108 protein-coding genes and 1 tRNA gene are annotated in these 110,270 nt (G+C 70.0%); 62 read left to right on the forward strand and 47 right to left on the reverse strand.

Annotated features, from left to right (window positions below; all coding sequences use genetic code 11):
- On the forward strand, positions 1 to 963 hold a 963-nt coding region (locus BM175_RS22720; RefSeq protein ID WP_244545980.1), incomplete at its 5' end, for a DUF6030 family protein.
- A 37-nt stretch (positions 964 to 1,000) separates the two neighbouring features.
- Here the strand turns inward: BM175_RS22720 and galE are convergent.
- Positions 1,001 to 1,990 carry a UDP-glucose 4-epimerase GalE gene (gene galE, locus BM175_RS12215; protein ID WP_090963429.1) on the reverse strand — a complete coding sequence of 330 codons (990 nt, stop codon included), beginning with the start codon at positions 1,988 to 1,990 and terminating at the stop codon, positions 1,001 to 1,003.
- A 144-nt stretch (positions 1,991 to 2,134) separates the two neighbouring features.
- On the opposite strand from galE, the gene BM175_RS12220 reads away from it, so the two are divergent.
- Positions 2,135 to 3,067: an endonuclease/exonuclease/phosphatase family protein gene (locus tag BM175_RS12220; RefSeq protein WP_090963431.1), complete on the forward strand. Its 933-nt coding sequence runs from the start codon at positions 2,135 to 2,137 to the stop codon at positions 3,065 to 3,067.
- A 74-nt stretch (positions 3,068 to 3,141) separates the two neighbouring features.
- Here BM175_RS12220 and BM175_RS12225 read toward each other — a convergent pair whose 3' ends face one another.
- Complete coding sequence (locus BM175_RS12225; protein ID WP_090963432.1) at positions 3,142 to 5,166, reverse strand: PhoX family protein; 2,025 nt, start codon at positions 5,164 to 5,166, stop codon at positions 3,142 to 3,144.
- A 192-nt stretch (positions 5,167 to 5,358) separates the two neighbouring features.
- Here BM175_RS12225 and BM175_RS12230 point away from each other — a divergent pair, with 192 nt between their 5' ends.
- The gene (locus BM175_RS12230) at positions 5,359 to 5,727 is read left to right on the forward strand and encodes a hypothetical protein (protein WP_139224615.1); all 369 of its coding nucleotides are present in this window, start codon (positions 5,359 to 5,361) and stop codon (positions 5,725 to 5,727) included.
- 60 nt (positions 5,728 to 5,787) lie between these two features.
- Here the strand turns inward: BM175_RS12230 and BM175_RS12235 are convergent, their stop codons facing one another.
- Both BM175_RS12235 and BM175_RS12240 read right to left on the reverse strand, forming a co-directional pair.
- Complete coding sequence (locus tag BM175_RS12235) at positions 5,788 to 7,287, reverse strand: serine protease (protein ID WP_244545981.1); 1,500 nt, start codon at positions 7,285 to 7,287, stop codon at positions 5,788 to 5,790.
- A 172-nt stretch (positions 7,288 to 7,459) separates the two neighbouring features.
- Positions 7,460 to 8,584 carry a DNA recombination protein RmuC gene (locus BM175_RS12240; protein WP_090963436.1) on the reverse strand — a complete coding sequence of 375 codons (1,125 nt, stop codon included), beginning with the start codon at positions 8,582 to 8,584 and terminating at the stop codon, positions 7,460 to 7,462.
- Positions 8,585 to 8,682: 98 nt separating this feature from the next.
- On the opposite strand from BM175_RS12240, the gene def reads away from it, so the two are divergent.
- Genes def through truA form a run of 3 tightly spaced genes read left to right on the forward strand, consistent with a single transcriptional unit; the run spans position 8,683 to position 11,003 of the window.
- Positions 8,683 to 9,201, forward strand: coding sequence for a peptide deformylase (gene def / locus BM175_RS12245; protein ID WP_090963438.1), 519 nt, complete (start codon positions 8,683 to 8,685; stop codon positions 9,199 to 9,201).
- A 7-nt stretch (positions 9,202 to 9,208) separates the two neighbouring features.
- Complete coding sequence (gene fmt / locus BM175_RS12250) at positions 9,209 to 10,153, forward strand: methionyl-tRNA formyltransferase (protein WP_090963440.1); 945 nt, start codon at positions 9,209 to 9,211, stop codon at positions 10,151 to 10,153.
- A gap of 4 nt (positions 10,154 to 10,157) precedes the next feature.
- Positions 10,158 to 11,003, forward strand: a complete 846-nt coding sequence (gene truA, locus BM175_RS12255; RefSeq protein WP_090963441.1) for a tRNA pseudouridine(38-40) synthase TruA — start codon at positions 10,158 to 10,160, stop codon at positions 11,001 to 11,003.
- On the opposite strand, the gene BM175_RS12260 is transcribed toward truA, so the two are convergent.
- Together BM175_RS12260 and dapE are read right to left on the reverse strand one after the other, a co-directional pair.
- The gene (locus BM175_RS12260) at positions 10,950 to 11,567 is read right to left on the reverse strand and encodes a hypothetical protein (protein ID WP_244545982.1); all 618 of its coding nucleotides are present in this window, start codon (positions 11,565 to 11,567) and stop codon (positions 10,950 to 10,952) included. The two genes, truA and BM175_RS12260, sit on opposite strands and share 54 nt — an antisense overlap.
- Positions 11,539 to 12,708 (reverse strand): succinyl-diaminopimelate desuccinylase, encoded by a 1,170-nt coding sequence (dapE, locus tag BM175_RS12265; protein WP_090963443.1) that lies wholly within the window; start codon positions 12,706 to 12,708, stop codon positions 11,539 to 11,541. Before dapE ends, BM175_RS12260 begins: the two co-directional genes overlap by 29 nt.
- A gap of 306 nt (positions 12,709 to 13,014) precedes the next feature.
- Between dapE and BM175_RS12270 the strand changes: the two genes are divergently transcribed.
- The gene (locus BM175_RS12270; RefSeq protein WP_183193371.1) at positions 13,015 to 14,388 is read left to right on the forward strand and encodes a lytic transglycosylase domain-containing protein; all 1,374 of its coding nucleotides are present in this window, start codon (positions 13,015 to 13,017) and stop codon (positions 14,386 to 14,388) included.
- 83 nt (positions 14,389 to 14,471) lie between these two features.
- Here BM175_RS12270 and dapD read toward each other — a convergent pair whose 3' ends face one another.
- Complete coding sequence (gene dapD / locus BM175_RS12275; protein ID WP_090963447.1) at positions 14,472 to 15,326, reverse strand: 2,3,4,5-tetrahydropyridine-2,6-dicarboxylate N-succinyltransferase; 855 nt, start codon at positions 15,324 to 15,326, stop codon at positions 14,472 to 14,474.
- A gap of 145 nt (positions 15,327 to 15,471) precedes the next feature.
- Here dapD and BM175_RS12280 point away from each other — a divergent pair, with 145 nt between their 5' ends.
- The 3 genes from BM175_RS12280 to BM175_RS12290 all read left to right on the forward strand — a co-directional run bounded on the left by BM175_RS12280 (position 15,472) and on the right by BM175_RS12290 (position 17,765).
- Complete coding sequence (locus BM175_RS12280) at positions 15,472 to 16,347, forward strand: LOG family protein (RefSeq protein ID WP_090963449.1); 876 nt, start codon at positions 15,472 to 15,474, stop codon at positions 16,345 to 16,347.
- A 68-nt stretch (positions 16,348 to 16,415) separates the two neighbouring features.
- Positions 16,416 to 16,724, forward strand: coding sequence for a hypothetical protein (locus BM175_RS12285; protein WP_090963451.1), 309 nt, complete (start codon positions 16,416 to 16,418; stop codon positions 16,722 to 16,724).
- Between the two features lie 120 nt (positions 16,725 to 16,844).
- A complete protein-coding gene (locus BM175_RS12290; protein ID WP_090963453.1) occupies positions 16,845 to 17,765 on the forward strand; it encodes a BON domain-containing protein in 921 nt (306 codons plus the stop codon).
- A gap of 79 nt (positions 17,766 to 17,844) precedes the next feature.
- On the opposite strand, the gene BM175_RS12295 is transcribed toward BM175_RS12290, so the two are convergent.
- The 3 genes from BM175_RS12295 to argB form a co-directional block, all read right to left on the reverse strand.
- On the reverse strand, positions 17,845 to 18,576 hold the full coding sequence (locus BM175_RS12295) for a pyrimidine 5'-nucleotidase (RefSeq protein ID WP_090963455.1): 732 nt from the start codon (positions 18,574 to 18,576) through the stop codon (positions 17,845 to 17,847).
- Between the two features lie 50 nt (positions 18,577 to 18,626).
- Positions 18,627 to 19,787: an OprO/OprP family phosphate-selective porin gene (locus tag BM175_RS12300; RefSeq protein ID WP_175526846.1), complete on the reverse strand. Its 1,161-nt coding sequence runs from the start codon at positions 19,785 to 19,787 to the stop codon at positions 18,627 to 18,629.
- A gap of 109 nt (positions 19,788 to 19,896) precedes the next feature.
- Positions 19,897 to 20,781: an acetylglutamate kinase gene (gene argB, locus BM175_RS12305; RefSeq protein WP_055891933.1), complete on the reverse strand. Its 885-nt coding sequence runs from the start codon at positions 20,779 to 20,781 to the stop codon at positions 19,897 to 19,899.
- A gap of 197 nt (positions 20,782 to 20,978) precedes the next feature.
- Here argB and BM175_RS12310 point away from each other — a divergent pair, with 197 nt between their 5' ends.
- A complete protein-coding gene (locus BM175_RS12310; protein WP_139224617.1) occupies positions 20,979 to 21,794 on the forward strand; it encodes a hypothetical protein in 816 nt (271 codons plus the stop codon).
- Between the two features lie 39 nt (positions 21,795 to 21,833).
- Here the strand turns inward: BM175_RS12310 and BM175_RS12315 are convergent, their stop codons facing one another.
- The 3 genes from BM175_RS12315 to BM175_RS12325 form a co-directional block, all read right to left on the reverse strand.
- Positions 21,834 to 24,452, reverse strand: a complete 2,619-nt coding sequence (locus BM175_RS12315; protein WP_090963460.1) for a response regulator — start codon at positions 24,450 to 24,452, stop codon at positions 21,834 to 21,836.
- Positions 24,453 to 24,563: 111 nt separating this feature from the next.
- Positions 24,564 to 25,745: a fumarylacetoacetate hydrolase family protein gene (locus tag BM175_RS12320; protein ID WP_090963463.1), complete on the reverse strand. Its 1,182-nt coding sequence runs from the start codon at positions 25,743 to 25,745 to the stop codon at positions 24,564 to 24,566.
- A gap of 107 nt (positions 25,746 to 25,852) precedes the next feature.
- Complete coding sequence (locus tag BM175_RS12325; RefSeq protein WP_090963465.1) at positions 25,853 to 27,307, reverse strand: phospholipase D-like domain-containing protein; 1,455 nt, start codon at positions 27,305 to 27,307, stop codon at positions 25,853 to 25,855.
- Between the two features lie 262 nt (positions 27,308 to 27,569).
- On the opposite strand from BM175_RS12325, the gene BM175_RS12330 reads away from it, so the two are divergent.
- A complete protein-coding gene (locus tag BM175_RS12330) occupies positions 27,570 to 29,213 on the forward strand; it encodes a flagellin N-terminal helical domain-containing protein (protein ID WP_175526847.1) in 1,644 nt (547 codons plus the stop codon).
- 99 nt (positions 29,214 to 29,312) lie between these two features.
- Here the strand turns inward: BM175_RS12330 and BM175_RS12335 are convergent, their stop codons facing one another.
- From BM175_RS12335 to BM175_RS23235, 7 genes are all read right to left on the reverse strand, one after another.
- Positions 29,313 to 30,677 (reverse strand): esterase-like activity of phytase family protein, encoded by a 1,365-nt coding sequence (locus BM175_RS12335; protein ID WP_090963468.1) that lies wholly within the window; start codon positions 30,675 to 30,677, stop codon positions 29,313 to 29,315.
- 93 nt (positions 30,678 to 30,770) lie between these two features.
- Positions 30,771 to 30,935 (reverse strand): hypothetical protein, encoded by a 165-nt coding sequence (locus BM175_RS22725; protein WP_175526848.1) that lies wholly within the window; start codon positions 30,933 to 30,935, stop codon positions 30,771 to 30,773.
- 60 nt (positions 30,936 to 30,995) lie between these two features.
- Entirely contained in the window at positions 30,996 to 31,418 is a 423-nt protein-coding gene (locus tag BM175_RS12340; RefSeq protein ID WP_090963470.1) for a Fur family transcriptional regulator, read from the reverse strand.
- Positions 31,419 to 31,515: 97 nt separating this feature from the next.
- A complete protein-coding gene (locus BM175_RS12345) occupies positions 31,516 to 32,460 on the reverse strand; it encodes a metal ABC transporter substrate-binding protein (RefSeq protein ID WP_090963472.1) in 945 nt (314 codons plus the stop codon).
- A gap of 24 nt (positions 32,461 to 32,484) precedes the next feature.
- Positions 32,485 to 33,357, reverse strand: coding sequence for a metal ABC transporter permease (locus BM175_RS12350; protein WP_090963474.1), 873 nt, complete (start codon positions 33,355 to 33,357; stop codon positions 32,485 to 32,487).
- The gene (locus BM175_RS12355) at positions 33,354 to 34,118 is read right to left on the reverse strand and encodes a metal ABC transporter ATP-binding protein (RefSeq protein ID WP_090963476.1); all 765 of its coding nucleotides are present in this window, start codon (positions 34,116 to 34,118) and stop codon (positions 33,354 to 33,356) included. Before BM175_RS12355 ends, BM175_RS12350 begins: the two co-directional genes overlap by 4 nt.
- Positions 34,115 to 34,237: a hypothetical protein gene (locus tag BM175_RS23235; RefSeq protein WP_280141110.1), complete on the reverse strand. Its 123-nt coding sequence runs from the start codon at positions 34,235 to 34,237 to the stop codon at positions 34,115 to 34,117. Before BM175_RS23235 ends, BM175_RS12355 begins: the two co-directional genes overlap by 4 nt.
- A gap of 95 nt (positions 34,238 to 34,332) precedes the next feature.
- On the opposite strand from BM175_RS23235, the gene mdoH reads away from it, so the two are divergent.
- From mdoH to BM175_RS12375, 4 genes are all read left to right on the forward strand, one after another.
- Entirely contained in the window at positions 34,333 to 36,270 is a 1,938-nt protein-coding gene (mdoH, locus tag BM175_RS12360; protein ID WP_090963478.1) for a glucans biosynthesis glucosyltransferase MdoH, read from the forward strand.
- A 13-nt stretch (positions 36,271 to 36,283) separates the two neighbouring features.
- Positions 36,284 to 37,117 (forward strand): bifunctional allantoicase/(S)-ureidoglycine aminohydrolase, encoded by an 834-nt coding sequence (locus BM175_RS12365; RefSeq protein ID WP_090963481.1) that lies wholly within the window; start codon positions 36,284 to 36,286, stop codon positions 37,115 to 37,117.
- Between the two features lie 43 nt (positions 37,118 to 37,160).
- A complete protein-coding gene (locus BM175_RS12370; RefSeq protein WP_090963483.1) occupies positions 37,161 to 38,189 on the forward strand; it encodes an aldo/keto reductase in 1,029 nt (342 codons plus the stop codon).
- Between the two features lie 131 nt (positions 38,190 to 38,320).
- The gene (locus BM175_RS12375) at positions 38,321 to 39,502 is read left to right on the forward strand and encodes a sensor histidine kinase (RefSeq protein WP_090963485.1); all 1,182 of its coding nucleotides are present in this window, start codon (positions 38,321 to 38,323) and stop codon (positions 39,500 to 39,502) included.
- A gap of 36 nt (positions 39,503 to 39,538) precedes the next feature.
- On the opposite strand, the gene treS is transcribed toward BM175_RS12375, so the two are convergent.
- The gene (gene treS, locus BM175_RS12380; protein WP_090963487.1) at positions 39,539 to 41,605 is read right to left on the reverse strand and encodes a maltose alpha-D-glucosyltransferase; all 2,067 of its coding nucleotides are present in this window, start codon (positions 41,603 to 41,605) and stop codon (positions 39,539 to 39,541) included.
- 109 nt (positions 41,606 to 41,714) lie between these two features.
- A complete protein-coding gene (locus BM175_RS12385) occupies positions 41,715 to 42,167 on the reverse strand; it encodes an Lrp/AsnC family transcriptional regulator (protein ID WP_090963490.1) in 453 nt (150 codons plus the stop codon).
- Positions 42,168 to 42,308: 141 nt separating this feature from the next.
- Between BM175_RS12385 and alr the strand changes: the two genes are divergently transcribed.
- Positions 42,309 to 43,448, forward strand: coding sequence for an alanine racemase (gene alr / locus BM175_RS12390; RefSeq protein ID WP_090963694.1), 1,140 nt, complete (start codon positions 42,309 to 42,311; stop codon positions 43,446 to 43,448).
- Positions 43,445 to 44,695 carry a D-amino acid dehydrogenase gene (locus BM175_RS12395; RefSeq protein WP_090963492.1) on the forward strand — a complete coding sequence of 417 codons (1,251 nt, stop codon included), beginning with the start codon at positions 43,445 to 43,447 and terminating at the stop codon, positions 44,693 to 44,695. Before alr ends, BM175_RS12395 begins: the two co-directional genes overlap by 4 nt.
- A gap of 7 nt (positions 44,696 to 44,702) precedes the next feature.
- Here the strand turns inward: BM175_RS12395 and BM175_RS12400 are convergent, their stop codons facing one another.
- The gene (locus BM175_RS12400; RefSeq protein WP_082505803.1) at positions 44,703 to 45,014 is read right to left on the reverse strand and encodes a GNAT family N-acetyltransferase; all 312 of its coding nucleotides are present in this window, start codon (positions 45,012 to 45,014) and stop codon (positions 44,703 to 44,705) included.
- Positions 45,015 to 45,250: 236 nt separating this feature from the next.
- On the opposite strand from BM175_RS12400, the gene BM175_RS12405 reads away from it, so the two are divergent.
- From BM175_RS12405 to BM175_RS12420, 4 genes are all read left to right on the forward strand, one after another.
- Positions 45,251 to 48,412, forward strand: a complete 3,162-nt coding sequence (locus BM175_RS12405; protein WP_090963495.1) for a DNA translocase FtsK — start codon at positions 45,251 to 45,253, stop codon at positions 48,410 to 48,412.
- Complete coding sequence (locus tag BM175_RS12410) at positions 48,405 to 49,043, forward strand: hypothetical protein (RefSeq protein ID WP_090963497.1); 639 nt, start codon at positions 48,405 to 48,407, stop codon at positions 49,041 to 49,043. Before BM175_RS12405 ends, BM175_RS12410 begins: the two co-directional genes overlap by 8 nt.
- 166 nt (positions 49,044 to 49,209) lie before the next feature.
- Positions 49,210 to 49,848 carry an outer-membrane lipoprotein carrier protein LolA gene (locus BM175_RS12415; protein WP_090963499.1) on the forward strand — a complete coding sequence of 213 codons (639 nt, stop codon included), beginning with the start codon at positions 49,210 to 49,212 and terminating at the stop codon, positions 49,846 to 49,848.
- A gap of 77 nt (positions 49,849 to 49,925) precedes the next feature.
- Positions 49,926 to 50,186: a hypothetical protein gene (locus BM175_RS12420; RefSeq protein ID WP_090963501.1), complete on the forward strand. Its 261-nt coding sequence runs from the start codon at positions 49,926 to 49,928 to the stop codon at positions 50,184 to 50,186.
- A 7-nt stretch (positions 50,187 to 50,193) separates the two neighbouring features.
- Here the strand turns inward: BM175_RS12420 and BM175_RS12425 are convergent, their stop codons facing one another.
- Positions 50,194 to 51,072: an alpha/beta fold hydrolase gene (locus BM175_RS12425; protein WP_090963503.1), complete on the reverse strand. Its 879-nt coding sequence runs from the start codon at positions 51,070 to 51,072 to the stop codon at positions 50,194 to 50,196.
- 149 nt (positions 51,073 to 51,221) lie between these two features.
- Here BM175_RS12425 and BM175_RS12430 point away from each other — a divergent pair, with 149 nt between their 5' ends.
- From BM175_RS12430 to BM175_RS12465, 8 genes are all read left to right on the forward strand, one after another.
- Positions 51,222 to 52,025 (forward strand): exodeoxyribonuclease III, encoded by an 804-nt coding sequence (locus BM175_RS12430; RefSeq protein WP_090963505.1) that lies wholly within the window; start codon positions 51,222 to 51,224, stop codon positions 52,023 to 52,025.
- 243 nt (positions 52,026 to 52,268) lie between these two features.
- Positions 52,269 to 54,452, forward strand: coding sequence for a TonB-dependent siderophore receptor (locus BM175_RS12435; protein ID WP_090963506.1), 2,184 nt, complete (start codon positions 52,269 to 52,271; stop codon positions 54,450 to 54,452).
- Positions 54,453 to 54,701: 249 nt separating this feature from the next.
- Positions 54,702 to 55,586 (forward strand): AraC family transcriptional regulator, encoded by an 885-nt coding sequence (locus BM175_RS12440; RefSeq protein ID WP_090963508.1) that lies wholly within the window; start codon positions 54,702 to 54,704, stop codon positions 55,584 to 55,586.
- 121 nt (positions 55,587 to 55,707) lie between these two features.
- A complete protein-coding gene (locus tag BM175_RS12445) occupies positions 55,708 to 56,757 on the forward strand; it encodes an ABC transporter substrate-binding protein (protein ID WP_055892005.1) in 1,050 nt (349 codons plus the stop codon).
- 73 nt (positions 56,758 to 56,830) lie between these two features.
- Entirely contained in the window at positions 56,831 to 57,655 is an 825-nt protein-coding gene (locus BM175_RS12450) for an ATP-binding cassette domain-containing protein (protein ID WP_090963510.1), read from the forward strand.
- Entirely contained in the window at positions 57,652 to 58,905 is a 1,254-nt protein-coding gene (locus BM175_RS12455; protein ID WP_090963512.1) for a sugar ABC transporter permease, read from the forward strand. The genes BM175_RS12450 and BM175_RS12455 overlap by 4 nt, the downstream gene beginning before the upstream one ends.
- A 72-nt stretch (positions 58,906 to 58,977) precedes the next feature.
- A complete protein-coding gene (locus tag BM175_RS12460) occupies positions 58,978 to 59,706 on the forward strand; it encodes an SDR family oxidoreductase (protein ID WP_090963514.1) in 729 nt (242 codons plus the stop codon).
- A 16-nt stretch (positions 59,707 to 59,722) separates the two neighbouring features.
- Positions 59,723 to 61,357: an FGGY-family carbohydrate kinase gene (locus BM175_RS12465; RefSeq protein WP_090963516.1), complete on the forward strand. Its 1,635-nt coding sequence runs from the start codon at positions 59,723 to 59,725 to the stop codon at positions 61,355 to 61,357.
- A gap of 4 nt (positions 61,358 to 61,361) precedes the next feature.
- Here the strand turns inward: BM175_RS12465 and BM175_RS12470 are convergent, their stop codons facing one another.
- Positions 61,362 to 61,931, reverse strand: coding sequence for a cyclic nucleotide-binding domain-containing protein (locus tag BM175_RS12470; protein ID WP_244545984.1), 570 nt, complete (start codon positions 61,929 to 61,931; stop codon positions 61,362 to 61,364).
- Positions 61,932 to 62,037: 106 nt separating this feature from the next.
- The gene (locus BM175_RS12475) at positions 62,038 to 62,721 is read right to left on the reverse strand and encodes a response regulator transcription factor (protein ID WP_055892020.1); all 684 of its coding nucleotides are present in this window, start codon (positions 62,719 to 62,721) and stop codon (positions 62,038 to 62,040) included.
- A gap of 214 nt (positions 62,722 to 62,935) precedes the next feature.
- Here BM175_RS12475 and BM175_RS12480 point away from each other — a divergent pair, with 214 nt between their 5' ends.
- On the forward strand, positions 62,936 to 63,361 hold the full coding sequence (locus tag BM175_RS12480; protein WP_425285274.1) for a L,D-transpeptidase family protein: 426 nt from the start codon (positions 62,936 to 62,938) through the stop codon (positions 63,359 to 63,361).
- Between the two features lie 88 nt (positions 63,362 to 63,449).
- Positions 63,450 to 65,783 (forward strand): FdhF/YdeP family oxidoreductase, encoded by a 2,334-nt coding sequence (locus tag BM175_RS12485; protein ID WP_090963521.1) that lies wholly within the window; start codon positions 63,450 to 63,452, stop codon positions 65,781 to 65,783.
- A 31-nt stretch (positions 65,784 to 65,814) separates the two neighbouring features.
- Here the strand turns inward: BM175_RS12485 and BM175_RS12490 are convergent, their stop codons facing one another.
- The 10 genes from BM175_RS12490 to tsaD all read right to left on the reverse strand — a co-directional run bounded on the left by BM175_RS12490 (position 65,815) and on the right by tsaD (position 74,603).
- Positions 65,815 to 67,524 carry an ABC transporter permease gene (locus BM175_RS12490; RefSeq protein ID WP_090963522.1) on the reverse strand — a complete coding sequence of 570 codons (1,710 nt, stop codon included), beginning with the start codon at positions 67,522 to 67,524 and terminating at the stop codon, positions 65,815 to 65,817.
- Positions 67,517 to 68,509 carry an ABC transporter substrate-binding protein gene (locus tag BM175_RS12495; RefSeq protein ID WP_090963524.1) on the reverse strand — a complete coding sequence of 331 codons (993 nt, stop codon included), beginning with the start codon at positions 68,507 to 68,509 and terminating at the stop codon, positions 67,517 to 67,519. The genes BM175_RS12490 and BM175_RS12495 overlap by 8 nt, the downstream gene beginning before the upstream one ends.
- Positions 68,510 to 68,592: 83 nt before the next feature.
- Positions 68,593 to 69,648, reverse strand: a complete 1,056-nt coding sequence (locus BM175_RS12500; RefSeq protein WP_090963526.1) for an ABC transporter ATP-binding protein — start codon at positions 69,646 to 69,648, stop codon at positions 68,593 to 68,595.
- 28 nt (positions 69,649 to 69,676) lie between these two features.
- On the reverse strand, positions 69,677 to 70,504 hold the full coding sequence (locus BM175_RS12505; RefSeq protein ID WP_090963528.1) for a TIM barrel protein: 828 nt from the start codon (positions 70,502 to 70,504) through the stop codon (positions 69,677 to 69,679).
- A 56-nt stretch (positions 70,505 to 70,560) separates the two neighbouring features.
- The gene (locus BM175_RS12510) at positions 70,561 to 71,220 is read right to left on the reverse strand and encodes a class I SAM-dependent methyltransferase (RefSeq protein ID WP_090963530.1); all 660 of its coding nucleotides are present in this window, start codon (positions 71,218 to 71,220) and stop codon (positions 70,561 to 70,563) included.
- 246 nt (positions 71,221 to 71,466) lie between these two features.
- Positions 71,467 to 71,691 carry a DUF3072 domain-containing protein gene (locus BM175_RS12515; protein WP_090963532.1) on the reverse strand — a complete coding sequence of 75 codons (225 nt, stop codon included), beginning with the start codon at positions 71,689 to 71,691 and terminating at the stop codon, positions 71,467 to 71,469.
- A 45-nt stretch (positions 71,692 to 71,736) separates the two neighbouring features.
- Positions 71,737 to 72,174: an EVE domain-containing protein gene (locus BM175_RS12520; RefSeq protein WP_090963534.1), complete on the reverse strand. Its 438-nt coding sequence runs from the start codon at positions 72,172 to 72,174 to the stop codon at positions 71,737 to 71,739.
- A complete protein-coding gene (locus BM175_RS12525) occupies positions 72,174 to 72,464 on the reverse strand; it encodes a YciI-like protein (RefSeq protein WP_090963535.1) in 291 nt (96 codons plus the stop codon). Before BM175_RS12525 ends, BM175_RS12520 begins: the two co-directional genes overlap by 1 nt.
- A 64-nt stretch (positions 72,465 to 72,528) precedes the next feature.
- Entirely contained in the window at positions 72,529 to 73,497 is a 969-nt protein-coding gene (locus BM175_RS12530) for an NAD(P)H-dependent glycerol-3-phosphate dehydrogenase (protein ID WP_090963537.1), read from the reverse strand.
- Positions 73,494 to 74,603, reverse strand: a complete 1,110-nt coding sequence (gene tsaD, locus BM175_RS12535) for a tRNA (adenosine(37)-N6)-threonylcarbamoyltransferase complex transferase subunit TsaD (protein WP_090963539.1) — start codon at positions 74,601 to 74,603, stop codon at positions 73,494 to 73,496. The genes BM175_RS12530 and tsaD overlap by 4 nt, the downstream gene beginning before the upstream one ends.
- A 150-nt stretch (positions 74,604 to 74,753) precedes the next feature.
- On the opposite strand from tsaD, the gene hemC reads away from it, so the two are divergent.
- The 8 genes from hemC to BM175_RS12575 all read left to right on the forward strand — a co-directional run bounded on the left by hemC (position 74,754) and on the right by BM175_RS12575 (position 83,022).
- On the forward strand, positions 74,754 to 75,686 hold the full coding sequence (gene hemC, locus BM175_RS12540) for a hydroxymethylbilane synthase (RefSeq protein WP_090963541.1): 933 nt from the start codon (positions 74,754 to 74,756) through the stop codon (positions 75,684 to 75,686).
- Between the two features lie 6 nt (positions 75,687 to 75,692).
- Complete coding sequence (locus BM175_RS12545) at positions 75,693 to 76,379, forward strand: uroporphyrinogen-III synthase (protein WP_090963543.1); 687 nt, start codon at positions 75,693 to 75,695, stop codon at positions 76,377 to 76,379.
- Positions 76,380 to 76,575: 196 nt separating this feature from the next.
- Positions 76,576 to 78,249, forward strand: a complete 1,674-nt coding sequence (locus tag BM175_RS12550) for a hypothetical protein (RefSeq protein ID WP_139224618.1) — start codon at positions 76,576 to 76,578, stop codon at positions 78,247 to 78,249.
- A gap of 1 nt (position 78,250) precedes the next feature.
- Positions 78,251 to 79,666, forward strand: a complete 1,416-nt coding sequence (locus BM175_RS12555) for a heme biosynthesis protein HemY (RefSeq protein ID WP_090963547.1) — start codon at positions 78,251 to 78,253, stop codon at positions 79,664 to 79,666.
- Positions 79,667 to 79,705: 39 nt separating this feature from the next.
- On the forward strand, positions 79,706 to 80,182 hold the full coding sequence (locus BM175_RS12560; protein ID WP_090963549.1) for a tellurite resistance TerB family protein: 477 nt from the start codon (positions 79,706 to 79,708) through the stop codon (positions 80,180 to 80,182).
- Positions 80,179 to 80,931 carry a glutamine amidotransferase gene (locus tag BM175_RS12565; protein WP_090963551.1) on the forward strand — a complete coding sequence of 251 codons (753 nt, stop codon included), beginning with the start codon at positions 80,179 to 80,181 and terminating at the stop codon, positions 80,929 to 80,931. The genes BM175_RS12560 and BM175_RS12565 overlap by 4 nt, the downstream gene beginning before the upstream one ends.
- Positions 80,932 to 81,037: 106 nt before the next feature.
- Positions 81,038 to 82,486, forward strand: a complete 1,449-nt coding sequence (gene sthA / locus BM175_RS12570; RefSeq protein ID WP_090963553.1) for a Si-specific NAD(P)(+) transhydrogenase — start codon at positions 81,038 to 81,040, stop codon at positions 82,484 to 82,486.
- Positions 82,487 to 82,569: 83 nt separating this feature from the next.
- Entirely contained in the window at positions 82,570 to 83,022 is a 453-nt protein-coding gene (locus BM175_RS12575; RefSeq protein WP_090963554.1) for a hypothetical protein, read from the forward strand.
- Between the two features lie 3 nt (positions 83,023 to 83,025).
- Here the strand turns inward: BM175_RS12575 and BM175_RS12580 are convergent, their stop codons facing one another.
- A complete protein-coding gene (locus BM175_RS12580; protein ID WP_090963556.1) occupies positions 83,026 to 84,294 on the reverse strand; it encodes an MFS transporter in 1,269 nt (422 codons plus the stop codon).
- A gap of 61 nt (positions 84,295 to 84,355) precedes the next feature.
- A tRNA-Ala gene (locus tag BM175_RS12585) sits at positions 84,356 to 84,431 on the reverse strand.
- 188 nt (positions 84,432 to 84,619) lie between these two features.
- Between BM175_RS12585 and BM175_RS12590 the strand changes: the two genes are divergently transcribed.
- Complete coding sequence (locus BM175_RS12590) at positions 84,620 to 84,922, forward strand: YggT family protein (protein WP_090963558.1); 303 nt, start codon at positions 84,620 to 84,622, stop codon at positions 84,920 to 84,922.
- 3 nt (positions 84,923 to 84,925) lie between these two features.
- On the opposite strand, the gene BM175_RS12595 is transcribed toward BM175_RS12590, so the two are convergent.
- Entirely contained in the window at positions 84,926 to 85,705 is a 780-nt protein-coding gene (locus tag BM175_RS12595) for a DUF3108 domain-containing protein (RefSeq protein ID WP_090963560.1), read from the reverse strand.
- Positions 85,706 to 85,928: 223 nt separating this feature from the next.
- Here BM175_RS12595 and rpmB point away from each other — a divergent pair, with 223 nt between their 5' ends.
- Genes rpmB through BM175_RS12610 form a run of 3 tightly spaced genes read left to right on the forward strand, consistent with a single transcriptional unit; the run spans position 85,929 to position 87,389 of the window.
- Positions 85,929 to 86,228, forward strand: coding sequence for a 50S ribosomal protein L28 (gene rpmB / locus BM175_RS12600; protein ID WP_055892333.1), 300 nt, complete (start codon positions 85,929 to 85,931; stop codon positions 86,226 to 86,228).
- 47 nt (positions 86,229 to 86,275) lie between these two features.
- Entirely contained in the window at positions 86,276 to 86,641 is a 366-nt protein-coding gene (locus BM175_RS12605) for a hypothetical protein (protein ID WP_090963562.1), read from the forward strand.
- Between the two features lie 46 nt (positions 86,642 to 86,687).
- A complete protein-coding gene (locus tag BM175_RS12610; RefSeq protein ID WP_244545985.1) occupies positions 86,688 to 87,389 on the forward strand; it encodes a queuosine precursor transporter in 702 nt (233 codons plus the stop codon).
- A gap of 10 nt (positions 87,390 to 87,399) precedes the next feature.
- Here the strand turns inward: BM175_RS12610 and BM175_RS12615 are convergent, their stop codons facing one another.
- From BM175_RS12615 to BM175_RS12630, 4 genes are all read right to left on the reverse strand, one after another.
- Positions 87,400 to 88,431, reverse strand: coding sequence for an esterase-like activity of phytase family protein (locus BM175_RS12615; RefSeq protein WP_090963564.1), 1,032 nt, complete (start codon positions 88,429 to 88,431; stop codon positions 87,400 to 87,402).
- A 2-nt stretch (positions 88,432 to 88,433) separates the two neighbouring features.
- A complete protein-coding gene (gene cobT / locus BM175_RS12620; RefSeq protein WP_090963565.1) occupies positions 88,434 to 90,341 on the reverse strand; it encodes a cobaltochelatase subunit CobT in 1,908 nt (635 codons plus the stop codon).
- A 7-nt stretch (positions 90,342 to 90,348) separates the two neighbouring features.
- A complete protein-coding gene (gene cobS / locus BM175_RS12625; protein WP_090963702.1) occupies positions 90,349 to 91,335 on the reverse strand; it encodes a cobaltochelatase subunit CobS in 987 nt (328 codons plus the stop codon).
- Between the two features lie 95 nt (positions 91,336 to 91,430).
- Positions 91,431 to 92,060 (reverse strand): J domain-containing protein, encoded by a 630-nt coding sequence (locus BM175_RS12630; RefSeq protein WP_090963567.1) that lies wholly within the window; start codon positions 92,058 to 92,060, stop codon positions 91,431 to 91,433.
- Positions 92,061 to 92,195: 135 nt separating this feature from the next.
- Here BM175_RS12630 and BM175_RS12635 point away from each other — a divergent pair, with 135 nt between their 5' ends.
- Positions 92,196 to 92,498: a BolA family protein gene (locus tag BM175_RS12635; RefSeq protein ID WP_090963569.1), complete on the forward strand. Its 303-nt coding sequence runs from the start codon at positions 92,196 to 92,198 to the stop codon at positions 92,496 to 92,498.
- Between the two features lie 5 nt (positions 92,499 to 92,503).
- A complete protein-coding gene (locus tag BM175_RS12640) occupies positions 92,504 to 93,211 on the forward strand; it encodes a YoaK family protein (protein ID WP_210185793.1) in 708 nt (235 codons plus the stop codon).
- Here BM175_RS12640 and aroB read toward each other — a convergent pair.
- Both aroB and BM175_RS22980 read right to left on the reverse strand, forming a co-directional pair.
- On the reverse strand, positions 93,189 to 94,313 hold the full coding sequence (gene aroB, locus BM175_RS12645) for a 3-dehydroquinate synthase (RefSeq protein WP_090963571.1): 1,125 nt from the start codon (positions 94,311 to 94,313) through the stop codon (positions 93,189 to 93,191). The two genes, BM175_RS12640 and aroB, sit on opposite strands and share 23 nt — an antisense overlap.
- A 3-nt stretch (positions 94,314 to 94,316) precedes the next feature.
- Positions 94,317 to 94,898 carry a shikimate kinase gene (locus tag BM175_RS22980; protein WP_090963573.1) on the reverse strand — a complete coding sequence of 194 codons (582 nt, stop codon included), beginning with the start codon at positions 94,896 to 94,898 and terminating at the stop codon, positions 94,317 to 94,319.
- A gap of 198 nt (positions 94,899 to 95,096) precedes the next feature.
- On the opposite strand from BM175_RS22980, the gene BM175_RS12655 reads away from it, so the two are divergent.
- The 4 genes from BM175_RS12655 (at position 95,097) to BM175_RS12670 (ending at position 98,639) form a co-directional block, all read left to right on the forward strand.
- On the forward strand, positions 95,097 to 95,279 hold the full coding sequence (locus tag BM175_RS12655) for a hypothetical protein (protein WP_090963575.1): 183 nt from the start codon (positions 95,097 to 95,099) through the stop codon (positions 95,277 to 95,279).
- Positions 95,276 to 96,214 carry a site-specific tyrosine recombinase XerD gene (locus tag BM175_RS12660; protein WP_090963577.1) on the forward strand — a complete coding sequence of 313 codons (939 nt, stop codon included), beginning with the start codon at positions 95,276 to 95,278 and terminating at the stop codon, positions 96,212 to 96,214. Before BM175_RS12655 ends, BM175_RS12660 begins: the two co-directional genes overlap by 4 nt.
- A gap of 162 nt (positions 96,215 to 96,376) precedes the next feature.
- Positions 96,377 to 97,336, forward strand: coding sequence for an acetyl-CoA carboxylase carboxyltransferase subunit alpha (locus tag BM175_RS12665; protein WP_090963578.1), 960 nt, complete (start codon positions 96,377 to 96,379; stop codon positions 97,334 to 97,336).
- A gap of 268 nt (positions 97,337 to 97,604) precedes the next feature.
- Positions 97,605 to 98,639, forward strand: coding sequence for a L,D-transpeptidase family protein (locus BM175_RS12670; protein WP_139224619.1), 1,035 nt, complete (start codon positions 97,605 to 97,607; stop codon positions 98,637 to 98,639).
- Between the two features lie 391 nt (positions 98,640 to 99,030).
- Here the strand turns inward: BM175_RS12670 and secA are convergent, their stop codons facing one another.
- Positions 99,031 to 101,763 carry a preprotein translocase subunit SecA gene (gene secA, locus BM175_RS12675; protein ID WP_090963580.1) on the reverse strand — a complete coding sequence of 911 codons (2,733 nt, stop codon included), beginning with the start codon at positions 101,761 to 101,763 and terminating at the stop codon, positions 99,031 to 99,033.
- A gap of 310 nt (positions 101,764 to 102,073) precedes the next feature.
- Between secA and BM175_RS12680 the strand changes: the two genes are divergently transcribed.
- The 6 genes from BM175_RS12680 (at position 102,074) to BM175_RS12705 (ending at position 106,242) form a co-directional block, all read left to right on the forward strand.
- On the forward strand, positions 102,074 to 103,066 hold the full coding sequence (locus BM175_RS12680; RefSeq protein WP_090963581.1) for a peptidylprolyl isomerase: 993 nt from the start codon (positions 102,074 to 102,076) through the stop codon (positions 103,064 to 103,066).
- Between the two features lie 169 nt (positions 103,067 to 103,235).
- Positions 103,236 to 104,468 carry a bifunctional glutamate N-acetyltransferase/amino-acid acetyltransferase ArgJ gene (gene argJ / locus BM175_RS12685; protein ID WP_090963583.1) on the forward strand — a complete coding sequence of 411 codons (1,233 nt, stop codon included), beginning with the start codon at positions 103,236 to 103,238 and terminating at the stop codon, positions 104,466 to 104,468.
- A complete protein-coding gene (locus BM175_RS12690) occupies positions 104,449 to 105,237 on the forward strand; it encodes a GNAT family N-acetyltransferase (protein ID WP_090963586.1) in 789 nt (262 codons plus the stop codon). The genes argJ and BM175_RS12690 overlap by 20 nt, the downstream gene beginning before the upstream one ends.
- A gap of 14 nt (positions 105,238 to 105,251) precedes the next feature.
- Entirely contained in the window at positions 105,252 to 105,659 is a 408-nt protein-coding gene (locus BM175_RS12695; protein ID WP_090963588.1) for a (deoxy)nucleoside triphosphate pyrophosphohydrolase, read from the forward strand.
- A 122-nt stretch (positions 105,660 to 105,781) separates the two neighbouring features.
- On the forward strand, positions 105,782 to 106,054 hold the full coding sequence (locus BM175_RS12700) for a hypothetical protein (protein WP_090963590.1): 273 nt from the start codon (positions 105,782 to 105,784) through the stop codon (positions 106,052 to 106,054).
- Positions 106,048 to 106,242, forward strand: a complete 195-nt coding sequence (locus tag BM175_RS12705) for a Flp family type IVb pilin (RefSeq protein ID WP_090963592.1) — start codon at positions 106,048 to 106,050, stop codon at positions 106,240 to 106,242. The genes BM175_RS12700 and BM175_RS12705 overlap by 7 nt, the downstream gene beginning before the upstream one ends.
- Positions 106,243 to 106,249: 7 nt before the next feature.
- Here BM175_RS12705 and BM175_RS12710 read toward each other — a convergent pair whose 3' ends face one another.
- The gene (locus BM175_RS12710) at positions 106,250 to 107,122 is read right to left on the reverse strand and encodes a methyltransferase domain-containing protein (RefSeq protein ID WP_090963593.1); all 873 of its coding nucleotides are present in this window, start codon (positions 107,120 to 107,122) and stop codon (positions 106,250 to 106,252) included.
- Positions 107,123 to 107,239: 117 nt separating this feature from the next.
- On the opposite strand from BM175_RS12710, the gene BM175_RS12715 reads away from it, so the two are divergent.
- The 6 genes from BM175_RS12715 to BM175_RS12740 are packed head-to-tail and all read left to right on the forward strand — an operon-like array spanning position 107,240 to position 110,234.
- Positions 107,240 to 107,989, forward strand: a complete 750-nt coding sequence (locus BM175_RS12715; protein ID WP_090963706.1) for a ComF family protein — start codon at positions 107,240 to 107,242, stop codon at positions 107,987 to 107,989.
- Between the two features lie 38 nt (positions 107,990 to 108,027).
- Entirely contained in the window at positions 108,028 to 108,285 is a 258-nt protein-coding gene (gene grxC, locus BM175_RS12720) for a glutaredoxin 3 (RefSeq protein WP_090963595.1), read from the forward strand.
- Positions 108,286 to 108,296: 11 nt separating this feature from the next.
- On the forward strand, positions 108,297 to 109,157 hold the full coding sequence (locus BM175_RS12725) for a carbon-nitrogen hydrolase family protein (RefSeq protein WP_090963597.1): 861 nt from the start codon (positions 108,297 to 108,299) through the stop codon (positions 109,155 to 109,157).
- Positions 109,154 to 109,609: a DUF1178 family protein gene (locus BM175_RS12730; protein WP_090963599.1), complete on the forward strand. Its 456-nt coding sequence runs from the start codon at positions 109,154 to 109,156 to the stop codon at positions 109,607 to 109,609. Before BM175_RS12725 ends, BM175_RS12730 begins: the two co-directional genes overlap by 4 nt.
- Before the next feature lie 18 nt (positions 109,610 to 109,627).
- Positions 109,628 to 109,921, forward strand: a complete 294-nt coding sequence (locus BM175_RS12735) for a DUF1289 domain-containing protein (RefSeq protein ID WP_090963601.1) — start codon at positions 109,628 to 109,630, stop codon at positions 109,919 to 109,921.
- A 31-nt stretch (positions 109,922 to 109,952) separates the two neighbouring features.
- Positions 109,953 to 110,234, forward strand: a complete 282-nt coding sequence (locus BM175_RS12740) for a DUF1289 domain-containing protein (RefSeq protein ID WP_090963603.1) — start codon at positions 109,953 to 109,955, stop codon at positions 110,232 to 110,234.
- The last annotated feature ends 36 nt before the right edge of the window (positions 110,235 to 110,270 follow it).

The following is a 110,270-nucleotide window of genomic DNA, read 5'->3' on the forward strand; positions in this document are numbered from 1 at the left end:
GAAGCCGAAGCCGAAGCCGAAGCCGAAGCCGAAGCCGAAGCCGAAGCCGAAGCCGAAGCCGAAGCCGAAGCCGAAGCCGAAGCCGAAGCCGAAGCGGACGCGGAAGCGGTGCTTCCACGGCCGGTCTCGCGCTGGGATGTACCATCCGAGGCCGCTGCGGGTCCGCCGGTGCGGCCTGCGGGCGGCACCGATGGCGGGGCGCTCCCCAGCGCCGTGCGCGTCGTCGCGCTCGTGCTTCTGGCCGGTGGCGCTCTCTATGCCGCACTTCTGGCCGTGCGGCCGGACGACGACCGTGCGGCCGTTGCGGTGCGGGCGCCGCGGGTGGAGGACGGGCGATCGGTGGTGGCCCAGCCCGGCCCTCGACCGAAGCCCCTCGTGGTCGAACGCTTCGCCGGCACCCGCGACCTCGACCTGAAGACCAGCGCCTTCCGCTTCATCCGCCTCGTGCCGCAGCCGCCCGCCGACGTCTGCGCGGCGTTCGGGACGGCCGGATGGGACGCAGGGCCCTGGGGCCCGAGCCCGCTCGGCGACCTCGACGAATGCGTGGCGTCGAAGGTCTTCGGCGGCCGGAAGCAGGCGGAGGCGTTCGCGGTCCTGCGCGGCCGCGAGACGCTGCTCGAGGTGCGCATCAAGCTGAACCTCTACGACGGGGCGCGCCGCGCGGAGGCCGCGGGCGAGATCGCGAGCCTCGTGTCGGGGTTCTTCGAGCGCTGGAACTGGGAGGGTGCGGCCGGCTTGAGGCAGCGGATCGTTGCGCTCGATCCGTTCGAGGAGACCGCCCACGGCACGCGGGTGGTCCTGTCGCGCGAGCGCGGCGAGGTCGAGCGATGGAACCTGTCGCTCCGCTTCCCGAGCCCGCCGAAGCCGCCCGAGGACAAGCCGAAGGCGTCGACCCTTGCCGACATCGCCGCCATGGCGGGCGTGCCGGTGCAGACCGTTCCACCGGAGCGCGACACGCCCTGATGAGAGTGCCGGCTAACCTTTCAGCCTGCGTCCGAGATCAGAGCGCGTTGCGGCGCCCGAGCGCCTCTTCCCAGTCCAGCGCGTGGCGCACGATGAGCGGCAGATCGTCGTATCGCGGCTCCCAGCCGAAGGCCTGACGGGCGGTGGTGGCATCGGCGACGATGGCGCTGGCGTCGCCCGGCCGCCGCTCGGCCATCCGCACGTCGAAGTCGCGCCCCACCACCTGCCGCACGGTGTCGAGCACCTCCAGCACCGAATAGCCGTGACCGTAGCCGCAGTTGGCGATGATCGAGGCACCGCCGCCCCGCAGGTAGTCGAGCGCCCGGCGGTGGGCGCTGGCGAGGTCCGATACGTGGATGTAGTCGCGCACGCAGGTGCCGTCCGGCGTGTCGTAGTCGTTGCCGAACACCTGAAGGAAGGGGCGTTTGCCGAGCGCGGTCTCGCTGGCGACCTTGATGAGGTGGGTCGCGCCCTCGGTGGACTGCCCGGCGCGGCCTTTGGGATCGGCGCCCGCCACGTTGAAGTAGCGCAGCGCCGCGAAGGTGATCGGGTGAGCCGCCGCCGTGTCGCGCAGCATCAGCTCCGTCATCCACTTCGACGTGCCGTAGGGAGATTCCGGCGCCGGCGGCTGCGTCTCGGGCACCGGCATCGTCTTCGGCGAGCCGTAGACCGCGGCGGTCGACGAAAAGATGAAGTGCTTCACGCCGCCCTTCACCGCCGCTTCGATCAGCGCGCGCGAGGCGACCGTGTTGTTCAGGTAGTAGCCGAGCGGATCGGCCACCGATTCCGGCACCACGATGGAGCCGGCGAAATGGATGATCTCCCGGATGTCCTTCTCGGCGATCAGCCGCTCGACCAGCGCCATGTCGGCGATGTCGCCGACGACGAGTTCGGCCTCCGGCGCCACGGCCCATTCGAAGCCGGTCGACAGGCGGTCGAGCACCACCACCCGCTCGCCCGCATCCACGAGATCCCAGACCATGTGGCTGCCGATATAGCCGGCACCGCCGGTGACGAGTACGCTCATGCGCGGGATCCTTCGATGGGCCGGGCCGCCCCGGTCTGAATCGCGCCGGATGCTATCTTGCACAGGATGTTTCGCAAGTGCGAAAACGCCGGTCGCGGGGCGACCGAACCGGTTCGCTCCCACCCGTGGGATCGGATGTGCCGGATGCTTCGACGCGATGAATGGGTCGGTGCGCTGACGGCCGTGGCGGCCGCGATCGTCCTGCTGGTCGGGATCGGCCTCCTTCTGCCGAGGACGCCCCTCGTGTCGATGATCGGCCAGGTCCTGCCGATCCTCGGTCTCGCCCTCATCCTGCCCGCGCTCGGCCTCGCCCTCCTCCGGCGCCCGTGGCGGGCTGGCGGGACGGCGCTCGTCGCCCTCGCCATCCTGGCGCTGGTCTTGTGGCGCTTCGAGAGCGTGTCGGCCGACCGGGCTGCGGAGCCCGTCACCGGGGCGCCCTTCACGCTGATCAGCTTCAATGCGCTGTCCACCAACCGGGAGGGCGTCTCGGCGATCCCGTTCCTTCTCGCCTCCGGGGCCGACGCCATCCTGATCTCCGAGGCGGCGCAGTTCGAGGCCGAGCTTCCCCGCCTTCAGGCGGCCTATCCCTACCGTCTCGGCTGCACGGCGCCCGAGCCCTGCGACACGCTCCTCCTGTCGCGGCGTCCACCGGTCTCGGCGCGGCAGACCTGGCTCGGCGCGGTGCCGGCCAAGCGCTACGCGGAGTTCGCGTTCGACCTCGATGGCCGCCGCGTGACGCTCGTCGGCGCGCACCTGACGAAGCCCTATTTCGACGAGCTGCCGGCGATCGAGCGCCTCGTGCTCGGCAACCGGCTGCGGGCGATGCGCGGGGCGGTGATCCTCGCCGGCGACTTCAACGCCGTGCCCTGGTCGCCCGATCTCGTGGACCTCGCGACGCGTGCCGAGATGCGCTTTTCCGGTGTTTACGTGCCGACCTGGCCGGCCGGCGCCGGGCGCTTCGGCCTGCCCATCGACCACGTCCTCACCCGCGGCGCCGTCGTGACGTCGCTGGAAGCGCTGCCGAGCGCCTTCGGTTCGAACCACCGCGGACTTCTGGCGCGGCTCGTGGTTCCCTGACCGGGGACCGAATACGACGGCGGCGGCCTCGGGTCGCCCCGAAGCCGCCGCCGATCATCATCCGTTCGCGATGGTCAGCCGATGCGCCCGCCGCCCTGGCGGGTGATCGCGACGACGGAGGGGCGCGTCGGCATGGCGTCGTCGAAGTCCGGCCAGCGGGTCGACAGGTCCTCGTAGTAGGACAGGCGGCCGAAGCCCTCCCAATCCTCGCCGCCGTCGGCCGGGTGCTGCACCGCGACGAAGGCCGTCTGCATGTCGGGCAGGAGGAGGGGGCCGCACATCTCGGCGCCGACCGGCACGCGGAAGAAGAGCTTCGAGGTGCCGCGGCCGTCGCCCTCGGTCTCCACCGCCCAGAGGCCGTCGGTGCGGCCGGTTGCCTTCGGCGAATTGCCGTCGGTCGACACCCAGAGGCGCCCTTCGGCGTCCACCGCGCAGTTGTCGGGCATGCCGAACCAGCCGTTCCTGGTGGTTTCGGTCGAGAAGGTCGCGCCGACCTCGGCCACCGACGGATCGCCGCACTTGAGCAGCACTTCCCAGCGGCCTGTCTCGGCCGTGAAGTCGTCGCCGTCCTCGTGGATCTCGATGATATGGCCGAAGGCGTTGGCCGCGCGCGGGTTGGCGGCATCGACCTGGTCGGCCTTGCGGCGCGTGTTGTTCGTCAGCATCACGTAGACGCGGCCGTTCGCGCCGTTCGGCTCGATGTCCTCCGGCCGGTCCATCGGCGTCGCCTCGAGAAGGTCGGCGGCGCGGCGCGTCTCGATCAGGACGTCGGCCTGGGACCGGAAGCCGTTGGCCTCGGTCAGCGGGCCTTGGCCGTGAACCAGCGGCAGCCAGGCCATGCCGCCGTCCTCGCCGAACCTGGCGACATAGAGCGTGCCCTCGTCGAGGAGGTCCATGTTGGCCGCACGGTCGTCCGGGTTGTAGCGGCCCGCGGTGACGAACTTGTAGACGTAGTCGAAGCGTTCGTCGTCGCCGAGATAGAAGACGACGCGGCCGTCCTTGGCCACCGTCGAGGCGGCGCCTTCGTGCTTGAAGCGGCCGAGCGCGGTGCGCTTCTTCGGCATCGACGTGGGGTCCTCGACGTCGACCTCGACGACCCAGCCAAAGCGGTTCGGCTCGTTCGGCTCCTTCGACAGGTCGAAGCGGTCGTGGAAGCGGCCCCAGGCATAGGTGCCCTCCGGAACGCCGAGGCGCTTGTAGTTGCCGGCCTCCGGGTGGCCCTCGGGCAGCGTGCCCGTGAAGTACCCGTGGATGTTCTCCTCGGCCATGATGTAGGTGCCCCAGGGCGTGACGCCGCCGGCGCAGTTGTTGATCGTGCCGAAGACGCGGGTGCCGGTGGCGTCGGCGTTGGTCTTCAGGCGGTCATGGCCCGCGGCGGGACCCGACAACGCCATCTCGGTCATCGCGGTGATGCGGCGGTTCTTCGCGCCGTCGCGCACCACCTGCCACTTGCCGTTCTCCTTCCGGATCTCGACCACGGTGCCGCCGTGGGCGGCCATCTCGATGTCGACGCGGGTCTTGTCGGCTGGAGCGATCTCCAGCTCCTTGACCATCTTGGCCGGGTCCTTCTTGTCGGCCTTCTCGACGACCTGCACGATCCCAGGGAACATCAGGTGCTCGTTGGTGTACTCGTGGTTCACCACGAGATAGCCGTGGTCGGACGAGCCGTCGATCGGGATGAAGCCGACATAGTCGTTGTTGTAGCCGAACTGGCGGGCCTGGGCTTCCGGCGTCTGGCGGTTCGGGTCGAAGGCCGGGCTGTCGGGGAACAGGGCGTCGCCCCAGCGCAGGAGGATGTCGGCGTCGTAGCCCTCGGCGACATGGTGGTGCTCGTCGATGCCGGCCTCGACTTCCGGAAAGTCGAAGCGCGTCGTCGAGGCTGCGCGGGCATGCTCGGCCGAGATCAGCGCCATCGGGCTGACCGTCGCGGCGATCGCGGCGGTCGCGAGCGAGCCGCGCAGGAAGTCGCGGCGCGAGAAGCGCGCGGCGATGATTTCGCCCATGGTGCGGTTCGCGGTCGGGTTCAGACCTTCGCCCTCGGCCTCCTCGAGGCGGCTGGTCGGAAACACGGCGTGGCGCGGCGTGACGTGCTCGTTCATCGGAGCGGTCCCTTTCCCTTGGAATGGTTCCAGGTCGCCCTAAGCAGCCAAGATCACAGCGGGATGACAGTCGGCGAGTTCGCCCGACGGTTTCACGGGGCTGTGAAGCGGGAACTGTGACGGTGCATGCCGCGTCCGGTTCGTTCCGGAGCCACGATCCCGCAAGGCTCCGTTCTTCAGGAGATTTCGCCCATGACGCCGCCGCTCCGCCCCGCCGCGCTGGCCGCCCTTCTCGCCTTCGCCGTTCTGCCGGTCCATGCGCAGGACCCCGGCGCCCCGCAGCCGCCCGTCCCCTCGGTGACGCAGGAATCCGAAACGCAGGATTCGGGTGTCGGCGACCTCGAGACCGCCGAGTGGATCGGCAAGCCGGTGATGAGTTCGGACCGCAGGGCCGTCGGCACGCTGCGGGAGGTCCGCACGGCGAGCGACACCGCCGATGCCGGCCTCCTTATCGTGGAGCGCGACGGCGGCGAGACGGTGGAGGTGCCGATGCAGGGCGCGGCCTTCGACGGTACATCGGTCGTGGTCACGCCGCTGGCGGACGCCATCGCTGCCAACTGAGGACATAAAAAAGGCCGGGCGCCCGTTGGGGCGTCCGGCCTTTTCGAAGATCTGCAAACCTCAGTTCGAGCCGAGGCAGAGCACCGGATAGATCGAGTCCTGCACCTTGGCGGTCGCATCCGGCACGCTTTCGAGCGGGGCCGAGGCGTCGGCCGTCTCGAAGGCGACGTGATGGGTCTGAAGGAATCGGGCGGCGGCATCCGGGCGGATCGCGAAGTTGATCGACTGCGGAATGTCGCCCGTGAGATCGGCCACCGCGACGGCGTTGAGCTTGGCGGTGACGACGCCGACGACCCGGCCGGCCAGATCGACCAGCGGGCCGCCGGAATTGCCGGGCTGCACGGGGGCCGAAATCTGCAGGTAGTTTGCGTCGTTCATCAGGCCCATGAGCGACGAGACGTTGCCGCGCGTCACGTTCAGGCTGTCGGCGAGGATCGAGCGCAGCGGGAAGCCGAGCGCCAGGACGTCCTCGCCGAGACGCGGCTTGCCGGCGACGATCGGGAGTGGCTTCCCGACCTTGGCGTCGACCTTCAGGAGCGCGAGGTCATGGTCCTCGTCGACCACCACCTTGGACGCCGCGCCGAGATCGCCGACGAGCACGGTCTTGCAGGCCTTGGCGACATGGGCATTGGTCAGGAGCCAGCCATCCTTCGACACCACGAAGCCGGTACCCGACGAGTCGAAGCCCGGCGAGGGATTGGCGAGCGACGGCGATTCGGACTTCGGCGTCGAAGCCTTGGCATGCTCGCCCTCGCCGAACGCGACACCCTCGGCCCGCCCGCTCTCGAAGAGGCGGGCCATTGGGCCGACGTCGCCTGAGCGCGGCTCGCCCGCGAAGGGCTCGACGGACTCGGCCGCGACCTGGGCGTAAGGGGCGATCACCGAGGCGTGCGCCGCGTTCCAGGCGACCGAGAAGCCGCGCAGATCGCCGCCGCGGCCGGAAAAGCGGATCAGGAAGTCGCGGCCGTCCTCGTGACCGCGGATGGTGAAGCCGCCGTTGGCTTTCGAAGCCTCGCTCACGGTCTTGTTCGGGCCGGTCTCGGAGAGGACGCCGAACACGCCGTCGAGCGTGTAGCCCTCCTTGGAGAAGCGCACGGTCTCGATCTCGACGCCTCCGTCGTCCGAGCGCCAGAGGCTGCCGACCTCGGTCTCGCCGATCGGGGCGACGACGTTGCCGGGCAGGCCGAGGCGCACGCCCGTCGCCGCGTCGGTCACCTGCACGAAGCCGGCGGCGTCGCGCGCCGCGTCGCTCTTCTCGATCACGAGCTTCAGGAAGGCGTCGTCCATGACGCCGTCGGCAGCCAGACCGTGGCGGGCCTGGAAATCGCGCACGGCGCGCAGCGTCTGCGGGCCGACGCGGCCGTCGAACGGGCCGGCATAGTCGCCGGTCCAGGTCAGGCGGTGCTGCAGGCCGGTGCGGAAGGCAAGGTCCGTGTGCTGGTTGTAGAGCGTCGCGAGGTCGGCTTCGGCGCCGGTCGCGGCCACGGCCGGGGCGGTCACGGCCACGGGTGCCGCGCACAGAAGCAGACCTGCCAGAACCGCCGTCGTCACGCCGCGCATTGTCGTTGCCCCCGTTTCATCACTCGCAGAAGAAACGCAGCACAACCGGATTCGATCCCGCGCATTAAACATTTGTCAAGCTTTGGATCGGCTGAATTTCCGTCTGGTTTCCGGAACGTGTGGAAAACCGGACGAATCGGAATGGTTCGGCGGTGGTCGGGCCCTGTCGGACTTAAGGCTGGGGCAGGTGTCCCCGTGCCTCGTCCTGTCCGAGTTCGGCCCCCGCGATCTTCTCGCCGCGCCGGATCAGCTTCTCGGTGGAGATCAGGATCTGATCGACGTCGCGCGCCGTCTGGCCGAGATGGGTCTTCAATGCCGCGACCCGCGCGTCGAGCCGCTGCAGGTCTTCCGACAGAAGAACCACCTCGCGCTGGATGAGCCCCGCCTCGCGCCGCATGCGCTGGTCCTTCAGGAGCGCCTTCACCACCTCGATCGACAGCATCAGGAGCGAGGGCGAGACGATCACCACGCGCGCGCGGTGCGCCCGCTGGATGATGTCGCCGAAATGCTCGTTGATCTCGGCAAAGACCGACTCCGACGGCACGAAGATGAAGGCGGTGTCCTGCGTCTCGCCAGGCAGGAGGTACTTCTCCGACACGGCGCGCACGTGCACCTCCATGTCGCGGCGCAGGCGCGCGGCGGCGACATCCCGCGCCTCGTCGCTCGGCGCCTCGCGGAACGCCGTCCAGGCCTCGAGCGGGAACTTCGCGTCCACCACCAGCGCCGGCGCGCCGTTCGGCATCGGGATCAGGCAGTCCGGCCGCTTGCCGTTCGAGAGCGTCGCCTGGAACGAGTAGGCGCCGGGCGGCAGGGCGTCCATGACGATCGCTTCCATCCGCGCCTGCCCGAAGGCGCCGCGCGCCTGCTTGTTGGCGAGGATGTCCTGCAGCCGCACGACCTCGCCGGCGAGCCCCTGGATCTGCCCCTGCGCCCGGTCGATCACCGCGAGCCGCTCGGCGAGCCGCGACAGCGTCTCGCCGGTGCGCGCCTGCGCCTCGGTCAGGGAATGGCCGACACGCTGGCCCATGCCGTCGAGCCGTTCCGACACGGCGCGAGCGAGGTCGGCCTGGCGCGCGCCGAGCATATCGCCCATCGACTGGACGCGTCCGGCAAGCTCCGCCTGCGCCTGCAGGATGTCCTGCGCGGTCTCGCCCTCACGGCGTGGGCGACGCCAGACCATCCGGACGAGGAGCGCCAGGATGCCGAGCAGGAGCAGCGCCTCGCCCCATGAGAGCGCGATGCCGAACGGGGCGGCCAGCGGGCGGTCGAGAAAGGCGGCGAGGGCGGAGAATTCCATTGTTCCGAGGCTAGCCGATTCTGCGCGGGCGGGCCAGATCAAAACGGGAACATGCGGGCGTGGTTGACCGCTTGGCGGCTTGCGATTACCTGACGCCCATGAGCGTCAAGCCCCTTGTCATCCTGCCCGATCCGATCCTGCGCCGGGCGTCCGAGCCGGTCTCCCGCGTCGACGACGCGCTGAAGCGTTTCACCGACGACATGCTGGAGACGATGTACGATGCGCCCGGCATCGGTCTCGCCGCCATCCAGGTCGGCGAGCCGCTGCGCATCGTCACGATCGACCTGTCCAAGGAGGACGATCCGGAAAAGGCGCCGCAGGTCTTCCTGAACCCGGAGATCCTCTCCTCCTCCGACGAACGCTCGGTCTACGAGGAGGGATGCCTCTCGATCCCCGACTACTATGCCGAGGTCGAACGGCCGGCCAAGGTCACGGTGCGCTATCTCGGCCTCGACGGGAAGACGCACGAGATCGAGGCCGACGGGCTCCTGGCCACCTGCCTCCAGCACGAGATCGACCATCTCAACGGCGTGCTCTTCATCGACTACATCTCGAAGCTGAAGCGCGACATGGTGATCCGCAAGTTCTCCAAGGCCTCCAAGCGCGGCGGCGCGTGAGCCGCCGATGACCCTTCGCCTCGTCTTCATGGGAACGCCGGACTTCTCGGTCCCGACCTTGCGCGCGCTCCACGAGGCGGGCCACGAGATCGCCGCCGTCTACACGCAGCCGCCGCGCCCGGCCGGTCGCCGCGGCCTCGAAACGGTGCCCTCGCCGGTCGAGCAGGAAGCGCGCCGGCTGGGTCTTTCCGTCCGCAGCCCCGTCTCGCTGAAGGGCGCCGAGGAGCAGGCGGCCTTTGCCGCGCTCCAGGCCGACGTCGCCGTGGTCGTCGCCTACGGTCTTCTCCTGCCGAAGGCGATCCTCGAGGCGCCGCGCTTCGGGGCGTTGAACGGCCACGGCTCGCTCCTGCCGCGCTGGCGGGGCGCCGCGCCCATCCAGCGGGCGATCGAGGCGGGCGATACGGTGACCGGCATGATGGTGATGGGCATGGAGGCCGGCCTCGACACCGGCCCCGTCGCGCTGACAGAGGAGGTCGCGATCGGGCCGACCGACACGGCGCGCGAGGTGCACGACCGCCTGTCGGCGGCCTCCGCCGCCCTGATGGTCGAGGCGATGACCCGGCTCGAGGACGGCTCGCTCCGCTTCGAGACGCAGGACGCGATCGCCGCGCGAACGGGCCGCGAGGTGAAGTACGCCGCCAAGATCGAGAAGGGCGAGGCCGCCGTCGACTGGTCGCGGCCCGCCGCCGAGATCGCGCGGCGCATCAACGCCTTCTCGCCCTTTCCGGGCGCCTGGACGGTGCTCGGCGGCGAGCGGCTGAAGCTCCTGCGCGCGGCGGCCGAAGAGGGCGCGGGCGAGGCGGGCACGGCGCTCGACGACACGCTGCTGGTCGCGGCCGGCGAGGGGGCGGTGCGGCTTATCGAGGTGCAGAAGGCCGGCGGCAAGGCGAGCGACGCGGCGGGTTTGCTGCGCGGCGCCAAGGTGCCGGCCGGCACGCGCTTCGGCGCCTGACGCGATGCCCCGCTACAAGCTGACCATCGAATACGACGGCTCGACCTATTGCGGCTGGCAGCGCCAGAAGAACGGCATCTCGGTGCAGGAAACCGTGGAACGGGCGCTTCTCGCCTTCTGCGGCGAGGAGGTCACCCTGTTCGGCGCGGGGCGCACGGATGCCGGCGTCCATGCGACGGGGCAGGTCGCCCATGTCGACATCGCCAGGCGCTGGAAGACCGACACGGTGCGTGATGCCCTCAACGCGTATCTTCGCGAGGAGGGGGGTGTCGCGATCCTCGCCGCCGAAGAGGTGAGCGACGCGTTCGACGCGCGCTTCTCGGCGAGCAAGCGGCACTATCTCTACCGCATCCTCAACCGCCGCCCGCCGCCCTCGATCCTGAAGGGACAGGTCTGGTGGGTCTGGCGGCCGCTCGACGTCGCGGCGATGGACCGGGCCGCCAAGCGGCTTCTGGGCACCCACGACTTCAACACGTTCCGCTCGGTGAACTGCCAGGCGAAGAACCCGGTGCGCACGCTGGAGCGGCTCGACGTCGTGGCGGCGCCGGGCGGCGAGGTGCACCTCCATGCCTCCGCCCAGTCCTTCCTCCACAACCAGATCCGCTCCTTCGCGGGCTCGCTGAAGCTCGTCGGCGAGGGGCGCTGGAGCGAGGGCGATCTCGTCGCGGCGTTGGAGTCGCGCGACCGCAAGCGCTGCGGCCCCGTCGCCCCGCCGGACGGGCTCTACCTCACCCGCGTCGACTACGCGCCGGAAGCCACCTGGGGCGTGCCCCGCGCAGCGCCCGCGTCGCCTGCCTCACCCGACCGCCACGCCGAAGAGATCGGAGACGGCGGCGAAGGAGAGGAGTGAGACGAAGATCATCATCGTGACGATGGCGATCGCGAGCGGGATGTCGCAGTTCGTCGCCACCGCGATCAGCCGCACCGTCAGCCCGATCGACAGGAGCGCGATGACGAGGCCGAGGACTTGCGTGAGTTCGCTCGGGCCTCCGACGAGGAGGAGCACGAAGAACGGCGAGAACACCCAGGTCAGGAACGCCCCGCCCCAGTTCACCGCGACCACGAACGGCACCATGCGCCGCTCGAAGCCGATGTGCCGGGCGGCGATGCCGACGAGGAAGAGCGGCAGGAGCCAGGCCGTCAGATCGGCCAGCGCATGGGCGGCCAGCGCCGTGACGGGGCTCGCCGCGCTGAAGCCGCGCTCGACGCGCTCGAACTCCAGCCAGGACAGGGCCGTCGGCGGCAGCGCCACGACCAGCGCCGCGAAGGAACGCCAGAACCCGTCCGCCGACAGGTCGAACCGGTCGAGGCCGCGCCGGTCCCCGGCCATCAGGCGCCAGGCACCGGTGAAATAGCGCCCGATCTCGGGCAGCGTCGGCAGGAAGTCAGGACTGGGCGGCGAACCAGCGGGCAACGAAGGTTTCATAGATAGCCGTCAGCGTTTCGAGGTCCGAGAGGGCGACCCTCTCATTGGCCATATGCATGGTGGCGCCGACAAGGCCGAATTCCACCACCGGGCAGTGGTTCTTGATGAAACGCGCGTCCGACGTGCCTCCGGAGGTGGAGAGTTCGGGCCGGCGCCCGGTCACCGTCTCCACCGCCACCGAAAGCGCCTGCGTCAGGGGGCCGGGTGCGGTCACGAAGACGTCCGACACCGGCTCGCGCCAAGAGATCTCGTAAGGAGCCCCCCCAAGCGCCGCTTCGATCCGCCGCAGGAGCTCGGCGCGCAGCGTCTCCGGCGTCCAGCGGTCGTTGAAGCGCACGTTGAATGCGATGGTGACGCGGCCGGCGATGACGTTGGTCGCCGCGTTGCCGGTGTCGACCGCGGTGATCTCGAGATTCGAGGGCTGGAACGCCTCGCTGCCCGCATCGAGCGGCGGCTCGTTCAGCGCGTCGACCGCGGCGGCCAGGCGGCGCATCGGATTGTCGGCAAGGTGCGGATAGGCGACATGGCCCTGCCGCCCGAGAAGTGCGAGGCGCCCCGACAGCGAGCCGCGCCGCCCGATCTTGATCATGTCGCCGAGCCGCTGCGGGTTGGTGGGCTCGCCGACGAGGCAGGCGTCGAACCGCTCGCCCCGCGCTTCGGCGAACTCGAGGAGCTTCACCGTCCCGTTGATCGCCGGCCCTTCCTCGTCGCCCGTGATGAGGAGGGAGACGCGTCCCCCGTCCAACGCGCCGCGTGCTTGGAGGCGGGCCAGCGCCGCGACGAAGCAGGCGATGCCGCCCTTCATGTCCACCGCGCCGCGCCCGAACATCTCGCCGTTCTCGACCGCACCGGAGAACGGCCCGTGCCGCCAGTCCGCCTCGGGCCCCGGCGGCACAACGTCGGTGTGGCCGGCAAAGCAGAGATGCGGGCCCGTCTCGCCGCGCCGGGCCAGGAGATTCTCGACATTCGGCGTGCCGGCCTCCGTGAACACCGGGCGCTCGATCGCAAAGCCCAAGGGCGTGAGCAGCCCGGCGAGTTCCGCGAGCGCGCCGCCCTCGTCCGGCGTCACGGACGGGCAGCGCAGGAGGCGCAGGAGATTCGCGGCGGGATCGATGGGGAGCGTTGTCATGGCCCCCGGTTTAGCGTCCGCGACCGGGCTCGGATACGATTTTTCCACCCGTCCCGGAACCTTTCGTCGCAGGAGCGGCCGACGAATCATCGCGCGGATTCAGTCGGATAGTGTGGCGCGACCTTGTCTGGAATCTGTCAAGCTTGCCCGAAGCGCACGAATCCAACTTCGGTGGGGTGGTGTTTTTCGGTCACGTTGCGCTAACCTTCGTGAACGCTTCGTAACCTTTCCCCCATTCCCGCCACGTTTCGGCCGGGTTTGGGAGGGCAAGGACGAGGTCGAGGGAAACGGCTGTGGGGACCTTGCATGATTGATCAGCGGGCTGTGGGAGCCCGGAGCGCGCGTGTGCGTTCCGGCCGGATGGTTTCGGTCGCCGGACTGGCGCTCCTCGCACCGTTGATCCTGTCGGCCTGCGTGTCGGACGGCGACCGGATGGCCGGCACGGCCGACATGACCCCGAAGGCCGCCAAGGTGGCCGATGCCGCCTCGGCGTCCACGACCTCCCAAACGCCCGCCGCGCCGACCCGTTCCGTGGTCGAGATCGCCGCCAACGACGCCGGCCCGAGCCGCGTCATCCTGCCGACCGACCGTCCGGACACGGGCGCGGTCGAGGTCGCCGAGGCGAAGGGCGGCCGCGTCGTCCATGTTGCCGCAGCCGCGCCGACCGTGCCCGCAGCTACCGCGCCCGCCACCGAGGATGCCGGCATCGCCTCGCGGGCGATCGACACTGCCGTCGCCGCGCATGAAACCGTGAAGGGCGGCGTCGTCGCCGCCAAGGACACCGTGGTCGCCGGCGCTTCGGCGGTCGGGTCTGGCGCAGTCACGATCGCATCCGCCGGCGCGCGCACGGTGCGCGATGCGGCCAAGGCGATCGGCGACACGATCACCGGCGATCCGAAGATCGACCGCATGATCGAGAAGGCCGCCGACGACAACGACATTCCCCGCGAACTCGCCTACGCCGTCGTGCGGGTGGAAAGCCACTACAATCCGCGAGCCCGCGGCTCCGGCGTCTACGGCCTCTCCCAGATCAAGCCCGCCACCGCGCGCGGCCTCGGCTTCGACGGGCCGGCGGAAGCCCTCCTCGACCCCGAGACCAACCTTCGCTACGGCATGCGCTACCTGAAGGGCGCCTGGGAGCAGGGCAACGGCGACGTCTGCCAGACCGCGATGAAGTACAAGGGCGGCCACCGCACCACGGTGATGTCGAAGTCCGCCAGCGTCTACTGCTCCAACGTCAAGCGGCACATGGCCGCGATCCGCGCCCGCAAGTCGCCCGCCATGGGCGGCGAGGCGCCGACGCTGGTCGCCGCCGTCGAGCCCACCGTGCGCTCCGGCCTGATCGCGCGCGAAGTCGCCGCCCAGCCGGCCGCCGCGCGCAAGGCCGTGGCCATCGCCATGGCGCCGGAGGCCGCAGCGCCCGCCACCAACGCCGCCGCCGCCGTCCTCACCGTGCCGGCCGCCAGCGCGCCGGTGCCGGTCGCACGGCCCGTGCGCGTCGCCGAGAACGCGCCGCGCCCGGCGAGCCCCAAGGCATCCGACGGCTCGATCGGGGTCGGCTCGATGGTGGGCGGGCGCGTCGTGCGCCGCGAGCAGCCCGACGTCGGCCGGTTCGGCGATGCGTTCGACGCCAGCGCGCCCGCTAGCGCGGCGCCCGTGGGCGGTCTCGGCTTCAACTGAGCCGGTCACGAGGTTTCTATGAAAAAGACCCGGAGCGCTGAGCTCCGGGCCTCTTTCGTTGGCAGGTGGTCTTGCGCAGCGCGTCAGGCGCGCAGGAGATCGTTGATCGAGGTCTTGGAGCGGGTGCGCTCGTCGACGCGCTTGACGATCACGGCGCAGTAGAGCGCCGGGCCCGCCTCGCCGTTGCCCATCGCCTTGCCCGGCAGCGAGCCGGCGACGACGACGGAGTAGGGCGGCACCTCGCCGTAGGTGATCGAGCCCGTCTCGCGGTCGACGATCTTGGTCGACTGGCCGATGAAGACGCCCATGCCGAGCACCGAGCCCTCGCGCACGATGCAGCCCTCGACCACTTCGGAGCGGGCGCCGATGAAGCAGTTGTCCTCGATGATCGTCGGGCCGGCCTGCAGCGGCTCGAGCACGCCGCCGATCCCGACGCCCCCCGAAAGGTGGACATGCGCGCCGATCTGGGCGCAGGAGCCGACCGTCGCCCAGGTGTCGACCATCGTGCCTTCGCCGACGGAGGCGCCGAGGTTGACGAAGCTCGGCATCAGGATGGCGTTCCGGCCGATATGGGCCGAACGGCGCACGATGGCGCCCGGCACCGCACGAAAGCCTGCCTCGCGGAAGCGGGCGGCATCCCAGCCGTCGAACTTCGAGGGCACCTTGTCCCACCAGGTCGCGCCGCCGGGGCCGCCCGCGATGGGTTCCATGTCGTTGAGGCGGAACGACAGGAGGACGGCCTTCTTCAGCCACTGGTGAACGGTCCAGATGCCGTCGTCCCCACGCGTCGCCACCTTCGCCTCGCCCCGGTCGAGGAGGCCGAGCGCCGCCTCCACCGCCTCGCGGACCTCGCCCGTCGTGTCCGGGGAGATGCCGTCGCGCCGGTCGAACGCGGCTTCGATCGTGGTTTCGAGGTCGGCGTGGGCGGCAGCGGACATGGGGCTTCGTCTCCGGGGTCTGGGGCCAATCGAGGGATCGCGCCTCTCCTAGAGGCAGCGCGGAAGGGGCACAAGGCTTGCCCCCGTCCCGCAACAGTCTCTAAACCCTTGGAGCTTCGGCAGAGCACATGGCAGGCAGGCGAAAATGGCCGACGACGATTCGACGAACACTGCACCCGCGCCAGTGGCACCGGCCGGGACCTGGGTCCCCTTTCCCTCGGCCGGCGACGACAAGAAGCGTCAGGAGGCGAAGCCCAGGACCCCGCAGACGCTGTCGCCGACCTACCGGCTCGCCTACGACGATCCGGATTTCCTGACCTCGGAGGCGACGCGCGGCGTCCGGCTGCAGCTCGAGCTGATGAAGCCAGAGCTCGCGCTGATCGAGGCCGGGATCCTCTCCACCGTGGTCTTGTTCGGCGGCGCGCGCATCCCCGAGCCCGGCCAAGCGGCCTGGGCGGCGCGCAACGCGGGCCAGAAGGCGCGCCTCGAAGCGAACAGCCGCTACTACGAGGAGGCGAGACGCTTCGCGCGCCTCGCCTCGCAGCACTCGGCCAACTCGTCGGGCGGCAAGGAGTTCGTGATCGTCACCGGCGGCGGGCCGGGGGTGATGGAAGCCGGCAACCGCGGCGCCGCCGATGTCGGCGCCGTCTCGATCGCGCTCAACATCACCCTGCCGCACGAGCAGGCGCCCAATCCTTATGCGACGCCCGAGCTCTGTTTCAATTTCCACTACTTCGCCACGCGCAAGATGCACTTCCTGTTCCGCGCCAAGGCGATGGCGATCTTCCCGGGCGGCTTCGGCACGCTCGACGAGCTGTTCGAGGCGCTGACGCTGATCCAGACCGGGCGCATGGCGCGCATCCCGGTTCTTCTCTTCGGGGCCGAGTTCTGGCGCCGGCTCGTCGACTTCGAGTTCCTCGCCGAGGAGGGAACGATCGCGCCGGCCGATCTCGACCTGTTCCGCATGGTGGATACGGCCGAGGAGGGGTGGGAGGCAATCCGCAGCTTCTACGGCTTCTGACGCCCGGAGGAACCCGCATCCCCGGCTTCCGTTTCGCCCTCGACAATATGAACGAGCGGAGACGGACGATGGGCGGCGAAGACACCGATTCGGAAATGATGCGGCGACAGCAGGCGATGGACGTCGCGGAAACGATCCCGCCGGACGAGACGCGCGAGCGCCGTCCCGCCTCCGACAGCGACCCAATGAGCGCGTCGGCGCGTGCGGCGGCAAAGGCCGGAACCGCCGGCGCTGCGGAATGGGCCGAGGATGCCGTCCTTCGCCAGAACCAGGCAGGCCTGCCGCCGGCTCAGGCAACTGCCGGGCACCCCGCCCGCGGCGGCGCCGTGCCGGAGGGCTCCCTCGCCAGCCCGGGCCGCTCCCTGCTCGGTGATTGATCACAATGGCGTCGGATTCATCGCGAGCGCTGGAACGCCCCTGCGATTCGGCTCGTTAGCCGCCTTGAGAACCGCTATCGCAGCATTCGGCTCGGCGGCGGATATTCACGGGAGACCCGCATGAGCGACTATCGGAACTTCGGCGATCGCAACCGTCCGCGCTACGACGACGAGCGCAACGGCAGCCTCAACGAGCGCGACGCGCGACGCCGCGCCGCCTACGGCGAGCGCGATGCCTACGGCGAGTGGGACCGCGACAACTACGGCCAGAACACCGAGACCGGCTACGGCCGCGAGCGCGCGAACGCCGATCGCTACGGCTCGTATTCGCGCAACAGCAGCCAGGCGTCCTTCGGCGGCGCCTACGACGATCGCTACGATCGCAACGACAGCTATCGTGACCAGCGCTCGAGCTACGGTCCCAGCCGCTATGCCGGCCGCAACGACTACGGCCAGACCTCGTCCTACGACGACTATGCCAACCGCGACCGCTATCGCCAGTCCTCCGGCTACGGCCGCGACTATTCGAGCGACCGCGGCTACGGCTACGGCTCGTCCTCCTACAACGCCGCCCGCGACGAAGATCGCGGCTTCTTCGAGCGCGCCGGCGACGAGATCGCCTCCTGGTTCGGCGACCGTGACGCCGAGCGTCGCCGCGAGGCCGACAAGCAGTTCGGTGGACGCGGCCCGAAGGGCTACACGCGGTCGGACGAGCGCATCCGTGACGACGTCAACGACCGCCTGACCGACGATCACTACATCGACGCGTCCGATATCGAGGTGACGGTGAAGGATCGCGAGGTCACGCTGGCCGGCCACGTGCCGTCGCGCGACCAGAAGCGCCGCGCCGAGGATCTCGTCGAGCGCATCTCGGGCGTCAGCCACGTCCAGAACAACCTGCGCGTCGAGACGGGTTCGGGCGGCCTCTTCGGCACCAGCTCGACCACGGCGACCTCGACGACCGGCTCGACCGCGACGACGGGCGAGATCGGCGGCGCGCGTAGCTGGAGCACCGACACGACGGTGAAGACCATCTCGTAACGACGGCGCGCCGGGACGTGGTCCCGGCGACCCGACCGACGGACCCTGGTGCGGCGACGCGCCGGGGTTTTTTCGTCGATCAGGCGGCGGCGCGGATGCGGCGCAGGAACGCCGTCAGGTCGTCGGTCACGAAGTCGATATGGGCGCCCTCGCGGCCTTCATGCTCCCAGGCGTCGCCGAGCGCCGTCTCGAAATTCTCCGGCACGATCAGGACGGTGCGCATGCCGAGGCGCTTGGGCACCTCGAGGTTGCGCGCGAGATCCTCGAACATGGCGGCGCGCGCCGTGTCGATGCGGTGGAGGCCCATGAACTTGTCGTAGGTCTCGGCGGCAGGCTTGGGGATGAGGCCGGCCGCGACGATGTCGAAGACGTCCTCGAAATGCTCGAAAATGCCGAGCTGGCGCGCCGTACGCTCGGCGTGGCCCCGGTCGCCATTGGTGAAGATGAACTTGCGTCCCGGCAGGGCCGCGATCTCGGCGCCGAGCTCGGGATTGGGCGCGAGCCACGAGTAGTCGATGTTGTGGACATAGGCGAGGAAGGCGTCGGGATCGATGCCGTGCACCTCCATCAGCCCGCGCAGCGTGGTGCCGTACTGGCGATAGAACCCCTTCTGGACCGCCTTGGCCTCGTCGCGCGGCACCGACAGGAGTTCGGCCACATAGTCCGTCATCCGTGCGTCGATCTGCGAGAACAGGTCGGTGCGGCGGGGATAGAGCGTGTTGTCGAGGTCGAAGACCCAGGTGTCGACATGGGCGAAGTCGGCGGGGTCGGCGTCGCGCGTGCGGCCGATCGATGTGTCGGTGCTGTTCATGACCTCATTCGGCACGGGAGCGGGGCGCCGTCAACGCCAAAGCGCGGGGATCAGTAGATGAAGGCGGCGCGAAGCAGGGTGGCGTTCACCCGCTCGCCGTCGTCGGGCCCGTCGACCGTCCGGCTGTGGACGTGCGTCGCGGTGAAGCGGAGCTGGTCGGTCGGATACCAGTTGGCGATGGCGGTCGCGGCAAACTCGGCACCGGCGTCCGGCCCGTCGTCGGTGAGATCGAGATAATCGAGCCGCCCGCCGATCTCCAGCGCGCCGAAGCCGCCCTCGCCGAGCCCGCGACGGGGCTCGACCTGCTCGAAGATGCCCGACCTGGCGTCATAGGCGCGATGATCGGGAGTAAGGAAGACGAGCGCTCCGAGATAGCCGCCTTGCGCGGTCGTCCCGCGTCGCCCGAACCCTTCGGCATGCAGCACCATGTACTGGCTCTGGAGGGTGAAGCGGCCGAGCGTCGCGGCAAGCTCGAGGTTGGCGCCTTGTGTCTTGCCCTTCGGCTCGAAATCATCGGTGGAGACGAGCGAAGCGGACACGAAGTCGACCCCCGCGCCGCCCGACAGCGAGAAGGTCTCCTGCCGGTCGAACCCCGCCGAGAGGCCGAGGCCGAGATGCACGGCGTCGTCGCCTTCGAGATAGGGCGCGTAGGTGGCGCGCGCGGCAAGGCCGATGCCGTCGTCGAAGGGCTGGCGGTTGATGTCCGAGCCGAAGACGCCGCCCGACAGGCTCCAGCGATCGGCGCCGTAGAGGGCCGCCGCGCCCACCGCATCGGCCGGCGACAGGGTCTCGACCAGGGCGTCCTCGGCAAACAGGGCGGAGCGGCTGCCCTGGAGTTCCTGGAACGAGTAGGTCACGTCCTGTTGGCCGGCACGCAGCGTCACGGCGTCACTCGGCGCGTAGTCGATGAAGGCGTAGGGCACCTCGACGCGGCCCGGCGTCGCGAAGTCGAGGACAAGGCGGCCGCCGAAATCGTCGTAGCCGAAATCGGTGTAGATGCGCGCCCGGCGGACCGAGCCCTCGCGGCGCTCGTCGTCGCCGAGGAGGTCGCGCGGATGCGAGGACGCCCAACCGCCATCGAGCTGCAGGAAGGGCGAGAAGGCGACGAACCTGTCCTCGTTGCCGAACCGCAAGGGGTCGGCACCCTCTTCGGCCGCTGCCGGCGCGACGGCGAGAAGGAGCGCGAGACCCGGGACGTAACGCGAAACCATCGGCGAACCTCTTCGAAGCGCAAGGGTGGGCTCCGTTATCGCCGACGGGATCGATCGGGGCGAGTGCGTTGCAGCAACAGGCGGGTCGCCCCGCCCCGTCATCGAACCGTCAGGGAACAATGAGCGTGCCGGCGCCGTGCTCGGTGAGGAGCTCGAGGAGCACCGCGTGCAGGACCTTGCCGTTGAGGATGACGACGCCCTGGACGCCGCGCTCGATCGCCTCGATGCAGGTCTCGACCTTCGGGATCATGCCGCCCGAGATCGTGCCGTCGGCGATGAGCGCGCGCGCCTGCGCCACCGACAGTTCCTTGATCAGCTGGCCGTCGCGATCGAGAACGCCCGGCACGTCGGTGAGGAAGAGGCAGCGCGCCGCCTGGACGGCGCCGGCGATGGCGCCCGCGAACGTGTCGGCGTTGATGTTGTAGGTCGCTCCGTCGCGGCCCGGTGCGACCGGCGCGATCACCGGGATCATCTCGGAGCGCGCGAGAAGGTCGAGGAGCGTGCGGTCCACCTCGACCGGCTCGCCGACGAAGCCGAGGTCGAGCACGCGCTCGATGCGCGAATCGGGGTCGACATAGGTCTTCTTGGCCTTCTCGGCGAAGACCATGTTGCCGTCCTTGCCGCACAGGCCGATCGCCCACTCGCCCTCGGCGTTGATGAGCGCGACGATCTCCTTGTTGATCGAGCCGGCCAGGACCATCTCGACGATCTCGACCGTGCGCTGGTCGGTGACGCGAAGGCCGCCCTCGAAGCGGCTCTCGATGCCCATCTTGGCGAGCATCGCGCCGATCTGCGGCCCGCCGCCATGCACCACGATCGGGTTGATGCCCGACTGCTTGAGAAGCGCGATGTCGCGCGCGAAGGCCCGGCCGAGCGTCTGGTCGCCCATGGCATGGCCGCCGTACTTCACCACCACCGTCTTGTTCTCGTAGGCCTGCATGTAGGGCAGGGCTTCGGCGAGAAGGTTGGCCTGCATGGCGGCGCTGTCGGTCATGGAGCGGCTCCCGGCGGGGTCGTGGTTCGGTGTCGGCGCTCTGCCTAACCGTGATTCGTGACAGGCTCTAGACCAGGTCGCCCGGCAAAAGAAGGGCATCCCGCCGCGGCCACGCGCCGGACGGGTCGGGATCAACGAAGGATTAAACTTCCAATTGCAATTCTACGCCGGACCGAAGGGGGCCGGGAATCGAGACGATGCCGACGAAACGCATGCGCAGTCGGCCATCGAGGGCTCTGGCCACCCTTGCCGCGCTGTCCGGATTTCAACTCGGAAGCGTGGAGGAGGCCACGGCGGGCGCCTGGACGCTCGAGAAGGGGCGGGGCCTTGCGATCGTCTCGGCCGGCGGGTCAGAGGCCAGGGGCGCCTTCGGCGACAACCGACGCCGCGCGCCCGTCTCGGGGTTCCGAAAGGCGGAGATCCAGGTTCTGGCCGAGTACGGCATCACCGACCGATTCACCCTACGCGGGCGCACTGAAGTCCGCCATCTCAGCTTCGAGGCGCGCGATGGAGAGACAGGGCTCGGCGTGTCGGAGATCGGCGGCCGGTTCCGCCTGGTGCAGCGCGGCGGCGTCGTCGCTTCAGCGGAAGCCAACCTTCGCATCGCAGAGGCCGATCCGGCGCTCGATCCCGGCGGCGCAGGGCTGCTCGCCGGCGAGGTCGAGGCGCGGCTTCTGGCCGGCTACGGCTTCACGATTGCCGGGCGCGACGCCTTCGCCGAGGCGCAGGGCGCCTACCGGACGGCCGGCGGGCTGACGGCCGACGAGATCCGTGCGGACCTCACGCTCGGGATCCGGGCGCGGCCCGACATCCTCCTTCTGGCCCAAAGCTTCTCGGTGGTTGGGCTGCCGGAGGACGGCCTCGAAGGCTTCGACCAGCACAAGCTGCAACTCTCCGGCGTCTACGATGTCACCCCTGCCATTTCGGTGCAGGCCGGCGGGTGGAGCGCGGTCGCGGGTCGCAATGCACTCGACGAGCACGGCCTTCTCGCCGCGCTCTGGCTGAAGTTCTAGCGCGTTGGCCGGCCGCGCGAGGCGGCCGGGACGGGCCTCTCATGCCATTTCGCGCTGCGCCTCGAGGACGCTCGCGATCGCCGCCTCGAGATCCTCCATGCCGTAGGGCTTCGGCAGGATCGTCACGCGCGGGTCCTCGCCGGGCGTCACGCCCGCGACATGGCGGTCGCCGGTCGCGAACACGATGCCGGTGCCGGGCTTCACCTTTCGCGCCTCGTCGGCAAGCTCCGTGCCCGACATGCCCGGCAGGTTCACGTCGCTGACGAGAACGTCGAAGGGCACGGTCTGGATCGCGGTGAGGGCGTCCTCGGCGCGGCCCGCCTCGAAGACGACGTAGCCGAGGTCCTTCAGCATGTCGGCCGTGTTCATCCGGATCAGGCCGTCGTCCTCGACCAGAAGCACCGTTCCCTTGCCGGTCGGCTCGGGCTTCGGGGCCGCGGCGCCGAGACCGCCGGTCTTCACCGTCGGCGCGTCCGCGGCGGCGGGCGCGAGCGCGGGGCCCTTGAGGGCCGCGCGGCGCGCGCCGTTCGCCTGCGCCTGGTTGGCGAGGACGTGGCGGAACTTCCGCGCCAGTGCCTCGCGCGTGTAGGGCTTCGACAGGAGCTGCACGCCGGCATCGAGCCGGCCGCCGTGGACGATCGAGTTCTCGGTGTAGCCGGAGGTGAAGAGCACGGCGAGACCGGGCAGGCGCTCCTTCGCCTTGCGGGCGAGCTCGGGGCTCTTCAGCTTGCCGGGCATCACGACGTCGGTGAACAGGATGTCGATCGGAATGCCGCTTTCCACGACATTCAATGCCGACTGCGCGTCCACCGCCTTGAGCACGCGGTAGCCGAGGTCGGTCAGCATCTCGACGGCGGTGGCGCGCACCTCCTCGTCGTCCTCGACCACGAGCACCGTCTCGGTGCCGCCGGTCACCGGACCGGTGTCGACCGCGATCTCCTGGTCCTCGCTCTGCGTCGAGCGCGGCAGGTAGAGGCGGATCGTCGTGCCCTGGCCGACCTCGGAATAGATGTTCACGTGGCCGCCGGACTGCTTCACGAAGCCGTAGACCATCGACAGGCCGAGGCCGGAGCCCTTGCCCTCAGCCTTGGTGGTGAAGAACGGCTCGAACACGCGCTCGATGACCTCGGGGCTCATGCCGGAGCCCGTGTCGCTGACCGCGAGCATCACGTACTGGCCGGCCGCCACCTCGTGCCGGCGCGCATAGTCGTCGTCGAGATGGGCATTGCCGAGCTCGATCGTCAGCTTGCCCTGGCCCTCCATCGCATCGCGCGCGTTGATGGCAAGGTTCAGAAGCGCGTTCTCGATCTGCGTCGGGTCGATGAACGTGTTCCACAGACCGCCGCCGAAGACGGTCTCGACCTCGATGCCCTCGCCGATCGCGCGCCGCAGCATGTCGTCCATGCCGCGCACGAAGCGCGTGACGTTGACGACCTTGGGCTCCAGCGCCTGGCGACGCCCGAAGGCGAGGAGCTGCGCGGCGAGCTTGGCCCCGCGCGAGACGCCGGCGAGCGCGTTGCGCACGCGCGTCTCGGCCCGCTCGTTGCCGGCGATGTCCTTCAGGAGAAGCTGGAGGTTGCCCGAGACGACCTGCAGGAGGTTGTTGAAGTCGTGCGCGACACCGCCGGTCAGCTTGCCGACCGTCTCGAGGCGCTGCGAGCGGTTCAGCGCGGCCTCGGCGGCGCGGCGCTCCTCGACGGCCTGCGCGACGCGATGCTCCAGCGTCTCGTTCAGCTGGCGCAGCTGCTCCTCGGCGCGCTGGCGATGGCGGATCTGGCGCTCCAGGACGCTCGCGTGCTCGCGCAATTGTTCCTGCGCGAGGCGCTCCTCGGTGACGTCGGTGTGGACGCCGACCCACTCGCGCAAGGCTCCGTTGTCGTCGAGGATCGGCACCGCGCGGATCGCGAACTGGCGCCATTCGCCGGAGGCGACGCGCACCCGGTGCTCAAAGATGAAGGTCGAGCGCGTGGCGACCGCCTCGTTCCAGGCCGCGACCGTCGCGTCGGCGTCTTCGGGGTGCACGGCGGCCGCCCAGCCGAAGCCCTCGTACTCGGCCTGCGTCTGACCGGTCAGCGCAGACCAGCCCGGCTGCTCGCCGCTCATGCGCCCTTCGGCCGAATTGGTCCACAACGTCGAGTGGATGGCGGCGACGGCGGCGCGGAAGCGATCGTTGGAGCGGCGCAGCCCCTCGCGCTCGGTGCGCTCGATCACCGTGCACAGGACGCCGCCGATCCCGCTGTTTCCATCGCGGATCGGAGTGTAGAAGAGGTCGAACACGACGTCGCGCAGGGCGCCGTTGCGGTGGAGGCGCATCGGCTGGTCGCGATAGGTCTCGGCCCGGCCGGCAAGGCCGGTCTCGAGGACCCTGCGGTTCCAGTCCCAGATTTCCGGCCACACGTCCGGCACCGTGCCGCCGAAGGCCGCCGGGTGCTTGTCCCCGGCGATCTCGCGGTAGCCGTCGTTGTAGACCATCACATGGTCGGGTCCCCACATCAGGACCTTCGGGATCTGGGAATCCAGAACGGTGTCGACCACCGCCGACAGGGCCGCAGGCCAGTTCGCGCGGGGGCCGAGCGAGGTCGCCTGCCAGTCCGTCCGGTCCAGAAGCGCGCGCGTCGTGACCGAGGCCTCCGGCTGAAGGTCGAGCGCTGCGCTCATGCTGGTGGTCCCCCGGTCCCTGGCGCCGCGAGGCGGCCTTTGAAGCTAACGCGTTGACATGCCGTCAAATTGCGGCTCCCGCAAGGCCGTTCGTGCAACGGGCCCCGCGGTTCAGGCCCCCCGGCCGAGCCATCCGCGTGCCGCCAGATAGTGCATCAGATCCGTGATGCCATAGCGCCAGGGCTGCGCCTTGTCGGTGTGGGTGACGACGTTCTCCAGGCGGCCGAGGCGCGGCGAGGCGATCGAGACGCGGTCGCCGACCTTGTGGGTGAAGCCCTTGCCGGGCGCGTCGCGGTCCTCGACCGGCGCAAAGAGCGTGCCGAGATAGAGCATCATGCCGTCGGGATACTGGTGGTGGCGTCCCAGCGCCTGGCCCGCGAGATCGGCCGGATCGCGGCTGATCTCGCGCATCGAGGAATGGCCCTCGAGCCGGTAGCCATCGTCCGCGCCCTCGACAGTCAGCGTCAGTTCGGCGGTGCGCACGTCATCCAGCGTGAAGCCGTCGTCGAAGAGGCGCACGAACGGGCCGATCGCGCTCGAGGCGTTGTTGTCCTTGGCCTTGCCGAGAAGGAGGGCCGAGCGTCCCTCGACGTCGCGAAGGTTCACGTCGTTGCCGAGCGTCGCGCCGACGATCTGCCCCTTCGAGTTCACCGCGAGCACCACTTCGGGCTCCGGGTTGTTCCATTCCGAGGACGGCAGGATGCCGATCTCCGAGCCCCAGCCGACGCTCGACAAGACCGGCGCCTTGGTGAAGACCTCGGCGTCCGGCCCGATGCCGACTTCGAGATACTGCGACCAGTATCCGCGCTCCTGCAGGATGCGCTTCACCTCCGCGGCCTTGGGCGAGCCCGCCACGACGTCGGTCAGCGCCCCGCCGATCACCTCGCCGATCTCGCCGCGGATCGCGGCCGCAAGGCTGAGGTCGCCCTTGGCCCGCTCCTCGATCACGCGCTCGATCATCGAGCGGGCGAAGGTCACGCCACAAGCCTTCACCGCCTGAAGGTCGCACGGCGCGAGAAGCACGGCGCTCGCCTCGCGATCCGGCCCGTTGCGGCGGCTCGCCTCGACGACCGCGGCAAGATCCCATTCGCGCCCGCCCGTCGCGGAGCGAAGGGCTCCGACCGGATCGGAGAGTTCCAGAAGCTGCGACAGGGTCGGGGCGGCACCGCTTACCTCCACCAGCATCTGCCCGCGCACCGCGACGAGGACGGGACCGCCGGTCTCGGGATCGAAGAGGCGGCCGACCAGCGTCGCATGGGCCGCGTCGTCGGGAAGAAGGGAAAGGGAGCTCATGTCGTCCGTCCATCGCTTGCGGGCGAATCACCCGTCGGCGGGGAGGGGACGCCAGAACCGCCGTCCGGCGCAAGCGTGCGTCATGCTGCGTTGCGAAAGACGCGTCCTCACCGGCGTCGCGCGAGCGAGGCCAGCTTGTCGCGCCAGCCGACCGGACGCTCGGGATCGGCCACGTCGGATTCGGCCAGCGCCTCCTCGGCGGCGGTGAGGGGGCGCATCGGCAACGGCTTCAGCCGCGCTTCGCCGAGTTCGTCGACGACGCGCGCGAGCCGCCCGCGATGACGCTCCAGCGCCTCGCGCAGCGTCTGCGGCGAGACGCCGAGATGCTCGGCAAGCAGCCCGTCGCGCTTGGCGAGAATCATGCGGCGCGTCCCCTCGTCGCCGCTGCCAGCCTCGATGAGGAGGTCGCATTCGGTGTCGTAGCCCATGGACCGGTTGTTGAGGTTGGCCGAGCCGAGCTTCAGGAGGCGGTCGTCCACCACCATGACCTTGGCATGGACGTAGATCGCCGAGCCCGCCTCGTTCACGGGAAAGCGGATGCGGAACCGGTCGAAGCGGTCGGCGCGCTTCAGGAGGCGCAGAAGGCTGATGCGCGCCGTGTCCATCGCCTTTGCCTCCAACCAGCCGTCGGCCGTGTCCGGGTTGATCACGACGATGTCGGGCCCGTGCGGCTCGGCGAGGCGCTCGGCGATCGCGAGCGCGATCTTGCGCGAGGCGAAGTACTGGCTCTCGATATAGAGATTGTCGCGCGCGGCGCCGATCGCGGCGAGCGTCGCCCGCTCGATCTCGGCGACCTGCGGCCGTGTGCCGTATTCGGGCGCGGTGCGCGCGATCCCGATGCGGACGGCCTCGAGATCGACGGCGAGCCCCTCCGGCCAGATCGCATGCGCGCCGGCCAGCTGCGACAGGGTTTCGCCGGTGGCCTGCGTCCACCGATCGCGCGCCAGCTCGGCAAGGGCTTGGGCGGCTGGTCCGGTGACGCAGCTCGTCGCATCGTGCCAGGGGCCGAGCGGCGCGCCGCGCGGCGAGCGTCGTCCGGGGCGGTTCTCCTCGTGCTCGCGCGTGTCCCAGCGCCCGGTGGTCATGTCGATGCCGCCGCAGAAGGCGATCGTCTCGTCCACCACGAGGAGCTTCATGTGATGGGCGCCGAGCGGGGGATGGGCGCCGTCGAGCTTGAGGCGCACGCGACCGCCCATCATCCAGTTCAGCATGAAGACCGGCGTCTCGCTGCGTGCCAGCGAATTGAGGAGGCCGAGGTCCCATTTCAGGATGCGCACGTCCAGATCGGGACTGCGCTCGGCCAGCCAGTCGAGGAGCGGTCCGATCCGGTTCGGCCCGTCCAGCGTCTGGCGCTCGGGCTCGATCTCGATGCGCGCGTCGAAGTCCCAGCCGACGAGGAGAATCGAGTGACGCGCGGCCAGCATCGCCTGCTTGGCGTGGTAGAAGAAATCGGCGGCATCCACGATCATCGAGAAGCGCTCGGCGCGCGCGATGCGCCAGCACGTCTCGCTCTCGCGCAGGAACGCGCCGCCGCCCGCTCCGGCCTCGTCCGGTTTCGTCATCACGCGGCCCCGCTCCGTGCCAGTCCTTGGTCCCCCGTCCGAAGATGGAGGGGCACCCGCCCGCGCCAACCCGCAGGGAGGGGCGATGCCTCGATCCGAAAATCTCCGCCGTTATACCTTTGTTCAATCTCGACGGCTAGAACAGGACCTGCAGCAGCGAACGAGCCGGCCCAAGCGCCCCTCCCGCCAGGCATGATGCCGATGTTGCCCGACGGTCCCGACCGTCATGTCCCAACAGTTTGTTTTTACGGGACAACTTCACATGACCTCGATCAACTTCAACGCCGCTGCTACTTCCGCGCTGCGTACCCTTCAGTCGACAAATACGTCGCTCAACAACACTCAGAACCACATCTCGACCGGTCTGAAGATCGGTGAGGCCAAGGACAACGCTGCCTATTGGTCGATTTCGACGACCATGAAGTCGGACAACAAATCGTTGTCGACGGTCAAGGATGCCCTTGGTCTCGGATCGGCCACGGTTGACGTCGCCTACCAGGCGATGAATGCAGCGCTCGATGTTCTCAACGAGATGAAGTCGAAGCTGACGGCGGCTACCCAGGACGGCGTGGACAAGCCGGCCGTTCAGGCCGAACTGGCCGAGCTTCAGAAGCAGCTCAAGTCGATCGCGAGCTCGGCCACGTTCTCTGGCGAGAATTGGCTGTCTGTCGACTCCACCTCGTCGAACTACAGTGCGACCAAGCAGGTCGTGTCTTCCTATACCCGTGACGCGAGCGGTGCCGTTTCGATCGGCACGATCAGCATCGACACGTCGTCGATGGTGCTGATCAACAACGGCGTCAGCAAGGAAGGCATTCTGGACGGCGGCGCGACCGGCAACACCGGCACGGGCGGTATCTCTGCCGCTACGAGCCCGACCACTGGCGCTGGCTCTGCGACCTCAGGAACCGATAACACCGGTGCCATCACCGCGCGTGCTGCCACGGTGGCAGCAGATGCGTACTCGGTTGTCGTCAAGATCGACGGCGTGACGAAGACCTTCACTGGCACGCTGACCGGAGAGACCTTCACCGCTGGTGCTGCGACCGCGACCGAAATCGCCACGGCCATCAAGAACAAGCTGACGGCGGACTCCGGTTTCGCAGCGCTCGGAACGGTCGATTATCCTGTTGCCGGTACGCCCAGCGACAGCCTGACCTTCACCTCCCGCACGACCGGCGCCAACAGCAAGATGGAGTTCACCAGCCTGACGATCGGCGGAGCCGCCATCACGACGGCTGGTGCCACCGGCACGGATGGTGTCAATGCCAAGGTGACGGCAGGCGCGGCGTTCGCTTCGGCCAACAGCCTGACGCTCGACAACAACGACGTGTTCTCGTTCGACATCACCGTGGATGGCGGTGCTGCGACGCGGGTGAACATCACGAAGGATCTTGTCTCTTCGGTGCTCGGCACCAAGGACGGTAAGATCACGACGGCCGGCGATTTCAAGACGATCCTCGCCAAGGCTGTCAGCGTTGCGGGTCTCTCGAATGTGGTGGTCGATCTGACCGGCTCCACGATCACGCTGCAGGGTGGTGCTTCGTCGATTGCCATCTCGAACGTCAACGCCAGCAAGGGAGCTGACCTGACGTCTTACGACATCACCAGTTCTTCGAAGGCTGATCTGGCTACCCTGATCAGCACCGTGAACGCGGCTGCAAAGGCGATCACGTCTGCTGCTTCTACGCTGGGCAGCGTCACGGCGCGCATCGATCTTCAGAAGACGTTCGTGCAGAACCTGATGGACACGATCGACAAGGGCGTCTCGGGCCTCGTCGACGCGGACATGAACGAGGAGTCCACGAAGCTCCAGGCTCTGCAGGTCAAGCAGCAGCTCGGCGTGCAGGCCCTGTCGATCGCCAACCAGTCGGCGCAGAACGTCCTGTCGCTTTTCCGCAGCTAAGAACGGGGACCCTGACGGGGCCGTCGCCTCCGGGCGGCGGTTCCCGGATGGGAGAAAGGGCTCCCGGACCGTCTGGTCCGGGAGCCCTTTTCGTTGGTCTCAACGGGCGTTCAAAAACTCGCCCGCCTCGATCAGCACGAACTCGTTGTCGTCGGCGCGGTCGAGGGCGCGGCCGGCGGAATAGGGGAAGTTGTTGTCGTTGGCGACGACGATATGCCTGTCGTCCACCCGGTCGACGTTCTCGATCGTCACGAAGGGCATGTCGTAGACGCCATTCTCCGTGCCCTGGCGTGCCTTTCCGTCCGGGTCCTTCACATCCATCAGGTCGAGATAGCCGACCTTGCGCACCGGCTGGCCGACATTGGCGTCGCTCATCTCGATCTTGTAGATGCGCTTGAGCTTGGCGGGCGTTGCGAAGCAGTCCGGCTTCGGCTCGCCCGTGCAGCCTTGCGCGGCGCGGCCCGCACCGTTGTCGCGCTCGATCACGAGGGCGGTGGTCGCGTCCAGCATGTTGAAGTCGCCGATCGCCACGCCGTCTTGGGCAAGCGGATAGATCCAGGAACGGCCGGTCCAGTCCCCCTTCGCCGTGTCGAACTCGATGACGCGAAGACCGGTCCGCCCGTCCGCGACGGTCTCGACCTTGCCGTCGGTGTAGAGCGGGCCTTCCAGGAGCGCATAGAGTTGCGCGCCGTCGGGCGAGCGGGCGAGGCCCTCGAAGCCGCCGGAGCGCTTGAGGTTGAAGGCCGGCATCGGCTTGGACGGATCGGCCGGCAACTGCAGCACCGGGTTGTCGGGCGACACGACCTTGGTCTCGCCGACCCGCGTCTCGTGGACGCTCTGGAGCCGGCCCTCGCGATCGAACTCGAGGAGCCAGGGTCCGAATTCCTCGCCGACGAAGAACCCATCCGCGACCGGTTGGATCGATTCGACGTCGAAGTCGGCGCCCGTCAGATAGCGCTTGTCGGACCCCTCCATCGCGATCGGGAAGGGCGCCTTGCGATCGGGATCGGACAGGAACACCGTCTCGCGGCGGTCGACGGTGCCCATGTCCCAGTCGATCGCGATGTGGTGCAGCATCAGCATGGCGTCGCTCGAGTTCGCCTTGGAGCCGAACCCGTTGTCGGAGAGCGTCCAGAACGTGCCGTCGTCAATCCGGCGGATGCCGGAGAAGCCCTGCACGGCCTGACCCCCGAGCGGCAGCAAGACGCCGGTCGGGCGTACGCCGTCCTTGCCGGGCACGGTGCCGAGGGCGTCCGCGCGGCGGCGGTCGGGCGTCGTGAACTTGCCGGCCTGGCGAAGGTGCGCGGGGGCGTCGGCGGGGGCGGCGACCTGCGTATCGGCGGGCAGGACGGCCTGCGCGGACAGGGTCGCCGGAAAGGCCCGACCTTCGGCGTCCTGAGCCTGCGCGTGGGCGGCGGTGCCGAGGGCGAGGAGCGCGAGGCTCGCGGTGAAAAGCGTCTTCATCGGTGTCGGTTTCCTGTTGGCCGGACGGCCGGGAAACCAACCCAAAAGCATGACAGCCGCACGACGAAGCGGTGACGCCCAGATGATGGATCGTCAGTCGCGCCGTGTGTCCGGCTCGCGACCGCCCTCCTCGACGGGGGCCGGCTCGGGCACCGTCCCGGCCTCCTCGCCGGGCAGCGGCCGATCCTCGTCGTCGCCGCGGCGGCGGATCTCCTCGATGTCGGGGGTGATGGGGCTCGCGCCGGGAACTCGGCTCATGGACGACCTCTGATCGCGTTCGAGGACGCCAAGTGCCGTCCGGCCGTCATGGTTCCCGCCTCAGGCGCAGGCGGCGCACAGGCCCTTGATCTCGACCGTCGTACGCTTCGGGACGAAGCCGCGCTCGCCGGCCCAGCCGGCGAGGCGTGCCTCGACCGCGGCATCGGCGAACTCGGTCACCGCGCCGCATTTCTCGCAGATCGCGAAGGCCGTGAGGGCATGGGCGCAGGCGTGGGGATGGGCGCAGGCGACGAAGGCGTTGAGGCTCTCCAGCCGGTGCACGAGCCCGGTCTCCAGAAGCTTCTCCAGCGCGCGGTAGACTTGGGGCGGCGCGCGCAGCCCCTCCTCGCGCAGCGCGTCGAGGATGGAGTAGGCGCTGAGCGGCCCGTCCGCCTGCTCCAGGATGTCGAAGACGAGCTTCTGGTTGCGCGTCAGCGCCTTCTCGGCGCCGGCCGTATGAGAGTGGTGATGGTCGTGGCTCACGCTCGATGGTCTCCCGCAAGACTGTGCGCAACCCGCGCGTCCCGCCCCTGATATGGCGGCGATCGGCACCCGGCGAAAGGGTGCCGATCGTCTCGGCTCAACTTGTCTTCAGCGCCTTGGCGAGTTCGCCGGCGTTGTGGCGGAACATGTCGAGATAGGTCGGGGCCGGGCCGTCCGCCGCCGACAGGCTGTCGGAAAAGAGCGACCCGCCGATCTCGGCGCCGGTCTCGGCCGCGATCCGCTCGATGAGGCGCGGGTCCGAGATGGTCTCGACGAACACGGCCCGGATCTTCTCGTCGCGGATCTGGTCGATGATGCGCGCGACGTCGGCCGCCGAGGCCTCGGCCTCCGTCGACACGCCGTTCGGCGCGATGAAGGCGATGTCGTAAGCCTTGCCGAAATAGCCGAAGGCGTCGTGCGAGGTGACGACCTTGCGCGCCTCGGCCGGCACGTCGTCGAGCTCGGCGCGGATCTGCGTATCGAGCGCCTTCATCTCGGCGATATAGGCCGCGCCGTTCGCCTCGTAGTCGCCGGCATTGGCGGGGTCGGCGGCCTTCAGGGCCTCGACGATGTTGCGGGCGTAGATCTGGCCGTTGGAAAGGTCCTGCCAGGCGTGCGGGTCGTTCGGGCCGTGGCCGTGGCCGGCATGGTCATGGTCGTGGTCGTCGTGACCTTCGTGCTCCTCCTCGGAAAACGCGATCGGGGTCACGCCCGTGGCCGCCACGGCGGTCCTGCCGGTGAAGCCGGACGTCGCGACGAGGCGCGGCAGCCAGCCCTCGAACTGCAGGCCGTTGGTGACGAGGAGCTTCGCGCGTCCCAGCGCGCGCGCGTCGGCCGGCGTCGGCTCGAACACATGGGCGTCGCCGCCCGGACCGACGAGGGTGGTGACGGCGACGTGGTCGCCGCCGATGCGGCTCGTCATGTCGCCGAGGATCGAGAACGAGGCGACGACGGGCAGGGGCTCCTGCGCCTGGGCGATGCCGAGCGACAGGAGGGTGGCGGCACCGGCGGCAAGACCGAGAAACAGACGGCGATGGATCATGGGAGAGTCTCCGGTTGGAGGGGGTCAGCCCGCCACCAGTCCGCCCCGGAGGGCGCGGGCGGCGAGGCTGTCGATGCGCCCGACGAGAACCGACAGGGCGTAGAGGGCGCTCGCCGACAGGATGATCGCCGGCGAGGCGGGAAGGCTGAGATGATAGGAGGCGAGGAGGCCGGCGACGGAGGACAGGAGGCCGACGAGGATCGCGACCATCATCTGGCCCGGCACCGATTCGGCCCAGAACCGCGCGGCGGTCGCCGGCAGCATCATGATGCCGACCACCATCAAGGTGCCGAGCGCCTGAAAGCCGCCGACGAGATTGAGGACCACGAGCGCCACGAAGCCCATATGGACGACGCCCCCCCATCCGCCGACCGCGCGCAAGAAGCCGGGATCGAGGCATTCCACGACCAGCGGCCGGTAGATCGCGGCGAGCGCCAGCATGGTGAGCGAGGCGATCGAGGCCATCAGGAAGAGTGCGGCGTCGTCGAGCCCGAGCACGGTGCCGAAGAGGACGTGGAGGAGGTCGATGTTGGAGCCGCGCACCGAGACGAGGAGGACGCCGAGCCCCAGCGAGAACAGGTAGAAGGCGGCAAAGCTCGCGTCCTCGCGCAAGGTCGTGTAGCGCGACACGAGACCGGCGAGAAAGGCCACGGTGAGGCCCGTCAGGATGCCGCCGAGCGTCATGGCGAAGAGCGAGAAGCCGGCGACGAGGAAGCCGACCGCCGCGCCCGGCAGGATGGCGTGCGCCATCGCGTCGCCGACGAGGCTCATGCGTCGCAGCACGAGGATCACGCCGAGCGGGCAGGCGCCGAGGCACAGCGCGAGGCACCCGGCGAGCGCGCGGCGCATGAAGGCGTAGTCGGCGAAGGGGGCGAGCGCGAGGTCGTAGAGGCTCATGCCGCGCGGCTCCGAAGAGCGTCGGCCTGCGTGTCCAGACCTTCGCTGAGCGCTTGGGCCCGCGCGAGGTTGGCGTGGGCCAGCGCGTCGCCCGTCGGGCTCCAGGCGACGCGCTCGCGCGCGAGCAGCAGCGTCTCGGGGAAGTATTCGCGCACGAGGTCCATGTCGTGGAGGACCGCGATCACGGTCCGCCCCTCGCCGTTCCAGCGCTTCACGAGGTCCATGAGATCGCGCGTCGTACGCGCGTCGATCGCGGTGAAGGGCTCGTCGAGAAGGAGGAGGCGGGCGTTCTGGAGGAGAAGGCGTGCGAAGAGCGCGCGCTGCAGCTGGCCGCCCGACATGGTGCCGATCAGCCGGTCCTCCAGCCCTTCGAGGCCGACGGCGGCGATCGCCGCCTCCACCTCGCCCGTGAGGTCGCGGCCGACGCGCCCGAACGGGCCGGTGCGCCGCCAGAGGCCAAGCGAGACGAGGTCGAGGACGCTGATCGGGAAGGTTCGGTCGAGATCGCCGACCTGCGGGAGGTAGCCGATGTCGCGGCGGCGGACGCCGTCCACCCGCACCTTGCCGCCGGCGGCGCGAACCGAACCCATGATGCCCTTGAGAAGGGTCGACTTGCCCGCCCCGTTCGGACCGACGACGGCCGTCATCGAACCCGGCGCGAAGCGGCCCGACAGGCCGCGCACGGCCGGGCGCCGCCGGTAGGCGAGCGTCAGGTCGCTGAGTTCGACGGAGGGCGCGACGGCCGAAACGTTCGCCTTCACGCCGCGACCGCCCAGGCAACGACGCCCCAGAGAACCAGCGTTGCCAAAAACGCGACGGCAAGCCGCTCGAAGGCTGAGCGCCGCAGGACGGACGGGGTGCGGGAGGCGATGGGCGGCATGGATCACGCGACGGCTTGAGGCGATGCGAGTGATATAACATTACATTTGCCGGGAGCAACCCGCTTTCGAGATCGCCGGCACCGACGCCTCCACGATGCGACGGCCAAAGAGCCGGGACTCGGCTTTGCCCGCGTCCGCGCCACATTCACGACGCGATGACAAGCGAGGCAGCAAGCGCTATGACGCGGCGCACGCGCTGCGACTGAAGCGTCGGCGTACATCCGCGCCAGAATCGGAACTTGAGATGGCTTTGGGCAGACTCCTCTTCGCGCTCACCGCCCTTGTGCTGGCGGCGCTGGCCGGCGTCCTTTTTGCGGTGGTCATCACCGCCAACGGCACGACCTGGCTCCATGTCATCCAGATCGTGCTGCTCGCGATCTGCTGCGTCTGGCTCGCCTGGGGCTTCAATACGGCGGTGACGGGCATCCTGTTCGGCCGGACGCGCAAGCGCGAGCGCCGCACCGGCCTGCCGCCCGCCTCGCAGCACAAGACCGCGATCCTCGTGCCGGTCTACAACGAGGACGCCGGCGCCGTGATGGCGCGGGTCGCCGCGATGATCGAGGGGCTGCGCTTCATCCGCCGGATGGACAATTTCGTGTTCTTCGTCCTGTCGGATTCGACCAAGCCGGAATGCGTCGCCGACGAGAAGCGCACGATCCTGAAGCTTGCGGGCGAGCTCGAGACCGGCTCGATCCTCTTCTACCGCAACCGCGTCAAGAACACGAACCGCAAGGCCGGCAACATCGAGGACTACGTCACCAATTACGGCGGCGCCTACGAGTACATGATCGCGTTGGATGCCGACAGCCTGATGCGGCCGGAGACGCTGGTCGAGATGGTGGCGCGTATGGACGCCGACCCCGAGCTCGCGCTGCTCCAGACCCAGCCGCTGATCATCGGCCGCAAGACGCTGTTCGGACGCGCGCTGCAGTTCTCGGCCGCGCTCTACTCGCCGATCTTCTCGCGCGGCATCGCCGCCCTCCAAGGGCGCGAGGGTCCGTTCTGGGGCCACAATACCATCATCCGCACCCGTGCCTTCGCCGACTGCTGCGGCATGCCCAAGCTCTCGGGCACCCCGCCCTTCGGCGGCCTGATCCTCTCCCACGACTTCGTCGAAGCCGCGCTCCTGTCGCGCTCCGGCTGGAAGGTGCGTCTCGACCCCGACCTCGAAGGCTCCTTCGAGGAAGCGCCCGCCAACATCATCGAATACGCCAAGCGCGACCGGCGCTGGTGCCAGGGCAACCTCCAGCACGGGCGGCTTCTCGGCGCGCCGAACCTGAAACTCTGGAGCAAGGTGTCGATGGTGTCCGGCATCATGGCCTATGCGGCCTCGCCGATCTGGCTCCTGTTCCTGATCGCCTCGATGCTCGATCCGGTTCTGGCGCCGGCGCCGAACTACTTCCCCGCCGACAGCCTGTTCCCGGTCTTCCCGACGCCCGAGACCGGCAAGGCGCTGCTCCTCCTCCTCGGCATCTTTCTGCTGCTCCTCCTGCCCAAGACCCTGATCGCCTTCCACACGGCGATGTCGCGCCGCGCCTCGCGCTTCGGCGGCGGCTGGGCGGTGCTGCTCGGGGCCACCTGCGAGCTGATCCTGACCAGCGCGCTCGCCCCGATCATGATGCTGTTCCAGTCGAAGGCGGTCGCCGAGATCCTGATGGCGCGCGACAGCGGCTGGCCGGCGACCGAGCGCGAGGACGAGGGCCTGCCCCTGTCGGCGGCGTTTGCGGCCAGCTGGTGGATGATGATCGCGGGCGCCGTTCTCGGCACCGTCGCCTACGTCTATTCGCTGCAGCTCTTCCTCTGGGTCTGCCCGATCGCGATCCCGCTCTTCCTCGCGCCCTTCTTCATCTCGCTGACGGGCGATCCCGGCCTCGGCGAAAAGGCGCACAAATTGTCGATCTTCGACACGCCCTTCGAGACCGATCCCGAGCCGGTGATCCGCGCCGCCGCCGTCTGGCACGCCCGCCTGTCGGCGAGCCCGGAGGAGCGCAAGGACAAGGTCGAGACGGCCGGCGTGCCGCAGCCCGCCTGAGGAGGCGCCCGTCATGACGTCCGACAACCGCACCTATCACGCCGTGCGCGGCGGGCTGCCGCCGCAGACCCAGCTGACACGCCAAAGCGCCGTCTTTACCGACGCCTATGCCGTGATCCCCGGCGGCACGATGGCCGACATCACGGCGAGCGCCCTGCCGTTCTGGGAGGGCACGCGCGCCTGGATCATCGCCCGGCCCTTGTCGGGCTTCGCCGAGACCTTCTCGCAATATGTCATGGAAGTGCAGCCGGGCGGCGGCAGCGACCGGCCGGAGCCGGACGCCGGAGCCGAAGGTGCGCTCTTCGTCACCGAGGGCGAGGCGACGGTCACCGTCGACGGCACCGAGCATGCTCTTGCCACGGGCGGCTTCGCCTTCCTGCCGGCCGGCCGGGCCTGGCGCTTGCGAAACCGGGGCAGCGTGCCTGCGCGCTTCCACTGGATCCGTAAGGCCTATGAAGCCGTCGACGGTCTCGGCGCGCCCGATCCGGTGTTCTCGAGCGACGCGGCGGTCGCCCCGTCGGTGATGCCGGAGTGCGGCGGCGTGTGGGCGACGACGCGCTTCGTCGACCCCGCCGATCTGCGCCACGACATGCATGTGACGATCGTCACGCTGCAGCCCGGCGGCGTGATCCCGTTTCCCGAGACGCACGTCATGGAGCACGGTCTCTACGTGCTGCAGGGCAAGGGCGTCTATCTCCTGAACCAGACCTGGGTCGAGGTCGAGGCGGGCGATTTCATGTGGCTGCGCGCCTTCTGCCCGCAGGCCTGCTATGCCGGCGGGCCGGGCCCATTCCGGTATCTGCTCTACAAGGACGTCAACCGGCATCCCAAGCTGCGCTGGCGCTGAACAATCCGCATCGAGGCGGCGGGGGCCGCCAGGGGAGGGGACCATGAAGGCATCTGACAAGCGACATCTGAAGCGGGCCGGGGTCGAGGTGACGGCGCTCGGCATGGGCACGGCGCCGCTCGGCGGGCTCTACACGCCGGTGGCGCTCGCCGACGCGCGCGCCGCCATGCAGGCGGCCTGGGAAGCCGGCATCCGCCATTTCGACACCGCGCCGATGTACGGCCTGACGCGCTGCGAACACCTGACGGGCGAGCTCCTGCGCGAGGAGGCGCCGGATTCCTACGTCATCTCCACCAAGGTCGGGCGCCTGATGAGCTTCGACCGCCCCGGCCGCCAGCTGCCGCCCGAAGGGCCGAAGAACGAGTTCGATTCGGGCTGGAACAGCGGCCTCTCGTTCCGCGAGATCTTCGACTACTCCTACGACGCGATCCTGCGCTCCTACGACGACTCGCGCCAGCGCACCGGCTGCCCGAAGCTCGACATCCTGTTCGTGCACGACATCGGCCGGGTCACCCACGGCGAGATGCACGACCACCACTGGGGGGCACTGACCAAGGGCGGCGGCTTCCGGGCGCTGGAGGAGCTGCGGGCGGCCAAGCTCATCGCCGGGTTCGGCCTCGGGGTGAACGAGAACGAGGCGATCCTCGACGCGATGGAGGAGACCGACCTCGACGTCTGCCTCCTGGCCGGGCGCTACACGCTGCTCGACACTTCGGCGGCCGACAGGCTCCTGCCGAAATGCGTCGAGCGGGACGTCTCGCTGGTGGTCGGCGGCGTCTTCAATTCGGGCATCCTCGCCTCGTCGTCGGGGCGCAAGAAGTTCAACTATGTCGACGCGCCGGCCGAGATCATCGAGAAGGCCGACCGCCTGCGGGCGGAATGCGAGGCGTTCGGCGTGGCCCTGCCGGCCGCCGCGATTCAGTTCCCGATGCGCCACAAGGCGACCGGCAACGTGGTGATCGGCGCGAAATCCGCCGACCAGGTCCGCCAGAACGTCGCCTGGTTCGAGCAGGCGATCCCGAACGAACTGTGGCAGAGCCTCGAAGACAAGGGTCTCGTCGCCGCGGCCTGAATGGGGCGGCGCCCGGTTGCCTTGCGCGCCGGGCGCGCCACCCTTGGAATCAATAGACGGCTGCGCACCGTTCCCGCCGAGGGGCGGGTCGTGCCGGGCAAGACCGGATCGGCCGGCAGGACGGAGCGCGAATGGAGATCGAAGAGGCCAAGGGCCCGGCGCGGCGCGACGAGCTCGCCTATCGGCTGAAGCAGCAGAAGCTTCTGGCCGAGTTCGCGCGCCTCACGCTTCAGGCGCAGGACCAGGCCGCCCTGTTCCAGGGCGTGACGGAGCTGTGCGCGCGCGGTCTCGAAGCGCCCTACTGCAAGATCCTCGAATATCGGCCCACCGAAGACGACCTCCTGATGCGCGGCGGCTGGGGCTGGGGACCGGGCGAGGTGGGCGTCGCGACGCTCGGCGCCGATCTCGAATCGCCGGCCGGCTACGCCTTCCACACCGGCGAATCCGTCCTCTCGAACCACCTGACCGACGAGACGCGCTTCCGCACGCCCAAGCTTCTGGCCGACTACGGCATCCGGCGCGCGGTGAACGTCCTGATCGATCGCGGCGGGCGCCAGCAAAGGGCGTTCGGCGTGCTGGAGGTGGACAGCCCCGACGCCGGCGACTTCGACGCGTCCGACGTCGATTTCCTGTCGGGCTGCGCGCGCATCCTCGGCGCGGCGATCGAGCGGGTCGAGACCGACCGGCACCTCAAGGAGGCGATCGAGACGCAAGGGATGCTGACGCGCGAGATGAACCATCGCGTCAAGAACAGCCTCGGCGTCGTTGCCGGCCTCCTGCGCGTCAACTCCAACGTCGTCGCCGACCCCAAGGCGAAGGCCGCGCTGGTCGACGCGGAAGCGCGGATCATGACGATCGCGCGCGTCCACGACCACTTGTGGAAGGGGGCGAGCGTCACCGAGGTCGACCTGTCGACCTTCCTCGACGACCTCTGCTCGCAACTCGGCTTCGCGACCGCGGGGCTCGAGATCCAGTGCCGCGCCGACGCGGTGGTGGTCAGCGCCGACAAGGCGATCCCCGTCGGCCTCATCGTCAACGAGCTCGTCACCAACGCGGTGAAATACGCCTACGACGAAGGCCAGCCCGGCGTCGTCGAGGTCTCGCTCTGGCAGAAGGGCAGCCGCGCCATGGTGCGCGTGCGCGACCGGGGGCGGGGCCTGCCCGACAGCTTCGACCTCGAGGCCGCGCGCAAGAGCTTCGGCATCCGCGTGATCCTCAGCCTGGTGCGCCAGCTCGACGCCGAGCTGACGGTCGAGAGCGTGCCGCGCGGCGCCTCGTTCCTCCTGTCCTTCGACCCGGTCACCGGGTCCTGAGGCGACGACGGGCCCGCCGGAGCGGGCCCGGAGCCGTTAGAGGACGGGCAGGGCGCCGACGATGCGCAGCGACAGGCCTTCCCATGGGTCGAGCACGATGCGCAGCTCGCCGTTCTCGGTGAGATCGCCCTCGATCGTCTCGTTGATCATGTCGACCACCGGGCCGGAGCGCACGTTGGGCAGGATCACGGTCTCGTCCACCGGATCGCGGCCGAAATTGAGGGCGGTGACCTGCGTGCCGCGCCCGTCGGGCAGCTCGTGCACCATCAGGAGAAGGCCCGGCGTCGTCACGTCCGGGATCATCGTCTGGCGGCTGGCGGCGATGCCGTAGGCCTCGCGCACGGCGAGCAGTCGCTTCAGCTGCGAGGCGAAGGAGCCGGGCTGGCCGAGCTGCTCGTTGATCGGGCCGTAGAGCGCGCGCGCCCGCGGCAGGCCCTCGGCCGACGTCGGCGCCTCCGGGTTGAGGCCGATGAGGTCGTAGGCGCCGCGCTCGATCCAGCGGGTGTCGCCGTCCTGCATGTGCTCGGCGACGGCTTCGGGCGGCAGCGGCAGCGCGCCGACGAGATCCCAGCCCGACAGGGCGAAGATGCCCGGCTGGAAGGCGTTGTACATGGCCATCAGGAGATGGCCGCGCTGGATCTCGGCCGTGTCCTCGTCGGTGATCGCCGAGAGATCGGTGATCCCGAGCGCCGCTGTGACGACGCTCGCCGAGGTGCAGGCGATGCCGTTGGTGACGAAGCGCAGGTTATACGGCGCGTTGGTGCCCGACAGCTTCTCGTACATCGTCTCGCGGATGCGGGTGCGCAGCGTGCGGCCCTGCCAGGTCTGGCCGCCGAACGTGTAGATGTCCTCCGAATGGAGGGTCCAGAAGTGGACGAGCTCGGTGGTCAGCTCGTCGTGGTTCTGCATGGCGTGGATCAAGGAGGCCGGGTCGATGCCGAACTCGTGGACCATGCGCAGCATCATGCGCAGGAACTCGGTGTCGCCGGTCAGGAGCGCGTGCTGGTAGGCCGGCCGCGTGATGAAGTCGTAGGAGAGGTCCGCGCCGCCCTTCGACATCGAGGCGATGTCGTCGACCGTGAGGTTCAACTCCTGGAACGAGAAGCCGCCGGCCTTGCGGACCATGCCGGCGAGAAGCGCGTTGCCGGTGACCGACAGGGGATGGCTTTCCGACCAGGCGGGGCCGTCGAGCCGCTTCTCGACGCCGAGGAAGCCGTTGGCGTCGAGGCGCAGGCCTCGCGCGCCCATCTGGTCGATCGAATGGAGCGCGTCGCCGATGATCATCTGCTGGGCGGCGAAGGTCGGATCCAGCCAGTTGAGGCTCGGCTGCCCCTCCTTGAAGTAGTGGAGATAGACCCAGCGCCGCGTCACGCCGTCGACGCCGGTGACGGGGCCGGTGGCGCTCCAGTCGGTTTCCTTGACGCCCGGCTCGAAGAAGATGACGCGCTGCAGCTGGCCGACGATGTAGCCCTTCTCGCGCAGGGTATCGACGGTCGGCGGCGACAGGTTCACCGCGTCGCGCCCCTCCGGCACCGCCGGGAGCAGGCCCCAGTCCTCCTCCGGGATCGCCACCATGTGGTAGAGGCCGGGATAGGACGAGTGGTTCATCTCGGCGAGGCGGAAGTCGACGCCCTTGCCGGTGTGGGCCGGGATCACGTCGTCGATCACCACCGCGTTGTGGGCGGCGGCCATGCGCGAGATCGCGACGAACTCCTCGGCCGTGCCGAAGGACGGGTCGATGTCGAAGCCGATGCGGTCGAAGTTGCCGTCGATCGTCGGCGTGTAGCGGCCATCGCGCCAGCCGCCGGCGCGCTTCGTCGGTCCGGTATGGATGCCGCGCACGCCGATCGAGGAGAGCGCCGACCAGAGCTGCTGGTCGCCGAGCGTCGCCAGCACCGTCTCGCCCGGCCGCGTGACGATCGAGGCGGGATAGGCGGTGAACCAGACGGGCGCGACGGCCGAGGCGATGCGCGGGCGCGTTTCGGCATAGGGACGCTGCCAGAAGCGGCCCTGGCCGCCGTAGTTTTCGGCGAAGCGGCGCGCCTGGTGCAGCATCGAGGTTTCGACCATCTGGTCGACCGTTGCGGTGTCCGGTGCGCTCATCGAGGCTCTGCCCTTCTGGTCTCTCGTGTCGCAAGGCCGGAACGCCACCGGCGCCATCCTCGCGAGGCCCCATCTAAGGGCGAGCGGGCCGCCGGCCAGACCCGAAGGATCATCGCCGCCCCCCGGTATCGGACAGGACGCGGCGGATCGCGAAGGAGGAATTGATCCGCGACACGGCCGGAAGGCGCGACAGGATCTCCTTGTGGATGCGCTCGTAGTCGCCCGCCCCTTGCGCCTCGACGCGCAAGAGATAGTCCTCCGCGCCCGTCATCAGGTAGCATTCGCGGATCTCGGGATGCTTCAGCACCTCCGCCTCGAAGCGGTGCAGGACGTCCTCGGTCTGGTGCTCCAGCGTGATGCGCACGATCACGACATGCGCGTCGTCGCCGCCCGGCCCCGCCACGATCGCGGTGTAGCCGCGGATCGCCCCGGACTCTTCCAGCATCTGGACGCGGCGCAGGCACGCCGAAGGCGACAGGCCGGCCTCGGCGGCGAGCGCGACGTTGGTGGCGCGGGCGTTGCGGCGGAGCGCCCGGATCAGGGCGCGGTCGATGCGGTCCATGCGAAGATCGTTGCGCCCGTTCGAAGGAAATGTCGGATCGGCAGCGAAATTATCACATTCTGCGGCAGTTCGGCATGTCCTTCGACGATCCTTCGACCATCATGGATGCCGGATCGCTCGGGGGAACTCGCCGTGAACGCCATGCCGCATTCGACGCAAACGCATGCCTCCGTCACCGGCTCCGCCGGCGGCGTCCTGACCGTCGATCTCGGCGCGATCGCCCGCAACTACCGCGCGCTGGTGGCGCAGGCCGGAGGCGCGGCCGTCGCGGGCGTCGTCAAGGCGGACGCCTACGGGCTCGGCATGGCGCAGGTCGCGCCGGTGCTACTGGAGGCCGGCTGCCGGACCTTCTTCGTCGCCCATCTGTCCGAGGCGCTGGCGCTGCGCCCGATCCTCCCCGAGGGCCTCGAGATCTTCGTCCTCAACGGTCTTCTGCCGGGCGACGAGCGTCTGTGCGCCGAGACCGATATCCGGCCGGTCCTCAACTCGCTCGATCAGGTCGAGGCCTGGAGCGAGGCGGGACGGTCGCTCGGCCGCCCGCTGCCGGCGGCGATCCAGGTCGACAGCGGCATGTCGCGTCTCGGTCTCGCACCGGCCGAGGTCGAGGCGCTCAACGCCTCCCCTGAGCGGCTGCGCGGCATCGACACCGTTCTCGTCATGAGCCACCTCGCCTGCGGCGACGAGCCGGATCACCCGGCGAACGCCGCGCAGCTTGCCGCCTTCCGGGCGCTGTCCGATCGCCTGCCGCGGGCGCGCCGTTCGCTCGCCAACTCCGCCGGGCTCTTTCTCGGCGACGCCTTCCGCTTCGATCTCGCGCGACCGGGCATCGCGCTCTACGGCGGCGCGCCGACCGGGGGGCGCCCCAATCCGATGATGCCCGTGGTGCGTCTCGACGCACGGGTGATCCAGCTGCGCGAGGTGCCGGCGGGCGCGGGCATCGGCTACGGTTTCACCGCCGTCGCCGAGCGGGCGATGCGCCTTGCGACGCTCTCGGTCGGCTATGCCGACGGCTGGCTGCGCTCGGCCTCGAACCGGGGCGCCGTCTTCTACGCAGGACGAAAGCTGCCGATCGTCGGGCGCGTGTCGATGGATTCCGTCATCGTCGATGCGGGCGATGCGCCGGTGCGGGCCGGCGACCTCGTCGAGCTCATCGGCCCCCACGCCAGCCTCGACGCAGCGGCGGCCGCGGCGGGCACGATCTCCTACGAGATCCTGACCTCGCTCGGGAGCCGCTACGAGCGCCGCTACATATCGAACAACGCTGCAGGAGAGCGGGCATGAAGGTCGTCGTCCTCGGAGCCGGCATCATCGGCGTCACCTCGGCCTGGTACCTGATGAAGGCAGGCCACGAGGTGATCGTGGTGGACCGGCAGGAGGGGCCGGCGCTGGAGACGAGCTACGCCAATGCCGGCGAGGTGTCGTTCGGCTACTGCAGCCCCTGGGCGGCTCCCGGCATCCCGCAAAAGGCCATCAAGTGGCTGATGATGGAGCACGCACCCCTCATCTTGCGCCCCAAGCTCGACCGCGCCATGCTGTCCTGGCTGACGAAGATGCTCGCCAACTGCACGGCCGGCGCCTATGCGCGCAACAAGAGCCGGATGCTGCGCCTGTCGGACTACAGCCGCGTGTCGCTCGCCGAGCTTCGCCGCGACACCAACATCGCCTACGACCAGCGCATGCAGGGGACGCTGCAGCTCTTCCGTAGCCAAGCCCAGCTCGACGCCTCGGCCAAGGACGTGAAGGCGCTTGCCGCCGACGGCATCCCCTACGAGGTGCTCGACCGCGAAGGCTGCATCCGCGCCGAGCCGGCGCTCGCCCACGCGCGCGACAAGATCGTCGGCGGTCTCCAGACCCCGCAGGACGAGACGGGCGACTGCTTCAAGTTCGCGAATGCCCTTGCCGAGATCGTCGCCTCGCGCGGCGTCGATTTTCGCTGGGGCCGCACCGTGCGCCGTCTCCTCGTCGAGGGCGGCCGGGCGGTCGGCGTCGCGACGGATGCCGGCGACATCCGGGCCGACGCCGTGGTGGTGGCGATGGGGTCCTATTCGCCGGTCCTAGTGCGCCCGCTCGGGATCAAGCTGCCGGTCTATCCGGTGAAGGGCTATTCGCTCACCATCCCGATCGTCGACGAGACGCGCGCGCCCGAATCGACCGTGATGGACGAGACCTACAAGATCGCGATCACGCGGCTCGGGACCCGCATCCGCGTCGGCGGCATGGCCGAGATCTCCGGCTTCACCAACGACCGATCCGAGCGCCGGCGCCGCACGCTGGAACATTCGGTCACAGACCTCTTTCCCGGCGGCGACATCGCCCGCGCAGACTTCTGGTCGGGCCTCCGGCCGATGACGCCGGACGGCACCCCGGTGATCGGGCCGACGAAGGTGAAGGGGCTCTTCCTCAACACCGGCCACGGCACGCTCGGCTGGACCATGAGTTCCGGCTCGGGCCGGCTTCTCGCCGACCTCGTGTCGGGCGCCACGCCCGACATCGACGCGCGCGACCTGTCCGTCGCGCGCTACGGTTGACGGGCGCTCAGATCCGGCCGACCGGCTTCTCCTCCTCGGTGCGGATGTCGCCGTAGCGCTCGGGATGCCGGTCGAAGAGGGCGCGCACATAGGAGCAGGCCGGCACGACGGTCTTGCCCTCGCTTCGTGCGAAGGCGACCGCATGGTCGACGAGCTTCTCCGCGATGCCCTGGCCGCGCAGGCGCTCGGGCACGTAGGTGTGGTCGAAGATCAGCGAGTTCTGGATGCCGGCCGGCGCATAGGTCAGTTCGGCCCGGTCGTCGCCCTCGCCGTAGGCGAAGACGCCGGTGCGGCCCTGGTCCTCGTGAACGATCTGCATGGGGCGTGATTCCTCGTGTTGCGGTTCCCTTCGCGCCTAGACGCCCCTCCGCCCGGCCCGTTCCATCAAACCAATGCGAGCGTGACGGTGCGTTCGGGCTCCGCAGGGTTAAACGACCCTTAACCCCGTTTGTTTACCTTGACCGCAAAGAGCCGGAGCCCGCGGGGGCGCGCCGTCGAAGGACGCGTGCGCCCCCGCGGCGCCGTCCGGGCAGGCAGCAGGCGAAGGGCAGCGACATGGCATCGATCGAGGCGCGGGACGAGGGGACGGGATCGATGGCACGACCGGCACGCTTGGGCCTCGGGGTCGGTCTGGTCGGCCTGGCGCTGTGGCTGGCGACCGCCTTCGCCACCTGGGCGGTGGACGACCCGTCGCTCAGCTATTCCAACGACAATTCGGTCCGCAACATGGCGGGCGCGGGCGGCGCGGTGGTCGCCGACCTCGCCATGCAGGTCTTCGGCCTCGGTGCCGTGCTCGTTCCACTGGTGCTGGCGATCCGCGGCATCCTGTGCCTCATCGGCCGTCGCGCGGGCCGCGCCGGCCAGCGCGCCTGGGTGGCGCTCGGCGGCCTCGCGCTCGCCAGCGCCGCGCTCGGCTCGCTCGAGGCGCCGGCCGGCTGGCCGCTGCCGATCGGTCTCGGCGGCATCGTCGGCGATCTTCTCCTGAAAATCCCGGCGCTCGCGACCGGCGCCTATCCGACGGGCGCCTGGAGCTTTGCCGCCGCGGCCCTCTTCGCCGCCCCGGCGCTCTGGTGCATCCTCCACGGCGCCGGCCTCGTCGGCGCGCCGGACGAGCCGGTCGCGCTGAGCGCCCGTCGCGCCTCGAAGATCGAGGAGGACGACGGCGAGGGCCGCCTCGCCCTTCTCGCCGGGGTTGCCAGCCACTGGGCCTACCGCATGCGCTCGGCCGCTGCGCGCGTGACGCAGTCGGTGCCGGTGCTCGGCCGCCGCGAGGATCCGTTCTCGCACCGCGACTGGGACGCCGACGCGCCCCTGATGCCGCCGGCCCCGCCCGCCCGCTTCCGCGACGGGGCGGCTGCGCCCGCCGCCCGCCGCGAGGTGCGCGTCGTGGTGCCGCCGGAGTTCCGCGAGCCCACCTTCGACGAGCCGGTGGCCGACCACGACGAGCGCGCCTGGGCCGAGGTACCCTATGCGCCCGAGTCCGCCATGCCGGCGAGCCCTCGCGCGCCGGCCGCTGCGGCCCCCGAGATTGAGCCCGCCGCGCCCACCCGCCGCACGGTCGACACGAGCCGCGCCACTGTGCGCCACGGCCGCTCGGACTGGAACGGCTCCTACAAGATGGCGCAGCGCCAGGCCGCGATCGAGGCGGCGGCCGCCGCGGGCCGCGCCGAGCCGACCTTCGCCGCGGACGAGGCGGGCGACGAGGACCTCTTCGAGACCGGCGCGCCGGAGGATCGCGGCGTCGTCGGCTACGACGACATCCACCGCCACGACGCGTCGGCCTTCGGCCATGACGACGAGCTGCCGTTCGAGACGCACGAGGACCATGCGCCCTATCTCGGCGACGACGGTCGCCTGTCCCTGGAAGAGCGGATCGCGATGGAAGAGGACGAGGCACGCCTCGAGGCGCCCGAGCGCGCCTCGGCGCCGGAAGAGGGCGGCGGCTGGCGCGACTTCATCGCCAACAACATCGTCGCCTTCCCCGGTCTGAAGCGCGCCCCGAAGCCCGAGGCCGAGCTGCCCCGCGCCGCGCCCGTCGAGCCGCGCATGGCCCCGGCCGCCCCGGCGCCCGCCGCGCCGGCCCCGCGCGGGTCGATGTTCGAGCGCCCGGCGCGCGTCGTGCCGCAGGCGGCAGCCGATGCCGTCTCGCGCCAGTCCTCGCGCGCCCGCCTTGCCGAACTCGGCAACCCGGCCCTCAACGCCGAGTTCGAGCTGCCGCCAATCGAGCTCCTGTCGCCGCCGAAGCCGAGAAACCGCGACAACACGCTGACGCCCGAGATCCTGCAGGAGAACGCGCGCCTTCTCGAGGGCGTCCTCGACGACTTCGGCGTCAAGGGCGAGATCATCGAGGTGCGCCCCGGTCCCGTCGTCACGCTCTACGAGCTCGAGCCCGCGCCCGGCATCAAGTCGAGCCGCGTCATCGGCCTCGCCGACGACATCGCCCGCTCGATGTCGGCGATCGCCGCCCGCGTCGCGGTCATTCCCGGCAAGAACGCGATCGGCATCGAGCTGCCCAACGCCAAGCGCGAGACCGTCTACTTCCGCGAGATGATCCAGTCGGAGACGTTCGCGGGCGCCAAGGCGAAGCTCGCTCTGGCGCTCGGCAAGACGATCGGCGGCGAGGCGGTGATCGCCGATCTCGCCAAGATGCCGCATCTTCTCGTCGCCGGCACCACGGGCTCGGGCAAGTCGGTCTCGATCAACACGATGATCCTGTCGCTCCTCTACCGGATGAGCCCGGCCGAGTGCCGCATGATCATGATCGACCCGAAGATGCTGGAACTGTCGATCTACGACGGCATCCCGCACCTCCTCGCGCCTGTCGTCACCGACCCGAAGAAGGCGGTCGTCGCGCTGAAGTGGACGGTCAAGGAGATGGAGGACCGCTACCGCAAGATGTCGAAGGTCGGCGTTCGCAACATCGACGGCTTCAACACGCGGGTGTCCTCGGCAATCGAGCGCGGCGAGACCATGTCGCGCACCGTGCAGACGGGCTTCGACCGCGAGACCGGGGAGCCGATCTTCGAGTCGGAGGAGTTCGACCTCCAGCCGCTGCCCTACATCGTCGTCATCATCGACGAGATGGCCGACCTGATGATGGTCGCCGGTAAGGACATCGAAGGCACCGTCCAGCGCCTCGCGCAGATGGCGCGCGCCGCCGGCATCCACGTCATCATGGCGACGCAGCGCCCCTCGGTCGACGTCATCACCGGCACGATCAAGGCGAACTTCCCGACCCGCATCTCCTTCCAGGTGACGTCGAAGATCGACTCGCGCACCATCCTCCAGGAGCAAGGCGCCGAGCAGCTGCTCGGCATGGGCGACATGCTGTTCATGGCCGGCGGCGGGCGCATCCAGCGCGTCCACGGCCCCTTCGTCGACGACGCCGAGGTCGAGGAGGTGGTCAAGCACCTGAAAGCGCAAGGCACGCCCGAATATCTCGATGCGATCCTCGAGGAAGAGGACGAGGACGGCACGGCGGCGGGCGGTTCAAGCGGCGGCTCGGTGGGCGGCGAAGAGTCGGCCGATCTCTACGACCAGGCGGTGGCCGTGGTCCTGCGCGACGGCAAGGCGTCCACCTCCTACGTCCAGCGCCGCCTGCAGATCGGCTACAACCGCGCCGCCTCGATCATCGAGCGGATGGAGCGCGAGGGCATCGTCGGCCCCGCCAACCACGCCGGCAAGCGAGAGATCCTGGTGCCGACGGACAATGCGTGACGAGCCGGAGGAAGAAGTCCTCTTCCACCGGCCTTACATCTCGCCGTCCGCATGGCGCTTGTTCCAACGGGCGACGACGAGCAGACATGAGCGGCATCGTTTCCGCATCATGCCGAGGACGCTGCGCTCCGTTCCCGCTCTCGAGCGCGGTCTGAGGCTTCGCGTGGCTGCGGTGCCCTTCGCCCTTTGGGGCATCGCTGTGCTTGCCTCGTTGCGTCTGTCACCCGAAATGAGGCAACTCTCGCTCACGTTGGCGGCCTACTATCTCGCTCCCATGATGCTTCACGGGATCTGGACCGTCGCATTCCGCAGGCGCCCGCTGAAGGTTTCAAGGTATCCGTGGACTTTTGGAATCGACGGTCTTGTTCTCGCGTGCAAAACCGCACTCATCGCGTTCGCTGCCAGTCCCTTCATACTTTCTCTTTGCAACCATCTCTTTGGAGAGGGGCGGGAGCCGAGCCGATCCATATTGGGCGTCTCGGCATTCGATATCACCTTTCTCATGTTTCTGAGCGTCGCGCCCATGACGATCGGTGCCGGGGTCGGATCTTGGGTTCTTTACAACATCATCGGAACCGGGCACCGCCGACGGCTTTACGAAGCTCTGACGCAGGCGCGCGCCGCACGCTAATTTCTCGCCAACTTCTTGCCGGCTGACAGCACCGGAATAGCTTGGCAGGATGAACCAGAGTTCATTTGAGCCGCCGCATTGGAGCCGATCTGAGGCTGTATCGACGGGTCGATCCCGGTGCCGTTCCTCTTCGGCCCGCCCCACGCTTCGAGGACTTGTACGACCCATGACCGCTCAACGTGGACGCATCGCTGGCGCCGTTCTCACGCTCGCCCTCCTCGCCGGCGCCTCGCTGTCCGGACACACGCTCGCCCACGCCCAGACCGCGACCGCCGCCGCGCAGCGCGTGGCCGACCATTTTTCCGGCGTGAAGTCGATGAAAGGCAACTTCGTCCAGTTCGACGCGGCCGGAAACCAGACCGAGGGCACGTTCTTCATGGAGCGGCCGGGCAAGATCCGCTTCGACTATTCCGGCTCGCCGGTGCGCGTCATCGCCGACGGCAGCCAGGTCGCGGTCAACAACCGCAAGCTCAACACCTGGGACCTCTACCCCCTGTCGAAGACGCCGCTGAAGCTGCTCCTCGACCAGCGGATCGACCTCTCGGCCGCCAATATCCAGAGCGTCAAGGAGGGGCCGGACCTCACCACGATCGTGATGGGCGACAAGTCGATCTTCGGCAATTCGCGCATCACCATGATGTTCGATCCCTCGACCATGGACCTGCGCCAGTGGACGATCCGCGACGCGCAGGGCAAGGACACGACCGTCATGGTCTACAACGTCGTCGAGGGTGGCGCGGTGGACGACAAGCTGTTCAACATCCCCTACGCCAACATCCGCGGCGGCATGACCGGCAACCGCTGACGGGAACAGGCGCGGCGGGCCGGGGTTGAGCCTCCGTCCCGCGGCCTCCGTCGCGCCGCCACCCGGAACACCTGCCCATGCGCCCGATCCTGGCCCTTGCCGCCCTCGGCCTTCTCGCTCTCTCCGGCTGCACCACGGTGACGCCGGCCGAACGGCGCGCCGCGGACGAAGCCCGCTGCCGCGACTACGGGTTCCGACCGCGCACCGACGCCTTCGCCGCCTGCCTGCAGCGCATCGATCTCGACCGCAGCGAAGCCCGCCGGGCACGCCTCTACGGCGGTCCGGGGTGGAACGGCGGCATCGGCGTCGGGGTCGGCTACGGCCGGATCGGCTGGTAGGGGCGGCTCACCGGAAGAAGGCGAGCATCGCCGTCAGCGTCTCCTCCGGCGCCTCCTCCACCAGGAAGTGACCGCTGTCGATCGCCTGTCCCGACACGTCGTCGGCGTAGCGCGTCCAGACTTCGATGGGATCGCCGTGCCTCGCCGGCGTGCCCTTGGCGCCCCACAGCGCCAGCAGCGGGCAGGCGATGCGCCGGCCGGCCGCCCGATCCTCCTCGTCGTGGCGCCGGTCGATCGTGGCGCCGGCACGGTAGTCCTCGCAGACGCCGTGGATCGTGTCGACGCGCGAGAAGGACCGGCGATATTCGGCGAGCGCCTGCGGCGCGAAGGGTGCGGTGGACTGGTTGGCCGTCCAGCTCGCCAGCGTATGATCGACGTAGAAGACCGGATCGGAGCCGATCAGGCGCTCCGGCATCGGGTTCGGCTGGGCGAGGAACTGCCAGTGGTAGGAGGAGAGGGCGCCAGCCGCGTCCATCCGCTCCCACATCTCCACCGTCGGGATGATGTCGAGGAGCGCCAGCCGCTCGACGGCGTCCGGATGGTCGAAGGCCAGCCGATAGGCGACGCGCCCGCCGCGGTCGTGGCCGGCGAGGCGGAAGCGCTCGAACCCGAGCGCCGCCATGACGCGCACCATGTCGGCCGCCATCACGCGCTTGGCGTAACCCTCGCCACCCTTCGATTCCGGCGCCGACGACTGGCCGTAGCCGCGAAGGTCCGGCACGACGACGCGGAAGCGCTCGGCCAGGCGTGGGGCGACGCCCGCCCACATCGCGCCGGTCTGCGGATAGCCGTGGAGAAGGAGGAGGGGAGGGCCCTCGCCCGCGATGCGGCAGAAGATCTCGGCGCCGTCGCCCTCGATCCTGCGCGTCTCGAAGCCTTCGAACATGACCTGAACTCCCCGCCGCCCCATACGCGCCCGGCCACAACGCGGGGGCCGCCTTGTCGTTGCCTCCGGCGCGAGACGCCCGGGCGTTTCCTTCCGCGGCGGTGATGGACTAGACAGGCGCCGACGCCCCTGCCCATCGGACACGCCCCATGCCCTTCACGCTCGCCACCTGGAACATCAACTCGGTGCGCCTGCGCCTGCCGATCGTGGAGGCGTTCCTCAAGGCCGAGGCGCCGGACGTTCTCTGCCTGCAGGAGACGAAGTGCCCGAACGAGCTCTTCCCCGAGGACGCGTTCCGTGCGCTCGGCTACGAGCACATCGCGCTCCATGGGCAGAAGGGCTATCACGGGGTCGCCACGATCTCGCGCCTGCCCTTCGCCGACCTCGTGCGCCAGGACTTCTGCGCGATCGGCGACGCGCGGCACCTGTCGGTGCGCGTGGCGGCGGGCGAGCGGCAGATCCGCGTCCACAATCTCTACGTGCCGGCGGGCGGCGACGAGCCGGACCCGGAGATCAACCCGAAGTTCCGCCACAAGCTCGACTTCCTCGAGGAGATGCGCCTGATGCGCGCCGAGGCCGAGCCCGGCGTCTCGGCGATCCTCGTCGGCGACCTCAACATCGCGCCGTTCGAGGACGATGTCTGGTCGCACAAGCAGCTTCTGAAGATCGTTTCGCATACGCCGGTCGAGACCGAGGGCATGAAGCGCGTGATGGCGGAAGGCGGATGGACCGATCTCGTGCGCCAGCACGTGCCCCTGCCGCAGAAGCTCTACACGTGGTGGAGCTACCGCGCCAAGGACTGGGACGGCGCCAACAAGGGGCGCCGGCTCGACCACATCTGGAGCTCGGCCGACCTCGGACCCCACCTTCGCGAAGCGCGGGTCCTGCGCGAGGCGCGCGGCTGGGACCGTCCGTCCGACCACGTACCGGTGATCGTCACGCTCGACCTCTGAACAACGGGGGCGTGGATCCTGGAATCGTTCCGAAACCCGTGTCCGCGCTGCATCATTCACTCGGCAATACGACATCGCCGCGGTCGTCGCCCCGCGGGTCGAAACCCGGAAATCCCAATGATCGGCTGCGATCGGGCCCTGAACAGGCCCAGCGACAAATATTGACTCTTTCAGTCATGTTTTCGTAGCGAGGATGGATCGGCGGGCGCGAGGGGCGCCGGCCCCTGCTTCCCGTGTGCGTCCATGGCCCGTTCGATCCCCAACCGCTCCCGCCGGATCCGTCCGCTGCTCCTTGCGAGCACCGGGCTCGTGGCCCTGTTGTGTGCCACGGCGCAGGCGCAGGAGATCGTGCTGGATACGGTGACGATCGAGTCCGGCGGCGAGGGCGCGCGGTCGGACGGCTCGCTCAGCGCAGCGGGCGGCGGGGTCGCGGGGGCCTCGGCGGACGGCTTCCGGACGGACGGCTACGTCACTGAGACGACGCGCTCGGCCACCAAGACCGACACGCCACTGGTGCGCGTGCCGCAGGCGGTGTCGGTGGTCACGGAGGAGCAGCTCGACGACCGCAATCCGCAGACGCTCAGCGACGCCGTCGGCTATACGCCGGGCGTGCGGATCGGCGCCTACGGGCTCGACCCGCGCTTCGACGCCTTCTTCATCCGCGGCCTGCCCGCGACCTATACCGGCATCTTCCGCGACGGGTTGCGCGAGTTCAACATCGGCTTCTCGACCTTCGACATCGAACCCTACGGACTCGAGGGCCTGTCGATCCTCAAGGGCCCGGCGGCCGGCCTCTACGGCTCGTCGAATGCCGGGGGCATCGTCGACCTGCGCTCCAAGCGTCCGACGCGGGCGGCCGCGCGCGAAGTGGAGGCGCAGGTCGGCTCCAACAGCCGCGTTCAGCTCAACATGGACGCGTCGGGACCGCTCGGATCGTCCGAGACGGCCTTCTACCGCGTCACCGGCGTCGCGCGCGACGCGGAGTCCGACTACCCGTTCGCCTCCGACGACCGGCTGACCGTCGCGCCGGCCTTCACCTGGACGCCGGACGCCGACACCTCGCTGACGATCTTCGGCGAACTCCAGCGCTCGCGCTCCGGCGGCACCTTCGCCTATGTCAACGACGGGACGCGCGTGACCGACGTCGCGGCGGGCGATCCGTCCTTCAACGACCTCGACCAGACCCAGGGCCGCCTCGGCTTCGAACTGGAGCGGCGCCTCGACGAGACCTTCACCTTCCGCCAGAAGGCGCGCGTCCAGAGCCTCGACGTCTACGGCGAGTACGCCTACGCGATCGGCGGCCCGCAGAACGGCATCGTCAACCGCGGCGCGGGCAATGTCGACCAGACGCTGAAGGGCGTCGTGTCCGACACGCAGCTGGAGGCGAGGTTCGACACGGGTCCGCTCGGCCACACGCTGCTCGGCGGCGTCGACGCGTCCTATGCCGAATACACCAACCTCGAAGGCTACGGCGCGGCGCCCTCGCTCCTCTTCGCCGCCCCGCGCTACGACACGGCGATCGCGACGCCCGCCTACTCGGTCGCGGCCTCGCAGGACCAGTCGCAGGTCGGCCTCTACCTTCAGGACGAGATCGTCTACGATCGCTTCACCCTGACGCTCGGCGGGCGGCACGACTGGGTCTGGACGGACACCGCGTCGGGCACGCCGGGCGCCCTCGCCGCCCAGCCGGAGCAGAAGGATTCGGAGTTCTCCGGCCGCGTCGGCCTGTCCTATCTCTTCGACAGCGGCGTCGCTCCCTATGTCAGCTACGCCACCGCGTTCGCGCCCAACATCGGCACGAACACGGCGGGCGAGGCCTTCGTGCCGACCACGGCCGAGCAGTGGGAAGCCGGCGTGAAGTACCAGATCCCCGGCTGGAACACGCTCCTGACGGCCGCCGTCTTCGACATCACGCAGGAGAACGGCGTCTTCTTCGACGTGAACCCGCTCACCGGCACCAACGAACAGGTGCAGCGCGGCGAATTGCGCTCGCGTGGGGTGGAACTGGAGGCGACGGCCTCGCTCATGGCGGGTCTCAACGCCACGCTCGCCTACGCCTATACCGACCTCGAGATCGTCGAAGGCACGGCGGCCACCACCGGCAACACCCTGTCCTCGACGCCGCGCCACACGGTCTCGCTCTGGGCGGACTACACCATGCAGTCAGGCGCGGCCGAAGGGCTCGGGGTCGGGGCGGGGCTGCGCTACCTGTCGTCGAGCTTCGGCGACGACGAGAACACGTTCCGCAACGACGCGCGCGTCTTCATCGACGCGGCCGCGCATTACGACGTGCCGGCGGTCGAGGGTCTTCGCATCCAGGTGAACGCCACCAACCTCTTCGGCGAGGATGCGCAGATCTGCTCGTCCGGCTTCTGCTACAAGGAACCCGAGCGCAACGTCATCGGCTCGGTGCGCTACCGGTTCTGACGTCTCCCGCGACCATGGGCAGTCAGGCTCTCTCCGCGGGACTGCCACGATGCCGCATCGGCGGGCGATCTGCCCGCCGGATAGGCGTTTTCGACAGGATCGGGCGTCATATCCGTCATGATCGACAAAAAAGTATCGTCGTTGCGGAAAGCCGGAGGTAGCTAAGCATCCGTCGAAGGTCTTAACTCCAAGCTGCAGAGTGCGGGGAACACGCGCCTGCAACGGGAGATACGGCCGGGAGGAGACGGCATGCATCCAGACCTGGAACTCGTCCAGATCCGGCAGGGAGAGGCGTTCAAGGCCTGGACGCACGGCTATCCCTTCCACACGGTCCGCTGGCACTTCCACCCCGAATACGAGATCCACCACATCGTCGAGACGCGCGGCAACTATTTCGTCGGCGATTTCATCGGCGAGTTCGAGCCGGGCAACCTCGTCCTCACCGGGCCGAACCTCCCGCACAACTGGGTGAGCGACGTCGCGCCGGATGCCGAAATTCCGCTGCGCTGCCGGATCGTCCAGTTCTCCGAGAGTTTCGTCGAGGAGACGACGCGCGCGCTGCCGGAGTTCGCGGCCGCCGGCCCGCTTCTGGCCTCCAGCCGCCGCGGCGTCCTGTTCTCGCCCGAGACCGCGGCGGCCGCCGGGCCGATCCTTGCCGACATGGTCGAGGCGAGCGGCTTTCGCCGCCTCTCCATGTTCATGGCGCTGATGGATGTCCTCACGGCCGCCGAGGACGCCCGCCCGCTCACCAGCGCCGACTACCTGCCGGACCCGTCGGGCTTCATGAGCGGGGGCATCAACGAGGCGCTCGCCTTCATCAACCGGCACCTGACGGAGGAGTTCTCGGAGCGCGACCTTGCCGCCATCTCCGGGCGCAGCCCCTCGACCTTCAGCCGCGCCTTCCGGCGGCACACCGGCATGACGCTGGTCAGCTACGTCAACCGGCTGCGCATCAACCTCGCCTGCCAGCTCCTGACCAGCGACCCGCACCGCGCGATCACCGACATCTGCTTCGCCGCCGGCTACAACAACGTGTCGAACTTCAATCGCCAGTTCCTGCTGCAGAAGGGGATGACGCCGACGCGCTTCCGCAACCTGTCGCAGCGCAACCAGACCCTGTCCTACGCCGCCTGACCGCGTGCGGGACGAGCCGATCGGTGGGCGGGGCTCCGGCCTCGGTCCTGCCGCCACAGGGCCCTTCGCGCGTGCCCCGAACGCCGAACTCGAAGACCACCAAAACCCAAGGGAGACGATCATGACTGTTTCGATGCGCCACGGCGGCCTTGCCGTCCTCGCCCTCGGCCTTCTGGCCGGCACCGCTTCGGCCCGCGCGGCCGATGCCACCGTCGCCTTCCTGATGCCCGACCAGGGCTCGACGCGCTACGAGGAGCGCGACTTCCCCGGCTTCAAGAACGAGATGGCGAAGCTCTGCCCGGATTGCACCGTGGTCTACCAGAACGCCAACGGCGACGCCGCGCTCCAGCAGCAGCAGTTCAACTCGGTGATCGCGCAAGGGGCGACCGTCGTGGTGCTCGACCCCGTCGATTCCAGCGCCGCCGCCTCGCTCGTCCAGCAGGCCCAGTCCCAGGACGTCAAGGTCATCGCCTACGACCGCCCGATCCCGGCGACGCCGGCCGACTACTACGTGTCCTTCGACAACAAGGCGATCGGCCAGGCGATCGCCCAGTCGCTCGTCGACCACCTGAAGGCCAAGGGCGTGCCGGACGGCTCGGGCGTCCTGCAGATCAACGGCTCGCCGACGGACGCGGCGGCCGGCCTCATCCGCGACGGCATCGACGCCGCGCTGGACGCCTCGCCCTACAAGACGCTCGCCGAGTTCGACACGCCGGAATGGGCGCCGCCCGAGGCCCAGCAGTGGACGAGCGGCCAGATCACCCGCTACGGCGCCGACATCAAGGGCGTGGTCGCGGCCAACGACGGCACCGGCGGCGGCGCCATCGCGGCCTTCAAGGCAGCCGGCGTCGAGCCCGTCCCGCCGGTGACGGGCAACGACGCCACCACCGCGGCGCTCCAGCTGATCATCGCGGGCGACCAGTACAACACGATCTCCAAGCCGTCCGAGATCGTCGCCGCGGCCGCCGCCAACATCGCCTTCAAGTTCATCTCCGGCGAGAAGCCCGAGGCCAAGACGACGCTCTACAACACGCCGTCCGAGCTCTTCGTGCCGCTCGTCATCACCCGCGAGAACATCAAGGCCGAGATCTTCGACAAGAACATCACGCCGGCCTCCACCGTCTGCACCGGCGACTACGCGGCCGGCTGCAAGGAGCTCGGCATCCAGTAAACCTCGCGCGAGACCGCCGGTCGCCCATGCTCGGGCGGCCGGTCCCCGTTCCATTTCAAGGGAGGCCCGGCTCATGGCCGATCATGCCGACCGCTCGACGTCTCCCCGTTCGGGTCGAGGCGAGCCGGTCATCTCGCTGCGCAACGTATCCAAGAACTTCGGCGCGGTGTCCGCGCTGACCGACATCGAGCTCGACGTCTATCCCGGCGAGGTCGTGGCGCTCGTCGGCGACAACGGCGCCGGCAAGTCGACGCTGGTCAAGGTCCTGGCGGGCGTCCACCAGCCCTCGTCGGGCACGATCCGCTTCGACGGCAAGGAGGTCGCCCTGTCGAGCCCGTCGACGGCGCTCGATCTCGGCATTGCCACCGTGTTCCAGGATCTCGCCCTCTGCGAGAACCTCGACGTCGTCGCCAACATCTATCTCGGGCGCGAGGACAACCCCTGGAAGCTCGACGAGGTCGCGATGGAGGTCCGCGCCTGGACGCTCCTCAACGAGCTCTCGGCTCGCATCCCGTCCGTGCGCGAGCCGGTCGCTTCCCTTTCGGGCGGCCAGCGCCAGACGGTCGCGATCGCCCGCTCGCTGCTGCTCGAGCCCAAGCTCATCATGCTCGACGAGCCGACCGCGGCGCTCGGCGTTGCCCAGACCGCCGAGGTCCTCAACCTCATCGAGCGCGTGCGCGACCGCGGGCTCGGCGTCATCGTGATCTCGCACAACATGGACGACGTGCGCGCGGTGGCCGATCGCATCGTGGTGCTGCGCCTCGGTCGCAACAACGGCGTCTTCACGCCGGCCGATTCCCATCACGACCTGATCTCGGCCATCACCGGCGCATCCGAGAACGCCGTGTCGCGCCGCGCCGAGCGCCGCGCGGGCGCTGCCGAAGGGGGGCATCCATGAGCCTGAATCCCAATTCCGTGTCCGGCCAGGCGCTCGACCGCGCGGATGCGCGCGTGCGCCAGGACGAGGGCCTCGGCGGCGCGCTGCGCGCCTTCGGCGACCGGGTCCGCTCGGGCGACCTCGGGATGATCCCGGTGGCGGTCGGCCTCGTGCTCATCGCCGTCGTGTTCACGACGCTGAACCCGGTCTTCCTGCGCCCGGGCAACGTCTCCAACCTCCTCTACGACTGCGCGACGACCGGCATCATCTCGCTCGGCATCGTCTGCGTGCTGCTGCTCGGCGAGATCGACCTGTCCGTCGGCTCGATGTCGGGCCTCGCCTCGGCGATGCTCGGCGTCCTGTGGATCAACAACGGCTGGCCGCTCGTCGGCGCGATCGCGGTGGCGCTCGGCTTCGGGGCGCTGGTCGGCGCGCTCTACGCCACGCTCTACAACCGCGTCGGCATGCCGTCCTTCGTGGCGACGCTGGCGGGTCTCCTCGCGCTGCTGGGGCTCCAGCTCTATCTTCTGGGCACGTCGGGCTCGATCAACCTGCCCTTCAACCTCGCCTTCGTGCGCTTCGGCCAGAACGCCTACATGCCGAACTGGCTGTCGGTCGTGCTCGCCCTCGTGCCGGGCGCGGTGGTGCTCTGGGGCGGGCTCAAGGCGCGGGCGCGGCGGCAGGCAGCGGGCCTCACAGGCACGGCGCTCAGTGTCATCGTCGCCAAGGCGCTGGTGCTCACCGTCGGCCTCGTCGCGGTGGTCCTCTATCTCGCGCAGGGGCGCGGCGTGCCGTGGATGTTCGGCATGTTCGTCGCGATGGTCGCAGGCATGGACTACGCCATCACCCGTACCAAGTGGGGCCGCTCGATGATGGCGGTCGGCGGCAACCGCGAGGCGGCCCGGCGCGCCGGCATCAACGTGCGCCGCATCTACATGAGCGCCTTCGTCCTGTGCTCGACGCTGGCCGCGCTCGGCGGCCTCCTGTCGGCGGCGCGCCTCGGCTCGGCCTCGCAGCAGGCCGGCACCGGCGACGTCAATCTCAACGCCATCGCGGCGGCCGTCATCGGCGGCACCTCACTCTTCGGCGGGCGCGGCTCGGCCTATTCGGCGCTGCTCGGCATCATCGTGATCCAGGCGATCTCGAACGGGCTGACGCTTCTGAACCTCTCGTCGAGCCTTCGCTACATGATCCTCGGCGGCGTGCTGGCGCTGGCCGTGATCGTCGATTCCCTCGCCCGCCGCTCGCGCGCCTCGCACGGCCGCGGCTGACCCCTCATGGCCCCGCCCGCACCGCGGGCGGGGCGACCGTCGTCCCCATTCGTCCATTCGGGAACAGCACCCATGAACTTCGATCTCTCCGGCAAAGTCGCCGCCGTCACGGGCGGGGCGTCCGGCATCGGCCTCGAATGCGCCCGCACCTTTCTCGCGGCCGGCGCCGAGGTCGTCCTCGTCGACCACGCGGCCGACCGTCTGGAAGCCGCCTGCGCCGGGCTCGGGGCCGGCGCCCACGCCGTGCGCATCGACCTCACCGACGGCGCCAGCGTCGACACGATGATGCCGCAGATCCTCGAGAAGGCCGGGCGCCTCGACATCTTCCACGCCAATGCCGGCGCCTATGTCGGCGGCGAGGTGATCGAGGGCGACCCCGACCGCTGGGACCGGATGCTCAACCTCAACATCAACGCCGCCTTTCGCTCGATCCACGCCGTCCTGCCGCATATGGCCGAGCGCGGCTCGGGCGACGTCGTGGTGACGAGCTCCGTCGCCGGCCTCGTGCCGGTGGTCTGGGAGCCGGTCTACACGGCCTCGAAATTCGCCATCCAGGCCTTCGTCCACACGCTGCGCCGCCAGGTCATCAAGCACGGCATCCGCGTCGGCGCCGTGGCGCCCGGCCCGGTGATCACGCCGCTGATCGACGACTGGCCGGCCGCCAAGCTCGAGGAGGCGCGCGCCTCGAAGAGCCTGATGGAGGCCAAGGAGGTTGCGGACGCCGTGCTCTTCATGGTCACACGGCCGCAAGGGGTCGTGATCCGCGACCTCGTGATCCTGCCGCACGGCGTCGACCTCTAGTCCGAAGGCCTTCCAGATGAGCGCCAACGATCTCTTCCTCGGCATCGATGTCGGAACCGGCAGCGCGCGTGCCGGACTGTTCGACGAGGCTGGCCGTCTCGTCGCCACCGCCAAGCGCCCGATCCGGATGTGGCGCGAGCCCGGCGAGATCGTGGAGCAGTCCTCCGCCGACATCTGGCACGCGATCTGCGAGAGCGTCCAAGAGGCGCTGGAGGCGGCCGGCGGCGATCCGGCGCGCGTGCGCGGCATCGGCTTCGACGCCACCTGCTCGCTGGTCGCGGTCGGCCCCGGCGCGCAGCCGCTCGCCGTCGGTCCCTCGAACGACCCGCAGCGCGACATCGTGGTGTGGATGGACCACCGGGCGCTCGCGCAGACCGAGCGGATCAACGCCACCGGCCACCCGGTCCTCGCCTATGTCGGCGGGCGCATCTCGCCCGAGATGGAGACGCCGAAGCTCCTCTGGCTGAAGGAGAACAAGCCGGACACCTTCCACGGGGCCGAGCACTTCTTCGACCTTGCCGACTATCTCACATGGCGCGCCACGGGCTCGGCCGCGCGCTCGGTGTGCACCATCACCTGCAAGTGGACCTATCTCGCGCACGAGCGGCGCTGGGACGAGGACTACTTCCGCACGATCGGCCTCGGCGAGTTCGCCGACGAGGGCTTTCGGCGCATCGGGCAGGCGGTGCTCGACATCGGCGAGCCGGTGGGCGCCGGCCTGACGGCCGAGGCCGCCGCCGATCTCGGGCTGAAGCCTGGCACGCCGGTCGGCGCCGCCCTGATCGACGCCCATGCCGGCGGCGTCGGCACGGTGTCGGGCGTCGGTCGCGACCTCGCGTTGATCATGGGAACGTCGGCCTGCGCCATGGCGGTGACGGCGGAAGCCACCTTCGTGGAAGGCGTCTGGGGGCCCTATTTCGGCGCGATGCTGCCGGGCGCCTGGCTTCTGGAAGGCGGGCAGTCGGGCTACGGCGCGGCGCTCGACCACCTCGTCGGCTCGCATCCGGGTTTTGCCGCCGCGCGCGAGGCCGCCGAGCGCGAGGGGCGGGGCGTTCTCGACCATCTCGAAGCACGCGCCGTTGCGCTCGCCGGCTCTGTGGAGGCGGCCCGCCTGAGCGCTACCCTCCACGTCGTGCCGGACCATCTCGGCAACCGCTCGCCGCACGCCGATCCGCATGCGACCGGCACGGTGAGCGGCCTGACGCTCGCCGCCGACGAGGACGCCATCGTGCGCCTCTTCGTCGCCGCGCTCTGCGGCCTCTGCTACGGCACGCGCGACATCGTCGAGGCGATGCGGGCGAAGGGCGTGCCGCTGGAGCGGATCGTGGTCTCGGGCGGCGCCTCGCGCTCGCCCCTTCTGCGGCGCATCCTGGCGGACGCGACGGGCACGACGGTGGTGCTGCCGGAGACGGCCGAGCCCGTGCTCCTCGGCAGCGCGATGCTCGGCGTCGTCGCGAGCGGTGCGGCACCGGATCTCGCCGGCGCGGCGACGCGGATGTGCCGGGCCGGCGAGACGATCGAGCCCGCCGGCGGTGCGATCGCAGCCTTCCACGACGCCAAGTTCCGGGCCTATCGCACCCTGCAGGCGGCCGAGCGGCAGGTGCGCGAAGCGATGGCGACGGTCGAGGGCGGCGGCGCCGGCCGGGGCTGACCGCTCAGGGGCGCGGTTCGCCGTCGCCGGGCGGCGGGCCGGCCGGCGCGTCCGTCTCGTCGTCGTAGTCGAAGACGTCGGACAGGGCGAGGATCCGGGCGGTCATCGCCGCGAGCTCGCCCGTGATGCGGTCGTGCAGCGTTACCGCGATCTCGGGATATTCCTGCAGCATCCGGCGAAACAGCGGGCGCGAGATGCGGATGAAGTCGCAGTCGGTGGCGGTGACCGCCGTCACCGGCCGGCGCGTGTCGGCCATGAGGGCCATCTCGCCGAGGAGCGATCCGGGACCCGCCGTCTCGACGACGCGCCGCGCGTCGCCCTCGCCGTCGACGAGGTTGACCATACCCGAGGCCACGATGAAGCCGGCATCCGCGCGCGCCTCGGCGCGGAACAGGATCTCGCCCGAGCGCAGGTGGCGATGCTCGGCGCCGAAGGCCAGAAGCCGCAGCTGGTCGCGCGTCAGGTCCTGGAACAGGGAGACGCCGCCGAGAAGCTCCATGTCGCTTTCCAGGCTCATGCCGACCGAAACACCCTTCACGCCCCCTGCCGGGCGCGGGGCGCCCGCTTCGGACATCGCAGGAAATCGCCGCCGCGTGAAGCCCAAAGCGGGGCGAAGTCGCAGCCAGCCGGCCCCTTCGCCCCACGGCGTTTCCAGCCGGCCACACAACCGGCGGTTCGGGTCAGGGCATCAGCTTGTAGCCGCCCGACTCCGTCACGATCAGCCGGGCGTTGGAAGGCTCCGGCTCGATCTTCTGGCGAAGGCGATAGACGTGGGTCTCGAGCGTGTGGGTGGTGACGCCCGAATTGTAGCCCCACACCTCTTCCAGAAGGACGTCGCGCGTCACGACGCGCCGGTCGGCCCGGTAGAGGTAGCGGATGATCGCGGTTTCCTTCTCGGTCAGGCGGATCTTGCCGCCCTTCTCGTCGAGGAGGACCTTCTGGCTCGGCTTGAAGACGTAGGGGCCGACCTGGAAGGTCGCGTCCTCGGACTGCTCGTGCTGGCGCAGCTGGGCGCGGATGCGCGCGAGCAGCACCGCAAAGCGGAAGGGCTTGGCGACATAGTCGTTGGCGCCCGATTCGAGGCCGAGGATCGTGTCGGCGTCGCCGTCCTGCGCCGTCAGGATGATGACGGGCGCCTTGAAGCCGCCCTTGCGCAGCGTCTTCACCGCCTCGCGGCCGTCCATGTCCGGCAGGCCGACATCCATGATCACGAGGTCGATCAGGTTGGCGCGCGCGGTCTGGATGCCCTTGGTGGCGTTCGCCTCCTGGAGCACCTGGAACTCCTCGTGGAGGGCGAGCTGATCCACCAGTGTCGTGCGAAGGTCGTCGTCGTCATCGACAATGAGAATGCTACGTACGCTCATCCAGGGTCCTTCGTTTCAACGATCCGGTCGGGCGACTGATTCGCGCCCGGCTTTGTAATAATTTGTGAGCGCAATGCGGCTTTTTCCACCCCCTAGGCCGAGGAAACCCCGTTCGGGCCCGCTTTTAACCGTTCGCGCCTCGCCGCTCGACCCGCGCCGCGGCATTCTGGCGGCGGGTCCGCTGCGCATTCCTTGTGCGCTCGGCCGCTCCGGCATCACCAGCGGCAAGCGCGAAGGGGACGGAGCGACGCCGCTCGCCGAAATGGCCGTCGTCGCGGCCTTCGTGCGGGGCGGGCGGCGCGGGGCCCCGTTCCGGCTGCCCGGCCTTCCGCTCCGCCGCGCACGGGCCGAGGACGGCTGGTCTGACGAGCCTCGCCACCCCGCCTACAATCGCCCGGTGCGCCTGCCTTTGACGGCCAGCGCCGAGACGATGCAGCGCGAGGACGCGCTCTACGACGTCGTCGTGGTGCTCGACTGGAACCTGCGATCGCGCGCACGCGGGCGCGGCAGCGCGATCTTCTTCCACATCGCGCGGCCGGGCTTCCGCCCGACCGAGGGCTGCGTCGCGGTCACGCGCCGGGACATGGGACGCTTGGCACCGTTCCTGCGGCCGGGCGCGCGATTGGCGGTGCGGCGATAGGATCGCGTGGCGGCAGGGAACCCGGGGCGCTTTCGCGCGTCCCCCTCACTGGACCTTCCATCTTCCGTTCCCGCCGAGGCCTGCCGTCATGAAGCGTAGCGAGATCCAGTCCGAGCCCACGGTCGAACCCTATGACGAGCCGACGGGCGGCTGGGGCTCGGTGAAGTCGCTCGCCAAGAAGAGCCTTGCCGAGGGGCTGGCGATCTCGACCATCTGGAACACGCTCTACAAGCAGAACAAGCCGGACGGCTTCGCCTGCGTCTCGTGCTCCTGGGCCAAACCCGCCGACGCCAACACGTTCGAGTTCTGCGAGAACGGCGCCAAGGCGACGATCTGGGAGCAGACCAAGCGGCGCACCAACCGCGACTTCTTCGCCCGCCACAAGGTGTCCGAGCTTCTCGACTGGCCGGACTACGACCTCGAGAAGAACGGTCGCCTGACGACGCCGATGCGCTACGACGCCTCGCTCGACCAGTATGTGCCGGTGTCCTGGGAAAGCGCCTTCGCCGAGATCGGCCGGGAGCTGCAGGCGCTCGATCCGAAGTCGGTGATCTTCTACGCCTCGGGCCGCGCCTCGCTCGAGACGAGCTACATGTACCAGCTCTTCGCGCGGGTCTACGGGTCGCAGAACCTGCCCGACTCGTCCAATATGTGCCACGAATCGACCTCGGTCGGCCTGCCGCTGTCGATCGGCTCGCCCGTCGGCACCATCGTCTACGAAGACTTCGAGCATTCCGACATGATGCTCTTCTTCGGCCACAACACAGGCACCAACGCGCCGCGCCTTCTCCACCCGCTGCAGGAGGCGCGAAAGCGCGGCGTGCCCGTCTTCACCTTCAATCCGGTGGAGGAGCGCGGGCAGATGCGCTTCAAGAACCCGCAGTCGCCCGTCGAGATGCTGTCGCCGGGCGCCGGCACCAAGATGTCGAGCGAGTACTTCCAGCTGAAGTGCGGCGGCGACATCGCCGCGATCACCGGCATCGCCAAGACCGTCTTCCAGCTCGACGACGAGGCGAAGGAGAAGGGCGCCCCCCGTGTCCTCGACGTCGCCTTCATCGAGGAGCATTGCCACGGCTTCGAAGAGTTCGAGCGCTTCGTGCGCGATGCGACCTGGGAGGAGATCGAGCGCTGCTCGGGGCTTGCGCGCGCCGAGCTCGAGGAGGTCGGCCGCACCTACGCCCGCTCCAACGCCGTGATGGCGCATTACGGCATGGGCCTCACCCAGCACCGTCACGGCGTCGCCAACGTGCGCATGGTGGTGAACCTCCTCCTCATGCGCGGCAATATCGGCAAGCGGGGCGCCGGCATCTCGCCGATCCGCGGCCATTCCAACGTGCAGGGCCAGCGCACGGTCGGCATCACCGAGAAGCCGGAACTCGCCCCGCTCGACAAGTTCAAGGCGTTCTACGACTTCGAGCCGCCGCGCGAGAAGGGCATGGCGACGGTGGAAGCCTGCCAGGGCATCATCGACGGCTCGGTGAAGGCCTTCATTGGGCTCGGCGGCAACTTCTCGCGCGCGGTGCCCGAGACCGAGGCGATCGAGAAGGCGTGGCGGAACCTGCGCCTCCACGTCCAGATCTCGACCAAGCTCAACCGCAACCACCTCCTGCCGGGCGCGGTCACCTATATCCTGCCTTGCCTCGGCCGCATCGAGCGCGACCGGCAGGCGAGCGGCGACCAGATCGTCTCGGTCGAGGACTCGACCGCCTGCATCCACGGCTCCAAGGGCTGGCGCCCGCCGGCCTCGCCCGAACTCCTGTCCGAGCCGAAGATCGTCGCCGAGATGGCGAAGGCGACCGTGCCGGGCAAATCCAGCATCCCGTGGGATGCGTGGGTCGGCAACTACGCGCTGGTGCGCGACGAGATCGAGCGCGCCTATCCGCAATACTTCAAGGACTTCAACAAGCGCTTCCTGCAGCCGGGCGGCTTCCACCGCGACCTGCCCGCCTGCCGGCGCGAATGGAAGACCGAGAACGGCAAGGCCAACTTCCACGTGCCCGAGGACGGGTTCGACACCAATCCCGACATCGACACGCGCGGGCCTGACGTCTTCACGCTGATGACGCTGCGCTCCAACGACCAGTTCAACACCACCGTCTACGGCTACGACGACCGCCTGCGCGGCATCTCGGGCTCGCGGATGATCCTCCTGATGAACGCCGACGACATGGCGCGCCTCGGGCTCAAGGACCAGGACTTCGTGGATGTGGAAACCCATGCCGACGACGGGGTGGAGCGCCGCGTCGAGGGCCTGCGGGTGCACGCCTTCAAGCTGCCGAAGGGCGATGTCGGCGGCTACTATCCCGAGCTCAACCGCCTGATCCCGCTCTGGCACCACGCCAAGGACAGCCATGTGCCGGCGGCGAAATCCGTGCCGATCCGTGTGGCCAAGGCGCGCGTCGCGGCGGTCGCGGCGGAATAGCCGGGTCTGTGGCGCGGCTCTCCCGCAAGGGTCAGTCGCGCCAGGGCAGGGCGCCCGGTGCGCCGCGCCCGAGCCGGTCGGCGAGGAAGGCGAGGGCCGCGACGAGAAGCGTGGCGAGGACGGAGAGCGCCGCCGCCTCGCCCGAATTGCCCTCGTATTGCAGCGAGAACACCATGACGCCGACGGTCTGCGTCCCCGCGGACCAGAGGAGCGCCGAGACGGTCAGTTCGTTGAAGGCGGTGAGCGCGGCAAGCAGCATGCCGGCCGCCGTCGCCCGGCCCGCGAGCGGCAGGGCGAGGAACGCCAGGCGTCGCCGGAGGCCGACGCCCGAGACGCGCGCGGCGTCGTCGAGCGCAGGGTCGAGGCTGGCGAAGGAGCTTGCGACCGGCGCCGTCACCAGCGGCAGGAACCGGGTGAGATAGGCGAGCGCCAGGATCCAGGGCGTTGCGTAGAGCGACACGCCGATGCCCGGCAGCGGCGGCAGGAACACCAGGATGAAGGCGAGCGCGAGGACGGTGCCCGGCACTACGAAGGGCGCATCCGCCACGATCCCCGTCATGCGCGCGACGGGGTTTCGCCGCACCGTCGCGAGATAGGCGAGCGGCACGGCCAGGGCGCCGGCGACCACCGCCATGCCGAGCGAGAGCGCCAGCGAGTTGACGAGGGCACGGCGGATCGCATCGCTCGCGAGCACCGAGCGGAACTGCGCGAGCGTCGCGGTGTCGGGCGTCAAGGCGACGCCGATGGCGGGCGTCAAGGCGCCGGCGACCAGCGCCAGCATCGGCAGGACGGCGACCACCGCGACGCCGATCCAGACCAGCGCCGGCGCCAGGCCGTGCGGGGCCGTTCGGTCGAGGGCGGCGGGCTGGCCACCGACGCGCTCCACCGGCACGGCGAGCGCGCGCAGCGCAAGGCTTCGCAGCGCCAGCGCCGCCAGTGCCAGCGCCACCAGCACGAGCGCGATCACCGCCACCTGCGGCAGGACCGACGGGCCGAAGCCGTTGAGCCGCTGGTAGGCGAGGGTGGTGAGCATGGGGAAGCGTCCGGGGATGCCGAGGAGCGCCGGGATGCCGAAATTGCCGACGGAGGCCGCAAACGCCAGCGCCGCGCTGCCGGCGATCGTGGGGGCGAGCAGCGGCAGGACGATGCGACGGAGGATGCGGCCGCGCGGGACGCCCGCGATGCGCGCGGCATCGGCGAGATCGCCTGGCACCAGCGCCAGCCCCGCCCGCACGGCCAGAAACACGAGCGGCATCGCCTCGATGCCGAGAAGCAGCGCAACGCCGGGGCCGGAGTAGAGAATCCGGCCCGCCTGTGGCAGCACGAGGCCCGTGAGCTCGATCCAGGCCAGCGCCATGATCTGCGACGGCACGAGGAGCGGCGACAGGAGAAGGAAGGTCGGGAGCGCCCGGCGTCGGGCGGGCATGCGCGCCAGGAGAAGCGCGAGGCCCGCGCCGAGCGTGACCGCGATCGCGGTCGCGCCAAGCGAGGCGGCGAGCGTGTTCCAGAAGGCGCGGTGGATCGCCCGCGAGCCCCAGGCCTCCACGAGATTGCCGAAGGCCGCGCCGTCCTCGCCGGCCGCAAGACCGAGCGACAGAAGGCGCAGGAGCGGCCACGTGCCGATCAGCGCGACGACGAGGAGGAGGGCGGCCGCCAGCACCGTCTCCGGCCGTAGCGCCGCGCGGGCGAAGGGCCGCCGCTCTGGAGCGGCGGCCTCGAGGCTTGCGGTGCCGTCAGCCACCGAAGAGGTCGGAGAAGCGCGCCTTGAGGTCGGCCTCGTCCTGGACGAGCTTGGCGGAATCGGTCGCCAGAACGCGCAGCGTCTTTGGATCGGGATAGCCGGCGGGCGGCGCCATGCCCTCGATCACCGGGAAGTAGCCCTGCGCCACCGACTGCTCCTGCGCGGCGCGGCCGAGCTGCCAGTCGACGAAGGCCTTCGCCGCGTCGGGATTGTCGGTCCCCTTCAGGATCGCGACCGGCTGGGTGATCGTCGAGACGCCTTCCGACGGGAAGACGAAGGCGACCGGCGAGCCCTTGGCCTTGGCATTCATCGCCATGTAGTCGACGATCATGCCGTAGCTCTTCTCACCGCGCGCGACGGCTTCCAGGACCGTGCCGTTGCCCTGCCCGGCCACGGCGCCGCCGTCGGCGAGCGCCTCGTAGTAGTCCCAGCCGAAGGCCGGCGCCTGCGTCATCGTGCCGACATGGACAACGGCCGCGCCGGAATAGAGCGGGCTCGGCATGATCAGCTGCGAGGCGGCGTCCTCGGCCTTCAGGTCGTTCCACGAGGTCGGCGCGGTCTTCACCTCGTCGGTGTTGTAGATGATGCCGGTGGTGAGCAGCTTGGTGCCGAAATAGGTGCGGTCGGGGTCGACGAGATTGGCCGGGATGCCCTCGACCGGCGCCTCAGTGTAGGGCAGGAGGCGGTCGGCCTCCTTCAGCTGCGTCATCGCCACCGTGTCGGCGATCAGGACGACGTCGGCGGGCGAGCCGCCGGCCGCGAACTCGGCCTGCAGCTTGGCCATCAGCTCGGTCGTGCCGGCGCGGAAGATCTCGACGGTGACGTCGGGATTGTCCTTGCGGAATGCCTCGACCACGGCGGTCATCTGGTCGTTCGGCTGCGAGGTGTAGAGCGTGATCGCGCCGGACGCGTCGGCGGCGAGCGCGGAGCCCGACAGGAGGATGCCGGCGAGGGCGGCGAGACTGGCGGAAAGGCGGCGCGTCATGGGCTGGATCCTTCGAGAGATGGTCGGGAGATGGCCCCCGCTATCGCCCCAACATGACAGGGGCGTGAAACCTTAAGATCGGCTCAGGGCTGGCGCGGAATGACCCAGCCGTCGGTGACGTGCAGCCGGACCGATGCGCCGGGGGACAGTGAAATCGGCCCATGCACCTCGACCGGCGTGTCGTCCCCGACCGCGACGTCGTGAAGATAGGCGCCGCCCTCGAAGCGCGAAGCCCGCACCGTGCCCGCCAGGGCATCGTCCGGCGATTCGGCATCCGTCAGGGCGAGGCCCTGGCGGCGCACGCAGAGCCAGCCGGGGCCGGCGGGCGCTTCGCCGGGCACGAGGAGGCGCGCCGCACCGAGCGCCACCTTCAATCCCGCGCCGGACGAGCCGAGCACCTCCACCGGCAGGAGACGCCCGTCGCCGATGAAGCGGGCGACCGCGGGCGAGGCCGGCCGGCGCCACAGTTCCTCGGGCGCGGCGCATTGCTGAAGCCGGCCGGCTTCCAGCACCGCGATCGTCGTGGCGAGCGCCAGTGCTTCGGCCTGATCGTGGGTGACGAAGACGAAGGTGGTGCGCGTTTCCGCGTGCAGGCGACGGAACTCGGCGGCCAGCCCCGTGCGCAGCGCCGGGTCGAGATTGGCGAGTGGCTCGTCGAGGAGGAGGAGCTTGGGGCGCAGCGCGAGGCTGCGGGCGAGCGCGACGCGCTGCCTCTGGCCGCCGGACAGCTGGTGCGGCCGGGCCGCCGCCCGGTCCTCGAGGCCGACCAGCGCCAGCGCCTCGCGCGTGCGCGCCTCGATCTCGGCCGCTGCGAGGCCCTTGCCGTGGAGCGCGAAGGACACGTTGCCGGCGACGCTCATGTGCGGCCACAGCGCATAGGACTGGAACACCATGCCGAGGCCGCGATCCTCGGGTTCGACGAAGGTGCCGGGCCCGACCACCACGCGATCGCCGATCGTGATCGTGCCGCCGTCGGGCCGCTCGAGGCCTGCCAGAAGCCGCAGCACCGTGGTCTTGCCGCAGCCGGACGGCCCAAGAAGCGCCAGGAACGCGCCGTCCGCGACCTCCAGCCGCAGGCCGTCCACCGCCCGTGCGCCGCCGAAGCTCTTGGTCAGCCCGTCCAGCCGAAATCCCACCATGCCGCGTTCCTCTCGAAAGCCCGGGGCTTTAGGCAGGCTCCATGACGGGGGGATGACGCGGCTCGAGGGTGAAGGCCGTACGGAAGCGCTGGAGCGCCAGCTCGTCGTCGCCCTCCGGCCACGCCTCGAGGCCGATCACGCCGCGGTAGCCCATGGCATCGAGCGCGCGAGCGATCGCGGGATAGTTGATCTCGCCCGTGCCCGGCTCGTGCCGGCCGGGTACGTCGGCCACCTGAATCTCGCCGATCAGCGGCAGCGCCCGGCGGCAGAGCTCGATCAGGTTCCCCTCGCCGATCTGCGCATGATAGAGATCGAGATTGAGGCGAAGGCCCGGCCGGGCGACCGCCTCGACCAGCGCGATCGTGTCCGCCGCCTTGGCGAAGGGCACCTTTGGGTGGTCGACCGCCTCGTTGAGGTTTTCGAGGACGAAGGTGACACCCTCGCGCTCGCCGAGGTCGGCGATCCGGCGCAGCGTGTCGACGGCCTCGATCCACATCGGCCCGGTCACCGTCTCGGCCGGCAGGACGGCCTGTCCCTTCCCGTCGAGGCCGGTACCGTGAAGGTTGAGCCGCGGGCAGCCGATTTCCTTTGCGACCGGGATCGACAGGGCGGCGGTGCGCAGGAGTTCGTCGGCGCCCTCGCGGTCGGCGAGCCGGCCGGTGACGTAGCCCGTCATCGACGAGAAGCGCGCGCCCGAGGCGGCGAGCGCCTTGATGTCGTGCCGGGTCCAGTCCCAGATCTCGACCAGGAAGCCGGCGGCGGACAGACGCGCGAGGCGTTCCGGCACCGGAAGCGCGGCAAAGACGGTCTCGGCGCAGACGGCCAGCTGAAACGGCGTAGTCGATGTCGAACTCATGGATCCTCCCCAGGAACGCATCGAGCTTTACGGGGGATGGGGCGCCGCGTCGAGCGTCAGGCGCCCGCCGTCCAGCGCCAGACCGTGGTGCGCTTGACCTCGGCATCCTCGAGCGCGCGCGTCACCGGCACCTCGTAGACGGCCAGCCGCTCGACGCGTGCCGCCGGCAGGTAGGCGCGGCCGGGATCGCCGACCAGAACCTCGACGCCCCCGGCCGCCAGCCCGTCGAACCAGGGCGCGAGGCGGGCGGCGAAGCCCTGGTCGTAGAAGACGTCGCCGGCAAGAAGCACGTCCGCCTCGACCTGCCGGCCGATCCGGTCCTCGCTGGCGATCGCGAGCGTGACGCCGTTCAGCGCCGCGTTGAGCTCGGCGGCTTCTCGCGCGAACGGGTCGATGTCGAGCGCCAGCACGTGGGCCGCGCCCGCCTGTGCCGCCGCGATCGCGACGAGGCCGGAGCCGGAGGCAAGATCCACGACGCGGCGACCGGCGACAGAGGCGGGATGGTCGAGCACGTAGCGCGCCAGCCCCTGTCCGCCCGCCCAGGCAAAGGCCCAGAACGGCGGCGGCAGGCCGATCGCCTCCAGTTCCTCTTCCGTCTTCAGCCAGAGCTCGTGCGCCTCGTCGGCGAGATGAAGCACGATCTCCGGCACATGGGGCGGCCGGAGCGGAACGGTGTTGGCGCGGATGAAGTCACGCCGGCGCGAACGATCGTCCATCACGCGACGGTACAATCGGTGGAACCGGCTGGCATAACGGAGGGTTGCAATCGTGACAGCAGCACAGGATCACGCGTAATGCTCAAAGGCGGCCTTCTCTGGCTGATCGGCATTCCGATCCCGATCATCCTTATTCTCTGGTTCCTCGGCTTTCTCAGCTAAATCCTAGAGAGCCGGAACATCCAACGAAACGGCCGCGCCTTCCGACAAGGCGCGGCCGTTTCGCGAACTTGGCGACGGTCCGGATCAGGCGTCCTTCAGGCGCTTGCTCTTGGCCTGTAACTCATCGATCAGCTTCGACGCGTCGCCCTTGGTCAGCGTGTCGTCGAACGGGTGGTCCGTCTCCTCGCACAGGGTCTTGAGATAGGACGCTTGCGCGCCCGTCATCGGCTCGTCGCCGGTGGTCCAGTCGTCCGGGTCCTTCACCGTGTTCGAATTGGCGGCGTCCGCCTTGGGATTGGCTTCGGTCATCAAACGCTCCGCGTGTCTGTTGTTCGCGAAACGTTCCGGCTCGCGTCAGGTTCCCGTCGCCGTCTTCCAGTCGAGCCCGCCCATCTCGCAGATCGTGCGGAACTCGTCCTCCGTCACCGGCTGCACCGACAGTCGCGAATTGGTGACGAGGACCATGTCCTTGAGGCGCGGCTCGGCCTTGGCGGCATCGAGCGTCACCGGGTTCGGCATGTCGGCGACGGCCCGGACCTCGACGCATTCCCAGCGCGGGTCGTCCGCGGTCGAGTCGGGATGGGCGAGGGCACAGACCTCGACCACGCCGACGACGGCCTTGCCCTCGTTGGAATGGTAGAAGAAGCCGCGCTCGCCGAGCTGCATGGTGCGCATGAAGTTGCGCGCCTGGTAGTTGCGAACGCCCGTCCACTCGGTGCCCGCCGCGCCGCAGTCCTTCTGCTGCTGGAAGGACCACTTGAACGGCTCGGACTTGAACAGCCAGAAGGCCATCAGGCGGTCTCGGGGTTGTTGACCGACCAGTTCCAACGCCGCACCGTGACCGACGAGAAGAGGCCTGCCTTCGCGAAGGGGTCCTGTTCGCCGAGCGCCCGTGCGGCCGCTGCGTTGTCCGCCTCGACCACGATCAGGCTGCCGGTCGGCTTGCCGTCCTCATCGAGGAAGGGCCCGGCGAACTTCAGCGTCGGACCGAGCGACTTGAGGTGGGCGAGATGCTCCGGGCGGTTGTCCGCCCGCAGGGTTCCGGCATCCGTGCGGTCTTCGCAGAGAAGGGCATACAGCATTGTCAGTCCCCGATCGGTTGGCTGACCGCCCCGTAGCAAATCGGGCCGGGCGATCAAGCGGTTTTCAGAACTCGCGCTTGAGCGGTCGCGCCAGAAGCGCGGCGACGGCGTCGGCCACCGGCAGCGTCCCGTCGAGAATGCCGGCGACGGCCTGGATGATCGGCGCCTCGATGCCGCGCTCGGTGGCGAGCCGCGCCGCGACACCCGCCGAGAAGACACCCTCGGCAAGCTTCAGGGTTGAAAGGTCCTCGCCGCGACCCAGCGCCAGCCCGTAGGCGAAGTTGCGCGACTGCGTGCCCGAACAGGTGAGCACGAGGTCGCCGAGGCCCGACAGGCCGACCAGCGTGCGGGGATCGGCACCGAGCGCCTCCCCGAGCCGCGTCAGTTCCACGAAGCCGCGCGTGACGAGCGCGGCCTGCGCCGAGGCGCCGAGCCCAAGACCGGCGCTGGCGCCGGCCGCGATGGCCAGGACGTTCTTCAGCGCCCCGCCCGCCTCGACGCCGAGGACGTCGGTGCCGGCATAAACGCGGAAGGCGGGCCCCGCGAGGCGTCGTGCGAGCGCGTCGGCAAGCGCCGCGTCGCGCGCGGCGAGCGTCACCGCCGTCGGCAGGCCGGCGGCGACATCGCTCGCAAAGCTCGGGCCGGACAGGACCGCGACGGGATAGCCGGGCAGTTCGGCCTCGACCACGGCGGAGGCGAAGAGCCCCGTATCGCGCTCGATGCCTTTGGAGCAGAGGACGAGCGCGGCGCCGGCCGACAGATGCGGCGCCAGCATCCGGCACACGGCGCGCAACGTCTGGGCGGGCGTCACCAGGAGGACGATCCCGGCGCCGCCGATCGCCGTCGGCTTCAGCACCGCCTCGATGCCGACGGGCAGCACGATGCCGGGGAGATAGGCCGGGTTCTCCCGCCGCCGGTTGATCGCGTCCGCGATCGCCGCGTCGCGCAGGAGAAGGCGCACCGGTTCTTCGCGTGCGGCGACCGTCGCGAGCGCCGTTCCCCAGGCGCCGCCGCCCACCACCGCGACGCTCATGCCTTGGCTCCGCGCTTGCCGAAGCCGATCAGCGGCGCGGCGGTCGCGTCGAGCGGCCAGCGCGGGCGCACCGGGGCGCTGGAGGCGTCGCGCTCGCCCGCCTCGAGACGCTCGAGCCCGGCATAGGCGATCATCGCCGCATTGTCGGTGCACAGGGCATGGGGCGGCGAGACGAGCCGCACGCCGGTGCGTTCCGACAGCGCGGCCAGAGCCCGGCGGATTTCGCCGTTGGCCGCGACGCCCCCCGCCACCGCGAGCGCAGGGTCGGCGAGATCGGGGAACCGGTCGCGGAAGCGCGCCAGCGCCAGCGCCAGCCGGTCCGCGACGCTCTCGCTCGCCGCGCGCTGGAAGGCGGCGCAGAGGTCGGCGACGTCCTGGGGCTCCAGCGGCGCGTTGGCTTCGGCCGTCTGCCGCACGGCGGTCTTCAGGCCGGAGAACGAGAAATCGAGCCGCTTCTCGCCGCGCAGCGGGCGGGGCAGGGGAAAGCGGTGCGGGTCGCCGCCGTCCGCCAGGCGCTCGACGCTCGGGCCGCCGGGATGGGGCAGTTCGAGGAGCTTGGCGGTCTTGTCGAAGGCCTCGCCCAGCGCGTCGTCGATGGTGGTGCCCCAGCGCTCGTAGGCCCCGAGGCCCTCGACCAGCAGGATCTGGGTGTGCCCGCCCGAGACGAGAAGCAGGAGATAGGGATAGGCGAGCCCGTCGGTGAGGCGCGGCGTCAGCGCATGGCCTTCCAGGTGATTGACGGCGATGAAGGGCAGGCCGAGCGGCCGCGCGATGGCCTTGGCCGCGGTCGCGCCGACGATCAGCCCGCCGACGAGGCCGGGCCCGACGGTCGCGGCTACCGCCCCGATCTCGCGGAGCGACACGCCCGCCTCGTCGAGCGCCGCCCGGACGATCCCGCCGATCGCCTCGGCATGGGCGCGCGCGGCGATCTCGGGCACCACGCCCCCGAAGGCGGCATGCTCGTCGATCTGGCTGAGGACGACGTTGGACAGGATCCGCGCCCCGCCGTCGGCGTCGCGCCCGACCACGGCAGCCGCGGTCTCGTCGCAGCTCGTCTCGATGCCGAGGACGAGCGGGCCGGTGGGGGAGGGGGCTTCTGGCGTCATGGAGGAGCACATAGCCGCGCGATGAGGTTTTCGCCACCGTCGGCGCGCGCCGGGGCTTTGGTGTGGAACCCGCCCGCCGGCCTGTTGTAGGGAGGGGCAGCACCGGCGGCGCATCCCACTGCCGGTGCTGCGATCGAAAGGCTGAGCCCCATGACCTCCCGACCCTTCCGCATCGGCACGCGCGGCAGCCGCCTCGCGCTCGCCCAGGCGCACGAGGTTCGCACCCGCCTGATGGCCGCGCACGGCCTGCCGGAAGAGGCGTTCGAGGTCATGGTGATCTCGACCGCCGGCGACCGGATCCAGGACCGCGCCCTGTCGGAGGTCGGCGGCAAGGGGCTTTTCACCAAGGAGATCGAGGAAGCGCTGCTCGGCAACCAGATCGACGTCGCCGTCCATTCCTCCAAGGACATGGCGACCGCGGTGCCGGCCGGCCTCAGCCTCTCCGCCTTCCTGCCGCGCGAGGACGTGCGCGACGTCTTCATCGGGCGCCGCGTCCGGGCGATCAATGAGCTTCCACACGGCGCGCGCGTCGGCTCCGCCTCGCTGCGGCGGCAGGCCCTGCTGCGCCGGCTGCGCCCCGATCTCGACCTCGTGATCTTCCGCGGCAACGTCCAGACGCGCCTCCAGAAGCTGGAGCGCGGCGAGGTCGAGGGCACGCTTCTGGCGCTCGCCGGCCTCAACCGGCTGGACGCTGCCGGGGTCGCCGGCGAGATCCTCGACGTCGCGGCGTTTCCGCCGGCGCCGGGGCAGGGCGCGATCTGCGTCGAGCAGCGTGCGGCCGACGAGCGGACCGCCGAGATGATGGCGCCGCTCGACCACCCGGAGACGCACCGCGCGCTTCTGGCCGAGCGTGCGTTCCTCGCCGTCCTCGACGGCTCCTGCCGCACGCCGATCGCCGCCTATGCCGAGCCGCGCGGCGACGCCTTCCGCTTCCACGGCATGATCCTCACGCCGGACGGCGCTCGCATGCACGAGACGGAGATCCACGTGCCCCAGACCGACGCGGTGGGCGCGGCGCGCGATGCGGCCCACGCGCTCGTCGCCGAGGCGGGGCCGGACTTCTTCGTCGGCTGGGCCGGCTGAGGCGAGGTGGCGCGGGTCCTCGTCCTGCGCGAGCCTGAAGACGGGGCGCGCACGGCCGCGATCCTGCGCGCGCGCGGCCACGAGCCTTTGATGCTGCCCCTCCAGGCGGTGCACCCGCTCTGGCCACCGCTGGGGGCAGAGCCGCTGGGCGGGTTCGTCGCGACCAGCGCCCATGCCGCGCCCTGGCTCGCCCGCCATGCGACAGGCACGGGCGCGCCGGTGCTGGCGGTCGGGGCGCGGACCGCCGAGGCGCTGCGCTCGAAAGGAATTTCAGAGGTGATCGAGGGGCCCGGCCGGGCCGAGGACCTCGTGCCGCTGGCCGAGGCGCTGCGGAGCCAAGCGCCGCTCGTCTACGCCGCCGGGCGCATCCGCCTGCCCGATCTCGAGGCCGGCCTGCGCGCGCGGGGCGTCGCGTTCCGCACGCTCGAGGTCTACGACATGGTGGACCGGCTGCCCGCCGATGCCCAGGTCGAGCTGGCCCTGACGGGCGGCGCGCCCGATGCCGTGCTCCTCCTGTCGCGGCGCCAGGCGGACCTCTTCGAGGCCTTGTCCACCCGCCATCCCGAACTTCGGGCGGGGTCGATTCGCCCGCTTTGCCTCTCGCAGGCGGTGGCCGCCCGGCTGGCATCCACCCGCCGCCCCGAATGGGGCGCTCGCCCGACGCTCGACGATCTCGTCGCCCGGCTGGGTTGAGCCGTTGGCAGGGCGCTTCTTCACCGTGCCGGTTCACGAACGCGGTTAGTGCCCACAAACTCCGTTGCAGCTTGGCGCGGACACGCTAAATCAGCATCGGCCTGTCCCGGCTCCACCGGGAGAGGCGGATCGGCCGTGCGCCGGAACCCAAAGGATGCGGCTTCGTTCGGAGCCGACGCGACTCGAGGAGACCCGGATGGCCAATCGCCCGCGCCGCCCCACGACCGGCGGCAGACCGGAAACCATCATCGACGGCAAGGCCGAGCGGATCGGGGCGACCGGCGGGCCGGAGGATCTGGCGCGTCCTGCCGACGCTGAACGATCCGCCGTGGAGCCTGGTTTTGGCACGGACACGGTCTCGGGCGCCGACGAGGCGGTGGTGAGCGGCGGCGCTGCGGCCGATCGCACCTCGACGCCGTCCGACGCGGTGGTCGAGACCGGCGATGCGGGCGAGGCGGCGCGCGTTCACGATGCGGTGGCAAACCCCGCGCCCGAAGGTGTCGACCGCGTCGAGCCGGCGACGGGTGCCGCCCTGCCGGCCGGCGACGACCGCCCTGCGGCGGTTGAGACGAGCGAATCGCCGGCGGTCGAGTTTGCGCGCGAGGAAGGCTTCGTGCCTGAGGATGCGGTGGCGGCCGAGCCCGCGCGCCAGCATCTCGGCGAGTTCGAGGATGACGAGACGGTGCATCCGCAGGCCGAGGCCGCGCGCACGCAGACCACGGTTCCCGACAACAGCCCTTATCTCGCCGGCCATTCCAGCGAGCCCCGCGGCGGCGCGGGCTTCGGTTCGCTCCTGGGCGCGGGCGCGCTCGGCGCCGTGATCGCGCTTCTTCTCGGCGGTACCGCGCTCTACGGCGGTCTCATCCCGCCGCCCGGCCAGCAGCAGCCGGTGCAGACCCAGCAGTTCGCCCAGGCCGGCGACGTCCAGCAGCTTCGCAGCGACCTCGATCAGGTGCGCGGCGTGGTCGAGCAGGTCCAGTCCGCGCAGGCCGCCGGCGGCGCGGGCTCGGGCACGGTGTCCACCGCCGAGTTCACGCAGCTGACCGACCGCGTGACCGCCAACGAGCGTGCCATCCAGAGCGGCGGCACCTCGACCGGCGATGCGGCGGCAGCCGCCGCCACCGCCAACGAGGCGGCGACCGCCGCGCGCGACACCGCGGCGCGGGCCGAGACCGCCGCCAACGCGGCCCGCGACACCGCGAATGCCGCGCAGGGCGCCGCCGACGAGGCGCGCCAGGGTGTCTCCGCCGCGCAGCAGGCCGCCCAGAACGCCCAGAGCGCCGCCAACGAGGCGCGCTCGGCGATCGACGGTTTCGGCCAGCGCCTCGGCGCGATCGAGGAAGCCAACAAGCGTGCCGCCGTCGCCCTCTCGGCCGCCGGGCTGAAGTCGGCGATCGATCGCGGCACGCCTTTCATGTCGGAACTCGAAAGCTTCGCGACCGCCTCCGGCGACACTGGGGCTGTCGCGCCCTTGCGCGATTTCGCCGCCAAGGGCGTCCCCACCACGTCGGCGCTGAACGCCCGTTGGCAGGAGGCCGAAGCGGCGATCCTTTCGGCCGTGCGCCCTGAAGTCTCAACGGAGGACGTCGGCACGCAGGTCCTGTCGGGGCTGCGCTCGCTGGTCCAGGTCCGCCCGGCCGGCAGCAGCGTTGCGCCCGATGCGCCGGGGCCGCAGGCGGCCGTCGCGCGCATGGACGCGGCCGTCACCTCTGGCAACTACGCCACCTGGCTCGCCGAGTGGGACAAGCTGCCGGACGCGGCCAAGACCGCCTCCGAGAGCTTCGCCGCCGACGTTCGCGCGCGCGTCGAGGCCGACCGCCTCATCCAGGACACGATCAACCGCGCCGTCGGCGCCTCGTCGCAGGGCTGACATGCTGGCTATTCTCGCCTTCTTCCTCGTCGTCCTGGCCGCCGGTCTCGGCTTCGCCTGGCTCGCCGACCATCCCGGAACCGTGTCGCTGATCTGGCAGGGCCAGGAGGTCGGAACGAGCTTCACCGTCTTCGTGGTTCTGCAGATTGCGCTGGTCGTTGCGGCGGTGCTCCTGTTCTGGATCGTGCGCGGCTTCTTCAAGGCGCCCAACCGCGTGTCGCGCTTCTTCTCGACGCGCCGCCGCGACAAGGGCTACCGCGCGCTGTCGGCCGGCATCATCGCGGTCGGTGCGGGCGATGCCGTCACCGCGCGGCGCATGACCAAGCAGGCGGCCAAGCTCCTGCCGGGTCGGTCCGAGCCGATGCTGCGCTTCCTTGACGCGCAGACCGCGCTGATCGAGGGCGACAATGCCCGCGCCCGCGCGATCTTCGAGGAACTGGAAGCCCAGCCCGAGACCCGTCTCGTCGGCCTCAGGGGCCTCTATCTCGAGGCCGAGCGCCTCGGCGACCGTGGGGCGGCCCGCAACTACGCCGAGCGCGCGGTGCGCATCGCGCCCCATGTCGGCTGGGCCGGCGGCGCCGTGCTTGACCTTAAGGCCGCGCAGGGCGACTTCGACGGCGCGCTGGCGATCCTCGAGGCGCAGCGCGATTCGCGCCTCATCGACAAGGCCGAGAGCCGCAGGCTCCGCGCCGTGCTGCTCGCCGGCAAGGCGCAGACGCTGGCCGACGCCGACCCGAACGGCGCCCGTGCGCTCGCCCGCGAGGCGCAGAAGCTCGCGCCCGATCTGGTGCCCGCCGCCGCGATCGCCGGCCGCGCCGCGATCCGCCTCGGCGACGGGCGCGCCGCCACCAAGGCGCTTGAAGCCTCCTGGAAGCACGAGCCGCATCCCGAGATCGCCGCGCTCTACATCCACGCGCGCTCCGGCGACGGCGTCGAGGAGCGGCTGCGCCGCGCCCGTGCACTGGCGGCGCTGCATCCCGGCCATGTCGAGTCGCGCCTCGCGGTGGCCCACGCCGCCCTCGACGCCCGCGATTTCGCGACCGCGCGCGCCGAGGCGACGGCGGCCGCGGACGCTGCGCCGCGCGAATCGACCTACCTGCTCCTGGCCGACATCGAGGATGCCGAGTCCGGCAACGAGGCTCTGGTGCGCCAGTGGATGGCGCGCGCCGTCCATGCGCCGAAGGATCCCGCCTGGACCGCGGATGGCGTGACGCGCCGCGAGTGGGCGCCGGTGTCGCCGGTGACCGGACGGCTCGACGCGTTCCGCTGGGTGTCGCCGCCGGCAACGCCGCAGGTCGCGACCCTGTCGGAGCCCGGCTCGATCCGCGCCATCGCCGACAGCTACCCCCGCAGCGCCGACCAGCCGCGCAGCCCGGACGCTGCGGCCGACACGCCGCACCCCGCCGAACACGCCTGACCCTCTCTCGCTTCCACCCCGCCCGGCCCGGACGATTCCATGCTTGAAGGATTGAAGGACTTTTTCGCCGCGCTGACCGGGGGCGGGGCCGGTCCGCACGACGCCGACGACCTGCGGGTCGCCGCCGCCGCGCTTCTTTTCCATGTGGCGGAGGCGGACGGCTCGGCCTCCGCGCTGGAGCTCGAGACGCTGCGGGCGGTGCTGGCGGAGGAATACGGGCTCGATGGCGAGGCCGCGCGCCGCATCGAGGCGGCGGGCGAGGCTGCCGACGCGGAGGCCGTCGACCTCTATCGGTTCACCAGCGTCCTGATGCGCCATCTCGGCGAGGCCGAGCGGGTGCATTTCGTCGAGCTCCTGTGGCGCGTCGTCTTCGTCGACGGAGCGGTGCACGAGCTCGAGGACAATGTCGTCTGGCGGATCGCCGAGCTTCTGGGCGTTTCGACCCGCGATCGCATGCGCGGCAAGCACGACGCGATGCAGGGCGCCGCGGAGCGGACCGGGAGCGTCGAGGCTTGACGCCCGCAGCGCCGGGCGAGGCGCCCGCACGCTTTCGCCTCTCCGGCCGCGACGATCCGAGACCCGTCCTCGTCGTCCTCCACCAGGAGACGTCGACGCCGGGCCGCGTCGGACAGGTGCTGGAGGCGGCGGGCGTGCGCATCGACGTGCGCCGGCCGGTGCTCGGCGAGCGCCTGCCCGCCACCCTCGACGAGCATCGCGGCGCGATCCTCTTCGGCGGGCCGCCGAGCGCCAACGATCCCGACCCGCACCTTCGCCACGAGATCGACTGGCTCGACGTGCCCTTGCGCGAGAACCGGCCGTTCCTTGGCATCTGCCTCGGCGCGCAGATGCTATCGAAGCATCTCGGCGGGACGGTCGGACCGCATCCCGAGGGGCTCGTCGAGGTCGGCTACTATCCGCTGGAGGCGACGGCCGAGGGGCGCGCGCTTCTCGGCGACTGGCCGCCGATGGTCTACCAGTGGCACCGCGAAGGGTTCACGCTGCCGGCCGGCGCGACGCTGCTGGCGACCGGCGAGCGCTTCCGCAATCAGGCGATGCGCTACGGCGACAACGCCTACGGCGTCCAGTTCCATGCCGAACTGACGCTTGCGATGATGCACCGCTGGACGACGCGGGGCCACGCCCGGCTTTCGCTGCCGGGCGCGCAGGCGCGGCGCGAGCACTTCACCGGCCGCGCCATCCACGATGCGCCGGTCAAGCGCTGGCTCGGTGATTTCCTGGCTCTCATCTTCGGCCGGCCCGCCTGAGGCTCGAGGCCCGCCTCGCATAAGCTCCTTTCGCTATGCAGCATCGGGCGGCCATCTCTGTTGAAGGGGCCGCGTAGGATGCGAAACGGCGCGGACGGGGGCCTCGATGCAGCGCTACGACATGATCGTGATCGGCAGCGGGCCGTCGGGCCGGCGCGCCGCCATCCAGGCGGCCAAGCTCGGGCGGCAGGTGCTGGTCGTCGAATCGCAGGCCCGCGTCGGCGGCGTATCGGTCCACACCGGCACGATCCCGTCGAAGACCATGCGCGAGACCGTGCTCAATCTGTCGGGCTGGCGCGAGCGCGGCTTCTATGGGCGCGCCTACCGGGTCAAGCAGGACATCACCAGCGCCGACATCCAGGCGCGCATGGTCAAGACGCTGGAGCACGAGGTCGACGTCCTCGACCACCAGTTTGCGCGCAACGGCGTGAGGATCCTCCATGGGCGCGCCGCCTTCCGCTCGAGCCACGAGGTCGACGTCGCGCTGCCCTCGGGCGAAGTGCGCACGCTCCACGGCGACACGATCCTGATCGCGGTCGGCACCCGGCCCTTCCGCCCCGACTACGTGCCCTTCAACGGCACCAACGTCTTCGATTCCGACGAGATCGTCGAGGTGCCGAAGCTGCCGCGCTCGCTGACCGTCATCGGTGCCGGCGTCATCGGCGTCGAGTACGCGACGATCTTCTCCGCGCTGGAAGTGCAGGTGACGCTGATCGAGCCGCGCCCGACCTTCCTCGACTTCGTCGACAAGGAGCTGATGGAGGAGTTCGTCCACGATCTGCGGGACCGCAACGTCGCGCTGCGGCTGGGCGCCGAGGTGACGAAGATCGATTTCGACGGTGCCGGGCGCCCGGTCTGCAGCCTCGCTACCGGGCGCGACGTCGCGGGCGACGTGCTTCTCTTCGCGGCTGGCCGCATGGGGGCGACCGACGGACTGAATCTCGCCGCCGCCGGCCTGTCGAGCGACCATCGCGGCCGCATCGCCGTGGACGGCAAGACGCTCCAGACCGCCGTGCCCCACATCTATGCCGCCGGCGACGTGATCGGCTTTCCGAGCCTTGCCTCCACCTCGATGGAGCAGGGGCGCATCGCCGCGTGTCATGCCTTCGGCGTCGCGACGCCCCCGGCGCCGGAGTTCTTTCCTTACGGCATCTACTCCGTGCCGGAGATCTCGACCGTCGGGATGAGCGAGGAGGACGTGCGCAAGCGCGGCATTCCCTATGAATGCGGCATCGCGCGCTTCCGTGAGACCTCGCGCGGCCACATCATGGGCCTCCAGAGCGGCATGATGAAGATGATCTTCTCCAAGAAGACCCGCCGGCTCCTCGGCGTCCACATCGTGGGCGAGGGGGCGACCGAACTGATCCACATCGGGCAGGCCGTGCTCAACCTGAAGGGCACGATCGACTATTTCATGGAGAACACGTTCAACTACCCGACGCTCGCCGAGGCCTACAAGATTGCCTCGCTCGACGCGTGGAACCGCGCCTTCGCGCCGCTACCGGGCGCCGTGCCCGTGGCGCCGCCGGAAGGGGCGGGCGAGGCGCTGGCCTGACGGCTCGTCGCCCGAGCGCGCTGATGACGCGGCGTTAAGCGGGACGCCTCTATGCTCCGTCCCGGTTGATCGGGAGATCGGGCATGATCCGCGTCGCGGCCCTGTTGTGCATGTGTTCCGCGGTGCTGGCCGCCTGCTACGGCGGAGGGTCGCGCGCCACGATCGTTCGCGCGCCGATGCCCGTCGCGGTCTGCCTCGACGGGCGCGACGCCGACACGCCGTCCTGGCGGCGCATCTGTCCCGGTCCGACGGCGGCGCGGGTCTCGGTCTCGCACCGCATCGGCGGCACGCATCTGCGCCGTTCGGCGGATCTCGCGCCTTGGGATCTTCGTCGTTCCGATTCCGGCCGAGAAGCCGCGCGGCAGGCCTATCTCAAGCGCTTCGTCCTGCGCCGCGCCTCATTCGAGCCGCCGCCCCCGCGGGACGCTGCGGGAGCCATCGACGCCTCGCTTCTCTTAGGTCCCGCTAGCGGCCCGGCGCCGCTCGCCCAGCCCTACGCGCCGCTCGGCCTCGCGCTGCGCGGCAGCCTCGACTGAGGCCTACTCGCGCGCGGCAAGGCTGCGCGCCCGGCGCAGCTGCGGGAAGGCGAAGGCCCAGATGCCGGCGATCGCAACCGTACAGGCGCCTCCGATCACGGTGGCGGGCACCGCGCCGACCACCGACGCCATGACCCCCGCGCGGAACTCGCCAAGCTCGTTCGATGCGCCGACGAAGATGCCGTTCACCGCATTGACGCGTCCGCGCACGTCGTCCGGCGTCCAGAGCTGGAGCAGGATCTCGCGGATATAGACCGAGATCATGTCGGCCGCGCCCATGAGCATCAGCGCCGCGATCGACAGCCAGGGCGAGGTCGACAGGCCGAACAGGACCGTGAAGGCGCCGAACAGCGCGACGAAGGCGAACATCACGAGGCCGGCATGGTCCTTCACCGGATGGGCGGCGAGCCAGATCGCGGTGAGGATCGCGCCGACGCCGGGCGCCGCGCGCAGGAGCCCCAGCCCGAACTCGTCGACCTGGAGGATGTCGCGCGCAAAGACCGGCATCAGCGCGACGGCGCCGCCGAGCAATACCGCGAAGAGGTCGAGCGACACCGCGCCGAGGACCACCTTCTCACGCCAGATGTAGCGAAAGCCGGCAAGGACGGTGGAGAGGTTCGCGGGCTCGCGGCTGGTGCGCTGGGCGGGGGCCGGTACCGAGAGGATGAGGGCACCGGCAACGACGAAGAGCGCGAGCGCGACCGTGTAGGACAGGTGCGAGGACAGGCCGTAGAGCAGACCGCCGGCCACCGGCCCGACGATCGAGGCGATCTGCCAGGACGACGAGTTCCACGCGATCGCGTTGGCGAGCTCGTCCTTGGAGACGAGGTTGACGACGAGCGAGGAGGCGGCCGGGCCGAAGAAGGCGCGCGCGATGCCGAAGAGGACGAGCACGGCGAAGACCGGCGCCGGCGTGACGAGGTCCCCGTAGGTGAGGGCAAGGAGGACGCCGGCGCCGAGCGCCTGCACACCGATCGCCAGCGCCATGATGTGGCGGCGCGAATAGCGGTCGGCGACCGTGCCCGTGACGAAGACGAGAAGCAGCGCGGGCAGGAACTGCGACAGGCCAATCAGGCCGAGATCGAGGGGATCGCGCGTCAGGTCGTAGATCTGCCAGCCGACCGAGACGGCGACGACCTGCACGGCGAAGGCGGCGAGGAACCGGGCGAGCCAGTAGCGCAGGAAGCGGGTGTTGCGGAAGGCGGCGAAGCGATCCTCGGCCGGCGCGTCGACAGGCGGCTCGGTGTCGGGGGTCCGCAGGTCGTCGGTCATGGCTGCGCCTCGCGGGGCCGGTCGGGCCCGCTTGTCTGCCATGGGTCGCAAGGGGAAGAAATGGTGGAGCTGAGCGGGATCGAACCGCTGACCTCGTCATTGCGAACGACGCGCTCTCCCAACTGAGCTACAGCCCCGTCCACCAGTGGGCGGCTTGTAGGATAGCGGCGCGGAGCCTGTCAAGCAGGATGTGCCCCCGCGTTCACGATCGCGCAAGCGGGCCCGTGGCGCTGGTATTCGTTAGGGAAATACCCATTTCGTCGTGCGAGCCTCGCGCTTTGAAACCGCTGGCCCGAGAGCCGCAACCGAAAGGCCGCCGCCCGACATGCTCGCCGTCATCCAAGTCGTCCTTCTGATCCTCAACATCCTGTGGTGGATCATCATCGCGTCGGCGATCCTGTCCTGGCTCTTCGCCTTCAACATCGTCAATCCGCGCAACCAGTTCGTCTCCACGATCGGCGACTTCCTGTACCGGATGACCGAACCGCTCTACCGCCCGATCCGCCGCGTCCTGCCGAACTTCGGCGGGCTCGACCTGTCGCCGCTGGTGGTGCTCCTGATCATCTTCTTCCTGCAGCAGATCATCTACATCTACGTGGTCCCGGCGGTGTATCGCGCCGGCATCTGAACCTTAAGGCTTGGCGAAGGTCGAGGCGGCGAGCGAGAGTGGGCCGACCTCGGTCGGAATGCGCACGCGCACCGGCGCATAGACGCCGGTGTCGCCGATCGGGGCGAACCACAGCCGGATCACCTTGCCGCGCAGGAACCGCAGTCCGTTGGACGAGGTGCGGTAGCCGCCGACGGGGCGGACCGTCGTGGTGCAGACCACGGCCTCGCCGTCGAACCCGTCGGTGCGCACCCGCTCCGTTCCGGCGGGGCTGAGGGGCAGGTCGATGCGGCTCCAGCCGTCATAGACGTTGAGCGTGCGCCGGCAGAGATCGGCCGGCTTTTCCGGCGCGATCATCAGGCCGCTCAAGGGATCGACGACGCTCGTCAGCTGCGCCCGGCGCACCGGCACGAAATCGGCAGGCGCCGGGTTGCGCGCCGGCGGCGCGACCTTCGACGACACGACGCTTCCCGAGCGCAACGACAGATCGCTCGACCAGGATTTTCCGTCGCTCGTGTAGGCGAGCGCGTAGCGGTCGGCCAGAAGCCGGCGCCCCGCGATTCGCCCCGACACCGAGCTCGTGCCGCGCGTCGAGGACACGAGCTCGGCAAGGCCCGCCGAGGACAGGGTCCCCTCCACCTTGAAGCGCCGCGCGTCGATCGTGGTGCGGAACTCGGCGCGCCCAACCGGTAGCCCGATCAGTGAAATCGTGTAGACCGTGCGCAGCGGCGCGGCCTCGGCGCCCACCGGCGCGGCGAGGGCGAGCAGCGCCGATGCGAGAAGGCCGGTCGCGGCGCGAAGCATGTGCGGTTCTCCGGCTGGGCTCGAGATCCCTTCTTTGTGGGCGCGCGTGCGGGCCGGATCAAGCCCCGCGCTGGCCCCGATGCTGCGGCGGCTTGACGGGGCGCGCACACGCCACTATAGGCACAGTCGATTTTCCGATCATGCCATGGGGTCGATGATCGCGCTGCCGTTCCGGCGGCGGCGCGCCCCGGAAGGCCGTATCGAACGTTTGAAAGGTGATCCCATGTCACGCGCTTGCGAACTGACCGGCAAGGCCGTCCAGACCGGCAACAACGTCAGCCACGCCAACAACAAGACCCGTCGCCGGTTCCTGCCGAACCTGTGCCAGGTGACGCTGATCTCCGACGCCCTCGGCCAGCGCTTCCGCCTGCGCGTGTCGGCCCATGCGCTGCGCTCGGTCGAGCACCGCGGCGGCCTCGACGCGTTCCTCGCCAAGGCCGCCGAGCACGACCTGTCGCAGAAGGCCCGTCTCCTGAAGCGCCAGATCGCCAAGAAGACCGCGACGACGGCCGAAGCCGCCTGAGCTAGGGTTTGTCTCGTTTTTCGAGTCTGATGGGGAGCGCTGTCATCTTGGCAGCGCTCTTTTTCTTGCCGGCCTGTGCGTCGCTGCCCAGCGAGTTCGTCCGTGCCGACCGACCGGGCGACCTCTGGGAAGCTGACTATGGCGATTGCCGCGGAAAAGTGGAGGAGGGCGTCTACGTCTCTCCCGTCCTCAATCCGTCGGGAAGCCTCGGCGGGGCTGCGGCTGCAGGGACAGCTCGCGGCGTCGCGCGCTCGATCGAGAAGTATCAGCTGACCGCCCAATGCATGCGTGACCGCGGCTACATCGCGACCAACGTGTCGTCCGAGGAGCGCAAGATCCTGCGGGGTCCCGCCGGGCCTGAACGAGACAAACTGGTCGTAGAGATCGCCGCGCGCCAGACACAGGCGCGCTGACACCGACAACCCGACGCTGGTGCCATACCCCAGCCTAAAAAAATGGATGTCCGCCGTGACCCTGTCCCGCCGCACCGTGCTGCCGGTGATCGCCATGACGATCATCGTCCTCGCCTCCAACATCGCCGTCCAGTTTCCCGTCCAGGGAACCCTCGGCCCCCTGTCGCTGGCCGACCTCCTGACCTGGGGCGCCTTCGTCTATCCCTTCGCCTTCATCGTCACCGACGTGAACAACCGCCTGTTCGGGCCGGCGGTGGCGCGGCGCGTCGTGTATCTCGGCTTTGCGGCGGCCGTTGCGAGCTCGATCGTGTTCCCGCCGATCCTCCATCGCCTCGGCCTGACGCCCTTCGAGACGGAAGCCGGTCGCCTGCTGCGCATCGCGCTCGCCAGCGGGTTCGCGTTCCTGTTCGCGCAGCTTCTCGACATCCTCGTCTTCAACCGGCTGCGCCGCCTGTCCTGGTGGAAGGCGCCGCTCGCGAGCGGCATTCTCGGCACGATCCTCGACACCCTCGTGTTCTTCTCGCTCGCCTTCGCGCCGGCCTTTCTCATCCTCGGGCCGAACGAGCCCTTCGCGCTGGAATCGGCCCCGCTCTTCGGGCTGCTCGCCGTCGAGGCGCCGCGCTGGGTCTCGTGGGCGCTCGGCGATTTCGGCGTGAAGCTGATCATCGCCGTGTTCGGCCTCGTGCCCTACCGCGTCGCGGTCAACGCCTTCCTGCCCTATCGCGACGCGCGGGTGGCGGCGGCCTGAGGGGCGCCGATCACCGGTCGGACGCCGCCTCGCGGTCGTCCATGAGGCGGAACTCGAGATAGAGGTTGCGTTGGAAGAACGAGCCGTTGTCGTCGGAGACGAGCGACAGGTGGGTGCGGCCGTCCGCGCCCCGCCAGGCGTCCAGCCCCTCCATGTTGTCGATCTCCTCGCCGAGATCGGCCTCCATCAGCACCGGGCCGTCGACCAGGGCGCCCGGACGGATCGTGGCGCCGTCGATCCGGCGGATGCGCATGCCGACGCGCCCGAGCCCCTCGTAGCGCCGCTCCAGAAGCAGGAGGTCCCCGTCCGGCAGGAAGGTGCCGTCGGTCACCGCCCAGGGCAACTCGCGCTTCACCTTGAAGACGCCGCGCCCCATCACGGCGGCAAAGAGGTTGCCGGCATCGTCGACCGAGGTTTCCGCGACCACCACGACGGCGCCCTTGAGGGGCGAGTCTTCGGGCGAGGCGGCGATCGTCTCCAGCCCGCCGTTGCCGCGCAGTTCCTCGCGCGGGATCGGGAGGGGGAGGCGCCGCCCCTTCGCCTCGAACGGCGCGGATGCGGGGCGGAAGGCCTCGATCCGGTGGTCGCGCTCGAAGCTGACCAGCGCCTCGCCCCCGGCGATCGCGAGCCCTTCGGCGTCGGCCTGCCCCTTGTTCGGCATGGCGCGTCCGGCCGGGTTGAGGATCGGCGCGATACGGGCATCCGCGATGCCGACGGGACGCCCTTCGGCGTCGCGGCGGATCGCGCCGGAAAACCAGAAGCCGGTGTCGGTGACGGCAAGAAAGCCCGCGCCGCGCGGGCGCATGCGGATCGAGGACACGCCCGACAGCCGCCCGTCGGACGACGAATAGGCGAAGCCGCCGACATATTCGAGCGCCCCGAAGCGCACCGCGTCGCGCCCGATGCCGAACCGCGCGATCGGCTGTGCGCGGACCTCGGTCTCGGCCGATAGCGCGCGCGGGGCGGGGTTCAGCGTCGCGCCGGCAAGGAGGAGGGCGGCCAGGAGAGCAAGACGCCCCGTCCGCTTCAGGCGCGGCGGCACCGTCAGCGGCGGCCGGCCGAGCGCCGACGGCGGGCCGGCATCTCGCCCTCGTCCTCGAAGAGGGCGGCCAGCTGCTCGGTCATCGCGCCCGCCAGTTCCTCGGCGTCGGAGATCGTTACGGCGCGGCGATAGTAGCGCGTCACGTCGTGGCCGATGCCGATGGCGAGAAGCTCGACCGGCGAGCGCGTCTCGATCTCCTCGATCACGGCGCGCAGGTGCCGCTCGAGATAGTTACCGGGGTTCACCGAAAGGGTCGAATCGTCGACCGGTGCGCCGTCCGAGATCATCATCAGGATGCGGCGCTGCTCGGGCCGGCCGAGCAGGCGGTTGTGCGCCCAGATCAGCGCCTCGCCGTCGATATTCTCCTTGAGGAGCCCCTCGCGCATCATCAGGCCGAGATTGCGCCGGGCGCGGCGCCACGGCGCGTCGGCGCCCTTGTAGATGATGTGCCGGATGTCGTTGAGGCGGCCCGGCCGCTGAGGCTTGCCGGCCTTCAGCCACGCCTCGCGCGACTGGCCGCCCTTCCAGGCGCGGGTGGTGAAGCCGAGCACCTCGACCTTGACGCCGCAGCGCTCCAGCGTGCGGGCGAGGATGTCGGCGCAGGTCGCCGCCACCGTGATCGGCCGGCCGCGCATCGAGCCGGAATTGTCGATCAGGAGCGTGACGATCGTGTCGCGGAACTGGGTGTCGCGCTCCATCTTGAAGGAGAGCGGCTGCATCGGGTCGGTGACGAGGCGCGTGAGGCGCGCCGTGTCAAGATAGCCTTCCTCGAGGTCGAAGTCCCAGGCGCGGTTCTGCTGCGCCATCAGGCGGCGCTGCAGGCGGTTGGCGAGCCGCCCAACGGCGCCCTGCAGCGACACGAGCTGCTTGTCGAGAAAGGCGCGCAGGCGGTCGAGCTCGGCCTCGTCGCAAAGCTCCTCGGCGCCCACCGTCTCGTCGAACGCTTCGGAAAAGACGCGGTAGTCGGTGTCGCCGAGATCGCGCGGCATTGCCTGGTTGGGGCGGCGCGAATCGCCGGGCGTCTCCGAGTCGGGCTCCTCGTCGTCGGACGGCTCCTCGGCCGTGACCTCGGAGGTCTCGGCCTCGGACGTGTCCTCCGATTCGGCTTCGCCTTCCGATTCCTCCGGCTCCGCCTCGTCTTGGCCGGCTTCCTTCTCGGCGCCGGACTCCTCGTTGTCGCGGCTCTGGTTGTCGCCGGCCTCCTCGGGCGATTCCTCGTCCTCGGACTGCTGGTCGTCGGCGAGCTCCTCGGCCATCTCCATGGAGACGAGCATGTCGCGGATCGCGCGCGCGAAGAGGCGCTGGTCCTCGACGGTCTCGCCGAGACGCTCGAACTTCTGGCCGGCCTTGTCCTCGATCCAGTCGCGCCAGACCTCGACCACGGCCTGCCCGCTCGGCGGCACGGGGCGGCCGGTGAGCTTCTCGCGCACCATCAGCGCCAGCGCGTCTTCCAGCGGCGCCTCCGCCCGGTCGGTCACCTCCGAGAGGTTGGAGCGGTGGTACTTGTCCTCCAGCATCGCGGCGAGGTTGTCGGCGACGCCCGGCATGGCGTTGGCGCCGATCGCCTCGCAGCGCGCCTGCTCCAGCGCGTCGAAGACGGCGCGCGCGCCGCGCCCGTCCGGCGAGAGCGTCGCATGGACGCGTGCGTCGTGGCGCGCCTTGCGCAGCGCCATGGCGTCCGACAGGCCGCGCACCACCGACACGTCGTTCTCGGCCGCGCGCTTGGGCAGTTCCGGCAGGCGGGCGCGGTTGCCCGTCAGGCCCGGCCGCTCGTTGCCGTAGGTGATCTCGAGCTCCGCGTCCCCGGCGATGGCGCGCATGCAGCCGGCCACCGCGCGCCGGAACGGCTCGCGGTCGGGCGCCTTGCCGCGCGGGGCCTTGGTGGAGTTGTCGCCGATGCGCGATGCCATGGAAGGGTCAGTCGAGGACGAGGTTCGACGCCGCTTCCGGCAGGTCCTCGCCGAAGGCGCGCTGATAGAACTCGGCGACCAGAGGGCGCTCGAGGTCGTCGCACTTGTTGAGGAAGGTGAGGCGGAAGGCGAAGCCGATGTCGCCGAAGATCTCGGCATTCTCGGCCCAGGTGATCACCGTGCGCGGGCTCATCACGGTCGATAGGTCGCCATTGACGAAGGCTGAGCGGGTGAGGTCGGCGACGCGCACCATCTTGGAGACCTGCGCGCGCCCTTCCTTGGTCTGGAAGTGCTTGGCTTTCGCCTGGACGATGCCGACCTCGTTGTCGTGCGGCAGGTAGTTCAAGGTGGTGACGATCGACCAGCGGTCCATCTGCGCCTGGTTGATCTGCTGCGTGCCGTGATAGAGGCCCGTCGTGTCGCCGAGACCCACCGTGTTGGCGGTCGCGAAGAGGCGGAAGGCCGGGTGCGGGCGGATGACACGCGCCTGGTCGAGGAGCGTCAGTCGGCCCGAGGATTCAAGGACGCGCTGGATCACGAACATCACGTCCGGCCGGCCCGCGTCGTACTCGTCGAAGACGAGCGCGACGTTGTTCTGGTAGGCCCAGGGCAGGACGCCGTCACGGAACTCGGTGACCTGCATGCCCTCGCGCACGGTGATCGCGTCCTTGCCGACGAGATCGATGCGGCTGACGTGGCTGTCGAGGTTGATGCGCACGCAGGGCCAGTTGAGGCGCGCGGCGACCTGCTCGATATGGGTCGACTTGCCGGTGCCGTGGTAGCCCGACACCATGACGCGGCGGTTCTTGGCAAAGCCCGCCAGGATCGCCAGCGTCGTCTGCCGGTCGAACAGGTAGTCCGGGTCGATCTCGGGAACGTGCGGGTCGGCCTTCGAGAAGGCCGGGACCTTCAGGTCGCTGTCGAAACCGAAGGTTTCGCGGACGGAGACCATGGCGTCGGGCAGGTTCGCCACTTCCAGTTCCGCTGCACTCATCATACCTCCAGGGGCGCTGCCGCCGATCGGCAGGCCTTACATCTCGCGGGTCGCCTCGTGCGGCCGCGCGTCTCGAACAGGGCTGGAATCAGGGATTAACAGAAGCCCGACGCCTTCAAAAGCTTGTAGGCCTGGATGACCTCGCGAAGACGGTCCTCCGAGCCGCGGTCGCCGCCGTTGGCGTCCGGGTGATACTGCTTGACGAGCGCCTTGTACTGCACCCGGATCGCCTCGCCGCCGGCGCTCTCGGGCAGGCCGAGCGTGGTCAGCGCCTTGACCTCGAGCGTGCGCGCCTTGCGGCGCGGCGCCGCGGGAGCCGCTTCGCCCTCGCCGAACAGGTTGAAGCTGTCGCGCGGGCGTCCGCCGTTGAAGCGGCGCGGGCGCCCGCTCGGCTTGGTCGAGGGCGTCGGCGAGACCTTCGCCCCGCCCGAGTTGTTGGAGCCCATCGTCCAGGTCGGGCGGTGGCCGGTCAGCGAGTCCTTCAGGTACTTCTGGATGTCGTCGTCGCCGAGCCCGGAGAAGTAGTTGTAGGACTTGTTGTACTGGCGCACGTGGTCGACGCAGAAATGGAGGTACTGGCCCTCGTGGTCGCGCCCGCGCGGCGCCTTGTGGGAGCCCGGCTCCTCGCAGCCCTCCCACATGCAGACGGGCGCACGTTCGGGTTCGGGCCCGGACCGGGCCGGGCGGACCCGGATCTTGTCGAAGTATTTGGAGTCGAGCTTCATCAGACCGCGATTATGGGGACCTGCCCCGGTGCGAACAAGAATTGACAGAACGGAAAACCCGCCCAAAACGGAAAGCCGGCGACGCACCCGCGATGTGGCGGGGCAAAGGCGATCACAGACGGACGGGGCGACATCATGACCAAGGCGGCCGAGATCGAGGCGAAGCTGACGCGGGGCTTGGCGCCTCAGCGCCTCGAGGTGGTGAACGAGAGCCATCTCCATGCCGGCCACCACCATGCCGGCAGCGACCACCACGACAGTTTCGACGGCACCGGCGAGACGCATTTCCGGGTCAGGCTGGTGGCGGAGGCGTTTGCGGGCAAGAGCCGGCTGGAGCGCCACCGCGCGGTGAACGCGTTTTTGGCCGAGGAGCTGGCGACCGGCGTCCACGCGCTGGCGATCGAGGCCGCGGCGCCCGGCGAGCCGACGCGGTTCTGACACCCGTGCGCCGCCGCGTCCGCCGCCGCGCGAGGGCGCGGATCGCCGTCGGCCTCCTCTTCGCCTCGCTCCTGTCCTTTGCGGCGGGGCTGACGGACGCCGTCGGATTTCTCCTCGCCGGCGACTTCGTCTCCTTCATGAGCGGCAATACGACGCGCTTCGGCATTGCGGCCGGCACCGGCGATCTCGCCCGCGCCGGCCATCTCCTGGCCCTCCTCGCGGCCTTCGTCGCCGGCAACGCGCTCGGCGTCCTCGTGATGCGCGTCGTGCGCGGCTCCCAGCCGGTGCTGCTCGTGGTCGTCGCCGCGCTGACGGCGCTCGGTGCGGCGCTGGGTCCCGGCGACCCGGCGATCGTGCTCCTGGTCCTGGCGATGGGCGCAATCAACGTCGCGCTGGAGGAGGTCGGCGGCCAGTCGCTGGGGCTGACCTATGTCACGGGCGCGCTGTCGCGCCTCGGACGGGGGTTGGCGCGCCGCCTCCTGCGCGAGCCGTCGCCCAGCTGGTGGGTGCAGGTCGTGCCATGGCTCGGAATGGCAGCGGGTGCCGTGGCGGGCGGCGTGGCCGAGGCCGAGCTCGGCCATGCGGCGATCCTCGCCTCGACGCTCGCCTGCGCGATGCTGGCCGTTCTCGCGCTCTGCATTCCGAAGCGCTGGCGCCGCACCTATCTGGCGCGGCGGCCGGACAAGACCGTCAGGCCGCGAGCTCCTGGTTGAGGAAGTCCCGCACCGCATCCGGCGCGACGTCGCGCGCGACGTAGGCCCGGCCGATGCCGCGCGTCAGGATGAAGGTGAGGGCGCCGCGCGAGACCTTCTTGTCCTGCGCGATCTTGTCCATCAGCGCATCGACGGTAAAACCGTCGCCCGGGATCTCCTGGATGCGGGTCGGCAGGCCGGCGGCCCTGAGATGCGCTTCCGCGCGGCCGGCGTCCTGGCCGGAGCAGAGGCCGAGCCGGACCGAGAAGCGGTGCGCCAGCGCCATGCCGATCGCGACGCCCTCGCCATGGACGAGGCGCGCGGGGTCGTAGCGCACGACCGATTCCAGCGCGTGGCCGAACGTGTGGCCGAGGTTGAGGAGCGCGCGGTCGCCGTCCTCGCGCTCGTCGCCCGCGACCACCGCTGCCTTGGCGCGGCAGCTTGCCGCGACCGCCTCGACACGCGCCGCACCGCCCGAAAAGATCGCGGCGCGGTTGGCCTCCAGCCATTCGAAGAAGTCCGGCCGGTCGATCAGGCCGTATTTCACGACCTCGGCGTAGCCGGCGCGGAACTCGCGCTCCGCCAGCGTGTCGAGGACATCGGTGTCGGCGAGCACCAGCGCCGGCTGGTGGAAGACGCCGACGAGGTTCTTGCCGCGGGCCGAGTTGATGCCGGTCTTGCCGCCGACGGAGCTGTCGACCTGCGCGAGCAGCGAGGTCGGGACCTGCACGAACTGCATGCCGCGCCGCGCGATGCCGGCGGCAAAGCCCGAGAGGTCGCCGATCACGCCGCCGCCGAGCGCCACCACCGCGTCGCCGCGCTCCAGTCGCTCGGCGAGGATCCGGTCGACGACGGCGATCAGGTGGTCGAAGGACTTCGTGGTCTCGCCGGGCGGCAGCGTGAGAAGCGCGGCGCCGATGCCGGCGCTCTCCAGCGCGGCAAGGAGGCGGTCGGCGTGGAGCGCTGCCACCGTCTCGTCGGAGACGACCAGCGCGCGGGCGCGCGGCAGGGCGGCCGCGATGTGCCGGCCGGCCGACGCTACGAGACCCGGCCCGATCAGGATGTCGTAGCTGCGCGGCCCCAGATCGACGCGCACGCTGACGGGCTCTGGCGTCTCGGTCATGGATCAGGCCTTGAAATGGGGATGGCGTTCCAGCTGGTCGAGTATCTCGCGCGCCACCGCCTCGCGCTTCACGTTGCGGGTCGGCACGTGGAGGTCGGCCAGCGCGTAGACGGGATAGCGCACGTCCATCAGCGCCTTCAGCGTCGCGCGCGGATCGGGCGTCTGGAGGAGCGGGCGCGTCGGCTTCTTCATCACGCGATCCATCAGGACGTCGAGTTCCGCCTTCAGCCACACGGTGATCGAGCGCTCCGCAAGGAGCCGGCGCGTCCCCTCGTTCATGTAGGCGCCGCCGCCGGTCGCGACGATGCGTGGGCCGTCGTCGAGGAGGCGGGCGACGACGCGCGCCTCGAGCGCCCGGAACTCGGCCTCGCCATAGGTGGCGAAGAGTTCCGAGATCGTCATGCGCGAGGCGTCCTCGATCTCCTGGTCGGTGTCGACGAAGGGCAGATCCAGCATCTGCGCGAGCTTGCGCCCGACCGTTGTCTTGCCCGCCCCCATCAGCCCGACGAGCACCACGGGACGCTGGACGGCGCCCGAGGCTTGGCGGTGCGGGAGGGGCGCGGCGGCCCGGGCGGTCTCGATCATCGGTTCAGGCGGCACAGGAAGCGGCGGGATCGGTCCTGCGTGAGACCAGAAAAGCCCTGTGGCGTCAAGCGAGCGGGGCTCGCGCTCCCGCCCCGGACTTGCCGTCTTCGCCCGCCATGGGAGGCACCTTGGCACTGTCGCTTCGCCCGCGCAGCCTCTAGTGTCCGCCCGCCCACCTCATGAAAGCCATGCCGCCCGATGCCCACCCTGACGCGCCTCCTGACCATCCTCGCGCTCCTCGTGGGCGCGGTCTATGCGGCGATGGCGGCGCTGGTGGCCTTCGTGGAGCCGCAGCCGGTACCGGTGACGGTGAAGGTGCCGATCCCGGCGCTGCAGCCGGCGCCCGTCGTGCCCAACACGCAGACGGGGGTGGCGAAATGAGCCGCGACGCCGCCCATCTCGACGCGTTCCTGGAGATGATGGCGGTGGAGCGCGGGGCGTCGCAGAACACGCTCGACGCCTATCGACGCGACCTCGACCATGCCCGCGCGGCGCTGAAGGCCGAGGGCGTGGCCTTGAGCGAGGCGACGACCGAGGCCGTTCGCGCCTACATGGCCGGGCTCGACGCCGGCGGTTTTGCCGCCTCCTCGCGCCAGCGGCGCCTGTCCTCGCTGCGCCAGTTCTTCAAGTTCCTCTATGCCGAGGGCCGCCGCGCCGACGACCCGACGTCGCCGATCGAGGGATCGCGCAAGGCGAAGTCGATCCCGAAGATCCTGTCGGAGGAGGAGGTCGACCGGCTGATCGGCGAGGCGGAGGCGCAGGCCGGCAATCCGGAGCTTCGCGGCACGGCGCTGGCAAGAGCCCGCCGGATGCACGCGCTGGTCGAGATCCTCTATGCCACGGGGCTGCGCGTCTCCGAACTCGTGTCGCTGCCGCGCTCGGTGTTGCGCTCGCGCGCCAGCCTGATCGTGGTGCGCGGCAAGGGCAACAAGGAGCGGCTCGTGCCGATCGGCGAGCGGGCGCGCGACGCGATGGACGCCTTCGCCGCCTCGCTCAAGGATCTACCCGGCGCGGGCGAGGCGTGGCTGTTTCCGGCGCTCTCGGAGAGCGGGCACATGACGCGCCAGGCCTTCGCGCGCGATCTGAAGGACCTGGCGATCCGCGCCGGCATCCGGCCGTCCCGCGTCAGCCCGCACGTCCTGCGCCACGCCTTCGCCAGCCACCTCCTGCAGAACGGCGCCGACCTTCGCGTCGTGCAGGAACTCCTCGGCCACGCCGATATCGGCACCACGCAGATCTACACCCATGTGATGGAGGAGCGCCTGATGCGCCTCGTCACCGACCACCACCCCCTGTCGGAGCTCTCGGGGGACTGAAACCGCCCGCTTTCTTGACATTCCCATGTCGGATCGCCAGTTTGCGCGCCGACGCGAACCCCATGGTTCGGCGCGCGGCCGAGCCAGCCGGCCGGCCCCTCGGCCGGCAGGCTCCGGAAACCGCCGCCCGAACCCCGACAGGACGGCGCAAGGCCCGGCTGGATGCACAATTATCTCGACTTCGAAAAGCCCGTCGCCGATCTCGACAGCCAGATCATCGAACTCAAGAAGATCGGCGACACCGAGGGGCGGATCGACGTCTCGGAGGACATCCAGCGCCTCGAGACCCGCTCGGCGGAGGCCTTGGCCGATCTCTACCGCAAGCTGACGCCCTGGCAGAAGACGCAGGTCGCCCGCCACCCCGACCGGCCCCACTGCACCGACTATCTCGCCCAGCTCGTGACCGAGTTCACGCCGCTGGCCGGCGACCGCTACTTCGCCGAGGACCACGCGATCATCGCCGGCTTCGGGCGCTTCAAGGGTCGGCCGGTCGCGGTGATCGGGCAGGAGAAGGGCTCCGACACCCAGACCCGCCTCAAGCACAATTTCGGCATGGCCCGGCCCGAGGGCTATCGCAAGGCCGTGCGCATCATGGAAATGGCCGAGCGCTTCGGCCTTCCGGTCGTCACGCTGGTCGATACCGCCGGCGCCTATCCCGGCATCGGAGCGGAGGAACGGGGTCAGGCCGAGGCCATCGCCCGCTCAACTCAGGTCTGTCTCGGCCTCTCGGTGCCGCTGGTCTCGCTCATCATCGGCGAGGGCGGATCGGGCGGCGCGATCGCGATCGCGGCGGCCAACCGCGTTCTGATGATGGAGCACGCGATCTATTCGGTGATCTCGCCGGAGGCCGGCGCCTCGATCCTGTGGCGCGACTCGAGCCGCGCCAAGGACGTCGCGCAGGCGATGAAGATCACCGCGCAGGACCTCAAGGGCTTCGGCGTCATCGACGAGATCGTCTCGGAGCCGACAGGCGGCGCTCATCGCTCGCGCGAGCGCGCGATCGAGACGGCCGGCGCGCGCATCGAGGCGGCTCTCGGCGAACTCTCCGCGCTGTCGGGTGACGAGCTGAAGCGCCAGCGCCGCGAGAAGTTCCTGGCGATCGGCCGCGAACTGAAGGTCTGATCGGGACGCCTCGTCAGCCGTCACGCGATCGTTGCCTTCAAACGGTCTTCGATCGGAGTTAGAAGGCCCGTCGCGGGGTTCCGGAGGGGCCTTGCATCGAGGGAAAGAATTTTCGGACATTTCCCGCCCGGTCGTTAATCTTCCGGTAACCGTCCCGGTCCGAAAAGAGGGCAGCGTCCCGAGCCGCGCGATGAGCGCGGTCGGGCGGGGATCGGTTCGAGGGCGCGGGGGAAAAGCCACCGCTCGCCCGCATCGTGGGGATCGGGGAATGACGGCACGACGTCTTGGGACGATGGCGTTTCTGGCGCTCGGTCTCATGGCCCTGTCCGGCTGCCAGCAGGACGATGTGTTCGCTGATCTCGTCGGGCCCAACGCGCCGCTGCCGCCTGCGCTCGTCAAGGTCATCAAGTCCAAGGAGATGGGCGAGAACTCGCCCATCCTCGTGCGCCTCTACAAGGAGGAGTCCGAGCTCGAGGTCTGGAAGCAGAAGACCGACGGGACGTTCGCGCTCCTCAAGACCTATCCGATCTGCGCCTGGTCGGGGCAGCTCGGCCCCAAGCGGAAAGAGGGCGACCGTCAGGCGCCGGAAGGCTTCTACCACCTGACGCCGGGCCTGATGAACCCGACCTCGAAGTATCATCTCGCCTTCGACATGGGCTACCCCAACGCCTATGACCGCGCCAACGAGGCCTCCGGCACCCACCTGATGATCCATGGCTCGTGCAACTCGTCGGGTTGCTACGCCATGGACAACTGGCAGATGGAGGAGCTCTACGCGCTCGCCAACCATGCCTTCCAGGGCGGGCAGAAGTCGATCCAGATTCAGGCGCTGCCCTTCCGGATGACGCCGGAGAACATGGCGCGCCATCAGAATTCGCCGCATGTCGCCTTCTGGAAGATGCTGAAGGAAGGCACGGACCGCTTCGACCTCACCCACAAGCCGGTGGCGGTGGCGGTCTGCGAGAAGCGCTACGTCTTCGACGAGACCCTGACGGACGGCCGCACGCTCGATGCCAACGGCGAGTGCCCGGTGGTGGAGACCCCGGCCGACCTCCTCGTCAAGCGCATGGCCGACGAGGAGATGCAGAAGAAGATCGCCGCCACCATGGCGCCCGAGGACTTCGCGATCACCACGGCCTCGACCTACAAGACCGGCACGCCGATCTCCGCCGAGGCCTACGCCGCCGAGCAGCATCGCCGGCAGGGCTACGATCGCGACGGCAAGCCGATCCAGACCGCGCGCTCCTCGATGTTCAAGAACCTTCTGCAGAAGAAGCCGGCGCTGCCGGGCGGGAGCGACTGAGCGGGTTCCCGCCCGTCTCCGACGCCGCGCGTTCTCCGCTTCGCCGATCCACAGAGCCCGATATCGGGGCGGCGCTTCGCCGCGATGAACGCATCGCTCTTGGCAGCAAGGCCAGCCTGAAGCTCCCTGAGCCCGACGCGGATCGCACGCTTGGTGCGGCGCTGACGCATCGCCGCTTTCCGTTCGTTCCCCGACCGACATCAGAACGCACCACGTGCGAGCGGCGTCCGCGCGAGCACGCCGACGCGGCAGACGCGCCCGACCGGAGCGCCGATCGCAGACCGCTCCCGGCCTTGTGCGGTAAACACTCGCGCGGACGGAGCCTCGGCCGCATCGGGTGTCCGCCACGAAAAAGGCCGGCTCGAAAGCCGGCCTTTTTACGGAGTTCGCCTCAGGCGATCTGCGCGTAGGCGCCGTGGCAGTGCTTGAACTTCTTGCCGGATCCGCAGGGGCAGGGCTCGTTGCGCGAGACCTCGCCCCAGGTCTCCGGGCGCTCGGGATCGCGCTGCAGGCGGTCGGCGCCGGGCGGGTTGAAGTCGGCGGTGAGGCGCGCGGCGCCGCGACCGAACTCGTCCTCGCCGGTGGTCGCGTCGATATGGTGCGCTTCCATGTCGGGCAGCACGGGCGCGTCGGTCTCGGGGCGCACGAGTTCGACGCGCATCAGCTGCTGCGTGACGCGCTCGCGCAGCTGGTCCAACATCACCTGGAAGAGCTCGAAGGCTTCCGACTTGTACTCGTTCAGCGGGTCGCGCTGCGCATAGCCGCGGAAGCCGACCGCCGAGCGCAGGTGGTCGAGGTTGACGAGGTGCTCGCGCCACAGGGCGTCGATCGTCTGGAGAACGACCGAGCGCTCGATGTAGCGCATGATGTCGCCGCCGAACCGCTCCTCGCGATCGGCCGCCGCCTTGTCGACCGCCTCGAAGATGCGCTTCTTGACGTCCTGGTCGTCGATCCCCTCCTCGTCCGCCCAAGCGGCGATGGGCAGATCGAGGTTCAGGAATTCGCGGATCTCCTCCGTGAGTTCGGCCGTCTCCCACTGCTCGGGATACGCGTTCTCGGGCATGCGCTTGGCGACCAGCGTGTCGATCAACTCGTGGCGCATGTCGGTGACGGTCTCGTGGAGCGACCCGGCGTCCATCAGCTCGAGCCGCTGCTCGAAAATGACCTTGCGCTGGTCGTTCATCACGTCGTCGTACTTCAGGAGGTTCTTGCGAATGTCGAAGTTGCGCGCCTCGACCTTCTTCTGCGCCTTTTCCAGCGCCTTGTTGATCCAGGGATGGACGATCGCCTCGTCCTCCTTCAGGCCAAGGCGCGTCAGCATCGTGTCCATGCGCTCGGACCCGAAGATGCGCATCAGGTCGTCCTGGAGCGACAGGTAGAACTTCGAGCGGCCGGGATCGCCTTGGCGGCCCGAGCGGCCGCGCAGCTGGTTGTCGATGCGGCGCGATTCGTGGCGTTCGGTGGCCAGCACGTAGAGGCCGCCGGCGGCGAGCGCCTCGCCCTTCAGGCGCTGGATGTCGGCCTTCAGAGCCGTAATCGCGGCCTCGCGCTCGGGGCCTTCCGACACCTCGGCGAGCTCGCGCTCGATGCGCATGTCGAGATTGCCGCCGAGCTGGATGTCGGTGCCGCGGCCGGCCATGTTGGTCGCGATCGTCACCGCGCCGGGCACGCCCGCCTGCGCGACGATATAGGCTTCCTGCTCGTGGTAGCGTGCGTTCAGCACCTGGAAGTCCTTGAGGCCCTCCTTGCGCAGCCGCTCCGCCAGCATCTCGGACTTCTCGATCGAGGTCGTGCCGACGAGGATCGGCTGGCGCCGCTCGGCCGCCGCCTTGATCTCCTTGGCGATGGCGCGGAACTTCTCCTCCGCCGTCCGGTAGACCTCGTCGTCCTCGTCGATGCGCACGACGGGCAGGTTGGTCGGGATTTCGACGACGTCGAGGCCGTAGATGTCGGCGAACTCGGCTGCTTCCGTCGCCGCCGTGCCGGTCATGCCGGCGAGGCGGTTGTACATGCGGAAGTAGTTCTGGAAGGTGATCGAGGCGAGCGTCTGGTTCTCGGGCTGGACCGTGACGCCTTCCTTGGCTTCGAGCGCCTGGTGCAGGCCTTCCGAGAAGCGGCGGCCCGGCATCATGCGGCCGGTGAACTCGTCGATGATGACGATCTCGTCGCCGCGGACGATGTAGTCCTTGTCGCGCTGGAAGAGCTTGTGGGCCTTCAGCGCGTTGTTGACGTGGTGGACGATCGTGACGTTCTCGATGTCGTAGAGCGAGGGGCCGTGGAGGTGTCCGGCCGCCTCCAGCATGCGCTCCAGCTTCTCGGTGCCGTCCTCGGTGAAGGACACCTGTCGCTGCTTCTCGTCGACCTCGTAGTCCTCAGGGCTCAGCTGCGGGATGAAGCTGTCGATCGTGCGGTAAAGGTCGGAGCGGTCGTCGAGGGGGCCCGAGATGATGAGCGGCGTGCGCGCCTCGTCGATCAGGATCGAGTCCACCTCGTCGACCAGCGCGTAGAAGTGCCCGCGCTGGACCATCTGTCCGCGCTCGTACTTCATGTTGTCGCGCAGGTAGTCGAAGCCGAGTTCGTTGTTGGTGGCGTAGGTGATGTCGCAAGCATAGGCCGCGCGGCGCTCGTCGTCGTTCATGCCGTGCACGATGACGCCGACCGACAGGCCGAGGAAGTTGTAGACGCGGCCCATTTGGCCAGAGTCGCGCGTCGCCAGGTAGTCGTTCACGGTGACGACGTGGACGCCCTTGCCCTCCAGCGCCTTGAGATAGACCGGCAGCGTGCCGACCAGGGTCTTGCCCTCGCCCGTGCGCATCTCGGCGATGGCGCCGCCCGCCAGCACCATGCCGCCGATCATCTGCACGTCGAAATGGCGAAGCCCGAGCGCGCGCTTCGACGCCTCGCGGACCGTCGCGAAGGCGGGCACCAGAAGGTCGTCGGTGGTCTTGCCGGCTGCGATCTGGGCACGGAACTCGTCGGTCCGGGCGCGGAGCTGGTCGTCGGACAGCTGGGCGAGCTCGGCCTCCAGCGCGTTGATCGACTTGACCGTGGGCTCGAACTTGCGGACGCGGCGCGAGTTGGAGGACCCCAGCAGCTTGCGGGCCAGACCGCCGAAACTCACCATCCGAAACGTCCTTCCAGGAAACAAGATTGTCGCGGGCGCGATCCGCCTCGCGGGGTCCGCCGCCGGGGATCGTCGCCGATCCGCAAGCCCGCGCTCCGGGACGCGGCGGCTGGACTTTCAGAACGTGGGAGAGATAAGAGGGCCCCCGGAGGAAGTCAACGCCGGCCCCAGCGCGGGCGTGCGGCCCTCAAAACACCGCAAAGTCGGCTCTTTGCCAGTCCTCGGGAGCCGCCTTGCGCACCCGCCCGGCCGGGCGAGGACGCCCGGCGCTCCCCCTTTGTTTCGTCGTCGTCGGGAAGGCTTCCGCTTCATGCTCACCTCGCTCCGCTCGCGGCTCGCCGCCTCCGGCCTGATCCTGGCCTCGCTCGCCGTCGGCGCCCATGCCCAGGACGCGCCGACGCCCGCGCCAGCAGCGCCCGCCGCTGCGCCCGCGCCCGCCCCGGTGCCGCCAGAGACGGTGCTGGTGACGGTCGGCAACGCCAAGATCACGCAGGCCGATCTGGAGGCCGCCAGCGCCGACCTCGGCCAACAGTTCGCCCAGCTTCCGCCCGAGCAGCGTCGTCTCGCCACGCTCGCCGCCCTCGTCGACATCAAGGCGCTGGCCCAGAAGGCCGAGGCCGAGAAGCTCGGCGACGACGCCGAGACGGCGCGCCGCATCGCCTTCCTGCGCGAGCGCGCGCTGCACAACGCCTATTTCGAGAAGCACGGCATCTCCGCCATCACCGACGCCGAGGTGCGCGCGCGCTACGACAAGGAAGTCGCCGCGATCAAGCCGGTCGAGGAGGTGCACGCCAAGCACATCCTCGTCCCCACCAAGGAAGAGGCCGAGGCCGCGATCAAGGAACTCGACGGCGGCAAGGACTTCGATGCGCTCGCCGCCGAGAAGTCGACCGGCCCGACCGGCCCGCAAGGCGGCGATCTCGGCTTCTTCGGCCCCGGCCAGATGGTGCCGGCCTTCGAGACGGCGGCCTACGCGCTCCAGCCCGGCACCTACACCAAGGAGCCGGTGCAGACGCAGTTCGGCTGGCACGTCATCAAGGTGATCGAGAAGCGCCCGCAGCAGCCGCCGGCCTTCGAGCAGGTCGCCGATCAGGTGCGCCAGGTCGTGATGCGCGAGAAGTATGTCGAGCTCGTCCAGGCCGCCCGCGCCGACGAGGTCGTGACCTACGAGGACCCGGCCCTGAAGTCGCAGATGGACACGATGGAAAAGGCCATGTCGGGCGCCGCCGAGGACCCGGAGGCCGCGGCCGACGAAGCCGAGACCGACGCCGCGCCGGCCCCGGCCCCGGCCCCGGCCCAGTAATCGGCCGCGCGAAAGTCGAACCGTCGAAACAGGGGCGCCGGAGCCGATCCGGCGCCCCTTTTTCGTGGGCCCGTCCGGCCGCGTCGCCGAAATGTCGCTTGCCGCTCACCCGCGGCTTGGGGCACAGGGAGGCGGACCGCTCCAGTTCCCCCGGCCCAAGGGTTGCGCCATGTCCCATCCCGTTTCCCCGCTCGCCCCCCGCTCCGTGCCGGACATGCCCGCCGTCGCGGGCGTGTCGATCGCGACGGGCGCCGCCGGCATCAAGTACAAGGGCCGCACCGACGTCCTCACGATGACCTTCGCGGAAGGCACCGCGGTGGCGGGGGTGCTCACCACCTCGCGCTGTCCCTCGGCCCCGGTGGACCATTGCCGCGCGAGCCTGAAGGGCGGGCGAGCCCGCGCGCTCGTCGTCAATTCCGGCAACGCCAACGCCTTCACCGGCCGCAAGGGCGCCGCCACCACGGATGCCACCGCCAGGGCCGCCGCCGAGGCGGTCGGCTGCTCGCCTTCGGAAGTGTTCCTCGCCTCGACCGGCGTCATCGGCGAGCCGCTCGACGCCGCCAAGATCACCCCGCTCCTCGCCGGCCTCTTCTCGCAAGGGGAGGGCGCGCGCTGGCGCGAGGCGGCCGACGCGATCATGACCACCGACACCTATGCCAAGGTCGCGACGCGCGAGGTCGCGCTCGGCGGCGCGACGGTGCGCCTCAACGGCATCGCCAAGGGCGCCGGGATGATCGCGCCCGACATGGCGACGATGCTCTCGTTCCTCGCCACCGACGCGGCGATCGCGCCGGGTGTCCTCCAGGCGCTGCTGGCAGACGCCGTCGGGCCGACCTTCAACTCGGTGACGGTCGACAGCGACACCTCGACCTCGGATACGCTGCTCCTCTTTGCGACGGGCGCCGCGGGCAACGCGGAGGTCGCGGACGCCGGCGACACGCGGCTCGGCCCCTTCCGCGAGGCGCTGGCCGCCGTCCTTCTCGATCTCGCGCGGCAGGTCGCGCGCGACGGCGAGGGCGCGCGTAAGGAGATCATCGTGACGGTGGAGGGGGCGGTCGACGACCGCTCCGCCAAGCGCATCGCGCTCTCGATCGCCAATTCGCCGCTGGTGAAGACGGCGGTCGCCGGCGAGGACGCCAACTGGGGCCGGGTCGTGATGGCGGTCGGCAAGGCGGGCGAGCCGGCCGAGCGCGATCGCCTCGCGATCTCGTTCGGCGACGTGCGCGTGGCGGTCGACGGCGAGCGTGACCCGGCCTACTCGGAGGCGGAGGCCTCGGCCGCGATGAAACGGGACGAGATCCGGATCGGCGTCCAGCTCGGCCTTGGGAGCGGGCGCTGGACCGTCTACACCTGCGACCTCACCAAGGAATACGTCGCGATCAATGGCGACTACCGGAGCTGATCGCGTGCCGCGGCTGACCGTGGTCCGCCGGCTGGAGGCGGCGGGCTTCCGCGCCTGGCCGGCCAGCTCGACCTTCTACGACGGCACCTGGGCGGTGCGGGTGACGACGAGCTTTCCGGCCAAGCGGCTGAACTCGGTGAACCCGCTCGATCCCGCCGACGACGCCGAGATCGAGGCGCGCATCGAGCGGGCCGAGGCGCGCTTCGCTGCGGTCGGCCGGCCGCTGGTATTTCGCCAGTCGCCGCTCGCCCCGCCGCGCCTCATCCGCCATCTCGACGAGGCCGGCTGGTCGAGCTTCGGCGAATCGATCGTCTACACCGCCGATCTCGCGAGCCTCGACCTGGCCGAGGCGATCGACCGGATCCCGCTGCAGGACGCGCGGCGCTACCTCGAGGCCTCGCTCGTCGTCCATCGCCGGCCGCCGGCGTTGCGCGAGGGGCTGGAGGCGGTGCTGGCCTCGATCCGCCCGCCCGCCGCCTATTTCGTGCGCGAGAACGACGAGGGCCGGCCGATCGCCGTGGCGCTCGCGATCTCCGACAACGACCTTGCCGGCATCCTCGACGTCGCGGTGGACAGCGGCTACCGCCGCCAGGGCATCGGCATCGATCTCGTCGCGACCGCGCTGCGCCACACCGCCCACAAGGGCGCGCGCACCGGCTGGCTGCAGGTCGAGGCCGAGAACGCTGCCGGCCGCGCCCTCTATGCCCGCCTCGGCTTCACGGAAGCCTATCGCTACGTCTACCGCGCCCCGCCGGGCATCATCGTCTGACGGGAGCCCTGTCCATGCCGACGCCTCGTCTCCTCCTCGTCGCGGCCTGCGCGCTGCTCGACGCCGACAACCGCATCCTTCTCGCCCAGCGGCCGCCCGGCAAGTCGCTCGCCGGCCTGTGGGAGTTTCCCGGCGGCAAGGTGGAGGCTGGCGAGACGCCGGAGGAAACGCTGATCCGCGAGCTTCGCGAGGAGATCGGCGTCGAGACCAACGCGGACTGCCTCGCCCCGCTCACCTTCGCCAGCCATACCTATGACGGTTTCCATCTCCTGATGCCGCTCTACGTCTGCCGGCGCTACGAGGGCATTCCACGGTCGATGGAGGGGCAGGCTCTGAAGTGGGTGCGGGCTTCGGCCCTGCGCGACCATCCGATGCCCCCGGCCGACCTGCCGCTCATTCCCTTCCTTACCGACCTACTCTGAACGCGAAAAGCGAGGGGAAGGGCCGGCGTTAAGCATGTCGCTTAAACCGGTCTTCACGGTGCGCGGCGATGATCCCATCGGTCTGGCGCAGGGCGCGCCGGACGGGACCGGAGCCGGATCGCATGCGCAAGAAGCCCCACCGATCGCCACGTCGCCCCGGAGTCGCCGGCGCCCTCCTGCGTGCCGCCCTTCTCGTCGCTCCGCTCGCCGGTGCCATCGCCTTCGGGATCGCGCCGCGCGGCAGCGACCGACTGGTCGCGGCCAACGGCTCGGAAGGCATCGACACGATGACCACGGGTTCGGTGTCCGCTTCGCGCTTCACCTTCGCGGTCGGAGCCGGCCCGGTCGGCGGCTGCCTTCGGGTCGGCGACGGGCGGCCGGGGGGCGCATGCTGAAGCGCTTTCCCACGTCGTGCCGCTTTCTCGCCGACCATTCGGGCGCCACCGCCATCGAATACGGCCTGATCATCGCCCTCGTCGGGCTCGCGCTCCTGGTCGGCCTCGGCAATACGAACGACAGCGTCAGCGCGATGTTCAACGACCTGATGGAAAAGGTCACCGAAGTCCTCCAGCGCAAGTCCTGACGGATCGTCAGCTCTTCGGTCGCAACGCCTCCGCCAGGCTGTGCGTCGCGCTGCCGGGCTTCATGGGCTTCTGCTGGCTCTCGTGCGGCTTCCAGCCGGAGAGGTAGACGACGTCGAAGGTCGCGCGCAAGCGACCGTCCGGGTCCGCGAAGCGCTCGGCATAGATGTCCGCTGCCCGGAAGAACAGCTGCCGCCCCACCGGGCGGCGCGCGCGCGCGTGCAGCATGTTGCTCATGCCCATGTCGCGCAGGTCGCGCATCAGCTCGAACATCGAGGCGTAGCGCACCGTCAGCCGGTCCTGGTCGATGACCGGCAGCGCGAAGCCGGCGCGCTGGAGGAGGCTGCCCGCCTCGCGCAGGTCCGCGAACGGCGCGACGCGCGGGCTGGCGCCCCCTGAGATTTCAGCCTCCGCCGTCAAGAGCGAGGCGCGCAGCTCGTTCAGCGTCTCGCCGCCCAGAAGCGCGGCAAGGAACAACCCGTCCGGGCGAAGCGCTCGCCGGATCTGCACCAGAACGCCCGGCGTGTCGTTGGTCAGGTGCAGCGAGAGCGGCGACAGGACGAGATCGACGCTCTCGTCGCGCAGGGGCAACGCCTCCTCGTCCGCGACGACCCCTTCGCCGGGGCCGAGGAAACGCGCGTCGCGCTCGATGCGCAGCAAGCGCTCGACCTGGCCGCCTTCGCCAAGCCGCGCGGCCAGCGCCCCGGTGTGGCCGGCGAGTTCCACGCCCACCGCGAACTGGCGCTGGACGAGCGACAGGCGCTCGGCAAGCTCGTCCGCCACCGCGTCGAGCAGGAACGAGGCGCCCGGTGCCGCGCGTGCCGCCGCGCGCACGCGGCGCCGGTCGATCAGCGCACGGTCGAAGGGGGCGTTGGCGGTCATTGTCGGGCTCCAGGTCTCGAAGCGGGGCAAGGGGCTTGTGGCCGGCTCGCCGGGGAGTATCGTCGGTGGCGGCGCATGGGAAGCGCCAGAGGAGAAGACGGGGTGGGGGCGATGGGCATGGATCTCGTCTGGCGCGGCCTGTCCCGTGTCGCAGGGCCGATCGGTCGGCTCATCTATCCGCCGGTCTGTGCCGGTTGCGGCGCCGCGCTCGCACGGGCGCCGGCCGTCTGCTCGCAGTGCTGGCGTTCGCTGCGCTTCATCGAGCGTCCCTATTGCGAGGTGCTGGGCCTTCCCTTCTCCTACGATCTCGGACGCGGCTTCCTGTCGGCGGAAGCGATCGCCGACCCGCCGGTATTCGCGCGTCTGCGGGCCGCCCTCGTCTACGAGACGCTCGCCGCGCGCATGGTCGCGTCGTTGAAATACGCCGACCGGGCCGATCTCGTTCCGCTGATGGCGGCCTGGATGCGACGGGCCGGCGAGGAGGCGATCGCAGCCAGCGACCTCGTTGTGCCGGTGCCGCTCCACGCGCGGCGTCTTATGCGCCGACGCTTCAACCAGTCCGCCGAGCTCGCCCGCGCGATCGCCCGCGCCGAGCGTCTTGCCTACGCGCCCATGAGCCTCCGGCGGCGACGCGCGACGCGCAGCCAGGTCGGCCTCGGACCGGACGAACGGCGCGAGAACGTGCGCGGCGCATTCGAGGTGCCCGCCGCCCAGAGCGGCACCGTGCGCGGCCGGCGCGTCCTTCTCGTCGACGACGTCTACACGACCGGCGCGACGGTCTCGGCGGCGACGCTCGCGCTGAAGCGCGCGGGCGCCGCCGAGGTCAGCGTCCTCGTCTTCGCCAGGGTTGCGGCGGGCGGCGGATGACCGCATATCAGCGCGTCGCCTGAAGTTTCGAGGACGCCATGCCCCCCGTCACCATCTATACCCGACAGTTCTGCGGCTACTGCGCGCGCGCCAAGGATCTCCTGACCCGCAAGGGCGTCGCCTTCGAGGAGAAGGACGCGACCGTCGAGCCGTCCTTTCGGCAGGAGATGATGAGCCGCGCCCCCGGCAGCTCCACCTTCCCGCAGATCTTCATCGGCGACCGGCACGTCGGCGGCTGCGACGATCTCCACGCGCTGGACCGGGCCGGCAAGCTCGATCCGATGCTGGCCGGCTGAGGACCCACGCGATGACGACGTTCAAGGCCGCCGTGGTGCAGATGCGCTCCGGCGAGGATCCCGCCCGCAACATCGAGGCGATGGAGGCGCTGGTCGCGGACGCTGCGGCACGCGGCGCGCAGTTCGTGCAGACGCCGGAGATGACCGGCATCCTCTGCCGCGACCGCGAGCGGTTCCGCTCGCACCTGAAGCCCGCGGACAGCGATCCGGTGGTCGCCGCCGCCAGAGCGCTGGCGCGCCGGCATGCGATCGTCCTCCATCTCGGCTCGACGGCGGTCGACGCCGGCGACGGGATGGCGGCCAACCGCGCCTTCCTGTTCGGGCCGGACGGCGGGACGATCGAGACCTACGACAAGATCCACATGTTCGACGTCGACCTCGACGGCGGCGAAAGCTGGCGCGAGTCGGCGACCTACCTGCCGGGCACCCGCTCGGGGCTCGCCGACGTGCGCTTTGCGGACGGCACGGCGCGGATCGGCTTTGCGGTCTGCTACGACATGCGCTTTCCCGAGCTCTTCCGGGCCGAGGCGCTGGCCGGTGCCGAGGTACTGACGGCGCCCGCCGCCTTCACGCGCCAGACCGGCGAGGCGCACTGGCACGTCCTCCTGCGTGCCCGCGCGATCGAGAACAACTGCTTCATGATCGCCGCCGCGCAAGGTGGGCGCCACGAGGACGGGCGCGAGACCTTCGGCCACTCGCTGATCTCGGACCCCTGGGGCCGGATCATTGCCGAGGTGAAGGGCGACGAGCCGGGCGTGGCGCTGGCGACGGTCGATACCGAACTCGTCGGCAGCGTGCGCGCCAAGATCCCCAACCTCAAGAACCGCCGGCCCTTCGAGGCGCCGGCGGTGCGCGCGACCGCAGAGGCATGATCCGCTACGCCCTTCGCTGCCGGGACTGCGGGCACGGGTTCGACGGCTGGTTCCGCTCCTCCGCCGATTTCGAGGCGCAGGGCGCGCGCAAGCTGCTCGCCTGCCCGGTCTGCGAAGGGCACGGCGTCGAAAAGGCGCTGATGAGCCCGGCCGTCGCGGCGGCGCCCGAACCGGGTCGCACACCGGGCCACGCGCCGGGCGGTGCGGTGACGAGCGCGCCCGTCGGCGAGGCGGCCGAACTCTACCGCCAGCTGCAGGACATGGCCCGCAAGGTCCGCAATGAGGGACACTATGTCGGCGCCGGCTTCGCCGAGGAGGCCCGGCGCATCCACTACGGCGAGGCGGAGGGCCGGCAGATCTACGGCGAGGCGAGCGGCCAGGAGGTGCGCGGCCTCCTCGAGGAAGGCATCGCCGCCCTGCCGCTGCCGCCGCTTCCCGAAGACAAGAACTGAACCGACGGATCGACCGACATGGCCAAGACCTTTGCCAAGGCGCCGAGCCCCTGCGTCTCCGTCTGCAAGTTCAAGATCGAGGGGCAGTGCATCGCCTGCCGGATGACGAAGCCCGAGAAGAAGCGGTTCAAGCGGCTGGAGGGCAAGGGCGAGAAGCGCGCCTTTCTCGCGATGCTGAGCGAGCGGCTGCAGGCGGCGGGCCGCTACGCCTATTGGTCGCGCATGTATCGCCGCCGCTGCGAGAAGAAGGGACGGCCCTGTCCGCTCGACAAGCTGGAAGCCGACCTCGACACGGGGGCCGAGGCTGCCTAACTCCAGGGTCCTGGACCCCGAGGACCCATCCATGAGCTTATCGCCAGCCTGGGCGGATGCCCCGAGCCCCTGCGTCGACGTGTGCAAGTACAAGCGCGCGGGGCGCTGCGTCGGCTGCATGATGACCAAGATGGAGAAGGACTCCTTCCCCCATTCGGGCAGCGCCGAGCGCAAGCGCGCCTTCTTCCAGGCGCTGCTCGAGCGCCTGCGCGCCGAGCACAAGAACCCCGCCTTCTGGGCGATCGCCTATCGTCGCAAGTGCAGCCAGGAAGGCGTGCCCTGTCCGCTCGACGAGGAGGACGGCGACCTCTGACCCCATACGAAAAAGACCCGCCGGATCGCTCCGGCG

It is taken from the genome of Aureimonas phyllosphaerae (genome assembly GCF_900113065.1).
Classification (GTDB): domain Bacteria; phylum Pseudomonadota; class Alphaproteobacteria; order Rhizobiales; family Rhizobiaceae; genus Aureimonas; species Aureimonas phyllosphaerae.

Bases quoted from the DNA above. Each gene is read 5' to 3' on its own strand.
- BM175_RS12485 (WP_090963521.1), top strand. From the start codon at position 63,450: ATGAAGCGTAGCGAGATCCAGTCCGAGCCCACGGTCGAACCCTATGAC.
- cobS (WP_090963702.1), bottom strand. From the start codon at position 91,335: ATGAGTGCAGCGGAACTGGAAGTGGCGAACCTGCCCGACGCCATGGTC.
- BM175_RS12435 (WP_090963506.1), top strand. From the start codon at position 52,269: ATGGCCCGTTCGATCCCCAACCGCTCCCGCCGGATCCGTCCGCTGCTC.
- BM175_RS22725 (WP_175526848.1), bottom strand. From the start codon at position 30,935: ATGAGCCGAGTTCCCGGCGCGAGCCCCATCACCCCCGACATCGAGGAG.
- BM175_RS12595 (WP_090963560.1), bottom strand. From the start codon at position 85,705: ATGCTTCGCGCCGCGACCGGCCTTCTCGCATCGGCGCTGCTCGCCCTC.
- BM175_RS12385 (WP_090963490.1), bottom strand. From the start codon at position 42,167: ATGGACCGCATCGACCGCGCCCTGATCCGGGCGCTCCGCCGCAACGCC.
- argJ (WP_090963583.1), top strand. From the start codon at position 103,236: ATGTCCCATCCCGTTTCCCCGCTCGCCCCCCGCTCCGTGCCGGACATG.
- rpmB (WP_055892333.1), top strand. From the start codon at position 85,929: ATGTCACGCGCTTGCGAACTGACCGGCAAGGCCGTCCAGACCGGCAAC.
- BM175_RS12655 (WP_090963575.1), top strand. From the start codon at position 95,097: ATGCCCACCCTGACGCGCCTCCTGACCATCCTCGCGCTCCTCGTGGGC.
- BM175_RS12235 (WP_244545981.1), bottom strand. From the start codon at position 7,287: ATGCGCGGCGTGACGACGGCGGTTCTGGCAGGTCTGCTTCTGTGCGCG.
- BM175_RS12375 (WP_090963485.1), top strand. From the start codon at position 38,321: ATGGAGATCGAAGAGGCCAAGGGCCCGGCGCGGCGCGACGAGCTCGCC.
- hemC (WP_090963541.1), top strand. From the start codon at position 74,754: ATGACCTCCCGACCCTTCCGCATCGGCACGCGCGGCAGCCGCCTCGCG.
- BM175_RS12450 (WP_090963510.1), top strand. From the start codon at position 56,831: ATGGCCGATCATGCCGACCGCTCGACGTCTCCCCGTTCGGGTCGAGGC.
- dapE (WP_090963443.1), bottom strand. From the start codon at position 12,708: ATGACAACGCTCCCCATCGATCCCGCCGCGAATCTCCTGCGCCTCCTG.
- treS (WP_090963487.1), bottom strand. From the start codon at position 41,605: ATGAGCGCACCGGACACCGCAACGGTCGACCAGATGGTCGAAACCTCG.
- BM175_RS12590 (WP_090963558.1), top strand. From the start codon at position 84,620: ATGCTCGCCGTCATCCAAGTCGTCCTTCTGATCCTCAACATCCTGTGG.
- BM175_RS12610 (WP_244545985.1), top strand. From the start codon at position 86,688: ATGTCCGCCGTGACCCTGTCCCGCCGCACCGTGCTGCCGGTGATCGCC.
- dapD (WP_090963447.1), bottom strand. From the start codon at position 15,326: ATGTCCGCTGCCGCCCACGCCGACCTCGAAACCACGATCGAAGCCGCG.
- BM175_RS12460 (WP_090963514.1), top strand. From the start codon at position 58,978: ATGAACTTCGATCTCTCCGGCAAAGTCGCCGCCGTCACGGGCGGGGCG.
- BM175_RS12410 (WP_090963497.1), top strand. From the start codon at position 48,405: ATGCGTGACGAGCCGGAGGAAGAAGTCCTCTTCCACCGGCCTTACATC.
- BM175_RS12365 (WP_090963481.1), top strand. From the start codon at position 36,284: ATGACGTCCGACAACCGCACCTATCACGCCGTGCGCGGCGGGCTGCCG.
- aroB (WP_090963571.1), bottom strand. From the start codon at position 94,313: ATGACCGAGACGCCAGAGCCCGTCAGCGTGCGCGTCGATCTGGGGCCG.
- BM175_RS12295 (WP_090963455.1), bottom strand. From the start codon at position 18,576: ATGAACAGCACCGACACATCGATCGGCCGCACGCGCGACGCCGACCCC.
- BM175_RS12740 (WP_090963603.1), top strand. From the start codon at position 109,953: ATGAGCTTATCGCCAGCCTGGGCGGATGCCCCGAGCCCCTGCGTCGAC.
- grxC (WP_090963595.1), top strand. From the start codon at position 108,028: ATGCCCCCCGTCACCATCTATACCCGACAGTTCTGCGGCTACTGCGCG.
- BM175_RS12455 (WP_090963512.1), top strand. From the start codon at position 57,652: ATGAGCCTGAATCCCAATTCCGTGTCCGGCCAGGCGCTCGACCGCGCG.
- BM175_RS12445 (WP_055892005.1), top strand. From the start codon at position 55,708: ATGACTGTTTCGATGCGCCACGGCGGCCTTGCCGTCCTCGCCCTCGGC.
- BM175_RS12315 (WP_090963460.1), bottom strand. From the start codon at position 24,452: ATGAGCGCAGCGCTCGACCTTCAGCCGGAGGCCTCGGTCACGACGCGC.
- BM175_RS12725 (WP_090963597.1), top strand. From the start codon at position 108,297: ATGACGACGTTCAAGGCCGCCGTGGTGCAGATGCGCTCCGGCGAGGAT.
- BM175_RS12420 (WP_090963501.1), top strand. From the start codon at position 49,926: ATGCGCCCGATCCTGGCCCTTGCCGCCCTCGGCCTTCTCGCTCTCTCC.
- BM175_RS12555 (WP_090963547.1), top strand. From the start codon at position 78,251: ATGCTGGCTATTCTCGCCTTCTTCCTCGTCGTCCTGGCCGCCGGTCTC.
- BM175_RS12470 (WP_244545984.1), bottom strand. From the start codon at position 61,931: ATGTCCGAAGCGGGCGCCCCGCGCCCGGCAGGGGGCGTGAAGGGTGTT.
- mdoH (WP_090963478.1), top strand. From the start codon at position 34,333: ATGCGACGGCCAAAGAGCCGGGACTCGGCTTTGCCCGCGTCCGCGCCA.
- fmt (WP_090963440.1), top strand. From the start codon at position 9,209: ATGACCCTTCGCCTCGTCTTCATGGGAACGCCGGACTTCTCGGTCCCG.
- BM175_RS12505 (WP_090963528.1), bottom strand. From the start codon at position 70,504: ATGAGTTCGACATCGACTACGCCGTTTCAGCTGGCCGTCTGCGCCGAG.
- BM175_RS12705 (WP_090963592.1), top strand. From the start codon at position 106,048: ATGCTGAAGCGCTTTCCCACGTCGTGCCGCTTTCTCGCCGACCATTCG.
- BM175_RS12735 (WP_090963601.1), top strand. From the start codon at position 109,628: ATGGCCAAGACCTTTGCCAAGGCGCCGAGCCCCTGCGTCTCCGTCTGC.
- BM175_RS12225 (WP_090963432.1), bottom strand. From the start codon at position 5,166: ATGAACGAGCACGTCACGCCGCGCCACGCCGTGTTTCCGACCAGCCGC.
- BM175_RS12665 (WP_090963578.1), top strand. From the start codon at position 96,377: ATGCACAATTATCTCGACTTCGAAAAGCCCGTCGCCGATCTCGACAGC.
- BM175_RS12325 (WP_090963465.1), bottom strand. From the start codon at position 27,307: ATGACGAAACCGGACGAGGCCGGAGCGGGCGGCGGCGCGTTCCTGCGC.
- BM175_RS12240 (WP_090963436.1), bottom strand. From the start codon at position 8,584: ATGGAATTCTCCGCCCTCGCCGCCTTTCTCGACCGCCCGCTGGCCGCC.
- BM175_RS12395 (WP_090963492.1), top strand. From the start codon at position 43,445: ATGAAGGTCGTCGTCCTCGGAGCCGGCATCATCGGCGTCACCTCGGCC.
- argB (WP_055891933.1), bottom strand. From the start codon at position 20,781: ATGACCGACAGCGCCGCCATGCAGGCCAACCTTCTCGCCGAAGCCCTG.
- BM175_RS12405 (WP_090963495.1), top strand. From the start codon at position 45,251: ATGGCATCGATCGAGGCGCGGGACGAGGGGACGGGATCGATGGCACGA.
- secA (WP_090963580.1), bottom strand. From the start codon at position 101,763: ATGGTGAGTTTCGGCGGTCTGGCCCGCAAGCTGCTGGGGTCCTCCAAC.
- BM175_RS12335 (WP_090963468.1), bottom strand. From the start codon at position 30,677: ATGAAGACGCTTTTCACCGCGAGCCTCGCGCTCCTCGCCCTCGGCACC.
- BM175_RS12520 (WP_090963534.1), bottom strand. From the start codon at position 72,174: ATGGCCTTCTGGCTGTTCAAGTCCGAGCCGTTCAAGTGGTCCTTCCAG.
- BM175_RS12580 (WP_090963556.1), bottom strand. From the start codon at position 84,294: ATGACCGACGACCTGCGGACCCCCGACACCGAGCCGCCTGTCGACGCG.
- BM175_RS12330 (WP_175526847.1), top strand. From the start codon at position 27,570: ATGACCTCGATCAACTTCAACGCCGCTGCTACTTCCGCGCTGCGTACC.
- BM175_RS12730 (WP_090963599.1), top strand. From the start codon at position 109,154: ATGATCCGCTACGCCCTTCGCTGCCGGGACTGCGGGCACGGGTTCGAC.
- truA (WP_090963441.1), top strand. From the start codon at position 10,158: ATGCCCCGCTACAAGCTGACCATCGAATACGACGGCTCGACCTATTGC.
- BM175_RS12280 (WP_090963449.1), top strand. From the start codon at position 15,472: ATGGCCGACGACGATTCGACGAACACTGCACCCGCGCCAGTGGCACCG.
- BM175_RS12290 (WP_090963453.1), top strand. From the start codon at position 16,845: ATGAGCGACTATCGGAACTTCGGCGATCGCAACCGTCCGCGCTACGAC.
- BM175_RS12285 (WP_090963451.1), top strand. From the start codon at position 16,416: ATGGGCGGCGAAGACACCGATTCGGAAATGATGCGGCGACAGCAGGCG.
- BM175_RS12465 (WP_090963516.1), top strand. From the start codon at position 59,723: ATGAGCGCCAACGATCTCTTCCTCGGCATCGATGTCGGAACCGGCAGC.
- BM175_RS12635 (WP_090963569.1), top strand. From the start codon at position 92,196: ATGACCAAGGCGGCCGAGATCGAGGCGAAGCTGACGCGGGGCTTGGCG.
- BM175_RS12220 (WP_090963431.1), top strand. From the start codon at position 2,135: ATGCTTCGACGCGATGAATGGGTCGGTGCGCTGACGGCCGTGGCGGCC.
- BM175_RS12630 (WP_090963567.1), bottom strand. From the start codon at position 92,060: ATGAAGCTCGACTCCAAATACTTCGACAAGATCCGGGTCCGCCCGGCC.
- BM175_RS12575 (WP_090963554.1), top strand. From the start codon at position 82,570: ATGATCCGCGTCGCGGCCCTGTTGTGCATGTGTTCCGCGGTGCTGGCC.
- cobT (WP_090963565.1), bottom strand. From the start codon at position 90,341: ATGGCATCGCGCATCGGCGACAACTCCACCAAGGCCCCGCGCGGCAAG.
- BM175_RS22980 (WP_090963573.1), bottom strand. From the start codon at position 94,898: ATGATCGAGACCGCCCGGGCCGCCGCGCCCCTCCCGCACCGCCAAGCC.
- BM175_RS12715 (WP_090963706.1), top strand. From the start codon at position 107,240: ATGGATCTCGTCTGGCGCGGCCTGTCCCGTGTCGCAGGGCCGATCGGT.
- BM175_RS12230 (WP_139224615.1), top strand. From the start codon at position 5,359: ATGACGCCGCCGCTCCGCCCCGCCGCGCTGGCCGCCCTTCTCGCCTTC.
- BM175_RS12695 (WP_090963588.1), top strand. From the start codon at position 105,252: ATGCCGACGCCTCGTCTCCTCCTCGTCGCGGCCTGCGCGCTGCTCGAC.
- BM175_RS12345 (WP_090963472.1), bottom strand. From the start codon at position 32,460: ATGATCCATCGCCGTCTGTTTCTCGGTCTTGCCGCCGGTGCCGCCACC.
- BM175_RS12560 (WP_090963549.1), top strand. From the start codon at position 79,706: ATGCTTGAAGGATTGAAGGACTTTTTCGCCGCGCTGACCGGGGGCGGG.
- BM175_RS12660 (WP_090963577.1), top strand. From the start codon at position 95,276: ATGAGCCGCGACGCCGCCCATCTCGACGCGTTCCTGGAGATGATGGCG.
- BM175_RS12525 (WP_090963535.1), bottom strand. From the start codon at position 72,464: ATGCTGTATGCCCTTCTCTGCGAAGACCGCACGGATGCCGGAACCCTG.
- BM175_RS12550 (WP_139224618.1), top strand. From the start codon at position 76,576: ATGGCCAATCGCCCGCGCCGCCCCACGACCGGCGGCAGACCGGAAACC.
- sthA (WP_090963553.1), top strand. From the start codon at position 81,038: ATGCAGCGCTACGACATGATCGTGATCGGCAGCGGGCCGTCGGGCCGG.
- BM175_RS12425 (WP_090963503.1), bottom strand. From the start codon at position 51,072: ATGTTCGAAGGCTTCGAGACGCGCAGGATCGAGGGCGACGGCGCCGAG.
- BM175_RS12530 (WP_090963537.1), bottom strand. From the start codon at position 73,497: ATGAGCGTCGCGGTGGTGGGCGGCGGCGCCTGGGGAACGGCGCTCGCG.
- BM175_RS12300 (WP_175526846.1), bottom strand. From the start codon at position 19,787: ATGGTTTCGCGTTACGTCCCGGGTCTCGCGCTCCTTCTCGCCGTCGCG.
- BM175_RS12670 (WP_139224619.1), top strand. From the start codon at position 97,605: ATGACGGCACGACGTCTTGGGACGATGGCGTTTCTGGCGCTCGGTCTC.
- BM175_RS12710 (WP_090963593.1), bottom strand. From the start codon at position 107,122: ATGACCGCCAACGCCCCCTTCGACCGTGCGCTGATCGACCGGCGCCGC.
- galE (WP_090963429.1), bottom strand. From the start codon at position 1,990: ATGAGCGTACTCGTCACCGGCGGTGCCGGCTATATCGGCAGCCACATG.
- BM175_RS12320 (WP_090963463.1), bottom strand. From the start codon at position 25,745: ATGAGCTCCCTTTCCCTTCTTCCCGACGACGCGGCCCATGCGACGCTG.
- BM175_RS12310 (WP_139224617.1), top strand. From the start codon at position 20,979: ATGCCGACGAAACGCATGCGCAGTCGGCCATCGAGGGCTCTGGCCACC.
- def (WP_090963438.1), top strand. From the start codon at position 8,683: ATGAGCGTCAAGCCCCTTGTCATCCTGCCCGATCCGATCCTGCGCCGG.
- BM175_RS12700 (WP_090963590.1), top strand. From the start codon at position 105,782: ATGCGCAAGAAGCCCCACCGATCGCCACGTCGCCCCGGAGTCGCCGGC.
- BM175_RS12440 (WP_090963508.1), top strand. From the start codon at position 54,702: ATGCATCCAGACCTGGAACTCGTCCAGATCCGGCAGGGAGAGGCGTTC.
- BM175_RS12500 (WP_090963526.1), bottom strand. From the start codon at position 69,648: ATGGTGGGATTTCGGCTGGACGGGCTGACCAAGAGCTTCGGCGGCGCA.
- BM175_RS12400 (WP_082505803.1), bottom strand. From the start codon at position 45,014: ATGCAGATCGTTCACGAGGACCAGGGCCGCACCGGCGTCTTCGCCTAC.
- tsaD (WP_090963539.1), bottom strand. From the start codon at position 74,603: ATGACGCCAGAAGCCCCCTCCCCCACCGGCCCGCTCGTCCTCGGCATC.
- BM175_RS12415 (WP_090963499.1), top strand. From the start codon at position 49,210: ATGACCGCTCAACGTGGACGCATCGCTGGCGCCGTTCTCACGCTCGCC.
- BM175_RS12495 (WP_090963524.1), bottom strand. From the start codon at position 68,509: ATGACGCGCCGCCTTTCCGCCAGTCTCGCCGCCCTCGCCGGCATCCTC.
- BM175_RS12510 (WP_090963530.1), bottom strand. From the start codon at position 71,220: ATGGACGATCGTTCGCGCCGGCGTGACTTCATCCGCGCCAACACCGTT.
- BM175_RS12430 (WP_090963505.1), top strand. From the start codon at position 51,222: ATGCCCTTCACGCTCGCCACCTGGAACATCAACTCGGTGCGCCTGCGC.
- alr (WP_090963694.1), top strand. From the start codon at position 42,309: ATGCCGCATTCGACGCAAACGCATGCCTCCGTCACCGGCTCCGCCGGC.
- BM175_RS23235 (WP_280141110.1), bottom strand. From the start codon at position 34,237: ATGCCGCCCATCGCCTCCCGCACCCCGTCCGTCCTGCGGCGCTCAGCC.
- BM175_RS12270 (WP_183193371.1), top strand. From the start codon at position 13,015: ATGATTGATCAGCGGGCTGTGGGAGCCCGGAGCGCGCGTGTGCGTTCC.
- BM175_RS12350 (WP_090963474.1), bottom strand. From the start codon at position 33,357: ATGAGCCTCTACGACCTCGCGCTCGCCCCCTTCGCCGACTACGCCTTC.
- BM175_RS12690 (WP_090963586.1), top strand. From the start codon at position 104,449: ATGGCGACTACCGGAGCTGATCGCGTGCCGCGGCTGACCGTGGTCCGC.
- BM175_RS12475 (WP_055892020.1), bottom strand. From the start codon at position 62,721: ATGAGCGTACGTAGCATTCTCATTGTCGATGACGACGACGACCTTCGC.
- BM175_RS12370 (WP_090963483.1), top strand. From the start codon at position 37,161: ATGAAGGCATCTGACAAGCGACATCTGAAGCGGGCCGGGGTCGAGGTG.
- BM175_RS12680 (WP_090963581.1), top strand. From the start codon at position 102,074: ATGCTCACCTCGCTCCGCTCGCGGCTCGCCGCCTCCGGCCTGATCCTG.
- BM175_RS12515 (WP_090963532.1), bottom strand. From the start codon at position 71,691: ATGACCGAAGCCAATCCCAAGGCGGACGCCGCCAATTCGAACACGGTG.